At 73.2% G+C, this 113,845-nt stretch carries 96 protein-coding genes and 1 tRNA gene (2 of these 97 only partly in view); 55 read left to right on the top strand and 42 right to left on the bottom strand.

All coding sequences use genetic code 11. The features are described 5' to 3' along the window. Positions 1-1,652, bottom strand: the 5' portion of a protein-coding gene (locus tag ACZ7KX_RS13410) for a SpoIIE family protein phosphatase (RefSeq protein ID WP_470326551.1). It extends 634 nt beyond the left edge of the window; the window shows 1,652 of its 2,286 coding nt (coding positions 1-1,652); its start codon is at positions 1,650-1,652; its stop codon lies beyond the left edge, outside the window. A gap of 401 nt (positions 1,653-2,053) precedes the next feature. After that, a complete protein-coding gene (locus tag ACZ7KX_RS13405; protein ID WP_470326550.1) occupies positions 2,054-2,539 on the bottom strand; it encodes an ATP-binding protein in 486 nt (161 codons plus the stop codon). 614 nt (positions 2,540-3,153) lie between these two features. On the opposite strand from ACZ7KX_RS13405, the gene ureA reads away from it, so the two are divergent. The 4 genes from ureA to ACZ7KX_RS13385 all read left to right on the top strand — a co-directional run bounded on the left by ureA (position 3,154) and on the right by ACZ7KX_RS13385 (position 7,433). Next, positions 3,154-3,864, top strand: coding sequence for an urease subunit gamma (ureA, locus tag ACZ7KX_RS13400; RefSeq protein ID WP_470326549.1), 711 nt, complete (start codon positions 3,154-3,156; stop codon positions 3,862-3,864). Positions 3,865-3,961: 97 nt separating this feature from the next. Further along, positions 3,962-5,683 carry an urease subunit alpha gene (locus ACZ7KX_RS13395; protein ID WP_470326548.1) on the top strand — a complete coding sequence of 574 codons (1,722 nt, stop codon included), beginning with the start codon at positions 3,962-3,964 and terminating at the stop codon, positions 5,681-5,683. 25 nt (positions 5,684-5,708) lie between these two features. Further along, positions 5,709-6,752, top strand: a complete 1,044-nt coding sequence (locus ACZ7KX_RS13390) for an agmatine deiminase family protein (protein ID WP_470326547.1) — start codon at positions 5,709-5,711, stop codon at positions 6,750-6,752. 81 nt (positions 6,753-6,833) lie between these two features. Further along, positions 6,834-7,433 carry a TetR/AcrR family transcriptional regulator gene (locus tag ACZ7KX_RS13385; RefSeq protein WP_396553035.1) on the top strand — a complete coding sequence of 200 codons (600 nt, stop codon included), beginning with the start codon at positions 6,834-6,836 and terminating at the stop codon, positions 7,431-7,433. 639 nt (positions 7,434-8,072) lie between these two features. Here ACZ7KX_RS13385 and ACZ7KX_RS13380 read toward each other — a convergent pair. Further along, positions 8,073-9,878 carry a PP2C family serine/threonine-protein phosphatase gene (locus ACZ7KX_RS13380; protein ID WP_470326546.1) on the bottom strand — a complete coding sequence of 602 codons (1,806 nt, stop codon included), beginning with the start codon at positions 9,876-9,878 and terminating at the stop codon, positions 8,073-8,075. Positions 9,879-10,206: 328 nt separating this feature from the next. On the opposite strand from ACZ7KX_RS13380, the gene ACZ7KX_RS13375 reads away from it, so the two are divergent. The 4 genes from ACZ7KX_RS13375 (at position 10,207) to pth (ending at position 13,088) form a co-directional block, all read left to right on the top strand. Further along, positions 10,207-10,773, top strand: coding sequence for a hypothetical protein (locus ACZ7KX_RS13375; RefSeq protein ID WP_470326545.1), 567 nt, complete (start codon positions 10,207-10,209; stop codon positions 10,771-10,773). Positions 10,774-10,875: 102 nt separating this feature from the next. Further along, complete coding sequence (locus tag ACZ7KX_RS13370) at positions 10,876-11,541, top strand: DUF3105 domain-containing protein (protein WP_350523609.1); 666 nt, start codon at positions 10,876-10,878, stop codon at positions 11,539-11,541. Positions 11,542-11,693: 152 nt separating this feature from the next. Beyond that, positions 11,694-12,323: a DUF305 domain-containing protein gene (locus ACZ7KX_RS13365; protein ID WP_402808380.1), complete on the top strand. Its 630-nt coding sequence runs from the start codon at positions 11,694-11,696 to the stop codon at positions 12,321-12,323. Between the two features lie 120 nt (positions 12,324-12,443). Then, complete coding sequence (gene pth / locus ACZ7KX_RS13360; RefSeq protein WP_470326544.1) at positions 12,444-13,088, top strand: aminoacyl-tRNA hydrolase; 645 nt, start codon at positions 12,444-12,446, stop codon at positions 13,086-13,088. A gap of 277 nt (positions 13,089-13,365) precedes the next feature. Here the strand turns inward: pth and ACZ7KX_RS13355 are convergent, their stop codons facing one another. Then, complete coding sequence (locus ACZ7KX_RS13355) at positions 13,366-15,045, bottom strand: MFS transporter (RefSeq protein ID WP_470326543.1); 1,680 nt, start codon at positions 15,043-15,045, stop codon at positions 13,366-13,368. 145 nt (positions 15,046-15,190) lie between these two features. On the opposite strand from ACZ7KX_RS13355, the gene ACZ7KX_RS13350 reads away from it, so the two are divergent. Then, positions 15,191-15,697 (top strand): MarR family winged helix-turn-helix transcriptional regulator, encoded by a 507-nt coding sequence (locus ACZ7KX_RS13350; RefSeq protein WP_470326542.1) that lies wholly within the window; start codon positions 15,191-15,193, stop codon positions 15,695-15,697. Between the two features lie 150 nt (positions 15,698-15,847). Beyond that, positions 15,848-16,408, top strand: a complete 561-nt coding sequence (locus ACZ7KX_RS13345; protein WP_470326541.1) for a GNAT family N-acetyltransferase — start codon at positions 15,848-15,850, stop codon at positions 16,406-16,408. A 91-nt stretch (positions 16,409-16,499) separates the two neighbouring features. Here the strand turns inward: ACZ7KX_RS13345 and ACZ7KX_RS13340 are convergent, their stop codons facing one another. Continuing rightward, complete coding sequence (locus ACZ7KX_RS13340; protein WP_396553041.1) at positions 16,500-17,009, bottom strand: methylated-DNA--[protein]-cysteine S-methyltransferase; 510 nt, start codon at positions 17,007-17,009, stop codon at positions 16,500-16,502. Further along, positions 17,006-18,574, bottom strand: a complete 1,569-nt coding sequence (locus tag ACZ7KX_RS13335; RefSeq protein ID WP_470326540.1) for a DNA-3-methyladenine glycosylase 2 family protein — start codon at positions 18,572-18,574, stop codon at positions 17,006-17,008. The genes ACZ7KX_RS13340 and ACZ7KX_RS13335 overlap by 4 nt, the downstream gene beginning before the upstream one ends. A gap of 96 nt (positions 18,575-18,670) precedes the next feature. Here ACZ7KX_RS13335 and ACZ7KX_RS13330 point away from each other — a divergent pair, with 96 nt between their 5' ends. After that, positions 18,671-19,174, top strand: coding sequence for an ASCH domain-containing protein (locus tag ACZ7KX_RS13330; protein WP_470326539.1), 504 nt, complete (start codon positions 18,671-18,673; stop codon positions 19,172-19,174). A 91-nt stretch (positions 19,175-19,265) separates the two neighbouring features. Here ACZ7KX_RS13330 and rsgA read toward each other — a convergent pair whose 3' ends face one another. Next, a complete protein-coding gene (gene rsgA / locus ACZ7KX_RS13325) occupies positions 19,266-20,363 on the bottom strand; it encodes a ribosome small subunit-dependent GTPase A (RefSeq protein WP_470326691.1) in 1,098 nt (365 codons plus the stop codon). Between the two features lie 343 nt (positions 20,364-20,706). Next, on the bottom strand, positions 20,707-21,714 hold the full coding sequence (locus ACZ7KX_RS13320; RefSeq protein ID WP_470326538.1) for a cytochrome c oxidase assembly protein: 1,008 nt from the start codon (positions 21,712-21,714) through the stop codon (positions 20,707-20,709). A 306-nt stretch (positions 21,715-22,020) separates the two neighbouring features. Here ACZ7KX_RS13320 and ACZ7KX_RS13315 point away from each other — a divergent pair, with 306 nt between their 5' ends. Continuing rightward, positions 22,021-23,679 carry an FtsW/RodA/SpoVE family cell cycle protein gene (locus tag ACZ7KX_RS13315; protein ID WP_470326537.1) on the top strand — a complete coding sequence of 553 codons (1,659 nt, stop codon included), beginning with the start codon at positions 22,021-22,023 and terminating at the stop codon, positions 23,677-23,679. Between the two features lie 158 nt (positions 23,680-23,837). On the opposite strand, the gene ACZ7KX_RS13310 is transcribed toward ACZ7KX_RS13315, so the two are convergent. After that, positions 23,838-25,193, bottom strand: a complete 1,356-nt coding sequence (locus ACZ7KX_RS13310) for a YihY/virulence factor BrkB family protein (RefSeq protein ID WP_470326536.1) — start codon at positions 25,191-25,193, stop codon at positions 23,838-23,840. A 177-nt stretch (positions 25,194-25,370) separates the two neighbouring features. On the opposite strand from ACZ7KX_RS13310, the gene ACZ7KX_RS13305 reads away from it, so the two are divergent. From ACZ7KX_RS13305 to ACZ7KX_RS13255, 11 genes are all read left to right on the top strand, one after another. Continuing rightward, entirely contained in the window at positions 25,371-25,454 is an 84-nt protein-coding gene (locus tag ACZ7KX_RS13305; RefSeq protein WP_318264789.1) for a putative leader peptide, read from the top strand. Between the two features lie 197 nt (positions 25,455-25,651). After that, entirely contained in the window at positions 25,652-27,376 is a 1,725-nt protein-coding gene (locus ACZ7KX_RS13300; protein WP_470326535.1) for a nitrite/sulfite reductase, read from the top strand. Positions 27,377-27,449: 73 nt separating this feature from the next. Then, positions 27,450-27,632 carry a hypothetical protein gene (locus tag ACZ7KX_RS13295; protein ID WP_350523596.1) on the top strand — a complete coding sequence of 61 codons (183 nt, stop codon included), beginning with the start codon at positions 27,450-27,452 and terminating at the stop codon, positions 27,630-27,632. Beyond that, the gene (locus tag ACZ7KX_RS13290) at positions 27,613-28,314 is read left to right on the top strand and encodes a phosphoadenylyl-sulfate reductase (protein ID WP_470326534.1); all 702 of its coding nucleotides are present in this window, start codon (positions 27,613-27,615) and stop codon (positions 28,312-28,314) included. Before ACZ7KX_RS13295 ends, ACZ7KX_RS13290 begins: the two co-directional genes overlap by 20 nt. Before the next feature lie 80 nt (positions 28,315-28,394). Next, entirely contained in the window at positions 28,395-28,976 is a 582-nt protein-coding gene (cysC, locus tag ACZ7KX_RS13285) for an adenylyl-sulfate kinase (RefSeq protein ID WP_470326690.1), read from the top strand. Further along, positions 28,973-29,911, top strand: coding sequence for a sulfate adenylyltransferase subunit CysD (cysD, locus tag ACZ7KX_RS13280; RefSeq protein ID WP_470326533.1), 939 nt, complete (start codon positions 28,973-28,975; stop codon positions 29,909-29,911). The genes cysC and cysD overlap by 4 nt, the downstream gene beginning before the upstream one ends. Then, a complete protein-coding gene (locus ACZ7KX_RS13275; RefSeq protein ID WP_470326532.1) occupies positions 29,911-31,239 on the top strand; it encodes a sulfate adenylyltransferase subunit 1 in 1,329 nt (442 codons plus the stop codon). The genes cysD and ACZ7KX_RS13275 overlap by 1 nt, the downstream gene beginning before the upstream one ends. A gap of 244 nt (positions 31,240-31,483) precedes the next feature. Further along, positions 31,484-32,644, top strand: coding sequence for an aliphatic sulfonate ABC transporter substrate-binding protein (locus ACZ7KX_RS13270; protein ID WP_470326531.1), 1,161 nt, complete (start codon positions 31,484-31,486; stop codon positions 32,642-32,644). 163 nt (positions 32,645-32,807) lie between these two features. Next, entirely contained in the window at positions 32,808-33,611 is an 804-nt protein-coding gene (locus tag ACZ7KX_RS13265; protein ID WP_470326530.1) for an ABC transporter ATP-binding protein, read from the top strand. Further along, a complete protein-coding gene (locus ACZ7KX_RS13260; RefSeq protein ID WP_470326529.1) occupies positions 33,598-34,542 on the top strand; it encodes an ABC transporter permease in 945 nt (314 codons plus the stop codon). The genes ACZ7KX_RS13265 and ACZ7KX_RS13260 overlap by 14 nt, the downstream gene beginning before the upstream one ends. A gap of 7 nt (positions 34,543-34,549) precedes the next feature. Further along, positions 34,550-35,281, top strand: a complete 732-nt coding sequence (locus ACZ7KX_RS13255; RefSeq protein WP_470326528.1) for a sirohydrochlorin chelatase — start codon at positions 34,550-34,552, stop codon at positions 35,279-35,281. Between the two features lie 4 nt (positions 35,282-35,285). Here the strand turns inward: ACZ7KX_RS13255 and ACZ7KX_RS13250 are convergent, their stop codons facing one another. The 3 genes from ACZ7KX_RS13250 to ACZ7KX_RS13240 form a co-directional block, all read right to left on the bottom strand. Beyond that, entirely contained in the window at positions 35,286-35,597 is a 312-nt protein-coding gene (locus tag ACZ7KX_RS13250) for a hypothetical protein (protein ID WP_470326527.1), read from the bottom strand. Positions 35,598-36,004: 407 nt separating this feature from the next. After that, positions 36,005-36,769, bottom strand: a complete 765-nt coding sequence (locus ACZ7KX_RS13245; RefSeq protein WP_470326526.1) for a ricin-type beta-trefoil lectin domain protein — start codon at positions 36,767-36,769, stop codon at positions 36,005-36,007. A 304-nt stretch (positions 36,770-37,073) separates the two neighbouring features. After that, complete coding sequence (locus tag ACZ7KX_RS13240) at positions 37,074-38,090, bottom strand: hypothetical protein (protein WP_470326525.1); 1,017 nt, start codon at positions 38,088-38,090, stop codon at positions 37,074-37,076. Between the two features lie 114 nt (positions 38,091-38,204). On the opposite strand from ACZ7KX_RS13240, the gene ACZ7KX_RS13235 reads away from it, so the two are divergent. Further along, positions 38,205-39,068 (top strand): helix-turn-helix transcriptional regulator, encoded by an 864-nt coding sequence (locus tag ACZ7KX_RS13235; protein ID WP_396553056.1) that lies wholly within the window; start codon positions 38,205-38,207, stop codon positions 39,066-39,068. Between the two features lie 103 nt (positions 39,069-39,171). Here the strand turns inward: ACZ7KX_RS13235 and ACZ7KX_RS13230 are convergent, their stop codons facing one another. The 3 genes from ACZ7KX_RS13230 to ACZ7KX_RS13220 form a co-directional block, all read right to left on the bottom strand. After that, entirely contained in the window at positions 39,172-40,869 is a 1,698-nt protein-coding gene (locus tag ACZ7KX_RS13230) for a DEAD/DEAH box helicase (protein WP_470326524.1), read from the bottom strand. Between the two features lie 155 nt (positions 40,870-41,024). Further along, a complete protein-coding gene (locus tag ACZ7KX_RS13225) occupies positions 41,025-41,231 on the bottom strand; it encodes a cold-shock protein (RefSeq protein ID WP_030060364.1) in 207 nt (68 codons plus the stop codon). Between the two features lie 344 nt (positions 41,232-41,575). Further along, positions 41,576-43,771 (bottom strand): MMPL family transporter, encoded by a 2,196-nt coding sequence (locus tag ACZ7KX_RS13220; RefSeq protein WP_470326523.1) that lies wholly within the window; start codon positions 43,769-43,771, stop codon positions 41,576-41,578. Positions 43,772-44,357: 586 nt separating this feature from the next. Between ACZ7KX_RS13220 and ACZ7KX_RS13215 the strand changes: the two genes are divergently transcribed. From ACZ7KX_RS13215 to ACZ7KX_RS13200, 4 genes are all read left to right on the top strand, one after another. Next, positions 44,358-46,595: an MMPL family transporter gene (locus ACZ7KX_RS13215; RefSeq protein WP_470326689.1), complete on the top strand. Its 2,238-nt coding sequence runs from the start codon at positions 44,358-44,360 to the stop codon at positions 46,593-46,595. Between the two features lie 120 nt (positions 46,596-46,715). Further along, positions 46,716-47,609 (top strand): phosphotransferase enzyme family protein, encoded by an 894-nt coding sequence (locus tag ACZ7KX_RS13210; protein WP_350523580.1) that lies wholly within the window; start codon positions 46,716-46,718, stop codon positions 47,607-47,609. A gap of 172 nt (positions 47,610-47,781) precedes the next feature. After that, positions 47,782-48,810, top strand: coding sequence for a polysaccharide deacetylase family protein (locus ACZ7KX_RS13205; protein WP_470326522.1), 1,029 nt, complete (start codon positions 47,782-47,784; stop codon positions 48,808-48,810). Between the two features lie 62 nt (positions 48,811-48,872). Beyond that, positions 48,873-49,838, top strand: coding sequence for a DUF1963 domain-containing protein (locus ACZ7KX_RS13200; RefSeq protein WP_470326521.1), 966 nt, complete (start codon positions 48,873-48,875; stop codon positions 49,836-49,838). A gap of 164 nt (positions 49,839-50,002) precedes the next feature. Here ACZ7KX_RS13200 and ACZ7KX_RS13195 read toward each other — a convergent pair whose 3' ends face one another. From ACZ7KX_RS13195 to ACZ7KX_RS13185, 3 genes are all read right to left on the bottom strand, one after another. Next, complete coding sequence (locus tag ACZ7KX_RS13195) at positions 50,003-50,704, bottom strand: exonuclease domain-containing protein (RefSeq protein ID WP_470326520.1); 702 nt, start codon at positions 50,702-50,704, stop codon at positions 50,003-50,005. A gap of 210 nt (positions 50,705-50,914) precedes the next feature. Beyond that, complete coding sequence (locus tag ACZ7KX_RS13190; protein ID WP_470326519.1) at positions 50,915-51,862, bottom strand: GNAT family N-acetyltransferase; 948 nt, start codon at positions 51,860-51,862, stop codon at positions 50,915-50,917. Positions 51,863-51,924: 62 nt separating this feature from the next. Then, the gene (locus ACZ7KX_RS13185) at positions 51,925-53,115 is read right to left on the bottom strand and encodes an SAV2148 family HEPN domain-containing protein (protein ID WP_470326688.1); all 1,191 of its coding nucleotides are present in this window, start codon (positions 53,113-53,115) and stop codon (positions 51,925-51,927) included. Between the two features lie 600 nt (positions 53,116-53,715). On the opposite strand from ACZ7KX_RS13185, the gene glgX reads away from it, so the two are divergent. From glgX to treZ, 3 genes are all read left to right on the top strand, one after another. Further along, the gene (gene glgX / locus ACZ7KX_RS13180; protein WP_396553252.1) at positions 53,716-55,839 is read left to right on the top strand and encodes a glycogen debranching protein GlgX; all 2,124 of its coding nucleotides are present in this window, start codon (positions 53,716-53,718) and stop codon (positions 55,837-55,839) included. 119 nt (positions 55,840-55,958) lie between these two features. After that, positions 55,959-58,457 carry a malto-oligosyltrehalose synthase gene (gene treY / locus ACZ7KX_RS13175; RefSeq protein ID WP_470326518.1) on the top strand — a complete coding sequence of 833 codons (2,499 nt, stop codon included), beginning with the start codon at positions 55,959-55,961 and terminating at the stop codon, positions 58,455-58,457. Further along, positions 58,457-60,190 (top strand): malto-oligosyltrehalose trehalohydrolase, encoded by a 1,734-nt coding sequence (treZ, locus tag ACZ7KX_RS13170; protein WP_470326517.1) that lies wholly within the window; start codon positions 58,457-58,459, stop codon positions 60,188-60,190. Before treY ends, treZ begins: the two co-directional genes overlap by 1 nt. An 82-nt stretch (positions 60,191-60,272) precedes the next feature. Here the strand turns inward: treZ and ACZ7KX_RS13165 are convergent, their stop codons facing one another. Together ACZ7KX_RS13165 and ACZ7KX_RS13160 are read right to left on the bottom strand one after the other, a co-directional pair. Then, positions 60,273-61,166: a transketolase family protein gene (locus tag ACZ7KX_RS13165; protein WP_470326516.1), complete on the bottom strand. Its 894-nt coding sequence runs from the start codon at positions 61,164-61,166 to the stop codon at positions 60,273-60,275. Positions 61,167-61,234: 68 nt separating this feature from the next. Then, positions 61,235-61,888, bottom strand: coding sequence for a thiamine pyrophosphate-dependent enzyme (locus tag ACZ7KX_RS13160; RefSeq protein ID WP_470326687.1), 654 nt, complete (start codon positions 61,886-61,888; stop codon positions 61,235-61,237). A gap of 168 nt (positions 61,889-62,056) precedes the next feature. On the opposite strand from ACZ7KX_RS13160, the gene soxR reads away from it, so the two are divergent. Together soxR and ACZ7KX_RS13150 are read left to right on the top strand one after the other, a co-directional pair. Further along, the gene (gene soxR, locus ACZ7KX_RS13155) at positions 62,057-62,605 is read left to right on the top strand and encodes a redox-sensitive transcriptional activator SoxR (protein WP_470326515.1); all 549 of its coding nucleotides are present in this window, start codon (positions 62,057-62,059) and stop codon (positions 62,603-62,605) included. Positions 62,606-62,648: 43 nt separating this feature from the next. Next, positions 62,649-63,575, top strand: coding sequence for a phosphotransferase family protein (locus ACZ7KX_RS13150; RefSeq protein ID WP_470326514.1), 927 nt, complete (start codon positions 62,649-62,651; stop codon positions 63,573-63,575). Positions 63,576-63,630: 55 nt separating this feature from the next. Here the strand turns inward: ACZ7KX_RS13150 and ACZ7KX_RS13145 are convergent, their stop codons facing one another. Beyond that, positions 63,631-64,152: a GNAT family N-acetyltransferase gene (locus ACZ7KX_RS13145; protein WP_470326513.1), complete on the bottom strand. Its 522-nt coding sequence runs from the start codon at positions 64,150-64,152 to the stop codon at positions 63,631-63,633. Between the two features lie 179 nt (positions 64,153-64,331). Next, a complete protein-coding gene (locus tag ACZ7KX_RS13140; protein ID WP_470326512.1) occupies positions 64,332-64,769 on the bottom strand; it encodes a hypothetical protein in 438 nt (145 codons plus the stop codon). 333 nt (positions 64,770-65,102) lie between these two features. Between ACZ7KX_RS13140 and ACZ7KX_RS13135 the strand changes: the two genes are divergently transcribed. The 3 genes from ACZ7KX_RS13135 (at position 65,103) to ACZ7KX_RS13125 (ending at position 68,494) form a co-directional block, all read left to right on the top strand. Next, a complete protein-coding gene (locus ACZ7KX_RS13135; RefSeq protein ID WP_470326511.1) occupies positions 65,103-65,834 on the top strand; it encodes a class I SAM-dependent methyltransferase in 732 nt (243 codons plus the stop codon). Between the two features lie 36 nt (positions 65,835-65,870). Beyond that, positions 65,871-67,130 (top strand): alpha/beta hydrolase, encoded by a 1,260-nt coding sequence (locus ACZ7KX_RS13130; RefSeq protein ID WP_470326510.1) that lies wholly within the window; start codon positions 65,871-65,873, stop codon positions 67,128-67,130. A gap of 560 nt (positions 67,131-67,690) precedes the next feature. Beyond that, complete coding sequence (locus tag ACZ7KX_RS13125; protein ID WP_470326509.1) at positions 67,691-68,494, top strand: hypothetical protein; 804 nt, start codon at positions 67,691-67,693, stop codon at positions 68,492-68,494. Between the two features lie 220 nt (positions 68,495-68,714). Here ACZ7KX_RS13125 and ACZ7KX_RS13120 read toward each other — a convergent pair whose 3' ends face one another. The 3 genes from ACZ7KX_RS13120 to ACZ7KX_RS13110 form a co-directional block, all read right to left on the bottom strand. After that, positions 68,715-69,320, bottom strand: coding sequence for a hypothetical protein (locus ACZ7KX_RS13120; RefSeq protein WP_470326508.1), 606 nt, complete (start codon positions 69,318-69,320; stop codon positions 68,715-68,717). 142 nt (positions 69,321-69,462) lie between these two features. Further along, the gene (locus tag ACZ7KX_RS13115) at positions 69,463-70,017 is read right to left on the bottom strand and encodes a GNAT family N-acetyltransferase (RefSeq protein ID WP_470326507.1); all 555 of its coding nucleotides are present in this window, start codon (positions 70,015-70,017) and stop codon (positions 69,463-69,465) included. 156 nt (positions 70,018-70,173) lie between these two features. Continuing rightward, on the bottom strand, positions 70,174-71,082 hold the full coding sequence (locus ACZ7KX_RS13110) for a LysR family transcriptional regulator (RefSeq protein WP_470326506.1): 909 nt from the start codon (positions 71,080-71,082) through the stop codon (positions 70,174-70,176). 70 nt (positions 71,083-71,152) lie between these two features. Here ACZ7KX_RS13110 and ACZ7KX_RS13105 point away from each other — a divergent pair, with 70 nt between their 5' ends. Further along, positions 71,153-71,884, top strand: a complete 732-nt coding sequence (locus ACZ7KX_RS13105; RefSeq protein ID WP_470326505.1) for a CTP synthase C-terminal region-related (seleno)protein — start codon at positions 71,153-71,155, stop codon at positions 71,882-71,884. 7 nt (positions 71,885-71,891) lie between these two features. On the opposite strand, the gene ACZ7KX_RS13100 is transcribed toward ACZ7KX_RS13105, so the two are convergent. Then, positions 71,892-72,509 (bottom strand): GNAT family N-acetyltransferase, encoded by a 618-nt coding sequence (locus tag ACZ7KX_RS13100; RefSeq protein ID WP_470326504.1) that lies wholly within the window; start codon positions 72,507-72,509, stop codon positions 71,892-71,894. Between the two features lie 102 nt (positions 72,510-72,611). Between ACZ7KX_RS13100 and ACZ7KX_RS13095 the strand changes: the two genes are divergently transcribed. Further along, positions 72,612-73,847, top strand: coding sequence for a sensor histidine kinase (locus tag ACZ7KX_RS13095; protein WP_470326503.1), 1,236 nt, complete (start codon positions 72,612-72,614; stop codon positions 73,845-73,847). A 116-nt stretch (positions 73,848-73,963) separates the two neighbouring features. Here ACZ7KX_RS13095 and coaE read toward each other — a convergent pair whose 3' ends face one another. Together coaE and ACZ7KX_RS13085 are read right to left on the bottom strand one after the other, a co-directional pair. Beyond that, positions 73,964-74,563, bottom strand: coding sequence for a dephospho-CoA kinase (coaE, locus tag ACZ7KX_RS13090; RefSeq protein ID WP_470326502.1), 600 nt, complete (start codon positions 74,561-74,563; stop codon positions 73,964-73,966). Positions 74,564-74,654: 91 nt separating this feature from the next. After that, entirely contained in the window at positions 74,655-75,296 is a 642-nt protein-coding gene (locus ACZ7KX_RS13085) for an MBL fold metallo-hydrolase (RefSeq protein ID WP_470326501.1), read from the bottom strand. Positions 75,297-75,358: 62 nt separating this feature from the next. On the opposite strand from ACZ7KX_RS13085, the gene ACZ7KX_RS13080 reads away from it, so the two are divergent. Further along, positions 75,359-75,790 carry a MarR family winged helix-turn-helix transcriptional regulator gene (locus ACZ7KX_RS13080; RefSeq protein WP_470326500.1) on the top strand — a complete coding sequence of 144 codons (432 nt, stop codon included), beginning with the start codon at positions 75,359-75,361 and terminating at the stop codon, positions 75,788-75,790. 77 nt (positions 75,791-75,867) lie between these two features. Here ACZ7KX_RS13080 and ACZ7KX_RS13075 read toward each other — a convergent pair whose 3' ends face one another. Further along, positions 75,868-78,099, bottom strand: coding sequence for an MMPL family transporter (locus ACZ7KX_RS13075; protein ID WP_470326499.1), 2,232 nt, complete (start codon positions 78,097-78,099; stop codon positions 75,868-75,870). Between the two features lie 194 nt (positions 78,100-78,293). Then, on the bottom strand, positions 78,294-79,784 hold the full coding sequence (gene rpsA, locus ACZ7KX_RS13070; RefSeq protein ID WP_316520647.1) for a 30S ribosomal protein S1: 1,491 nt from the start codon (positions 79,782-79,784) through the stop codon (positions 78,294-78,296). Positions 79,785-80,198: 414 nt separating this feature from the next. Between rpsA and ACZ7KX_RS13065 the strand changes: the two genes are divergently transcribed. Together ACZ7KX_RS13065 and hrpB are read left to right on the top strand one after the other, a co-directional pair. Next, a complete protein-coding gene (locus tag ACZ7KX_RS13065) occupies positions 80,199-81,068 on the top strand; it encodes a class I SAM-dependent methyltransferase (RefSeq protein WP_470326498.1) in 870 nt (289 codons plus the stop codon). Positions 81,069-81,074: 6 nt separating this feature from the next. Beyond that, a complete protein-coding gene (gene hrpB, locus ACZ7KX_RS13060) occupies positions 81,075-83,591 on the top strand; it encodes an ATP-dependent helicase HrpB (protein WP_470326497.1) in 2,517 nt (838 codons plus the stop codon). A 26-nt stretch (positions 83,592-83,617) separates the two neighbouring features. On the opposite strand, the gene ACZ7KX_RS13055 is transcribed toward hrpB, so the two are convergent. From ACZ7KX_RS13055 to polA, 4 genes are all read right to left on the bottom strand, one after another. Further along, complete coding sequence (locus ACZ7KX_RS13055) at positions 83,618-84,085, bottom strand: NUDIX hydrolase (RefSeq protein WP_470326496.1); 468 nt, start codon at positions 84,083-84,085, stop codon at positions 83,618-83,620. Further along, positions 84,072-84,347 carry a DUF397 domain-containing protein gene (locus ACZ7KX_RS13050; protein ID WP_470326686.1) on the bottom strand — a complete coding sequence of 92 codons (276 nt, stop codon included), beginning with the start codon at positions 84,345-84,347 and terminating at the stop codon, positions 84,072-84,074. Before ACZ7KX_RS13050 ends, ACZ7KX_RS13055 begins: the two co-directional genes overlap by 14 nt. 161 nt (positions 84,348-84,508) lie before the next feature. Next, positions 84,509-85,276, bottom strand: a complete 768-nt coding sequence (locus ACZ7KX_RS13045; protein ID WP_470326495.1) for a GNAT family N-acetyltransferase — start codon at positions 85,274-85,276, stop codon at positions 84,509-84,511. A gap of 149 nt (positions 85,277-85,425) precedes the next feature. Continuing rightward, positions 85,426-88,110, bottom strand: a complete 2,685-nt coding sequence (gene polA, locus ACZ7KX_RS13040; RefSeq protein ID WP_470326685.1) for a DNA polymerase I — start codon at positions 88,108-88,110, stop codon at positions 85,426-85,428. A gap of 339 nt (positions 88,111-88,449) precedes the next feature. Between polA and ACZ7KX_RS13035 the strand changes: the two genes are divergently transcribed. From ACZ7KX_RS13035 to ACZ7KX_RS13010, 6 genes are all read left to right on the top strand, one after another. After that, entirely contained in the window at positions 88,450-88,914 is a 465-nt protein-coding gene (locus tag ACZ7KX_RS13035) for a PaaI family thioesterase (protein ID WP_470326494.1), read from the top strand. A 578-nt stretch (positions 88,915-89,492) separates the two neighbouring features. Then, positions 89,493-90,728, top strand: coding sequence for a branched-chain amino acid ABC transporter substrate-binding protein (locus ACZ7KX_RS13030; RefSeq protein WP_470326493.1), 1,236 nt, complete (start codon positions 89,493-89,495; stop codon positions 90,726-90,728). A 121-nt stretch (positions 90,729-90,849) separates the two neighbouring features. Next, on the top strand, positions 90,850-91,779 hold the full coding sequence (locus tag ACZ7KX_RS13025; protein WP_470326492.1) for a branched-chain amino acid ABC transporter permease: 930 nt from the start codon (positions 90,850-90,852) through the stop codon (positions 91,777-91,779). 5 nt (positions 91,780-91,784) lie between these two features. Then, on the top strand, positions 91,785-93,716 hold the full coding sequence (locus tag ACZ7KX_RS13020; RefSeq protein ID WP_470326491.1) for a branched-chain amino acid ABC transporter permease: 1,932 nt from the start codon (positions 91,785-91,787) through the stop codon (positions 93,714-93,716). Between the two features lie 8 nt (positions 93,717-93,724). Further along, positions 93,725-94,561: an ABC transporter ATP-binding protein gene (locus tag ACZ7KX_RS13015; RefSeq protein WP_470326684.1), complete on the top strand. Its 837-nt coding sequence runs from the start codon at positions 93,725-93,727 to the stop codon at positions 94,559-94,561. Continuing rightward, entirely contained in the window at positions 94,558-95,274 is a 717-nt protein-coding gene (locus tag ACZ7KX_RS13010; RefSeq protein WP_470326490.1) for an ABC transporter ATP-binding protein, read from the top strand. The genes ACZ7KX_RS13015 and ACZ7KX_RS13010 overlap by 4 nt, the downstream gene beginning before the upstream one ends. A 70-nt stretch (positions 95,275-95,344) precedes the next feature. On the opposite strand, the gene ACZ7KX_RS13005 is transcribed toward ACZ7KX_RS13010, so the two are convergent. Continuing rightward, on the bottom strand, positions 95,345-96,001 hold the full coding sequence (locus tag ACZ7KX_RS13005; RefSeq protein ID WP_470326489.1) for an ANTAR domain-containing response regulator: 657 nt from the start codon (positions 95,999-96,001) through the stop codon (positions 95,345-95,347). A gap of 100 nt (positions 96,002-96,101) precedes the next feature. On the opposite strand from ACZ7KX_RS13005, the gene ACZ7KX_RS13000 reads away from it, so the two are divergent. Beyond that, positions 96,102-96,174 (top strand) — tRNA-Leu (locus tag ACZ7KX_RS13000). Positions 96,175-96,249: 75 nt separating this feature from the next. On the opposite strand, the gene ACZ7KX_RS12995 is transcribed toward ACZ7KX_RS13000, so the two are convergent. The 3 genes from ACZ7KX_RS12995 to pyk all read right to left on the bottom strand — a co-directional run bounded on the left by ACZ7KX_RS12995 (position 96,250) and on the right by pyk (position 98,446). Further along, complete coding sequence (locus ACZ7KX_RS12995; protein WP_470326488.1) at positions 96,250-96,549, bottom strand: helix-turn-helix domain-containing protein; 300 nt, start codon at positions 96,547-96,549, stop codon at positions 96,250-96,252. Beyond that, positions 96,546-96,905, bottom strand: coding sequence for a type II toxin-antitoxin system RelE/ParE family toxin (locus ACZ7KX_RS12990; protein ID WP_470326487.1), 360 nt, complete (start codon positions 96,903-96,905; stop codon positions 96,546-96,548). The genes ACZ7KX_RS12995 and ACZ7KX_RS12990 overlap by 4 nt, the downstream gene beginning before the upstream one ends. 110 nt (positions 96,906-97,015) lie before the next feature. Continuing rightward, positions 97,016-98,446 carry a pyruvate kinase gene (pyk, locus tag ACZ7KX_RS12985; protein ID WP_470326486.1) on the bottom strand — a complete coding sequence of 477 codons (1,431 nt, stop codon included), beginning with the start codon at positions 98,444-98,446 and terminating at the stop codon, positions 97,016-97,018. Positions 98,447-98,777: 331 nt separating this feature from the next. Here pyk and ACZ7KX_RS12980 point away from each other — a divergent pair, with 331 nt between their 5' ends. The 7 genes from ACZ7KX_RS12980 to ACZ7KX_RS12950 all read left to right on the top strand — a co-directional run bounded on the left by ACZ7KX_RS12980 (position 98,778) and on the right by ACZ7KX_RS12950 (position 107,070). After that, the gene (locus tag ACZ7KX_RS12980; protein WP_470326485.1) at positions 98,778-99,875 is read left to right on the top strand and encodes a hypothetical protein; all 1,098 of its coding nucleotides are present in this window, start codon (positions 98,778-98,780) and stop codon (positions 99,873-99,875) included. Next, a complete protein-coding gene (locus ACZ7KX_RS12975; RefSeq protein ID WP_470326484.1) occupies positions 99,872-101,527 on the top strand; it encodes a VWA domain-containing protein in 1,656 nt (551 codons plus the stop codon). Before ACZ7KX_RS12980 ends, ACZ7KX_RS12975 begins: the two co-directional genes overlap by 4 nt. After that, the gene (locus ACZ7KX_RS12970; protein WP_470326483.1) at positions 101,514-102,161 is read left to right on the top strand and encodes a hypothetical protein; all 648 of its coding nucleotides are present in this window, start codon (positions 101,514-101,516) and stop codon (positions 102,159-102,161) included. The genes ACZ7KX_RS12975 and ACZ7KX_RS12970 overlap by 14 nt, the downstream gene beginning before the upstream one ends. Positions 102,162-102,494: 333 nt before the next feature. After that, positions 102,495-104,327 carry a bifunctional metallophosphatase/5'-nucleotidase gene (locus ACZ7KX_RS12965; protein WP_470326482.1) on the top strand — a complete coding sequence of 611 codons (1,833 nt, stop codon included), beginning with the start codon at positions 102,495-102,497 and terminating at the stop codon, positions 104,325-104,327. An 85-nt stretch (positions 104,328-104,412) separates the two neighbouring features. Next, positions 104,413-104,982 (top strand): Uma2 family endonuclease, encoded by a 570-nt coding sequence (locus ACZ7KX_RS12960; protein ID WP_470326481.1) that lies wholly within the window; start codon positions 104,413-104,415, stop codon positions 104,980-104,982. 138 nt (positions 104,983-105,120) lie between these two features. Then, entirely contained in the window at positions 105,121-106,047 is a 927-nt protein-coding gene (locus tag ACZ7KX_RS12955; RefSeq protein WP_470326480.1) for an NADP-dependent oxidoreductase, read from the top strand. Positions 106,048-106,125: 78 nt separating this feature from the next. Then, the gene (locus ACZ7KX_RS12950) at positions 106,126-107,070 is read left to right on the top strand and encodes an AraC family transcriptional regulator (protein WP_470326479.1); all 945 of its coding nucleotides are present in this window, start codon (positions 106,126-106,128) and stop codon (positions 107,068-107,070) included. A 107-nt stretch (positions 107,071-107,177) separates the two neighbouring features. On the opposite strand, the gene ACZ7KX_RS12945 is transcribed toward ACZ7KX_RS12950, so the two are convergent. The 4 genes from ACZ7KX_RS12945 to gltB all read right to left on the bottom strand — a co-directional run. Beyond that, positions 107,178-108,635 (bottom strand): aldehyde dehydrogenase family protein, encoded by a 1,458-nt coding sequence (locus ACZ7KX_RS12945; protein WP_470326683.1) that lies wholly within the window; start codon positions 108,633-108,635, stop codon positions 107,178-107,180. A gap of 49 nt (positions 108,636-108,684) precedes the next feature. After that, on the bottom strand, positions 108,685-109,551 hold the full coding sequence (locus ACZ7KX_RS12940) for a helix-turn-helix domain-containing protein (protein ID WP_350523525.1): 867 nt from the start codon (positions 109,549-109,551) through the stop codon (positions 108,685-108,687). 520 nt (positions 109,552-110,071) lie between these two features. Next, positions 110,072-111,532 carry a glutamate synthase subunit beta gene (locus ACZ7KX_RS12935; RefSeq protein WP_470326478.1) on the bottom strand — a complete coding sequence of 487 codons (1,461 nt, stop codon included), beginning with the start codon at positions 111,530-111,532 and terminating at the stop codon, positions 110,072-110,074. Next, positions 111,525-113,845: the 3' portion of a glutamate synthase large subunit gene (gene gltB, locus ACZ7KX_RS12930; RefSeq protein ID WP_470326682.1), read on the bottom strand. 2,281 nt of this gene lie beyond the right edge of the window; the window shows 2,321 of its 4,602 coding nt (coding positions 2,282-4,602); its start codon lies off the right edge, out of view — the gene reads right to left on this strand; the stop codon is at positions 111,525-111,527. Before gltB ends, ACZ7KX_RS12935 begins: the two co-directional genes overlap by 8 nt.

The raw sequence follows: 113,845 nt of genomic DNA, 5'->3' as shown, positions 1-113,845 counted from the left end.
AGCACGGTCTCGCCCGGGTCCAGGCTGAACCGGGTGACCCGGTACTCCTGGTCCGGGTCGATCCCCAGCGGCAGCCCGCCGGCCACCGGCACCACGGTGACGCTGCCGTCCGCGCGGCGCACCACCGGGTCGAGGTGGCCGGCCCGGACGGCGTAGACCACGCCGTAGTCCACGTTGACCTCGGCGTAGGTGCAGGTCGCGAAGTGGTCGGTGTCCAGGTCGGCGAGGAAGCGGGAGGCGCGGGCCATCACCGCGGCGGGCGGGTGGCCCTCGGCCGCGTAGGCGCGCAGCGCGATCCGCAGCTGGCCCATGATCCCGGCGGCGTGCACGTCGTGGCCCTGGACGTCGCCGATCACCAGGCCGACGTGCCCGCCGGGCAGCGGCACCACGTCGTACCAGTCGCCACCGATCTGCAGACCGGATCCGGCCGCGAGGTAGCGCACCGCGGTCGTCACGCCCGGCACCGAGGGGACGGTGCGCGGCAGCATCACCCGCTGCAGGCCGGCCGCCAGCTCGTGCTCGGCGTCGTGCAGCCGGGCCCGGGCCAGCGACTGGGCGACCAGCCCGCCCAGGGTGGTCAGCAGTGTGCGCTCGTCCGCGTCCAACTCCCGCTCGTCGTCGAAGCTGACCACGCAGACGCCGATCGCCCGGCCGCTGGCCACCAGCGGCAGGTACGCCCAGGAGCCGCGGCCGGTGCGGCTGGTCGGCTCCCACACCTCGGGGTAGCCGTCACGGAACTCCTCGCGGGTCGAGACGAACACCGGCGTGCGGTGCCGCAGCGCCTCGGCGGCCGGGTGGCCGGCGGGCAGCACGGTGCGGTCCCAGACCGCCAGCGCATCGGCACGGTAGCCGGAGGCGCCGAGGATCCGGGCCCGTCCGGCCTCGAAGGAGGCCAGCACCAGACCGTCCGGCGGCAGGCCGGGCAGCGGCAGCTCGGTGAACACCCGGGCCACGTCACGGACGGTGACGGCTTCGGAGAGGGCGCGCGCCGCCTCCTTGATGAACCGGGAACGATCCTCGCGCAGCAGGGCCATCCGGTCGGCGTGGTCGCGCTTGTGCAGCTCGACGGTGGCGTCCCAGACGAAGCCCACCATCCGGGAGGCGCGGCCGAAGGCGTCCGCGAGCACCCGGCCGCGGAAGCGCACCGCCCGCATGGAGCCGTTCGGCCCGACGGTGCGGTAGTAGGCGCCGCACTGGCCGAGCTCGGCGACCGCGCGTTCGACCCGGCGACGCACCACCGGCGCGTCCTCGGGGTGCAGCAGGGACAGGAAGGAGTCGGCGGAGCGGTCGAAGCGGGCCTGCCCCGGGGCGTCCAGGCCGATGATCGCGCAGGCCCGCGGATCACCCTCCAGCACGTCCCGGCGGATGTCCCAGTCGAAGGAGCCGATGCCGTTGGCGGCCATCGCGGGCTCCAGCCAGTCCGGCATGGAGTCGGCGGAGGCGGGCGGCAGCCCGCCGGACAGCACGGGCGCCAGCCGGGCGGCGGCGAGGCTGGGGGACGGGCGCACCGCGGGGCTCCGCCGGTTCGACTGCGCGGGCGGCCGGGCCCGGCCCGTCCCGGCGGTGGTGGGGCCTGCGGCGGGCGGCCCGGCGGTTCCGGGCGCTGCGGTGCGCGGCTCGACGGTGCGTGCGTCGGCGGTGCGGGCCTCCACGGTGCACGGTTCCGCGGTTCTGGGCTCCGCGGTTCCGGGCTCGACGGCTCGCGGCTCCACGACGGACGCGCCGGGAGAAAGCGCCGGCCCCGGCGACTCGGGCTCAGTGGGCATGCTGCTCCTACCGCTGCCGTGGCGGACCGCGCCGACCGTCCGGACGGGCCGCGAGGCGATGTGATGAGTCGTGCTGGATAGGACGGTGCCGACGGACGGTGGTCAGTCGAGGTACGGTCTCCCCGCTGCTTCTCGCACGTGGACACACATTCCCACCATCCTGGCCAATGTTCCGCCGAGCGGCAATGCCAACGGGCCGGAAATCTTCCGCTCCGCCTTCTGTTCAGGGCTTCCTTCGACAGCGAATCAATCGACTGCGAACAATCTTACGGCTCCGGCGGCCGGACTCAGGGCGCCGCGAGTTCGAACCAGGTGATCTTGCCGTCGCCTCTCAGCTGCACGCCCCAGGAGTCCGCGAGCGCCTCCACCAGCATCAGGCCGCGCCCCGAGGTCGCGTACTCGGCCTCCGGATCGCGCCGCCGCCCGGGCAGCCTGCTCGCGCCGTCCTGCACCTCGATGCGCAGCCGGTCGTCCGAGCCGAGCACCGCGTCGAAGACCGCGCCCTTGGTGGTGTGCAGCAGGGCGTTGGTGACCAGCTCGGAGGAGAGCAGCTCGGCGGTGTCGGACAGCTCCGGGACCCCCCAGTGGCTCAGCGCGGAGCGCAGCCGCTGCCGGACCGCGCCCACCGCGACCAGGTCGGCCGGGTCGAGCGTCAGGTGCAGCCGCCGGTGCAGGGCGCACTCGGGGGCCGGCACGCCCGGCCGGGCCGCCCCGTTCGCCCCGGCCACCCCGGCCACCCCGGGCGCTCCGGCCACCCCGGGTGCTCCGGCCACCCCGGGTGCTCCGGCGCCGCCGACCGTTCCCTGGACCGGCCCGGACCGGTAGGCGTCGCCCGAACTCGTCCTCTGACGCGGGAATCGCGACTGACCGTCCATCACCACATGCCCCCGCCCTGAAATCCGGGCCCCCGCCTCCGGATCCCCCGCCGGCCGGGTGGCCCCCTCGATCTGACCACCATCCTCATGCCCAGTTGACGGCGTTTGCAACAGTGTGCGTCCGATCACGTGGGGTGAAAGGGGCACGGGGAGGTTCGCGTGATCCAACTGCCCGCGCCGGACAGGTTTGCGAAGCGCAGAGGCGGTTCCCGAAGCCGCCGCCACCCGATCCCGCGCACACCCGGCGCCCGTCCGGGCCGTGCGCCCGACCACGCGCCCCCCGCCGCACCCCCGCCCGCGCCCCGCTCCTCCCGCCCCGCTCGACGCCGCCGGATCGGCCCCCTCACCCCCATCCCCCGCCCAGGGAGCCGAACTCGCGCGGACCGGCAACGCTGGACAGAGCGCCCCGGTCCGGGTTCAATGACCCATGATGTTTGAACGACGTTCTAACATCACCCCGGAAGCCCGAGACCCCGAGCCGACCCCCTCCCGGCGACCGCGAGCGAGGAACCGTGCGACTGACCCCCACCGAACGGGACCGGCTGCTGATCTTCACGGCAGCCGAGCTGGCCCGTGCCCGCCGCGCCCGGGGTGTGCGCCTCAACATCCCCGAGGCCACCGCCCTGATCGCGGACACCGTCTGCGAGGCCGCCCGCGACGGCCTGCGCCTGGCCGAGGCCATCGAGGCCGGCCGCTCCGTCCTGACCGCCGACGACGTGCTGCCCGGCGTGCCGGACGTGGTCACCGTCGTCCAGGTCGAGGCCGTCTTCGACGACGGCACCCGCCTCGCCGTCGTCAACGACCCGTTCAAGGGCACCGGCTCGCTCGGCGACGAGGCCCCCGGCGGCACCCTGATCGGCGACGGCGCCGGGTACGACCCGATCGAGGAGACGCTGCTGCTCCCCGTCCACAACACCTCCGCGGTGCCGATCTCGGTCACCTCGCACTTCCACTTCTTCGAGGCCAACCCGCGCCTGGCCTTCGACCGCGCCGCCGCCTACGGCACCCACCTCGCCGTCCCGGCCGGCTCCTCGGTGCGCTTCGACCCGGGCGCCACCGTCGAGGTCGGCCTCGTGCCGATCGGCGGCCGGCGGGTCGCGATCGGCTTCGCCGGGCTCGTGGACGGCCCCCTCGACGCGCCCGGCGCGAAGGAAGCCGCCCTCGCCAAGGCCCGCGCCACCGGATACCTCACCGGCTTCGACGACTCGGAGGTGCCCTCGTGAGCGGGCGACGGGGGCACCCCCGGCCGGAGTCCGGCAGAGAGCAATCGAACGGAGCCGCCACGCGGGCGTGGCCCGGCGAGCGAAGCGAGGTCGGAGCATGAGCGCGATCACCCCGCACGACTACGTCTCCGTCCACGGCCCGCGCGCCGGGGACCGGGTCCGGCTCGGCGACAGCGGCCTGATCGTCCGCGTGGAGTCCGACTCCCAGGAACCCGGCGACGAGTTCCTGGCCGGGTTCGGCAAGACCGCCCGGGACGGCCTGCACCTCAAGCCCGCCGCCGTCCGCGACACCTGCGACGTCGTGATCAGCAACGTGCTGGTCATCGACGCCGTCCAGGGCATCCGCAAGACCTCGATCGGCCTGATCGGCGGGCGGGTCGCCTCGATCGGGCGGGCCGGCAACCCGGACACCCTGGATGGTGTGGACGTCGTCGTCGGAACCGGCACCACGATCGTCTCCGGCGAGGGACTCATCGCCACCGCCGGCGCCGTCGACACCCACGTCCACCTGCTCTCGCCGCGGATCATGGAGGCCTCGCTGGCCTCCGGCGTCACCACGATCATCGGCCAGGAGTTCGGGCCGGTCTGGGGCGTCGGCGTCAACTCGCCGTGGGCGCTGCGCCACGCGTTCAACGCCTTCGACGCCTGGCCGGTCAACATCGGCTTCCTGGGCCGCGGTTCGTCCTCCGACCCGGCCCCGCTGGTCGAGGCGCTGGCCGAGGGCGGCGCGTCCGGGTTCAAGGTGCACGAGGACATGGGCGCGCACACCCGCGCACTGGACACCGCACTGCGGGTCGCCGAGGAGTACGACGTCCAGGTCGCCCTGCACACCGACGGGTTGAACGAGTGCCTGTCGGTCGAGGACACCCTGCGCGTCCTCGACGGCCGGACCGTCCACGCCTTCCACATCGAGGGCTGCGGCGGCGGACACGTCCCCGACGTGCTGAGGATGGCGGGCGTGCCGAACGTCATCGGCTCCTCCACCAACCCGACGCTGCCGTTCGGCCGGGACGCCCTCGGCGAGCACTTCGGCATGATCGTCTCCGCGCACGACCTCAAGACCGACCTGCCCGGCGACGCCGCCATGGCGCGCGACCGCATCCGGGCCGGCACCATGGGCGCCGAGGACGTCCTGCACGACCTCGGAGTCATCGGCATCACCTCCTCCGACGCCCAGGGCATGGGCCGGGCCGGCGAGACGGTGCGCCGCACCTTCGCCATGGCGGGCAAGATGAAGGCCGAACTCGGCCCGCTCGACGGCACCGGCTCGTACGGGACGACCGAGAGCGGCGACGACAACGAGCGCGTGCTGCGCTACATCGCCAAGCTCACCATCAACCCGGCCATCGCGCACGGACTCTCGCACGAGGTCGGCTCGATCGAGATCGGCAAGCTCGCCGACATCGTGCTGTGGCGCCCGGACCACTTCGGGGCCAAGCCGCAGCTCGTCCTGAAGGCCGGCTTCCCCGCGTACGGTGTGGTCGGCGATCCCAACGGCTCCACCGACCGCTGCGAACCGCTCGTCCTGGGGCCGCAGTTCGGCGCCCACGGCGCGACCGCCGCCGACATCTCGGTGGCCTTCGTCGCCCAGGCCGCCGCCGACGGCGGCTACCTCGACCGCCCCGCCGACGGCCTGCCCACCCGCCGCCGCCGTGTCGGCGTCCGGGGCACCCGCGGCATCGGGCCGCGCGACATGGTGCGCAACGCCCGCCTCGGCCGCGTCGAGGTCACCGAGACCGGGCTGGTCTCGCTCGACGGCTCACCCCTGCGCTCCGAACCGGCCGACAGCGTCTCGCTCAGCCGCCTCTACTTCCTCTGATCCCCCACCTGTTGAGGACACCACGATGACCAACCCGACGCCCGCCTCCCTCGGCTACCGGATGCCCGCCGAGTGGCACCCGCACGACCGCACCTGGATGGCCTTCCCCACCACCAACCCCACCTTCGACAGCCCCGAGGCGCTGCACGCGGGCCGCGAGGCCTGGGCCTCCGTCGCCAACACCATCGTCCGGTACGAGCCGGTGACGCTGATCGTCAACACCGGCGAGACCGCCGAGGCCCGCAAGTACGTCTCGGACCAGGTCGAGATCGTCGAGCACCCGCTCGACGACGCCTGGATGCGCGACATCGGCCCGTCCTTCCTGATCGACGGCAAGGGCTCGCTGGCCGCCGCCGACTGGATCTTCAACGGCTGGGGCGCGCAGGGCTGGGCCCGCTGGGACAAGGACCAGCACATCGCCGAGCACATCAGCGAACTGACGGAGGTCCAGCGGTTCGCCTCCCGGCTGATCAACGAGGGCGGCGGCATCCACGTCGACGGCGAGGGCACCGTGCTGGTCACCGAGACCGTCCAGCTCGGCGAGGGCCGCAACGCCGACTGGACCAAGGAGGAGGTCGAGGCCGAGCTGCACGCCTTCCTCGGCACCACCAAGGCGATCTGGCTCCCGCGCGGCCTCACCCGCGACTACGACGAGTTCGGCACCCGCGGGCACATCGACATCGTCGCCTCCTTCGTGCGCCCCGGCGTCGTGGTCGCCCACGTCCAGCCCGACCCCTCCCACCCGGACCACGAGGTCTGCAAGGAACTCGTCGCCGTCCTCCGCGCCTCGACCGACGCCCGGGGCCGACAGCTGGAGGTCGTCGAACTGCCCGCCCCCACCGTCCTGCTGGACGAGGACGGCGAACCGGTCGACTACTCCTACATCAACCACTACGTGGCCAACGGCGCCGTGATCCTGTGCGCCTTCGCCGACCCGCGCGACCAGGAGGCCGCCGCCATCCTCGGCCGCGCCTACCTGGGCCGCACCGTCGAACTCGTCGACGCCCGCGAGATCTTCGCCAACGGCGGCGGCATCCACTGCATCACCCAGCAGCAGCCCAAGGCCTGACCCCGGAGCCACCGGAGCGGGGCCCGCGACCCCGCTCCGGTAGCCTTCGAACCTCCGTTCCACCGAGGGAGAGCACCGCACATGGCCGACCCCCGCCCGCGCCGGCCGGCACGCCCCCGCGAGGAGGTCTTCGCCACCGCCCGGTCCGCCATCGCCGAACACGGGCTGGCCAAGCTCACCATGGCCGCACTCGGCAAGCAGCTCCAGATGAGCGCCGGGCACCTGCTCTACTACTTCGGCAGCAAGGACCAGCTGCTGCTGGAAACCCTCCGCTGGAGCGAGGACCAGCTCGGCGCCCGCCGCCACGACGCCCTCGCCGACCACTCCCTCGACCCCTGGCAGCGCCTCGACGCCTACCTGCGCCTGTACCTGCCCGAGGGCGCGGGGGACCCTCGGTGGATCCTCTGGGTCGAGGTGTGGGGCCGCTCCCCCGCGAGCGCCGAGATCCGCCAGGGGCAGCGGGAGATCGAGGCCCCTTGGCAGGCCGACCTGGTGGCCCTCATCGAGGAGGGCACCGCCACCGGCCACTTCACCCCGGGCCCCACCGCCGACCGCGCCACCCAGATCCGCGCCCTCCTCGACGGCCTCGCCGTCCCCATCGCCATCGGCCTCCCCGACGCCCACCCCCCTGCCGCCCTCACCCAGGCCACCGCTGTGGCGAACATCCTCCTCCGCACCTGACGGGGCGCAGCGTGCGGGGAAATATATAGACCGGTCTATGGATTCTGGGTCCCCGGGGCGCCTGCCTGCATGAAGAGTCGGCCGGCCCGACTTCCTGTGCAGCGCCGACACTGCGCCCGGCCCGCCCCGCCTGTTCCACCCAGTGCGCCCCGCTATACCGAAATATGCAGACCGGTCTACTGACTGTCTACCGGCGCGGCGCACCACGCGCGCGCCAAAAGTCGGCCCCGCCGACTTCCTGAGCACTGCGCCGCCGCCTCGCCCGGCAAATATGCAGACCGGTCTACAGATTCGCGCCTCGCCACCGAGCCCCTGCGCACCAGAAGTCGGCAGGGCCGACTTTCTGCGCAGCGCCAACATTTCGGCCGCCTCACCGCGCTGCGCCCGTCGCGGAAAAATATGTAGACCGATCTAGAGACCACGGGCGCGGCGCACGCGCGCGCACCAAATGTCGGGCCCGCCGACTTCCTGTGCGGCCTTCCCTGCGGACGCCGAGAAGGAATATGCAGACCGGTCTACAGATCTGCTATCGAGGACAGGGGCAGCCAGCTACCCCTGTGCGTCAGAAGTCGGTCTGGTCGACTTCTGACGCACAGGGCGTGGAAGCCGGGGCCCGGAATATGTAGACCGGTCTACCTTTCACTCGGTCCAGATGGCGGCGGCGGTGCGGTCGTCGGCGTAGCCCTTGGCGCGGACTTGGACCTGGCGCAGGAAGTCGACGGTGCCCGGGGGGTGGGGGTGGGCCCAGTGGGTGGAGAGGAAGTGGGCGACGGCGGGTTCGTCGGCGATCGGGCGGCTCAGGCCGGGGGTGCAGAGGAGCAGGATGTCGCCCGGGGTGGCGGGGACGAGCCGGAAGCGGAACGGGCGCGGGTCGGGGACCGAAGCCTCGGGCACCGGCGGCTGCCCGTCCGGGTGGTGCAGCAGGCGAGCCGCGTACGCGTCGATCCAGTGCCCGGAGCGCAGCAGGTAGAGGCCGCCCGGGCCGACGCCGAAGGCCGCGCGGTAGCCGGCCGCCGGGTCGAGCGAGACCATCAGGCAGTGCAACGAGGCCGGCGACGGCGTGTCGTCCCCCTCCGCCCGGGGCGCCAGCGCGCGCAGCGGGGCCGCGGCGCCGGTCGCCAGCCGCTGGAGACCGTAGCGGAGCCGGTCCCGGGCGCCGTCGCGCAGATCGGCGGCCAGCCCGACCCGGCTGCGTCCGATCGCGGCGGCGAGTTGGCGGCAAGCCTCGCCCGTGGCGGTGGCGACGGCCTCCGCGGTGACCGTGTCGTCCTCGGCGCCGCCCGTCCGGTCGAAGCCGCCCAGGACGGCGAGCAGCAGCCCGTCCGGTCCGTCGCCGAAACGGGTGACCACCAGGCAGTCCCGGCGTGCTTCCCCCCGGTAGCGGGCCGAGTCGCCGCGGACGGAGGCGGCGCGCAGCACGGACGGTCCGTACTGCGCCCCCTCCAGCACGGTGTCCGGGACGACCGAGCGCAGGGAGGCCGGGTCCGCCTCCGGTACGGCCGTCGGCTCGGGCCCGTACGTCGGGGGACGTTCGCCGACGTGCGGGACGGCGGCCCCGCCGTCGGCGAGCGGCGCACGGGCGGCCGGACGGGGGTCGGGCACGGCGGGAGGTGCGGGTTCCGGGTCGGGTTCGGGTGCCGGTGCGTGATCGGGCTCGGGTTCGGGCGAGGGGGTCGGGCGAGGGGTGGGTGCCGCGGCCGCCTCGGGTGCTTGGAGGTCCTCGACTGCTTCCGGCGCCTCGGCGGCCTCGGCGAGGTCCGGGACGGCGGTGACCTCCGGGACGGCGGTGACCTCCGGGACGGCGGCAACGACGGGCGCGGGTTCGACCTCGACGTCCTCGGCAACGGGTTCGGGCTCGGGCTCGGGCTCGGGCGTGGGCGCGGCGACCGGCTCCGGAGCCGACGGCAAGGCGGTCTTCTCCAGCGAGACCGAAGCAGCCTCCGGCTCGGACACCGCCTTCGGCTCCGGCTCGGACACCGCCTTCGGCTTGTCGTCGGCGAAGGAGGGTGCCGGGAACTGGTGGGTCTCCATGGCGCTCCGCTGACGCCCGGTCCCCTCCGTCCCGTCGATCACGCCGACGGCGGTGGCGAACCAGTCGTCGAGGCTGTCCCCACCGTCCTGCACGGGCTCCGGGGCAACAGCAGGCTCCGGCACAGGCACAGGCACAGGCACAGGCACGGGCTCCGGCGCAGGCTCCGGCTCGGACGCGGGCGCAGCTTCCGAAGCGGGCCCCGCCTCCGCCCCGGGCCCAGCCTCCGCCTCCGGCTCCCCCGACCGCTGCTGCCCGATGAGCCCGACCGCCGTGTCGAACCAGTCGTCGACGCTGCCGTCCCCCGGGTCGGCGTGCGGGGTGTCGGGGAGGGTGCCCGCCGGACCGTCGTAGACGGTGTCCCACCAGCCGTCGTCGGGCCGGTGCGGCTGTGCGGGTGCACCCTGCTTGCTCATCTGGCGGCTCCTGCTCGGTCCGTGGTCGCGCCGCCCCCGGCGGGCCGGGCTCGACGTCATTGTTCTCCACGGGCAACGACCCTGTCCGGGTTTCGGCGACAACCGGTCACCCACCGGAACATCCCGGCCACGCCGCCGACCAGCCGGTTCGTCGCCGTGTCCCGGTCATTTCGCGGCGGACGACACCGCTCCGTCCGTTTCCGTTCCGTCCGTGCTTGCCGGATGTGCCCGGAGCAGGGTGTTTCCTGGCCATCCGGGTGTGCGTACCCCCGAAAATGAGGGCCGATGGGGGGCATCGCTTCACACGTTCGGCTGATTAAATGTGCGCATGACCGCGTCGGCCCCCAGCTCGCCCCGACCGGGGAGGGCCGCACCGGCGGGCCGCCCGGTGGGTGCGCTGTTGGTCCTGCTGCTCGTCGCCCTGCTGACGATGCTGCCCTGCGCGGGCCAGGCGAAGGCGTTGGACGGGACCGCTCGTCCGGCGCCGGCCGCGGCGCCCGTCAGTGCCGTGACCGTCGTCAGCGTCCAGGTCGCGATCGGACAAGCGCCCCACGCCGGCCACGCCGCGCAGGCCACCAAGCCCGCCAGGGCCGCGAAGATCGCCGAGGTCGGCAAGGCCGCGAAGGCCTCCGACCAGCACCGGATCGCCGAGGACCAGGGTCACTGGATCCTCTGCACCGCCGATGGCGAGCCCCCGCGCAACAACGGCTGCTCCAGCCACCCGTTCTGCCCGCAGGACGCCCAGTTGCCGAATCCGCCGCCACAGCCCCAGCCCGCCGTGTCGCCCGTGACCCCGGGCGCGCCCGAGGCGCTGCCCCGGGTGGCGCCCGCGGGTCTGCTGGACGGTTCGCACCCGGCGCCCGACCTGCACGAGCTCCAGGTCCACCGGTCCTGAGCGGAACCCACCGCCGGCCCCGACGCCGGCGGATCCGCCCCGTCTCACCCTCCAGCTGACCGCCGCCACCGACCGGTGCGCGGCGGGGACAAGGACACCACCATGGGTTCCGCCTCGAAGCAGTCCAACAAGTCCGGCGGCAAGCAGGCCGGTCTCGACCGCCGCGCCCGGATAGCCGAGCTGCGCGCCGCCGAGCAGCGCCGCGAGCGCCGCAACAAGATCGTCGCCTCGGTGGTGGCCGGTGTGCTGGTGATCGGCGCGATCGCCACCGGCACCTGGATCGTCATGGACCAGAACCAGAAGAAGAAGGACAAGGAAGCCGCCGCCAACGCGGACATCCCGGGTGTGAAGACCTTCGGCGACCTGACCCGCAACCACGTCAAGGAGAAGGTCACCTACCCGATGACCCCGCCGGTCGGCGGCGACCACAACGCCGTCTGGCTGGACTGCATGGGCCACGTCTACGACCAGCCGGTCGAGAACGAGCGCGCCGTCCACTCGCTGGAGCACGGCGCGGTCTGGGTGACCTACAACGGCAAGGCCACGCCGGACGACATCAAGACCCTCTCCGACAAGGTGAAGGCCACCCCGTACTCGCTGATGAGCCCGTACCCGGACGAGCAGGGCACCATCACCCTGAACGCCTGGAGCACCCAGCTCGTCGTGGACAGCGCCAGCGACCCCCGGGTGAACCAGTTCTTCACCAAGTACGTCCAGGGCAAGCAGACCCAGGAGCCGGGCGCCTCCTGCACCATGGGGGCGATGTGACCGCCGACGCGGGCCGCCCCGAGGGTGTCGCGCCCGAGGGCGCCGCATCCGGGGGGGCGCTGTCCGGGGACGCCGTCGGGTCGGCCGCGGAGGCCGTGACGGGGGCCGTCACCGCCGAGGACGGCGGGGGCGCGGCGCCGCGCCGTCGGCGCATGTGGTGGCCGGCCGCGCTGGCCGCCGCCGTGGCGCTGGCGCTCGGGGTGCCGGCGCTGGTGGCGAGCGGCACCTCCGCCTCCGGCACCTCGCTGTCCGTCCCCGCGGACGACTCGCCCGAGGCCGGCTTCGCCCGCGACATGGCGACCCACCACCAGCAGGCGGTGGACCTGTCGTTCGTCGTGCGGGACCGCACGAGCGACGAGCCGACCCGCACCCTCGCCTTCGACATCATCAACACCCAGGCCAACCAGCGCGGGATGATGATGGGCTGGCTGGACCAGTGGGGGCTGACGCAGCACTCGACCGCCAAGCCGATGGCGTGGATGAAGATGGGCCACGACTACGAGGCGCACGACGGCTCGCTGATGCCCGGCATGGCCACCAACACGCAGATCGCGAAGCTGCGCTCGCTCAGCGGCCGGGACGCCGAGGTGTTCTACCTGCAGCTGATGATCGAGCACCACAAGGGCGGCGTCGAGATGGCCCAGGGCTATGTGGACCTGGCCAGGAACGACACCGAGAAGCGGCTGGCGCAGTCGATGGTGATCGCGCAGACCTCGGAGCTGCAGCTGATGACCGACATGCTCACGGAGCGCGGCGCGGCCCCCGGGGTGCCCGCCTCCTGAGCCGGGCCCGAACCGGCTCGACCCCCTCGTTCCCGGACGGCCGGGGCGCGGCCGACGGTCCCGTACCGTCCCCGCCGCGCCCCGGCCGTCCGCCGTCCCCACCCCTCGCGGAGACCTCGCATGACCCCCGCCTCCCCCGCGTCCCCCGCCGCCGGTTCCCCGGCCGCCCCGGACGCTCCTGCCGTCCCGTGGCTGATCGCCGGACTGGGCAACCCCGGACCGTGGTTCCGGCAGACCCGGCACAACGCGGGCTTCCTCGCCGTCGACCGGCTGGCCGAGCGGCACGGCGCCCGCTTCCGGCGGCGCGGTCTCGCCACCCTGGTCGCGGAGATCGAGGTCGACGGCCGGCCGGTGCTGCTCGCCAAGCCGCTGTGGTTCATCAACCTGTCCGGCCGCCCGGTGGCCGCGCTGCTGCGCCGGTACGGCGTGCCGGTGGAGCGGCTGGTGGTCGTGCAGGACGACCTGGATTTCGCGTTCGGCTCCGCCAAGCTCAAGCGCGGAGGCGGGCCCGGCGGCCACAACGGGGTGCGCTCGGTGGGCGAGGCACTGGGCACCCGCGACTTCGTCCGGCTGCGGTTCGGCGTCGGCCGGCCGCCGAAGGGGCAGAGCGTCGGCGACTTCGTGCTGAAGAAGTTCTCGGACGAGGAACTGGCCGCCATGCCAGGCGAGTTGGACCGCTGCGCCGACGCCCTGGAGACGCTGGTGCGGCTCGGCCTGAACCGGGCCCAGGACGCCCTGAACGCTCCCGTCCGCCGGACGTCCTGACAGCGCCGCCGGGGCTCGTCCTTCCGGCCTTCTGCCCGTCGGCCGAGCCGCGAGGGAGACACCGGAGGTATCCGATGACGCCGTGTCGGTGATCGGCCCGATCCTGCCGGCGTAGGGGGCGGGCCACGGGGCGGGGACGGTGGCGGAACCACCGGCAGGTGGTCGAGGTGATCGTGTGCGGGCCGTGGTGCTCGGTGGTCGGTAGCCGGGAAGGGTGCGGCTCGTCCGTGGGTCGTGTCGGACGGGCCGGCTCCGCAGATGGTGCGGGAGACCGACGTCAGGAACGGGCCGAGCGGCTCGTGCGGCGCGTCCCGGTCGTACGACTCGTGCGGGCCGCGGGGCTCGTGCGGGCCGCACCGGTGGTGGGGGTCGGCCGGGTGAGGACCGCGGCCGCCGTCGCGACCACCGCGAGGAGCAGCAGCACCGTCCGCCCACCGGACGTCGCGCCCGCCAGGTGGACACCCAGGACGGACAGTGCCATGCCGAGCGCCGTACCGAGGCTGCGCGCCATGTTCACCATGCCGCCGCCGACCGCCGAGCACTCCGCCGGGATCGCGCGCATCACCAGCGCGTTGTTGGCCGGCAGCAGCAGGCCCAGTCCGTACCCGGCGACCAGCAGCGGGGCCGCCGAGCCGGTCGAGGCCGGGAGTACGGCGAACAGCAGCAGTCCGGCGGCCGCGACGGCCGCACCGAAACGGCACCTGGTCACGTCGGACCAGCCCCGGGGCAGCAGCCCGCCGCCGACCGTCGCGGCGAACGCGAACGCGGCGGGCAGCAGGGTGACCAGCAGGCCCGCGCCGGCCGTCGACACTCCCGCACCGGTGAGCAGCACGGGGCCCAGCACGAGCGGGCAGAACAGCAGCAGGTAGCCGATCAGCGCGATCACCAGGCCGGACCGTACGCCCGGGGTGTTGACCAGTCCGGGTGCCAGGATCGGCCGGGCGGCCCGCCGCTCCTGGCGCACGAGTGCGGCGGTGAGCACGGCGGCGGCGAGCAGCAGGACGGCGACGATCCACCCGGGCAGCGGCAGGCCGGAGGCGGTGGACAGGGCGAGCAGCAGTGCGGTGGTCGCCCCGGCGAGCAGCAGCATGCCCGGCAGGTCGAAGCGGGCTTCACCGCGGGCCGGGCGCACCGCCGGCCGCACCGCCGGGCGCTTCCCGGCGTTCGGTACGACCCGCGCCCGGGGCACCGGGCCCGGTACCGGGTTCGGGCTCGGGATCGGCGCCGGGCTCGGGATCGGCGCCGGGCTCGGGATCGGCGCCGGGCTCGGGATCGGCGCCGGGCTCGGGATCGGCGCCGGGCTCGGGATCGGGCCCCGGCCCGGGAGGCCCGTCCGGGTGCGGGGCAGCAGGTACCAGCCCGCCAGGATGCCGAACACGGCGATCGGTACGTTGACCCAGAACACCCAGCGCCACGAGGCGTGTTCGACCAGCAGCCCGCCGAGGCTGGGGCCGAGCGCCAGCCCGAGGCCCTGTGCCGAGGCCTGGATGCCGAGCGCGCGCCGCATCGCGTGCTCCGGAACGCCGCGTGCGACCAGCGCGACGCTGTTGGCCTGCATCATCGCGGCGCCGACGGCCTGGACGGCCCGGCAGCCGACCAGGATCCAGAGGCTTCCGGCGAATCCGGCGCCGAGGGAGGAGAGGCCGAAGACGGCGAAGCCGCCGATGTACATCGTCTTGCGGCCGACCAGGTCGGACAGCCGGCCGATCGGCGCCAGCAGGGCGACCAGGACGAGCAGGTAGGCGAGGGCGACCCACTCGACGGCGGCGAAGCCCGCGTCGAAGTGGTGGCCGATGGCGGGGAAGACCAGGGCGATGACGCTGGCGTCGAGCTGGCCGAGGAAGGCACCGAGACAGACCGTGCCGACGGCCAGCCAGTGGGCGTGGCGCCAGCCGGCTATGCCGCGGGGGCGGGGCCGCTCGGTGAGCAGCCGTGCGGCAAGGGCGGTGGCGTTCATGCAACGAATATATCGGATGCAGATATGTTCTTTCTACGAGCAGATCGACCTGCGATACGAAGCGTCTCACCGGCCGCCCGTGCCCGCGTCCGAGGGGCGGACCACGCCCCCGGAACGCCCCGTACCAGGAGATACGCTGTCCGCCATGCCGTCGTCACCACACGTTCCCGATTCCGCCACCGCAAGCCCCGACCCGGCGGTCGAGCACGCCCGGCGACTGACCGACACCGTCACCCGGCTGCGCCGCGCACTGCGCAGCAGCATCCGCACCGACTACCCGTGGGAGTCCCTGCCGATGGCGCAGGTCGAACTCCTCCAAACCCTCGCCGCCGCACCGCTGCGGGTCGGCGAGCTGGCCGCCCGGCAGCGACTGGCACCCAACACCGTCAGCGGGCTGGTCGGCAAGCTGCTCGAAGCCGGCTTCGTGGACCGCCAGGCCGACCCCGGCGACCGCCGCACCGCCCGGATCGCCCTCACCCCGGCCGGCCGGCGCCAGCTGGACGACTGGCAGCACGCCCACGAGCGGCGCATCGCCACCGCGCTCGACACCCTCGACCCGGCCGACCGCACGGCGGTCGTCGACGCCCTGCCCGCGCTGGAACAGCTCGCCCGCGCCCTCGCACAGCCGGGGACCGGCGCCGAACACGGCTGACCCGGCGGCCCCGGTCCGGCCACCCCACCCCTGCGACCCGGCTCCGCCCGTCCGCCGGTCCGCCCGTCCGCGCCGTCCGCGCCGTCCGCGCCGTCCGCCCGGGAGCAAAACCGCTGGTCGTCATGCCGGGCGGGCCGCTAGCGTCCCGGCATGACCACAGCACGGGTACGCATCGAGCCCTGGACGGACGCCGACCTGGCGCTGCTGCGCCGGGTCAACACGCCGGAGATGAAGAAGCACGTCGGCGGGCCGGAGACCGAGGAGCAGCTGCTCGTCCGGCACCGCCGCTACCTCGACTTCGTCCCGTCCGGCCTCGGCTGCATGTACCGGATCGTGCTGCTGCCCGACGGCGCGCCGACCCCGGGCGAGGCGGCCGCGGGTGAGCGGGTCGCGGGCGAGCCGGTCGGCACGGTCGGCTACGGCACCCGGACCTGGGCGGGCGAGACCGTGCACGAGATGGGATGGAACGTGCTGCCCGGCCACCAGGGCCGCGGCATCGCCGTCGCCGCCACCCGGGCGGCGGTCGCGGCCGCCCGCCGCGAGGCGGCCCACCGATACCTGCACGCCTTTCCGTCGGTGGACAACCCGGCTTCCAACGCGGTCTGCGCGAAGGCCGGGTTCACGCTGCTCGGCGAGACGGACTTCGAGTTCCCGCCCGGACGGTTCATGCGCAGCCACAACTGGCGGGTGGACCTGCGCAGTTCGGACTGACGGACGGCATCGGGGCGGCGCGGTGCGGACGGCGGGGTCCGGACGGCGGGCGCGGCACGGCGGGCGCGGCACGACGGGCGCGGGGCGCCGCTCAGAACAGCGTGCCGCTCTCCAGCTCCAGCAGCTGCCGCTTGCGGTCCACGCCCGCCGCGAAGCCGGTGAGCGCGCCGCTGGCGCCGAGCACCCGGTGGCACGGGCGCACGATCAGCAGCGGGTTGGCGCCCACCGCGCCGCCGACCGCCCGGACCATCCGCGGCTCCTGCCCGGCCAGTTCGGCGAGTTCGCCGTAGGTGACCGTGGTGCCGTACGGGATCTCGTCCAGCGCGGCCCAGATCCGGCGGCGGAACTCGGTGCCCACCGGCGCGAGCGGGAGGTCGAACCCGGTGCGCTCGCCAGCGAAGTAGGCGGTCAGCTGGGCGACCGGCTCGGCGAGCGCCTCCGGGTCGAGGACCCAGTCGTCGGCGGGCTCGGCCAGCGCGTACTTCTGGCCCGGCGCGGTGACGGTGGCCAGCGCGGCCGGCCCGCCGTCCTCGGGCAGGACGCCGCTGAGCAGCAGCCGACCGAAGGGGCTCTCCATGGTGGTGTAGACGGTGGTGCTCATGCTCGTTCGTTCTCCGTTCCGGTACTGGTGGTCGCGGGGCCGGCCCACAGCCGGTGGACCGCGTAGGAGCGCCACGGGGCCCAGGCCTCGGCCGCGCGGGCGGCGGACTTCGGGTCGCCCGGGGCGCCGAGCCGGACGAGGCCGTGCTTGACGCCCACGTCGCTCGGGAGGAAGACGTCGGGGTCCGCGAGGGCCCGCATCCGCAGGTAGCCGACCGTCCAGGGGCCGATGCCGGGCAGGTCCAGCAGCCGGGCCGCGGCCTCCTCCCGGTCGACCCCGCTGTCGAGGCTCACCACGCCCTCCGCCAGGGCCGCGCACAGCCCGGTGAGCGCGCGGCGGCGGGCGACGGGCATCGCGAAGTCCTCCGGGGCCGCGGTGGCCAGCGCCGCCGCGGTCGGGAAGAGCAGTCGCAGGCCGCCGCTGGGCTCGGGCAGCGCGGTGCCGTACTTCTCGGCGAGCCGGCCCGCCAGGGTACGGGCGGCGCCGACGCTGATCTGCTGGCCGAGGACGGCGCGGACGGCGAGTTCGTGCGGGTCCACGTGCCCGGGCGAACGCAGGCCGGGGCGCTCCCGGACCAGCCGGCCGAGCACCGGGTCGGCGCCGAGCTGATCGTCGACCGCGAGCGGGTCGGCGTCCAGGTCGAAGAGGTTGCGCAGGCGCTGGACGGCGGTCGGCAGGTCGCGCAGGTCCGCGAGGAACAGCCGGCAGTCCAGCCAGCCCCGGGTGCGCGGCTCGCCGGGCGACAGGCCGTCGACCTCGGCGATGCCGTGGCCGTACGGGAGCGCGAGGGTGCGCCGGTAGGTGCGGACGCCGGGACGCCCGCCGGGGACGACCTCCTCCACGCCGGGCACGGCGCGCAGGGCGAGGAAGTCGATCAGGTGGTCGCTGTCCAGCGCACCGCGGTAGGCCAGGCGCAGGGTCAGGCCGCCGGCCGGGGTCGCGGTGCGCCGGCCGGCCGCGACCTCGGCGCGCAGACCGCTGGGGGTGCGGTCGTAGACCTCGCGCACGGTGTCGTTGAACTGGCGGACGGAGGCGAAGCCGGCCGCGAACGCGACGTCGGTGACGGGCAGTTCGGTGGTCTGGAGGAGCAGCCGGGCGGTCTGGGCGCGACGCGCACGGGCCAGCGCGATCGGGCCGGCGCCGAGCTCGGCCGTGAGCTGGCGCTGCAGTTGGCGGGAGCTGTAGCCGAGACGGTCGGCCAGGCCGGCGACGCCCTCGCGGTCCACGACGCCGTCCCCGATGAGGCGCATCGCACGGCCGACCAGGTCGGCGCGGTGGTTCCACTCCGGCGAGCCCGGCACGGAGTCGGGGCGGCAGCGGCGGCAGGCACGGAAGCCGGCGCCCTGGGCGGCTGCGGCACTGGGGTAGAAGACGCAGTTGACTCGCTTGGGGGTCACGGCCGGGCAGCTCGGCCGGCAGTAGATACCGGTGGAGGTGACCGCCGTGAAGAAGACGCCGTCGAAGCGGGCGTCCCGGCTGTCCACGGCTCGGTAGCGGATGTCGTCGTCGATCACGTTGTCCAGTTTGCGGGATCGGGTGGGGGGTGACTGGCGGGAATCGGACATCGCCGTTGGGGGGCCCTCCCCCTCCCCTCCCGCCCCTCCCCCACCGTGCCCCGAAAATCGGGGGCCGTGCGAACGACCCGCGGCTACGCTCGCCCCATGAGCGAGCAGCCCGACGCCCAGCCCGGAACCCAGCCCGACGCCCCGCGCGCCGATCACTCCTACGTCGGCCCGGACGACCCGCGGGTCGTCGCCCTGCCTCCGGAGGAGTTCGCGTTCCCCGGCCCGCTGCGCGACGAACTGGTCGCGGCCGTCCTCAGCGGTGCGAAGACCAGCACCACCGGCCTGGTCGCCGACTACGAGCACGAGGGTGAGCCCCTGCCGCTGGTCGGCGAGCGGGCCGCCGTCCTCGACTCGGACGGCCGCCGGATCGCGGTGATCGAGACCACGGACGTCCGTGTGGTCCCGCTCGCCGAGGTCGATCTGCAGCACGCCCTGGACGAGGGCGAGGGCTACCGCACCGTGGCCGAGTGGCGTGCCACGCACGAGCGCTTCTGGCGCAGCCCGGAGATGCTCGACGCCCTCGATGACCCGGACTTCACCGTGGACGACGCCACTCCGCTGGTCCTGCAGCGGTTCCGCCTGGTGGCGGACCTCCGCTGAGCCGGACCGCCGCTGAGGCGGGCCGGCCCGGCGCCGTCCGGCCACCGCCGCCGCAGCGCTACGGTGGCCGGCCGACGCCGACGCCGACTGGTCAGCGCTTCACCGGCCCTCCCGCGGCACGCATCGACTTGGTGATCGTCTTCCACTTCTGCAGCCGCGCCTTGGCCACCCGGGCGTCCGAACGCGAGGCGATCCACTCGTTCTCGCGCTGGAGCTTGAGGTAGCTGTCCATCCGGCGCTGCGGGAGGGTGCCGTCGGCCAGCGCCTCCTGCACCGCGCAGCCCGGCTCGGTGTGGTGACCGCAGTCGTGGAAGCGGCACTCCTCGGCCAGCTCCGCTATGTCGGCGAAGGCCAGGTCCACGCCCTCGCCACCGTAGAGGCCGACCTCGCGCAGCCCGGGGGTGTCGATCAGCACGCCGCCGCCGGGCAGCGGGATCAGCTCGCGGGTGGTCGTGGTGTGGCGACCCTTCTGGTCGACCTCGCGGGCCTCCTGGACGGTCATCACGTCGGCGCCGGCCAGCGCGTTGGTGAGCGTGGACTTGCCGACGCCGGACTGGCCGATCACCGCGGTGGTGCCGGGGGTGCAGGCGCGCAGCACGTCCATGCCGTCCCCGGTCTCGGCGCTCACCACGAGCACCGTGACCCCGGGCGCGACCGCCTCGACGTCGGAGCGGATGAAGTCGGCGTCGTCCACCAGGTCGGCCTTGGTGAGGACGACCAGCGGTTCGGCGCCGGACTCCCAGGCGAGGGCGAGGAAGCGCTCGATCCGCCCGAGGTCGGGATCGGTCGCGAGGGAGGAGGCGATCAGGACGGTGTCGACGTTGGCCGCCAGCACCTGGCCGTCGGAGCGCTTGCCGGCCACCTTGCGGATGATCGCGGTGGAGCGCGGCAGCAGCGCGACGACGGCCGCCATCGGCCGGGCGTGGAGGTCCACGGCCGCCCAGTCGCCCGTGCACGGGCAGTTGATCATGTCGGCGTCACCGACCGGCCGGGTGTCGAACCGGACGGTGCGCGGCTCGCCCGTCTCCGGGTCGGCGATCACGGCGTCGCACTGGCCGCGGTCGACCCGGACGATCCGGGCCGGGAGCAGCCCGGCCTCGCCCAGCGGTTCGAACAGCTCCGCGAGCTCGGACGTCCAGCCGTAGCCGGTCAGGGCGGAGCCCGTGGACGCGGAGTCTGCGTCGGGCAGGGAGGAAGAAGAAGAGGTGGAGAGAGAGAACGACGGAACGGAGGCAGCGTTGGTCAACGCAGTGGCCCTTCGGGAGGAGATCGTCCCGGCGGGCTACGGCTGGCGCGAAGGGCTCAGCCGGCGGCCGGGAAAAGGAGGTGAACGCGAGTGCTGCCCTGGGCAGCTATCGGGGCGACAACGACCACGGGGGTTCACCTCCTGCTCTCTACTCCTCGGGCGGCCCAATGGCCCCCGAACCGGACACGTCACACGCTAGCGAAGCGGCCCGGCCTCGCCAACCCATTTTTGACCTGCGGAAACGCGCTCCGAGGCAGGCCGCGAAGCCTTCCGGGAGGGAAGCCGGCTACCCCCCGTACCGGTGCTTGAGGTTCGGGTCGTCCAGCCACCACGGCCGCATCCCCGTCTCGTCCTCCTCCGGCCGCCCCGCCGCCCGCGCCTCCTCGGCCGCCGCCTCGAAGCGCGCGTCCAGCTCGGCGTCCACGGCCCGGATCTCCTCCCGCCCCTGCACCACCATCCGCCGCACCAGCGCGGCCAGGAACGGCAGCCCGACCAGGTCCCCCAGCACCCAGAACGCGTTGCCGCCCCAGGTCTGGTCCTGGGCCGGGGTCGGCCCCCACGGGCGCCCGAGCGCCACGTAGTAGTGCTCGGCGACGAGGTGGCCGCCGTAGATCAGCACGATCCCGAGCCCGGCGTCGAAGATCACCTCCGCGAAGGTGATGAACAGCCCGACCAGGTGCGGGTACTCGTGCCCGACCGGGTCGATCTGCAGCCGCGGCCAGAAGTAGGCGAGCCCGAGCAGCACCAGCGCCAGGTGCAGCAGCACGTTCCCGGACGCGCTGGACACCGACTCCTCGTACCAGGGCGTGAAGTAGAGCAGCCACGGCGGCGCCATCAGCAGGGCGGTGGAGACCGCCGGGAACATCAGCACCTTGGACGGGCGGCTGCGCAGCACCCGCAGGATCCGGTCCCGCCGGGCCGGCGGCGCGGACCCGACCAGCAGCGAGACGGGCGCGCCGAGCGCGAGCAGCAGCGGGACGACCATCAGCAGCAGCACGACCTGCACGGCCCGGTCGGTGAAGAGGATCCGGTCGTAGACGCCGAGGCCGGAGCAGGTGCACCAGATCCACAGCAGCAGTCCGCCGAGGAACGCGGCGGTGCGGCTGGGCCTCCAGCGCTCGCCGCCGGACCGGTGGACGGCGCGCGCCGCGAGCAGGTACCAGGCGCCGAGCAGCACCGAGAGGGTGAGCACCAGCGGCTCGGCCGTCCAGGAGGCGACCAGGTCGGACCACTGCCACGGCGGCGGTCCGTCGTAGGCGAGCACGGAGACCGCGCCGTCCACCGCGCCGTTCATCCGTCCGCCACCTCGCTCGTACCCGCAGCCACCGAGGCGGCGAGCCGTCCGCGCCGTCACCGTCGGGCCCCGCGGCGGACGCCGCGACGCCCGGCCATGATGTCCCCGCGCGACCGGCCCGCCGCACGCGGGGCCCTCCTCTATACCCGCCCCTGAGGAAAGCTTTACCGATCCCCAACAAAGCTTTGCCCAGGCAAAGTTCTGCCCGTGGAACCCCTGCGGTCGCAACCGCGGCCACGACACAAACGTCTGGCAGGATGCCGGTCGGCGAGACCCGCCACGTGGGTGACAAGGGGACGACAAGAGGTGCGAAGCACTGCACGCGGGGAGGGCCGCCGACTGGCCGAGCGCCACCGCAACATCGAGCTGGGCCTGCTGGCGCTCGCGGTGGCCGTCTGTCTGGCGGGACACGTCGAGGCCGATCTGGCGCTGACCGGCTCGTTGCCGCCCGGACTGCTGGTGCACGGCCTGTCACTGGGGGCGCTCGCCGGGGCGGCGCACCTGGCGGTGCGCCGGTTCGCACCGTACGCGGACCCGCTGATCCTGCCGTTGGGGGTCTTCCTGACCGGCTTCGGCCTGGTGCTGCTGGACCGGCTGGACATCAGCTACAAGGCCGCGCACAGCGCCAAGGGCGACTACCAGAAGCTCCCGGCCGCGCCCTCCCAGCTGATGTGGGTGTTCATCTCGGTGGCAGTGGCGATCGCGCTGATCGTGCTGGTCAAGCACCACCGGTTCTTCCAGCGCTACGTCTACCTGCTGATGGCGGGGGCGCTGATCCTGCTGGCGGCGCCGGTGGCCTCGCCCAGCGACAGCTTCGGTGCCAAGCGCTGGATCCGGCTGTTCGGGCTCTCCTTCGAGCCGGACGAGTTCGTGAAGGTCGCGATCACGATCTTCTTCGCCGGCTACCTGATGGCCTCCCGGGACGCGCTCGCGCTGGCCGGCCGCAAGATCTGGGGGCTGACCCTGCCGCGCGGCCGGCACGCCGGGCCGGTGCTGGCGATCTGGGTGGTCAGCCTGCTGGTGCTGATCTTCGAGCGTGACCTGGGCACCTCGCTGATCTTCTTCGGCGTCTTCATCGTGATGCTGTACGTGGCGACCGAGCGCACCAGCTGGGTGGTGCTCGGCCTGCTGATGGCGGTCGGCGGCGCGGCGGTGGTCGGCACGGTGGAGCCGCACGTGCACGGTCGCGTCGAGGCCTGGCTGCACCCGCTCGACTACTACAAGCCGGTGCACGACAAGGCGATCTCCGAGCAGCCCGCCGAGGCCCTGTTCAGCCTGGGCACCGGGCACCTGACCGGGACGGGCCTGGGCTCGGGCAGGCCCTGGCTGATCGGCTTCGCCGGGCGCAGCGACTTCATCTTCACCACCATCGGCGAGGAGCTGGGCCTGGCCGGGGTGACGGCGGTCCTGCTGGTGTACGTGCTGCTGATCCAGCGGGGACTGCGCACCGCGGTCGGCCTGACCGACCCGTTCGGCAAGCTGCTGGCCACCGGCCTGTCGGCGGCGCTGGCGTTGCAGATCTTCGTGGTCGTCGGCGGGGTGAGCGGGCTGGTCCCGCTGACCGGCAAGGCGCTGCCCTTCCTGGCCGCCGGCGGTTCCTCCCTGCTGGCGAACTGGCTGATGATCGCACTGCTGATCAAGCTGAGCGATTCCTCCGGGCGCACCGCCCTGGAACCGGCCCAGCCCTCCCCCGAGCCGCTCCCGGCCCAGGCGGCACCGGCGGCGGCCGCCCCGTCCACCCCGTCCGCCCCGTCCGCCCCGGACCGGACGTCCCCGGACCGGACGCCCCGGAACCGGACGCCCACCCCGGCGACCCCGAACCCGGCAGCCGCGGGCCCGACCGACCCGCGGTCCGGCACGCCGGGCGACGCCGACCCCTCCGCCGCGCGGACCGAGCTGCGCCCCCGGTACGGCCGCACCCCCGCCGCACCGCAGTACGGCGACGCCCGGAACCCCACCACCTGACCGACCGACCGACCGGCGCGCGGACCGCCGGACCCACGGCCCGACGCCCCCCACGGAGCGGCGAACCCCGGACACGCCACAGGGCCTCCCCCGCACCCGCGGGAGAGGCCCTGTCCGTCAGTCCGTCATCGCACCCGTACGCCGCGGCCCGCCTCCGCCTACCGCTGCTCCCACGGCGGCCGCGGCGGCCGCGGCGGGTACCCCGGCACCTGTTGCCCCGGCGGCCCGAGGGGTTCCGGCGGCCCGGACGGCCCCGCCCCCGCGGCCGTCGGCGGCGGCCCGGACGGCCGGTCACTGTCCGGCGGCGGCGGGGCGGGCCGGTGGTGCGGCCCGCCGCGGGCGGTGAGCCGGCCGCGCACGTTGTCGGCGGCCAGCACGTCGGCCCACCGCTCCGGGTACTCGGAGGGCACGTCGACGTCATCGCCCTCGTCCTCGCCCCACTCCTCCTCGGCGCCCTCGGCGAGCCCGAGTTCGCGGGCGCGCCGGGCCCGTTCGACGGCCCGCCGGGCGGCGACCTCGCGGACCACGGCGGCGGCCGCCTCCTCGTGGGCCCGCTCGTTCTCGGCGCGGGCGTCGGCGGTCTCCAGGGTGGGCCAACGCCGGTCTATCGCGGCGTTCATGGCGGCGCCGATGAGCACCGCGAGGGCCACCACGAAGATCCACAGCAGCACGGCGACCGGCGCCGCCAGCGAGCCGTACACCGAGGGGCCCTCGACCGAGCTGACCAGGTAGAGCCGCAGGCCGACGCTGCAGAAGACCAGCACCACCAGGGCGACCAGGGCGCCGGGGATGTCCTCGCGCCACGGCGTCGAGACCGGGACGGCCAGGTGGTACAGCGTGGTCAGCGAGACGATCAGCAGCACGATGGCGACTGGCCAGTACGCGGCGCCGACCAGCCCGGCGACCCCGGGCACGGCGTTCTCCACCAGCCCGGGCCCGGCCATCAGCAGCGGCAGCACCAGGGAGCCGATCACCAGCGCGCCGAGGTAGAGGCCGAGGGACATCAGCCGGGTCTTGACGATGCCCCGCTTGCCGTCGAGCCCGTACATGACGGTGATGGTGTCGATGAAGATGTAGAGGGCCCTGGAGCCGGACCACAGCGACAGCAGGAAGCCGATCGAGATGAGGTCCGGCCGGGTGTGGTCGAAGACCTGGCTGAGCAGCGGTTTGACGACCTCGTTGACCGAGGAGTCCGACAGCACCGTCCCGGAGGCCGAGACGATGTCGTGCTTGAGCCGGTCGATCGTGCCCGCGCCGAGGAACTCGTCGAGGTAGCCGAGGGTGGCGGCGAGGCCGAGCAGCAATGGTGGGATCGACAGCAGGGTGAAGAAGGCCGCCTCCGCGGCGAGGCCGGTGACCCGGTACTCGACGCAGGTGTTGGTGGTGTCCCTGACCAGCTCCCACGCGGTGCGGCGCCAGGTGGCCTGTTTGGCCGCGCGCCGGGATCCCTTGCCCCGGCGCCGGGAGGGCCGCGACTCGGGGTTCGGTCTGCTCGTATCGCCTGCTGCTTGCACAGGCCTAACGGTATCGGGCCGGGGCGCTCCGGTTGATCTCCCCCGAGGTGCGGGCGCCCGGGCGGACACCGGGCCGCGAGCGGCGGGAACCTCCGACCGTCCCATATGACGAAACCTCAGCGTCCACCATTTGGATGTTAGTGGACCGCGAGTCATGCGCCGTGCGAATCTCTTGCCATGTCTAGCGCCGGAACCACCCTGGTAGGTCGACTCCACGTCGATCTCCTTCGCGTGTCCAGCGCCATCTGTCCGGTGACCTGAGCCCACCCCCGCCGCACCACCGCACCCGGCGCCACCCGTTCCCGCCATCCCCGCTGCAGCGGATGCGCAGGCGCCCGCCCGCCTCGGTCACTGTCTTCCCGGCCTTGATAAACCCGCAGGTCAGAGCAGCACCGCACGGCTGAGCACGCCCCGCGACCCACCCGGCGCCAGCGCCACCTGCCCCGAAGGACTTCACCATGGCCACCTCCCCCGAGACCGTCGAGCCCACGGCCGACAGCCCCGCTGCGCGCCGCCCCCCCGCGGCCCGCAAGGTGACCCGCCACCGCGGCGAGGGCCAGTGGGGCATGGGCCACCACACTCCCCTCAACGCCAACGAGCAGTTCAAGAAGGACGACGACGGTCTCAATGTGCGGACACGCATTGAGACGATCTACGCGCACCGCGGCTTCGACTCGATCGACCCCGCCGACCTGCGCGGCCGGATGCGCTGGTGGGGCCTCTACACCCAGCGCAAGGAGGGCATCGACGGCGGCAAGACCGCGATCCTCGACCCGCACGAGCTGGACGCCGAGTACTTCATGCTCCGGGTCCGCATCGACGGCGGCCGGCTGACCGTCGCCCAGCTGCGGGCGGTCGCCGAGGTCTCCGAGCAGTACGCGCGCGGCACCGCCGACCTGACCGACCGCCAGAACATCCAGTACCACTGGATCCGGATCGAGGACGTCCCCGCGATCTGGCAGAAGCTGGAGGCCGTCGGCCTGTCCACCACCGAGGCCTGCGGCGACACCCCGCGCGTCATCCTCGGCTCCCCGGTCGCCGGCGTCGCCGAGGACGAGATCATCGACGGCACCCCCGCCATCGAGGAGATCCAGCGCCGCTTCATCGGCAACAAGGACTTCTCCAACCTGCCGCGCAAGTTCAAGTCCGCGGTCTCCGGCTCCCCGCAGCTGGACGTCGCGCACGAGATCAACGACGTCGCCTTCGTCGGCGTCGTCCACCCCGAGCACGGCCCGGGCTTCGACCTGTGGGTCGGCGGCGGCCTGTCCACCAACCCCAAGCTGGGCGTGCGGCTGGGCGCCTGGGTGCCGCTGGACGAGGTGGCGGACGTCTACGGCGGCGTCATCGGCATCTTCCGCGACTACGGCTACCGCCGCCTGCGCAACCGCGCCCGGCTGAAGTTCCTGGTCGCCGACTGGGGCGTGGAGAAGTTCCGCCGGGTGCTGGAGGACGAGTACCTCAAGTACCGGCTGGTCGACGGCCCCGCCCCCGCCGAGCCCGCCGCCCGCTGGCGCGACCACGTCGGCGTCCACAAGCAGAAGGACGGCAGGTTCTACATCGGCTTCGCGCCGCGCGTCGGCCGGGTCGACGGCAAGCTGCTCGGCGAGGTCGCCGACCTCGCCGCCGCCCACGGCAGCGACCGGCTGCGCACCACCGCCGAGCAGAAGATGCTGATCCTCGACATCGCCGAGGAGCACGTCGAGTCGGTGGTCGCCGGCCTGGAGGCGCTCGACCTGCGGGTCACCCCGTCGCCGTTCCGCCGCGGCACGATGGCCTGCACCGGCATCGAGTTCTGCAAGCTCGCCATCGTCGAGACCAAGGAGCGCGGCCGCACGCTCATCGACGAACTGGAGCAGCGTCTGCCGGAGTTCGCCGAGCCGCTGACCATCAACATCAACGGCTGCCCGAACGCCTGCGCCCGCATCCAGGTCGCCGACATCGGCCTCAAGGGCCAGCTCGTCACCGACGAGAACGGCGAGCAGGTCGAGGGCTACCAGGTGCACCTGGGCGGCGCGCTCGGCCTGGAGGCCGGCTTCGGCCGCAAGGTCCGCGGCCTCAAGGTCACCAGCGCCGGCCTGCCCGACTACGTCGAGCGCCTGCTGACCCGCTACCAGGCCGACCGCACCGACGGCGAGCGCTTCGCCCAGTGGGCGGCCCGGGCGAGCGAGGAGCAGCTGTCGTGAACGAGCTCAGCGAGAGAACGGATCAAGCAGGGCGTCGTTCGCGAAGCGAACGCCGAGCGCAGCGAGGTGGGCGATGAGTGAGCGAGCCGCACCCTTCTTCTGCCCCTACTGCGGGGACGAGGACCTGCGCCCGTCCGAGGCCGGGCACGGCGCCTGGGAGTGCCACGCCTGCCGCCGCGCCTTCCAGCTGAAGTTCCTCGGCCTGCTGGCACCGACCGACCACGGGGGGACGTCCCATGAGCAGCACCGCGACTGACCACGAGGCGGCCGCCGTCCGAGCCGGCCGCGAGCTGGAGGAGGCGACCCCGCAGGAGATCCTGCGGTGGGCCGCCGACACCTTCGGCAAGCGGTTCTGCGTCACCTCCTCCATGGAGGACGCGGTCGTCGCCCACCTCGCCTCCTCGGTGCTCCCCGGCGTGGACGTGGTGTTCCTGGACACCGGCTACCACTTCCCGGAGACCATCGGCACCCGGGACGCGGTGGCCGCGACCATGCCGGTCAACGTCATCACGCTCACCCCGCTGCGGACCGTGGCCGAGCAGGACGCCGAGCACGGGCCGAACCTGCACGACCGCGACCCGGACCTCTGCTGCTCGCTGCGCAAGGTCGAGCCGCTCAACCGCGGCCTCGGCGGCTACGACGCCTGGGCCACCGGGCTGCGCCGCGACGAGTCGCCGACCCGGGCGAACACCCCGGTGGTCGCCTGGGACCCGAAGCGCCGCAAGGTCAAGATCGCACCGATCGCCCGGTGGACGCAGGAGGACGTGGACGCCTACGTCGCCGCGAACGGCGTGCTGCTCAACCCGCTGCTGTGGGAGGGCTACACCTCGGTCGGCTGCTCGCCGCTGTCCTGCACCCGCAAGCCCGCCGAGGGCGAGGACGCCCGGGCCGGCCGCTGGTCCGGCTCCGGCAAGACCGAGTGCGGCATCCACCTCTGACCAGCGGCATCCGCCCCGCATCCATCCCTGACGAAAACTGTCGATTCTCGCGTGAGGAAGCAACCGTGACAGCAGACACCCTGGCCGCCGACGGAGCCGCAGAGGCGGCCCCCGCAGCCGCCCCCTGCGAGCGCGGCGCCACCGTGTGGCTGACCGGGCTGCCCAGCGCGGGCAAGACCACGCTGGCCTTCGCCCTCGCCGAGCGGCTGCGCGCCGAGGGCCACAAGGTCGAGGTCCTGGACGGCGACGAGATCCGCGAGTTCCTCTCCAAGGGCCTCGGCTTCTCCCGCGAGGACCGGCACACCAACGTCACCCGGATCGGCTTCGTCGCCGAGAAGCTCGCCTCGAACGGCGTCAAAGTGCTCGCCCCGGTGATCGCCCCGTTCGCCGACTCCCGCGCCGCCGTGCGCGAGCGGCACACCGCGGCCGGCACCGCGTTCCTGGAGATCCACGTCGCCACCCCGGTCGAGCTGTGCGCCGAGCGTGACGTCAAGGGCCTGTACGCCAAGCAGGCGGCCGGCGAGATCTCCGGTCTCACCGGTGTGGACGACCCGTACGAAGCCCCGGAGCGCCCGGAGTTGCGGATCCAGACGCAGGGCCGCGAGGTCGCCGACTCCGCCGCCGAGCTGCACGCCTTCCTGACCGAGAGGGGACTCGCATGACCACCGCGACCGACAGTCTCGTCCGCACCGGGGACAACCCCTTCGCGCTGTCCCACCTGGACGCGCTGGAGGCCGAGTCGGTGCACATCTTCCGCGAGGTCGCGGGGGAGTTCGAGCGCCCGGTGATCCTCTTCTCCGGCGGCAAGGACTCCATCGTCATGCTGCACCTGGCGCTCAAGGCCTTCCACCCCGCGCCGGTGCCCTTCTCCCTGCTGCACGTCGACACCGGGCACAACTTCCCCGAGGTCATCGCCTACCGCGACCGCGTCGTCGCCGAGCACAACCTGCGCCTGCACGTCGCCCACGTCCAGGACTTCATCGACCGCGGCGTGCTGCGCGAGCGCCCGGACGGCACCCGCAACCCGCTGCAGACCGTCCCGCTGCTCGACGCCATCGAGCAGAACCGCTTCGACGCCGTGTTCGGCGGCGGCCGCCGCGACGAGGAGAAGGCCCGCGCCAAGGAGCGCGTCTTCTCGCTGCGCGACGAGTTCGGCGCCTGGGACCCGCGCCGCCAGCGCCCCGAGCTGTGGTCGCTGTACAACGGCCGGCACGCGGTCGGCGAGCACGTGCGGGTGTTCCCGCTGTCCAACTGGACCGAGCTGGACGTCTGGCAGTACATCGAGCGCGAGGGCATCGAGCTCCCGGAGATCTACTACGCCCACGAGCGCGACGTCTTCGCCCGCAACGGCATGTGGCTGACCGCCGGCGAGTGGGGCGGCCCCAAGGACGGCGAGCCGGTCCAGCGGCGGCTGATCCGCTACCGCACCGTCGGCGACATGTCCTGCACCGGGGCCGTCGACTCCGACGCCACCACCATCCAGGCCGTGATCGCCGAGATCGCCGCCAGCCGCCTCACCGAGCGCGGCGCCACCCGCGCCGACGACAAGCTGTCCGAGGCCGCGATGGAAGACCGCAAGCGCGAGGGGTACTTCTAATGAGCACGACCATCGAGACCACCGCCACCTCGCTGCTGCGCTTCGCCACCGCCGGATCCGTGGACGACGGCAAGTCCACCCTGGTCGGCCGCCTGCTGCACGACTCCAAGTCGGTGCTCGCCGACCAGCTGGAGGCGGTCGAGCACGCCTCGCGCAGCCGCGGCCAGGACGCGCCCGACCTCGCGCTGCTCACCGACGGCCTGCGCGCCGAGCGCGAGCAGGGCATCACCATCGACGTCGCCTACCGCTACTTCGCCACCCCGCGGCGGCGGTTCATCCTCGCCGACACCCCCGGGCACGTGCAGTACACCCGCAACATGGTCACCGGCGCCTCCACCGCCGAGCTCGCCGTCGTCCTGGTCGACGCCCGCAACGGCGTGGTCGAGCAGACCCGCCGGCACGCCGCCGTCGCCGCCCTGCTGCGGGTGCCGCACGTGGTGCTGGCCGTCAACAAGATGGACCTGGTCGGCTACGCCGAGCCGGTGTTCGCCGCGATCGCCGCCGAGTTCACCGCCTACGCGGCCTCGCTCGGCGTCGAGGACGTGCTGGCGGTGCCGATCTCGGCCCTCGCCGGGGACAACGTCGTCGAGCCGTCCGCCCACATGGACTGGTACGGCGGCCCGACCCTGCTCGAACACCTGGAGACGGTGCCGGTCGGCAGCGACCCGAGCGCCGAGCCGGCCCGCTTCCCCGTCCAGTACGTGATCCGCCCGCAGACCGAGGAGCACCCCGACTACCGCGGCTACGCGGGCCAGTTGGCCTCCGGCGTGCTGCGCGTCGGCGACCCGGTCACCGTCCTGCCGTCCGGCCTCACCAGCACCGTCGCCGGCATCGACGCGCTCGGCCGGGAGACCGACATCGCCTGGGCCCCGCAGTCCGTCACCGTCCGGCTCACCGACGACCTCGACATCTCCCGCGGCGACCTCCTCGCCGCCGGGCCGGCGCCCGCGCCGACCAAGGACATCGAGGCGACCGTCAGCCACCTCAACGAGCGGCCGCTGCGCGCCGGGGACAAGGTGCTGCTCAAGCACACCACCCGCACGGTGCGCGCGCTGGTCAAGGAGGTCTCCTACCGGATCGACATCGACACCCTGGAACGGCGCAGCGGCGCCGAGGGGTTGACCGTCAACGACATCGGCCACGTGCGGCTGCGCACCGCCGAGCCGCTGGCGCTGGACACCTACTCCGCCAACCGCCGCACCGGCTCGTTCCTGCTGATCGACCCGGCGGACGGGACGACCCTCACCGCCGGCATGGCGGGCGAGGCCTTCGAGGCCGTACGCGGCGACGACGCACCCGACGCACCCGAAGAGGAGGACTGGGTCTGATGCCCAGCGAGGCGTTCTCGGGCATGGACAAGGAAGGCGGCCGCGTCGGCAGCGGCGTCCTCGGCAGCGGCCAGGGCGGCCTGACCCGATGTGTGGGCCGACAGGGCTGAGAACGCCCTGTCACCGGGCTGTCTTCCCCCACAGCCGCCCGGCTTGCCCCGGCACTCCGCTGCCGCGCGCACCACCTTCCGAACCTTCCGCCCGGGACCGCCTCCTGACGGTCCATCCGCGAACAGGACTCACCATGGCACCGAACCCGTCCTCCTCCCATGTCCCGGCCCGCCCGAACGCCGGCCGGATCAGACGCACGGCGGCGGCCGCAGCGGCCGGCCTGACCGCGGTGGCCCTGCTGTCGGCCTGCAGCTACGGCTCCAAGGCCGACAAGTCCTCCGACGCCAAGCCCGGCGCGGCGGCCGCCGCCGGTGACTCCGCCGCGAAGCTCTCCGCCGACAGCGTGAAGATCGGCTACTTCGCCAACCTCACCCACGGCACCCCGCTGGTCGGCCTCCAGGAGGGCATCTTCCAGAAGGAGTTGGGCGCCACCCAGATCAAGACCCAGGTCTTCAACGCGGGCCCGGCCGAGATCGAGGCGCTCAACGCGGGCTCGATCGACATCGGCTGGATCGGCCCCTCCCCCGCGGTCAACGGCTACACCAAGTCCGACGGCAAGTCGCTGAAGATCATCGGCGGTTCGGCCTCCGGCGGGGTCAAGCTGGTGGTCAACCCGGACAAGGTCTCCTCCCTGGACGACCTCAAGGGCAAGAAGATCGCCACCCCGCAGCTGGGCAACACCCAGGACGTGGCACTGCTCAACTACCTCGCGGGCAAGGGCTACAAGGTCGACGCGGCGTCCGGCGCGGGCGACGTCTCGGTGGTGCGCACCGACAACAAGGTCACCCCGGACGCCTACAGGTCCGGCTCCGTAGACGGCGCCTGGGTGCCCGAGCCCACCGCCTCCAAGCTGGTCACGCTCGGCGCGAAGGTCCTGCTCAACGAGAAGGACGTCTGGCCGGACAAGAAGTTCGTGATCACCAACATCATCGTCTCGCAGAAGTTCCTCAAGGAGCACCCGGACGTGGTGGAGGCCGTGCTGCGCGGCTCGGTGAAGACCAACGCCTTCATCAAGGCCAGCCCCGACAAGGCCAAGGCCGACGCGAACGAGGCGATCAAGAAGGAGGCCGGGAACTCCCTGGAGCCGGCCGTGCTCGACCCGGCCTGGGCCGACATCGACTTCCTGGACGACCCGCTGGCGAACACCCTGCAGGCCGAGGCCGACCACGCCGTCACCGCCGGGCTCCTCAAGAAGCCCAACCTGAACGGCATCTACGACCTCACCCTGCTGAACAAGGTCCTCGCCGCCCAGGGCCAGGCCGCCGTGGCGGACGCCGGGCTCGGCGCCAAGTAGCGCTCCCGGAAGAGCCGTTCGTCCCCGACTCCGCGGTCCGGCCCCCGCCCGCCCGGTCGATCCCCGATCGATGCCCACCGGGACGGGCGGGGCCCGGGCCACGGCCCCGACCCGCAGCCCGCAGCCCGCAGCCCGCAGACCACTCACGCAGGAGGTGCCACGGATGACCCCGGCACTGACCACCTCGGCGGAAACCACCGGCGCCGACGCCCACGGCGGCGCGCCCGCCGTCCGCATCTCGCACGTGCACAAGTCCTTCGGCCGCCCCGGCGCCCGGACCCACGTCCTCGACGACATCACCCTCGACGTCGCTCCCGGCGAGTTCGTCACCCTGCTCGGCGCCTCGGGCTGCGGCAAGTCCACCCTGCTCAACCTGGTCGCCGGCCTCGACGAGCCCAGCGCGGGCAGCATCGAGGTGCCCGGCGGCCGCCCCGCCCTGATGTTCCAGGAACACGCGCTGTTCCCCTGGCTCACCGCCGGAAAGAACATCGAACTCGCCCTCAAGCTGGCCGGCCTGCCCCGCGCCGAGCGCCGAGCCGAGGCCGAGCGCCTGCTCGAACTCGTCCGACTGAAGGGCGCGCACGGCAAGCGGGTGCACGAGCTGTCCGGCGGCATGCGCCAGCGCGTGGCGATGGCCCGGGCGCTCGCCCAGGGCAGCAAGGTGCTGCTGATGGACGAGCCGTTCGCCGCGCTGGACGCCATCACCCGGGACGTGCTGCACGACGAGATCACCCGGATCTGGGCCGAGCGGCAGCTGTCCGTCCTCTTCGTCACCCACAACGTGCGCGAGGCGGTGCGCCTGGCCCAGCGGGTCGTGCTGCTCTCCTCCCGCCCCGGCCGGGTCGCCCGCGAGTGGCGGATCGACCTGCCGCAGCCGCGCCGCATCGAGTCCGCGGGCGTCGCCGACCTGTCCATCGAGATCACCGAAGAACTGCGTGGGGAGATCCGTCGCCATGGCCAGCACTGACACCACCCCCGTCCTGGAGAAGACCGACCCGACCGACCCGACCGGCGCGGCCCGGAAGGGCGCGGGCGACACCGCCGACACCGCCGACGTCGGCGCGGGCCTGGACGCCCTCGACGCCGTCACCGCGCAGCGCGGCTCGCTCGGCGAGGCGCTGCGGACCAAGGCGCTGCCGCCGCTGATCGGCGTGCTGGTGGTGCTCGCGCTCTGGCAGGGGGCGTACAGCCTGCACGTCACCTCCTCGTACAAGCTGCCCAGCCCGGCGGACGTGTGGCACTCCGCGCAGGACCTCTGGTACCAGGGCACGCTGTTCTCCATCATCTGGACCAGCGTCTGGCGCGGCCTGTCCGGCTTCCTGCTCGCCGTGGTGATCGGCACCCCGATCGGGCTGGTGGTGGCCCGGGTCCGGCCGGTGCGCACCGCGATCGGGCCGGTGCTGCAGGGCCTGCAGTCGCTGCCCTCGGTCGCCTGGGTGCCGGCCGCGGTCATCTGGCTCGGCATCAACGACTCGATGATGTACGCGGTGATCCTGCTGGGCGCCGTCCCGTCCATCGCCAACGGGCTGGTGGCCGGCATCGACCAGGTACCGCCGCTGTTCCTGCGGGCCGGGCGCACCATCGGCGCCACCGGACTGGCGGGTGCCCGGCACGTGCTGATCCCGGCCGCGCTGCCGGGCTACCTGGCCGGGCTCAAGCAGGGCTGGGCGTTCTCCTGGCGCTCGCTGATGGCCGCCGAACTGGTCGCCTCCTCCCCCGACCTGGGCCGGGGCCTGGGCCGGTTCCTGGAGGACCAGCGCGAGTTCTCCGACATGTCCGGGGTGCTGCTCGGCATCGTGCTGATCCTGTTCGTCGGCATCGCCATCGAGCTGCTGGTGTTCACCCCGGTCGAGCGCCGGGTGCTGCGCAACCGCGGCCTGCTGGGCACCGGCAAGTGAGGCGACGATGATGCCCGCCCTCCTCCTGATCGCCCACGGCAGCCGCGACCCGCGCCACGCCGCGACCGTGGCCGCGCTCGTCCGGGAGGTGCGGGCGCAGCGGCCCGGTGTCGAGGTCGCCACCGCGTACCTGGACCACTGCGCGCCGCGGATCCCGCAGGTGGTGGAGCGGCTGGCGGACGCGGTGGCCGTGCCGCTGCTGCTGAACCGGGCGTTCCACGCCAAGCACGACATCCCCGCCGCCCTGCGCGCCGCCGGCTCGCGGCTGCCGGTCGCGGACGTGCTCGGCCCCTCCCCGCTGCTGCTCGCCGCCCTGGACCGGCGCCTCGCCGAGGCGGGCCCGGACCTGCGCTCGGCCGCCGTCCGCGCCCGTACCGGTGTGGTGCTGGCGGCGGCGGGCTCCTCCGACCCGGCCGCGGACGCCGCGACCCGCGCGGTGGCCGCCGAGTGGCGGCGCACCCGTGGCTGGGCGGGCGTCGAGGTCGCCTACGCCTCGGCGGGCGGGCCGCGCGTCCCCGACGCGCTCGCCGCGCTCCGGGCCGCCGGGGCCGAGCGCACCGCGGTCGCCCCCTACCTGCTCGCCCCGGGCCTGCTGCCGGACCGCATCGCGGCGGCGGCGGGCGGGGCGGACGTCGTGGCCGACACCCTGGGCCCCGCCCCCGAGCTGGCGGCCCTCCTGCTGCAGCGCTACGACGAGGCCTGCCGCACGGCGGCAGCCGTCCCGGCGCTCATCGCCTGAGCGGTCAGGACGCCTTGCGGTGCTGGTACTCGGCCACCGCTGCGGTGATCACGCTGAGCGGCACCGGTTCGTCCAGGTCCGCGATGGCGGCCTCGATCCATTCCCGCATGATGGCGGTCGGCTTCAACCCCCGCTCCCGCGCCCGACGCCGCACCTCGTCCATCACCGGCTTGGGCAGGCGCAGCGAGGTGGTGATCATCACCGACTCTGCTGCCAGCGGCTCGCCCGGCTCTGCGCTCATGACCTCGTCCTCGGTCACGTCGTGCGTCTCGTAGTACTCGGCGATCGCTTCGAGCTCCGCGCCGTTGTCACTCATCTGTCACCTGCAACTCGTCCGCTTGGGGAACAGGCGCCGTTCGGCAGCCGTCGTGCCGCGCGCAGTGGCGCAGTACCTCGCCGATGACACCGTGGTGCTGTCCGTCAGCACCACCAACAGGTAACGGCCCGCCGCGTCACGCCGAAGCAGAGCGTTGTTCCGGCTCGTCCGCCCGTGAACCAGTGAGGACGGCTGAACACGACGTCCTCGACTTCCTCCGGGTGCACGCCGTGCCGGGCGCTGTGCTCCTCGGACCGCTCGTTCCAGTAGATCTCACTGTGCACGAGCGGCAGCGTGTTGCAAACGCAATGCGCTGGGCCAGTCACGTTCACTCAAGCAGGTGATGGCGCGTGGAAGCACCGACGGCGCGCGCGGCCGGGCCGCGCGCGCCGTGGGGGTGGTGCGGGTCAGGCCGGGAGGTTCCACTTCTGGTTGGCGGCGCCGTTGCAGTCCCAGATGCCCAGCTGGTTGCCGTTGGTGGTGGAGAAGCCGAGGTCGTCCAGGCAGCGGCCGGACTGCGGGTTGAGCAGCGAGCCGTCGGGGCGGACCTGCCACTGCTGGGCGCCGGTGCCGTTGCAGTCGTAGATCTGCACCAGGGTGGCGTTGCCGGTGTGTCCGCCCTGGACGTCCAGGCACTTGCCGAGGGCGCGGATCGTGCCGTCGGTACCGATCTTCCAGGTCTGGGCGGCGTTGCCCAGGCAGTCGTAGATCTGGACGGGGGTGCCGGCGCCGCTGTTGCCGCCGCGCACGTCCACGCACTTGTTCGCGTAGCCACTGATCGGGCCGACCGGGCCCGCCGGAACGGGAGAACCGGACACGATCCAGCCGCCGGTCGCCATCATCGGGAAGAAGCAGCTCGCGGCGGCGCTGGTGTTGCCGGTGACCCAGCCGCTGCTGGAACCCGAGAAGACGGGGAACCCGTCGGGCCCGACGCCCTGACAGGTGACCGCGAGGCGCCAGGTCTGCTGCGGGTCGATGCCCGTGCAGGTGCCGAGGAAGCCGGCACCGCTCCTGCCGACGGTGCAGCTCCCGGCGGTCAGCGCGGTCTGGGCGGTCTGGGCTGAGGGCGCGTTCTGGGCGGTGCTCTCGGCGGCACCGGCGGCGGCCGGCGCGGTGAGCGCGGCGGCGCCGGCGAGCAGGGCGGTGGCGAACAGGGCGGCGGTACGACGCACGAGGGAGTCCTTCCGGGGTGGGTGAACCGGCCGGCCCGCATGTGAAGCACGGGTGTTGACGGTGTGACATTTGTGCGGGCCGCGCGAAAGCATCGGGCACGGCCTGTTCACGGTCAACGGGCGGGGATGAGGATCACGCCACCGCTCCGTCCACGAAGGGCTGGTGCGCGGCCGGGGCCGGCGCGGGTCCGGGCAGGCCGGGCGGGCCGCCGATCCGGCCGGATCGCACCCGGCCCGACTCCCCGGTCGAGCGGGAGCCGAGCCGGTGTGCACCGGTCCGGGCCCGGCCGGGCCCGGAGCCGGGTCAGATCCGCCGCAGGGTGAAGGTGTCCGCCGGGTGGCCCGCGAGGGCGTCGGCGAGGCCCCCGGAGAGCTGGTAGGAGCGGCCCGCCGGGCCGTCGAGGAGCGCGGTGGGGGCGGGGTCGACCGAGGGGCGGACGGCGGTGAGACGGGCGGTGCGCCAGTGGTCGTCCGAGCGCAGCTCGACCTCGGCGTCGCGGCCGGCCCCCAGGAGGGCGTTGGTGACGCCCGCGACGGAGCCGTCCGGTCGCCCGAGCAGGCCGTCCAGGTGGAGCAGGGACGCGCCGCCGCCGGCCACCTCGACCCGGCGCAGCCCGGCCGGGTTCCACAGCGGCACCTGCCACAGCGTGCCGTCGTCCCACTTGCCGAGGACCAGACGGCCCTCCCGGTAGACGATCCCGTTGAGGCCGTACGAACCGGGGGCGGGCGCCAGTCGCGGGTCGCGCAGCAGGACGGCGGCCGTGCCGTCCGGCGTCACCCGGTAGACGACGGGGGCGAAGGAGTCGGTGACGTAGGCGGTGCCGTCGGGGCCGACCGCGATGTCGTTGGCCAGGTGGCCGCTCCCGTCGGCGGCGACGGCGGCGAGGTCGGTGTAGAAGATCCGCCGGCCGGTGTCCAGGTCGTAGGCGCCGATCCCGGCGATCCTCCCCAGGGTGGCGGCGCTGCTGCGCTCGCCGACGCCGTTGTCGAGGTCGGTGACCAGGACCCGGCGGTGGACGGGGTCGATCCGCAGGCCGGCGACCTCGGTCAGCGCGGGGTCCTGCACCAGGGTGCGCACGCTCCCGTCGGTGCCGACGGCGGAGACGGTGCCGTGCCGCAGCGAGCCGAGCAGGAAGCGGTGGTGGGCGGCGTCCCAGGCGCCCGCCTCGGGCACCAGGGTGGGCGCGTGGCCGACGATCACGGCCGGAGCCGGGCGGTCGGCGGACGCGGCGGCGGGCAGTGTACCGGCCGTGCCGAGCAGGGCGGTGAATGCGACCGCGGCCAAGGTGCGGCGGGCGGTACGGTGCTGACGGTTGCTCATCGGAATTCCTCTGCGCGTGCGATCCGTTGACGTGATCGACTCTCGCGCGCCCGGGCGGGCCGCAGCAGTGCGTGGGAATACCGGTAGTACGACTACCAGGGAGGACGGGGGGAGATGGTCGAGGTGGAGGACGTCCAGGAGCGCCGTACGGCGCTGTCGAGTTTCCTGCGCAGCCGCCGGGCGCGGCTGGCGCCGAAGGACGTGGGGCTGGCGCCGGGGGTGCGGCGGCGCACGCCGGGGCTGCGGCGGGAGGAGCTGGCGCTGCTCGCCGGGGTGGGGGTGACCTGGTACACGTGGCTGGAGCAGGGGCGGGACATCCACCCCTCCCCGGAGGTGCTGGCGAGCCTGGCCCGGACGCTGCGGCTGGACCGCGCGGAGACGGCGTACCTGTTCCGGCTGGCCGGCAGCCACCCGCGGGACGGCGAGGTGGCCGCGCCGGGGGACGTGCCGGTCCCACTGCTGCGGCTGATGCACGCGCAGTGGCCGGCGCCGTCCTTCGTGATGGACGCCAACTGGGACATCCGGGCCTGGAACCCCGGCGCGGACGCGCTGTTCGGCCTGACCGGCCGGCCGCCGGAGGAGTGCAACCTGGCCTGGGTGGTGTTCGGCAACCCCGTGCACCGGGCCCGGGTCGAGCACTGGGAGGAGCACGCCCGCCGCTTCCTGGCGCAGCTGCGCTCCGCCTACGCCGAGCGCGGCGGCGAGGCGACGGCCGTCGGACGGCACCTGGCCCGGATGATCCAGCAGGTGCGCGGCGAGTACCCGGAGGCGGACCGCTGGCTGGACGAACACCAGGTCGCCGAGCGCTCCGGGGCCGAGAAGGTCATCCACCACGAGGCGGTGGGCGCACTGCGGATCGACCAGCACGTGCTGCTGGCCTCCGAGGGCCTGCAGCTGATCGTGATGGCCCCGCGCGACGCCGAGACGCAGGAGCGGCTGCGCGCGCTGGCCCCGACCCCGGCGGTGGCGGCGGTCTGAGGGCGTACGGCCGCCGGACGACAGCCGCGCGCCCCGGGACCCCTCGTGGTGAGGGGCCCCGGGGCGCGCGGCTGCTGAGCGTCGGGGACGCGGGTGCGGAGCGTCAGTCGAACGTGCGGCGCTGGCGACCGGTCCCGTAGTTGGAGCCGGACTTGGAGCCGCTGCCCGGCTTGGCGCGGCCGGCGGAGCGGCCGATGAAGCCGGCCGCCTGCGGACGCTCGCCGTTCTGGGCGGCGGCGCCCATCCGCTGCTTGGGGCGGGGGCGGCGCGGGTTGCCGTTCATGTCGACGTCGGTGGGCAGCCCGGAGCGCTTGCCGGGACGGCGGCGCGGGGCGCCGGCCTTGGAGCCCCGCTTCTCGTCCGCCGAGCCGGCCGCGTCGGCCGAACCCGCCGCAGCCCCGGCGGCCTGGACCACGGGCACCGCCAGGGTGACCGGGACGCCGCTCGGCGTGCGGGCGCCGGTGATCCGCGCCAGGTCGGCGTCGCCGGGGCGGATCTTGGTGACGGTCGGGCGGATGCCGGCCACCGTCATCAGCCGGTTGACCTCGCGGCGCTGCTCGGGCAGCACGAGGGTGACGACCGTACCGGACTCGCCGGCGCGGGCGGTGCGGCCGCCGCGGTGCAGGTAGTCCTTGTGGTCGACCGGCGGGTCGACGTTGACGACGAGGTCCAGGCCGTCGATGTGGATGCCGCGCGCGGCGACGTTGGTGGCGATCAGCGCGGTGACGTGGCCGTCGCGGAACTGGTCGAGGACCCGGTTGCGCTGCGGCTGGGACTTGCCGCCGTGCAGGGCGGCCGCCTTCACGCCGTTGGCGAGCAGCTGCTTGGCGAGCCGGTCGGCGCCGTGCTTGGTGTGCACGAACATGATCACGCGGCCGTCGCGGGAGGCGATGTGCGCGGTGGCGGAGGCCTTGTCGGTCTGGTCGAGCTGCAGGACGTGGTGGTCCATGGTGGTGACCGCACCGGCCGACGGGTCGACCGAGTGGGTCACCGGGTCGGTCAGGAAGCGCTTGACCAGCCGGTCGACGTTGCGGTCCAGGGTCGCGGAGAACAGCATCCGCTGCCCGCCCTCGGCGACCTGCTCCAGCAGCTTGGTGACCTGCGGCAGGAAGCCCATGTCGGCCATCTGGTCGGCCTCGTCCAGGACGGTGATCGTCACGTCGGAGAGGTTGACGTCGCCGCGTCCGATCAGGTCGTCCAGTCGGCCCGGGGTGGCGACCAGGACCTCGGTGCCGCGGCGCACGGCGTTGGCCTGCCGGTTGATCGACATGCCGCCGACGACGGTGGTGATCCGCAGGTTGACGGCGGTGGCGTACGGGGTCAGCGCCTCGGTGACCTGCTGGGCCAGCTCGCGGGTGGGCACCAGGACGAGCGCCAGCGGGTGCCGGGCGACGGCGCGGCGCCCGGCGGTGCGGGCCAGCAGCGGCAGGCCGAAGGCGAGGGTCTTGCCGGAGCCGGTGCGGCCGCGGCCGAGCACGTCGCGCCCGGCGATCGAGTCGGGCAGCGTGGCGCCCTGGATCGGGAACGGCTCGGTGACGCCCTCGCGGGTCAGCGCGGAGAGGATCGCCTTGGGCAGGTCCAGCTCGGCGAAGGTGGCCGCCGGGGGCCGGGCCGGGGTGCCCTGGACGACGGTGAAGTCGGCGGCCTCGGGCGCGGTGGCCCGGGTCTGCTTGGGAGCACCGTTCCGGGGTGCGCCGCTGCGGTTGCGCGGCTTGCGCGCGCGGTCGCCGCCGGCGTTGCTGCGGGACTGGTCGGTGCTGCGGGGGCCGCGGTCGCGCGGCGGGCGGGCAGGGGTGGTCACGGGATCTCCGTCCGTAGGTCGGCAGCCCGCGTCGCGGGCTGGTCGGCCGTCGGCATGGAGTGCGCCGCCCCGGCCGTTCGGCGGCATGAGCGGGGGCCCGCACCGTGCGGTGCGGGCCCCGCTTCGCGATTATCGCGAGTCAGCGTGGGCTGACGTCAGCCGATGATCTGGATGTTCTCGGCCTGCGGGCCCTTCTGGCCCTGGGTCACGTCGAACTCGACCTTCTGGCCCTCGAACAGCTCACGGAAGCCCTGAGCCTGGATGTTCGAGTAGTGGGCGAACACGTCGGCGCCGCCGCCGTCCTGCTCGATGAAGCCGAAGCCCTTTTCGCTGTTGAACCACTTCACGGTGCCGGTAGCCATAACCGTCTCCTCTAACTGGGGCATCAGGGATCCACACCTCGTGAATCCCCAAGTAGCCGCGATCCCCATCCGGAGACTGAAACACCGGACAAAACAAATGCGCCTGTTGGTTGGAACCAGCAGGCGCACATACACGTTCATGGGAACCAAAACTGCAACTGACTCGACTGTAGCACGGTGACACCCCGGGCGACCGGGGATTTTCCGCTGAACAGATCACGTTTGGCGCCCCCGACGAGCGGGCAAGCGGCGCCCCGCCGGAGCTGGGCGCCGCCTGTGGGGCGGTCCGGGCCGACCCGGGCTCGGCCCAGGTCGGTCCGGGGTGGGCCCGGGTGGGCCTGCGGTCAGCGCCGCCCGGCCGGCTCCGGCACGCCGTGCGTGCCCGCCAGCGGGGCCGGACCGCCGCCGTGGCCGTGACCGGGGCTGTCGGCGTGGCCGGGCCACCAGGCGCGGTGGCCGAGCAGCGCGGTGAGCGCCGGGGTGAAGAACATCGCCATCACGAAGGCCGCCAGCACGATGCCGAAGGCCAGCGAGAAGCCGAGCTCCATGAAGAGCACGTTGCCCGCGAGCATGAAGGTCGCGAACGACGCCGCCAGGATGAAGCCGGCCGCCGCGACGGTCGGGCCGCCGTGCTTGACGGCCTCGCGGGCCGCCTCGCGCGGGGTCCGGCCCTCACGGGCCTCCTCGCGGAGGCGGGCGATGATCAGGATGTTGTAGTCGGTGCCGATCGCCACCACGAAGAGGTAGATGAAGATCGGCAGCATGAACATCAGGCCCTGCTCGCCCTTGATGTTCTGGAACACCACGGTGGTGGCACCGAGGGTGCCGCCGAAGCCGAGGCCGACCGAGGCCATCAGGTACCAGGGCGCGACCACGCTGCGCAGCTGCAGACCCAGGATGATCATGATGAGCAGGGCCGCGATCGGGAAGACCAGGGTGTAGTCGTGCGCCATCGCGGTGTTGATGTCCTTGTACACCGAGGTGATGCCGCCGACCAGCGCCTTGCTGTCGGCCGGGGCCGAGGCGTGGGCGGTGTCACGGACCTTGGCGATGGTGTCGATGGCCTTGTTGGAGGCCGGCGCGTCGCTGAGCATCACGGTGAAGTCACCGGTGGTGCCGTCGGCGCTGATCGCCTTGTTCTCGCTGCTCGGCGTGACGACGGAGGCCACCCCGGGCACGCCCTGGAGCTTGCCGGCGAAGTCGTTGAGCGCGGACTCGCTGAGCTTGGAGCCGTTGGTGCTGGTCAGGAAGACGTGACTCGGGTCGGCGGTGCCGGCCGAGAAGGCGGTCATCAGCTTGTCCTGGACGACCATCGACTCCTTGCCCTTGGGCATGGAGCTGCCGGCCAGGTCGTAGGTGCCGTTGTAGTTGACGCCGGCCAGGGTCAGCACCACCAGGATGCCGCCGGAGACCAGGGCGACCAGGCCGGGCTTCTTGCCGGTCATCCGGCCGAGCGCGGCGAAGCGGGCGTTCTGCGGCTCCTGCATCCACTTCTTGCCGGGCCAGAACACGGCCCGGGACGGGATGACGGCGAGCACGGCCGGGGCCAGGGTCAGCGAGACCAGGGCGGTCGCGACGACCGCGATGGCCAGCGCCGGGCCGAGCGCGGTGAACATGCCCAGGCTGGAGAGGACCAGCACGGCGAAGGCGACGGCGACGGCACCGGCGGCGGAGGCGATCGCCTCGCCGACCCGGCCGACGGCGTTGGCCACGGCCGTCTTGCGGTCCTCGCCCAGGCGCAGCCGCTCGCGGTAGCGGAAGGACAGGAAGAGGAAGTAGTCCGTGCCGACGCCGAGGACGACGATGATCAGGATCGCCGAGGTCATCGGGGAGGACTTCAGGTCGAACACCTTGATCGCGTCGGCGATCAGGCCGTTGGCCACCGGCATCGCGATGACCAGCGAGAGCAGGACCGGCAGGATGCCGGCCAGGATGCTGCGGAAGATGATGCCGACGATCAGGATGACGAGCACCAGGCTGCCGAGCATGACGATCATGTCGGTGGCCCCGGAGGCGTCCTTCTGGTCCAGACTGCTGGCGGCCTGACCGCCGACCTGGAACTTCAGGCCGCTGCCGTCGGCGAGCCTGGTGCCCTCCTCGCGCAGCTTCTTGGCCGCGTCGGGGAACTCCTGGCTCTCCATCTTGTTCTTGTCGATGCCGACCATGGACAGCGCGTACTTGCCGTCCTTGGACTTCGAGGTCTTGGGGTCGACCGGCAGGATCTTCTCGACGGCGGGGATCTTCGCGTCGGTGAGACCGTTGACGATCTTGTCCATCGAGGCCTGGTCGGCGGTGGTCAGCGCCTGGCCGTCGTTGCGCTCGAAGAGCAGCAGCGCGGAGGGGGTGAAGCTCGCCGGGAACGCGTGCTCCTGGAGCTGCGCGGCCTGGATGGACTCGTAGTGCTTGGGCAGGAATGCGGACTCGTCCGTCTGCGAGGTGACCTTCGGCGCGGAGCCGACGATGGCGATCATCGCGACGATCCACGCCGCGATCACCCACCACGCGCGACGAACGACGAAGTGTCCTAGTCGGTGGAACATGCTCGTGATGCCTCCTGGGCATGGTTCACCGCAGCCCTTTGGGGGACGGGACGCTGGGCGACGGCAGGACCGGTCCGGGCCCGCACGGGATGCGCAGGCCCTTGCCGGTCGGCAGGTAAGTGACGTGGGGCATCATCGTACGAGCACTGGCTTGCCGCCCGGCAAGGAGCCCCCGTATTCCAACCCCCGTGCGGGACCGCCCCGAAACGGCCCCGACCCAGTTTCCCCCGAACACGGACCCGATGACCTCGTGCTCCGGGTGGAGTCACCTCCCCCTCAGGGTGGAGCCGGATCCCCTACCCCCAGGTGGAGTTCTCGGGGTCGGGGGGTAGGGAAAACCCCACCCCTCCCCCCGAGGCAGACCCCAGGGCAGGCTCACCCGCCAGCCCGATTCCCGCCCGACCCCGCCTTCCCTACTGTCGGTTGCGACGCCGGATCCGCAACCGGCCTGCAGCACAAGGCGGTTCGGACGACCAGGGCCACCGCCGCTCACGACCGGCGACGAACCGCCGCTCTCCCAGGGGGAACCTCCGTGAAACCCGTGCAGTCCCGACCCACCCAGGCCGGACTCGGCATCGCCGCCACGATGGGCGTCTGGAGCGCCCGGCACCGGAAGACCGCCGTCTTCGGCTGGCTGCTCTTCGTCGTGCTCGCCGCGGTGCTCGGCGGCATGCACGGCAGCACCAAGGTGACCGAGGCCGAGTCGATGCCCGGACAGGTCTCCCGGGCCGCGAAGATCCTCGCCGAGGCCGGCCTGACGAGCCCGGCGAGCGAGACCGTCCTGGTCCAGAGCGTCACCCGCAGCGCCGACGACCCCGACTTCCGCACCGCCGTCGACCAGGTCGTCTCCGCCGTCGACGGCACCGGCAAGGCCGCCGGGATCCGCTCGCCGTACGACACCAAGGCCGTCTCCCCGGACGGCCACTCCGCGCTCGTCCTGGTCACGCTCAAGGGCGACCGGGACGAGGCGGTCGCGAACGTCGGGGCGGTGATGGACGCGGTGGCCGGCGTGCAGCGGCAGAACCCCGGCCTGACCGTGGCCGAGCTCGGCGACGCCAGCTCCGGCAAGTGGATCCAGGACCAGTTCAAGAACGACTTCTCCCGCGCCGAGTGGACGGCCGTCCCGCTCGCCCTCGGCATCCTGCTGATCGCCTTCGGGGCGCTGGTCGCCGCCGTGCTGCCGGTGGTGCTCGCGCTGACCGCCTTCGTCGCGGCCGCCGGGCTGGTCGCGCTCGGCAGCGGCCTGCTGCACACCAGCGACGACGCCAGCTCGGTGATGCTGCTGGTCGGCCTCGCCGTCGGCGTCGACTACTGCCTGTTCTACCTGCGCCGCGAGCGCGAGGAACGGGCCGCCGGGCGCGACGCGCACACCGCACTGACCGTGGCCGCCGCCACCAGCGGCCGGGCCGTGCTCGTCTCCGGCGTCACCGTGGTGGTCGCCATGGCCGGCATGTTCCTCACCGGGATCGCCGACTTCCGGGCGATGGCCTTCGCCACCATCCTGGTCGTGATCACCGCCGTGCTCGGTTCGCTGACCGTGCTGCCCGCCCTGCTGTCGATGCTCGGCGACCGCGTCGACAAGGGGCGGGTGCCCCTGCTCGCCCGGCTCCGCCGACCGGACGCGGGCCGGACCGGCGGACGGTTCTGGAACGCGGTGCTCACCCCGGTGCTGAGCCGCCCGCTGGCGTCCACCCTGCTCGCCGGGGCCTTCCTGCTCGCCCTGGCCGCACCGCTGCTCACCATGCGCACCGCCAACCTGACCTTCCGGCAGCAGCTGCCCGCGGGCAACGCCCTCGTCGCCGCCTCGCAGAAGATCGAGGCCGCCTTCCCCGGCAGCCCCGCCCCGGCCACCGTCGTCATCAAGGCCGCCGACATCGACTCCCCCGCGATGACCGCCGCGATCGCCGACCTCAGGGCGAGGGCACTGGCCGGCGGGCGGATGCACGGCCCGGTCGAGGTCGCCGTGCACCCCGCCGAGAACGTCGCCACCGTCGACATCCCGCTCGACGGCACCGGCAACGACGCCACCAGCAACGACGCGCTGAGGACCCTGCGCGAGGACCTGGTGCCCTCGACCGTCCTCAGGGTGCCCGGCACCGAGGCCCCCGTCACCGGACGCACCGCCGGGTCGTACGACTTCAACGCCAGGATGACCGGCTCGATGCCGCTGGTCTTCGGCTTCGTCATCGCCTTCGCCTTCCTGCTGATGCTCACCTCCTTCCGCTCGCCGGCCGTGGCCCTCACCGCCGTCGTGCTCAACCTGCTGTCGGTGGGCGCCGCGTACGGGGTGCTGACGCTGGTCTTCCAGCACGGCGTCGGCGCCTCGCTGCTGGGCACCGCCGGCGTCGGGGCCGTGGAGTCCTGGGTGCCGCTGTTCCTCTTCGTGATCCTCTTCGGGCTCTCGATGGACTACCACGTCTTCGTGGTCTCCCGGATCAAGGAGGGCCACGACCGCGGGCTGCCGACCCGCGCCGCGATCGCCCACGGCATCCGCTCCACGGCCGGGGTCGTCACCAGCGCCGCGGTGATCATGGTGGCGGTGTTCGCGGTCTTCGGCACCCTGTCCATGCAGGCGATGAAGCAGATGGGCGTCGGCCTGGCGGTCGCCGTCCTGATCGACGCCACCGTGATCCGCGCCGTGCTGCTGCCCTCGGTGATGAGCCTGCTCGGCGAGCGCAACTGGTACCTGCCGCGCTGGCTGAACTGGCTGCCGGACCTGTCGCACGGCGAGACCGTGCCGCCGCCCGGCGACGTGGACGCCCCGCACCCCCGGCCCGCCGCCCCCGCGGACGGCGCCGCCCGGCACCGGCGGGTCGGGGTCTGAGCCGCCGCCGGTGACGCGCACCACGCCGGGCCCCGCAACGCGCCGGGCCCGGCATCGGTGCGTCATGATGATCACCGTCCCGGGTCCCCCGGGTGAACACCGCCGGAACGGAGCCCAGTCATGATCCCCTTCGACGAGGGCCGCGCCCGGCTGCTGCTCGCCCACGCCTGCGAGTCCGCCGGACTTCCCGGCCCCGGCGACGCCCGGCTGCTCGCACTCGGCGAGAACGCCGTCTTCGACCTCGGCGACCCGGCCGTGGTCGCCAAGGTCGGCCGCGGCCCCGAGCTGTACGACCGGGCGCACCGCGAGCTCACCGTCGCCCACTGGCTGGCCGGACAGGGCGTCCCGGTGGTGCGCCCGTACGACGCGGTGGCGCCCGAACCGCAACTCGCCGACGGGCACCCCGTCACCTTCTGGCACCGGCTCGCACCCGCCGTCCGCCCCGCCCGCCCGGTCGACCTCGCCCCGCTGCTGCGCACCCTGCACCGGCTGCCGGTACCGCCCGTGCCGCTCGGCCGGCGCGACCTGCTGGCCCCGGTCGAACGCTGGCTGGCCTCCGCCGAGGGCCACGTCGACCCCGCGGACGTCGCCTTCCTGCGCCACCGCCGGGACGCCTTCGAGGCCGCCCTGCCCGACCTCGTCCCCCGGCTGCACCCCGGCGTGATCCATGGCGACGCGCTGCCGCGCAACGTCCACGTCGGCCCGGACGGACCGGTGCTGCTCGACCTCGAATTCGTCGCGAACGACCTGCGGGAGCACGACCTGGTGGTCCTCGCCCTCGCCCACGACCGTTACGGCGTGCCCGGCGAGGAGTACCGGGCGTTCACCGAGGCGTACGGCTGGGACGTGCGCGAGTGGCCCGGCTTCACGGTGCTGCGCGGCGCCCGCGAGACCGCCAGCGCCTCCTGGGTCGCGCAGCAGGCCGCGAGCAACCCGGCCGCCCTGGCCGAGTTCCGGCGGCGGGTCGACTCCCTGCGGGACGGTGCCACCGGGGTGCGCTGGTACCCGTTCTGACGGCGGGGCGATACCCCGATCCAGGGCCGGGTGCCAACCGGGGCGGGTGTGAGAAGGGTCCCGGGCGGAAGCGGTCCGGCGCGCAACCACGGCACGTAGGCTCGGCGTCCTACCGGACAGTCATCCTGACCCGAGGGATCGGCACCGTACTCGTACCTCAGGAGCCGCCGCCATGCACCGGACCGCCCGCCGCCCCTCCGCTCCGACCCTCCCCTCCCGCTCCGGGCGCCGGCTGATCGCGGGCTGCATCGGGCTGGCCGCCGTGCTGGGGCTCACCGCGTGCGGGACCGCCAGCGGCGCGCTGCAGTCGCCGAGCACCGCCGCCCAGCCGCCGGTCGCCGCGCACCCGAGCGGAACGGCGGCGGCCACCACCGCCCCGACGCCCGGCTCCGACGGGATACCCCCGGCCGCAGGCGCCTCCGGGTCCGCGGCGTCCTCGTCGTCGGCCGGGTCCTCGTCGTCGGCCGCTCCTGCCGTCCCGGTGAAGCCGCGCACGCCCCGGCCTGGGGACTCCTCCGGCCCCGCCTCCCCGGCCGCGCCCGCGGTGCCGGCCTCGCCCGCCGCGTCCTCCTCGCCCGCCGCGCCGCCCGAGCACCCCGGGGCGGGCACCGTGATCGGCTCCACCGCCTCCGGCGGCCGCACCGTCGCCCTCACCTTCGACGACGGCCCCGGCCCCGCGACCGGCCAGATCCTCGACCTGCTCGCCCAGTACCACGCCAAGGCCACCTTCTGCGAGATCGGCCAGAACGCCGCCGCCAACCCGGCCCTGGTCAAGCGCGTCCTGGCCGCCGGGCACCGGCTCTGCGACCACAGCGTCCACCACCCGCAGCCGTTCGCGAAGCTCCCGCACGACAAGGCCGCGTACGAGATCGGCGCGGCCCGCGACATGATCGTCCAGGCCGGCGGCCCGGGCACCCGGGTCGACTGGTTCCGCGCCCCGGGCGGCGGCTTCGACGCCGACAACGAGCACATCACCGCGGGCCTCGGGATGTCCTCGCTCGGCTGGTCCGTCGACCCGCGCGACTGGTCCCGCCCCGGCGTGCCGGCCATCGTCGCCACCGTCCAGAAGCAGCTCAAGCCGGGCGGCATCATCCTGATGCACGACGGAGGCGGCGACCGCAGCCAGACCGTGGCCGCGCTCAAGCAGCTGCTTCCCTGGCTGGTCGCCCAGGGCTACACCTTCGACTTCCCGGCGCAGTAGCGCGGTTCCCGGCGTCGCCCCCACGGGCGGGGCCTCGAAGACGGGACCCTAGGGTGTGCGGCGTGACCGACAGCAGCCCCACCCCCGCCGAACTCGTCGCCGCCGTACCGGGACTGGCTCCCTACCTGCGGCCCGCCACGCTGCTCCACCCGTACGCCGCGACACCCGAACCGGCCGCGAGCCGGATCGGCGGCCCGGCTCTGTGGCCGGCCGGCGAGCCCTGGCCGCACTGCACGGCCAAGCACCTGGACGACGACTACCAGGACGTCTCCCCGGCCGACCGCGCGATCTGGGAGGGCATCGACCGCGCGCTGCACGAGCGGGCCCGGGCCGGCGGCGACCCGCACGTCCTCACCTCCGAGGAAGCCACCGAGAAGCGCCGGATCATGGACGGCGCCGGCTCCCTCGACCTCACGAACTGGCGCCTCCACCGGAAGGTCGCCGAACGGCCCGCGGCCGGCACGGCCGTGGTGCCGCTGGCACACATCCGCGCCGAGGACGCCCCGCACCTGCCCTGGCCGGAGGGCACCGACCGGCTGCAGGTGCTCTGGTGCCCCAACGACCACGACGACATCCAGGGCGAGCGCTTCTACTACGGCCCGAACGTCGAACTGCACTGGCAGCGCGCCGCCGACCTCTCCCCGGTCACCCCGCCGGCACCCCGGCGCAGCGACGAGTACTACCTGCCGACGCCCTGCGCGCTGCGCCCCGAGCAGGTCCTCGACCTGCCCGACCAGGACGAGCTGCCCGGTGAACTCCACGACGCCGCAGAGGAGTTCGCGCAGCGGCACGAACTGGAGTACCACCGCGCGCTGTCCTGCGCGGACGGCTGGAAGCTCGGCGGCTGGCCGTCCTGGCACTCCACCGACCTGATCCCGATCGACTGCGGCTGCGGCGCCCGGATGGTCCACCTGCTCACCGTGGACAGCGGCGGGGACCCGGACCTGTCCGTCGGGCGCTTCGGCGAACTGCACGTGTTCGTCTGCCCGGTGGACCTCGCGCACCCGGTGGGCCTGGACCTGCAGTAGCCTCGACGGGGCCCCCGGTCGGACCGCGACCGGGCCGGCCGTCGGCCCGCCGGGCCCCCGTCAGGTGTGGTCGAGCCGGTGGACCTGCCGGGAGCCGCCCTCCGGGCCCGGGGCGGGGCGTACGGGGCGGGCGGTCATCGGGCCGGTGTGCCGGGCTCGGGCCGCTAGCGGGCGGGCCAGCGCGGGTCGACCACCGCCTGCGGGTCCTTGCCTCGGCGCAGCCAGGCCTGCAGGCCCTCCGCCCACGTCCGGTACCAGTCGATCTGCCGGCGGTGCAGCTCGGCCGGAGCGACCGCCCCCACCTCGGCCGGGTAGCGCCCGGCCAGTGCGACGGCGACCCGGACGGCGGCCAGTGCGTCGCTGCCCGCCTCGTGGGCGTCCGTCAGTTCCACCCCGTACACCTCGCAGACCCGCTGCAGGGTGCGCGAGCCCTTGCGGTACTTGTCCACGCCGCGGTCGATCACCAGCGCGTCCAGCACCGGCCCGACCGGCCCGCCGAGGCGCTCCGCGAGCGTCGCCAGTCCGTGCCGGCGCAGCTCGGCGTCGAGCAGCGACAGGTCGAACGGCGCGTTGAACGCCACCACCGGTCTCCCGGCGGCTATCCGCTCGCACAACGCGGCGGCTATCTCCTCCACCGCTTCCTTCGCCGGCCGCCCCTTGCCCCGCGCCACCGCGTCCCCGATCCCGTGGATCGCCTCCGCCTCGGCGGGTATCGGCACCCCGGGGTCGAGCAGCCAGTGCGCGGCCCCCACCCGGGCGGCCCCGACCGTGTCCACGAGCGCGGCCGTGACGATGCGGTCCACGGCCGGGTCGGTGCCCGTGGTCTCCAGGTCGAAGCCGACCAGTGGCTGCTGCCACCAGCTCATCAGGTGTGTCCTTCCGTCCTGTCTCTCGAAACAGCCCCCATCATCACCCGCCCCACCGACAACCCGGCCCACCGGTCGGCCCGCCGGCGTCGCGGACGGGCCGGAACGGGTACGGTCGGCCGGTCGACGGCACCCCGAACGCCCGGAATCCCAGGGGCACCGGCGGGCACCGGCAGGCACCGGCAGGCACCGGCAGGCACCGACGGAGCGCTACGGCGCCGGGTCGGTCCCGGCCAGTCGGCGGGCCTCGGCGAGGACGTCGGCGTCCACCTCGTCCCGGCTGCGCGTGCTGTACGCCAGGGTGTCGTACTCGTCGTCGAGGCAGGAGAGCGGATCGGCCGCGTCCAGCTCGTGCCCGAAGCGCTGGTGCGCGGCGCGGGTCAGCTCCCGGGGTGTCAGTTCCCCGTTCAGGAAGGCCACGGCGAGCGCCCGCAGGACCTCCTCCTCGGCGCCGTCGCCGCCGAAGGGGTGGAAGACCAGGCCCTGTTCGGCCATGGCCGCGGGCAGCAGGGTGTGGAGTTCGGTGGCGGCCTCGCGGTAGGAGCAGGCGGCCAGTTCGCGCAGGGCCGGACCGTCGAGCCCGACGACCAGGGCCTCGCAGGCCGCGTCGACCACCACCCGGCCGTCGGCCGCCCCGCCGCTCCACAGGGCGGCGCAGTCCCGGAGCCGGGTGAGCGCCTGGTCCGGGGTGGTCACGGGGGCGGGCTCGGGGGCCGGGCGGTACATGTGGACGTCGACCGGGTCCTCGTGGACGACGGTGAAGCCGTGCCGCTCGTAGAGCCGCCGGGCGGCGCTGCCCTGCAGGACGACCAGGCGCACCGGCTCCCGGGCTGCGTCGGCCTCGGCGAGGAGCCGGCGCAGCACGGCGCCGCCGATCCCGCGGCCCTGCAGGTGCGGGGCGAGGTAGAACAGTTCCAGGTGGCGGCCGCCCTGCGGGTCGGGCCGGACGGCGACGGAGCCGGCGAAGGCGCCGTCGACCAGCAGCACGGACGTCCACCTGGTGGAGAAGGAGTCCGCCACCCGTCGGCGGGAGCGGTCCGGGTCCCAGCGGCCGAGGCGTTCCAGGTCGGCGCGCATGACCTGGTCCTTGAGGTCGGTGATGCGTTCGAGGTCGTCGACGGCGGCGGGTACCAGGGTCCAGGCGGGATGGCTGTTCACGGACCGCAGTCTGTCAGCCCCGCCGCCGCCGGGACCACGGGGTTTCCCGGGGCCTCCGGCCCTCACGACACGGGCCGGGAGTCCGCCCAGACCCCCTCGAACTCCTCGCGGTAGACCTCCAGCAGCCCCGGTTCGGTGCCGCCGGGCTGCTGGCCGGCGCCGCCGCGCAGCACCAGCGCCGGGGACTCCATGCCGCGGGAGCGGCGCAGGTAGGGCTGGATGACGCCGAGGTCGCGGCCCTGCCGGCGGCCGCCCGCCTGGCCGGTGGCCCGGGGACCCTCGACCAGGTAGGCGGTGAAGCGCGGGGTCTCGTCGAACACCCGGATCTCGAAGCCGCCCTGGTCCCGCAGCCGGGCCCGGACCCGCCGCACGTGCATGATGTTCATCTCGATCGAGCGGGACAACTCGCTGCGACTGAGGCCGAGTTCGCGTTCGCGGCGGCGCACCGCGCTGCTCGCCGGGTTGAGGAAGAGCAGCCGGACCCGGCAGCCCTCGCCGGCGAGGCGCACCAGGCGCTTGCCGGTGTAGTTCTGGCAGAGCATGCCGAGGCCGATGCCGAGCGCGTCCAGTCGCCGGGCGCCGTCCAGCAGGTCCTCCACCGGCAGGTCGCGCTGCAGCCGGACCCGGTCGGCGTGCACCGCGACCACGTCCGCGTACCGGCCGGCCACCAGGGACTCCACCACGTCGGCGGGCACCCCGCCCGCGCCGCCGTCCAGGACGGCCAGCAGCCGGGCGGCGGCGCGCTCGGTCTGCGCCAGGACGGTCTGGGTGAGCACCCGGTTGCGGGAGACCACGTGCCGGGCCACCTCCAGCTCGTCCAGCGCGAGCTCGATCTCGCGCCGGTCGGCCAGGTACGGCTCGAAGCACGGCCAGTGCTGGACCATCAGCTCGCGCAGCTGGGGCAGGGTGAGGAAGACCAGCGGGTCGTCGTCGGCCGGGTCGAGCAGGTAGCCCTTGCGGCGGCTGACCTCGCGCACCGCCCCGGCCCGGTGCGCCCACTCCTCGCCGGCCGGTCCGGCGGCCGCGGTGACCCAGTCCTCGCCGTGGGCGGGGGCGTAGATCGGGTGCAGCACCTCGTCCACCAGGGAGCGCAGCCGCTGCTCGACCAGGTTGAGCCAGACGTAGGCGCGGCCGGACAGCCGCACCCGCTGGTAGGCGTCCTCCCACTCGCCGGCCGACCAGGCCAGTGCCGGTATCTCGACCGGGCCGCCCTGGGCGGGCACCAGCGTGCGGCCGGTCAGGGTGGGACGCATGACCACCGTGGGCGCCTCGCTGCGGGCCGCGCCCCGGTCGGGGCCGTCGGACCCGGAGCCACGGCCGCCGGCGGGGAACACCATGCGCCACCTCATCTGGTTGCTGCCGCCGGCCCCCGCGGGCGCGAGGACCGTTGACGGACCGCCATCCGCCTGTTGACGGACTGTCGGCGGGCGCCGGGCGGCCGGACGATCAAGGGTACTGCCCGCCGCGAGCCGACCGCAGCCGGATCGGCGGGGCTCCGCCCGTGCCGCGGGGCCCGCCCGGCCCGCGCTCCCGCCCGCTCCTGCCCGCGCTCCCGCCCCGCGTTCCCGCCCGCACCGGCGGCGGCACCGGCGCCCCGACGGGCGCGCCCCACCGGCATCACTCTTCACACGAATGCCCGCCGGACACTCGTTCGGACCAACCCGGGCCGGTTCTCCCGGCCACCGGGGAAGGGCTCCGGAAGTATGCGGGCTGTGCCGTGCGTCACGGCGCGCGAGCACCGCACATGCCCGGCCGCCCGGCCGGGCAGGAGAGCGTCCGGGTCCGGGCAGGCTGTCGGACTTATTGTCGGACTACATGTCAGTTTGCTTATGCAGCAAGGAAGTTGAGGAGCCATGCAGGTCTGGCCCGGCACGCCCTACCCCCTCGGCGCCACCTACGACGGAGCCGGCACCAACTTCGCCGTGTTCTCCGAGAGCGCCGACCGCATCGAACTGTGCCTGCTCGCCGAGGACGGCTCCGAGACCGCCGTCGAACTGCGCGAGACGGACGCGTTCGTCCGGCACGCCTACCTCCCCGGCGTCCAGCCCGGCCAGCGCTACGGCTTCCGCGTGCACGGACCGTACAACCCGGGCCTCGGCCAGCGGCACAACAGCGCCAAGCTGCTCCTGGACCCGTACGCCAAGGCGATGAGCGGGCACATCGACTGGGACGAGTCGGTCTACGGCTACCACTTCGGCGCACCCGAGCGCCGCAACGACCTCGACTCCGCCCCGCACACGATGCACTCGGTGGTGATCAACCCGTACTTCGACTGGGGCACCGACCGGCCGCCGCGCACCGACTACCACCGCACGGTCATCTACGAGGCCCACGTCAAGGGCCTCACCCGGCTCCACCCGGGCATCCCCGAGGAGATCCGCGGCACCTACGCCGGCCTCGCCCACCCCGCGGTGATCGAACACCTCGCCAAGCTCGGCGTCACCGCGATCGAGCTGATGCCGGTGCACCAGTTCGTCCGCGACCACCGGCTGCGCGACCTCGGCCTGGCCAACTACTGGGGCTACAACACGATCGGCTTCTTCGCACCGCACTCCTCCTACTCCTCCACCGGCGACCGCGGCCAGCAGGTGCAGGAGTTCAAGTCGATGGTCAAGGCGCTGCACGCGGCCGGCATCGAGGTGATCCTGGACGTCGTCTACAACCACACCGCCGAGGGCAACCACCTCGGCCCCACCCTCTCGCTGCGCGGCCTGGACAACGTCTCCTACTACCGCCTCGCCCAGGACCAGCGCTTCTACGAGGACACCACCGGCACCGGCAACAGCCTGCTGATGCGCAGCCCGCACGTGCTCCAGCTGATCATGGACTCGCTGCGCTACTGGGTCACCGAGATGCACGTGGACGGCTTCAGATTCGACCTCGCCGCCACCCTCGCCCGGCAGTTCCACGAGGTCGACCGGCTCTCCTCCTTCTTCGACCTGGTCCAGCAGGACCCGGTGGTCTCCCAGGCCAAGCTGATCGCCGAGCCCTGGGACCTCGGCGAGGGCGGCTACCAGGTCGGCAACTTCCCCCCGCTGTGGACGGAGTGGAACGGCATGTACCGGGACACCGTGCGCGACCTGTGGCGCGGCGAGAACGCCACCCTCGCCGAGTTCGGCTCCCGCCTCACCGGCTCCTCCGACCTCTACCAGGACGACGGCCGCCGCCCGATCGCCTCCATCAACTTCGTCACCTGCCACGACGGCTTCACCCTGCGCGACCTGGTCTCCTACAACGACAAGCGCAACCAGGCCAACGGCGAGGACAACCGCGACGGCGAGTCCTTCAACCGCTCCTGGAACTGCGGCGTCGAGGGCCCCTCCGGCGACCCGGCCGTCGAGGAGCTGCGAGCACGCCAGCAGCGCAACTTCATCGCCACCCTGATGCTCTCCCAGGGCGTGCCGATGCTCTCGCACGGCGACGAACTCGGCCGCACCCAACTGGGCAACAACAACGCCTACTGCCAGGACAACGACCTCACCTGGGTGCAGTGGCCCGAGGACGACGGGCCGCAGGCGCGGCTGCTGGAGTTCACCCAGGGAATGATCTGGCTGCGCCGCGACCACCCGGTGTTCCGCCGCCGCCGGTTCTTCCACGGCCGGCCGGTGTCCGCCTCCGGCGGGTTCGACGACCTCACCGACATCGCCTGGTTCACCCCGACCGGGGAGGAGATGACCAAGCGCAACTGGGGAGCCAGCTACGCCAAGTCGCTGACCGTCTTCCTCAACGGCTACGCGATCTCCGAACCCGACCGGCGCGGCGGGCGGATCGTCGACGACTCCTTCCTGCTGATGTTCAACGCGCACTTCGAACCACTGGAGTTCACCGTGCCCGCCGACCACGGCCAGGAGTGGCGGGTCGTGGTCGACACCACTCAGCCCCGGCTCCCCGCCCCGGGCACCGGGGCCCGGGTCAAGGCCGGGGACACGCTGTGGCTCACCGACCGCTCGCTGATGGTGCTGCAGCGGCCGGCGTGACCGGCCGCCCGGCGACCGGGGGCGGCCCGGGGGGCGACTGGGGGGCGGCCGGGGGGCGGTCACCTGTTCGGATCAACAGCGGGTCTTGGCGGCAGGCTCCCCCGGGTACCTATGGAGCTATGACCTCCGCCGCCGAGCCCGCGCAGCCCCGCCCGGCCGCCGTCCCTCCCGGCGGCACCCCCACCGCCAGCTACCGCCTCCAGCTCCAGCCCGGCTTCACCCTCCACGACGCCACCGCCGCCGTCCCCTACCTGGCCGCCCTCGGCGTCTCCCACCTGCACCTGTCCCCCCTGCTGGAAGCCGTCCCCGGCTCCACCCACGGCTACGACACCGTCGACCACACCCGGATCAGCGAGCAGCTCGGCGGCGAGCCGGCCCTGCGCGCGCTGGCCACCGCCGCCCGCGGGCACGGACTGCGGCTGATCGCGGACGTGGTGCCCAACCACATGGCCGTACCGGCCCCCGAACGGCTCAACCGCCCGCTCTGGCAGGTGCTGCGCGACGGGCCCGACTCGCCGTACGCCCGCTGGTTCGACATCGACTGGACCGCCCAGCCCGGCCCCGCCGACGACCCCGGGCGCGGCCGGGTCCTGCTGCCGCTGCTCGGTGACCGGCTCGGCGCCGTCCTGGACCAGCTGACCGTGGACGGCGGGAGCCTGCGCTACCACCGGCACGAACTGCCGCTGCGCCCCGGCACCGAGTCACTGCCGCTGTCCGAGCTGCTCGCCCGCCAGTGGTACCGGCTCGCCTGGTGGCGCCTGGCCCGCACCGAGCTCAACTACCGGCGCTTCTTCACCGTCAACGAGCTGATCGCCCTGCGGGTGGAGGACCCCGAGGTGTTCGCCGCCACCCACGGCGTGCTGCTGCGACTGCACGCCGAGGGCGTCCTGGACGGCTTCCGGATCGACCACCCGGACGGGCTCGCCGACCCGCGCGGCTACCTGCGCCGGCTCGCAGCGGCCACCGGCGGGGCGTCGGGAACGACCGGCGGGGCGTCGGGAACGACCGGCGGCGCCTACGTCGTGGTCGAGAAGATCCTCACCGGCGACGAGCAGCTGCCCGAGGACTGGCCGGTCGCCGGCACCACCGGCTACGACGCGCTGCGCCGCATCGACGGCGTGCTCACCGACCACGCGGGCGCCTGCCTGCTGGCCGGGGCCTACGAGTCCTTCCTGCGCGGCGGACCGGTCCGGGACCTCTGCGAGGACCCGCACCCGGCACTCGCCGCCGCCCGGCGCGGACGGGCCGACATGACCGGGCCGGACGGCGAGCTCGCCGCCGAGATCGAACGGCTGGTGCGGATCGCCCTGCGGATCGGCGCCGCCGAACCCGCGCACGCCGACCACGCGCCCTGGCAGCTGCGCGCCGCGCTCGCCCGGCTGCTCACCGGCTACCCGGCGTACCGGCCCTACGCGCGGCCCGGCGAGGCACCCCCGGCGGCCTCCCGGCAGCAGCTGCGCGCGGCCCTGGACGGCTCCGCCGACCCCACCGACCGCCTGGTGGCCGCACTGGCACTCGGCGAGCTGGGCCGCGGCGCCGACCACGACGAGTTCTGCGTCCGCTTCGCCCAGACCGCCGCGGCGGTGGCCGCCAAGGGCGTCGAGGACACCGCCTTCTACCGCTGGAACGCGTTGCCCGGCCTGAACGAGGTCGGCGGCGAGCCCGCCCGGCCCGGGCTGCGCCCGGCGGACTTCCACGACTGGTGCCGCCACCAGGAGCGCACCTGGCCGCACGGCATGACCGTGCTCTCCACCCACGACACCAAGCGCAGCGCCGATGCCCGCGCCCGGCTCGCCGTCCTCGCCGAGCAGCCGCACGCCTGGGCCGCCGAGGCCGCCGCCTGGTCCACCGCGGCCGGTCCGGCGGCCCCCGGCCTCGACCGCGACGCCGACTGGCTGCTCTGGCACACCCTGGTCGCGGCCTGGCCGATCACCCCGGACCGGCTGGTCGCCGCCCTGCTCAAGGCCGTCCGCGAGGCCAAGCTGCACACTTCCTGGACCGAGCCCGACCCGCGCTACGAACGGGCGCTGGAGGACCGGGCCCGCGCCGCCTACGGCAACCCCGGGCTGCTCCCCCGGATCGAGGGCCGGGTACACGCCCTCGCCCCGCACGCCCGCTCCAACACCCTCGCCGCCGCCCTGCTGCACCTCACCGTGCCGGGCGTGCCCGACCTCTACCAGGGCAGCGAGGAGCCGCTGTACACACTGGTGGACCCGGACAACCGGGGCGTGGTGGACCTCGGCGCGCTCGCCGTGCGGCTCACCGACTCCGCCACCCGGCGCCCCGGCGACCTCGCCCGCGAGAAGCTGCACCTCACCACCACCGCCCTGCACCTGCGCCGCTCCCGCCCGCTCGGCCCGTACCGGCCGCTGCCCGCCTCCGGCGCCGCCGGCGACCACCTGCTGGCCTTCGCCCGCGGCGACGGCGTCGTCACCGCCGTCACCCGGCTGCCGTACGGGCTGCAGCGGGCGGGCGGCTGGCGGGACACCGTGCTGGAGCTGCCGCCGGGCGGGCCGTGGACGGACGAGCTGACCCTGCGGAGCTTCCCGGCGGGCCCGGTTCCGGTGGCCGAACTGCTGGCCGGGAGCCCGGTGGCGCTGCTGACGAGGAGGGGCTGATGCCGGCCTACGAGGTGTGGGCGCCCCGCGCCGCTTCCCGTGTCCGCGTCGAAGTCAACGGCACGGAGCACGAGTTGGCCCGCTGCGCCGACCGTGCCGGCTGGTGGTCCGGCGAGGCCCCGGCGGGCGACTACGCCTTCCGCCTCGACGACGGCCCGCCGCTGCCCGACCCGCGCTCGGCCTGCCAGCCGCACGGCCCGCACGGCCCGAGCCGCCCGGTGGACCACACCGCGTTCCGCTGGTCGCGGACCGGCTGGCGCGGCCGCGCGCTGCCCGGCGCGGTGCTGTACGAGCTGCACATCGGCACCTTCACCGCCCGCGGCACCTTCGAGGCCGCCGCCGAACACCTGGACCACCTGGTCGAGTTGGGCGTCGACTTCGTCGAGCTGATGCCGGTCTGCCCGTTCCCCGGCCGGCACGGCTGGGGCTACGACGGGGTCTCGCTCTGGGCCGTCCACGAGCCCTACGGCGGGCCGGAGGGGCTCAAGCGCTTCGTCGACGCCGCCCACCACAAGGGCCTCGGCGTGGTGCTGGACGTCGTGCACAACCACCTCGGCCCGTCCGGCAACTACCTCCCCGCGTACGGCCCGTACTTCACCGACCGGCACCACACGCCGTGGGGCTCCGCGGTGAACCTGGACGCGCCCGGCTCGGACGAGGTGCGCGCGTACCTGATCGGCAGCGCACTGGCCTGGCTGCGCGACTACCGCATCGACGGCCTGCGGCTGGACGCCGTGCACGCCCTCGCGGACGACCGCGCGGTCCACTTCCTGGAGGAACTCTCCCACGAGGTGAGGAAGTTGGCGGTCACCACGAACCGCCCGCTGTTCCTGATCGCCGAGTCCGACCTCAACACCCCGCGCACCACCGCCCCGACCGAGGCCGGCGGCCAGGGCCTCACCGCCCAGTGGAGCGACGACTTCCACCACGCCCTGCACTGCGCGCTCACCGGTGAATCCCAGGGCTACTACGCGGACTTCGCGCGCGAACCGCTCGCCGCCGTCGCCAAGGCGCTCACCCGCGGGTTCTTCCACGACGGCACCTGGTCCTCCTTCCGCGGCCGCAGCCACGGACGCCCGTTCCCCGCGGCCGAGGGCCACCGGCTGCTCGGCTACCTGCAGACCCACGACCAGGTCGGCAACCGGGCGCTCGGGGACCGCATCTCCACCACGCTCCCCGTCGGCCGACTCGCCTGCGGCGCCGCCCTGGTGCTCACCTCGCCGTTCACCCCGATGCTGTTCATGGGCGAGGAGTGGGGCGCCGCGACACCCTGGCAGTACTTCACCGACCACACCGACCCGGACCTCGCCGAGGCCGTCAGGCAGGGCCGGCGGCGGGAGTTCACCGAGCACGGCTGGGCCGCCGAGGCCGTCCCCGACCCCCAGGAGCCCGCCACCGTGCTGCGCTCCGTCCTCGACTGGACCGAGCCCCGGCGCGCCCCGCACGCCGAACTGCTCTCCTGGTACCGGACGCTGATCCGACTGCGGCGGGAGCGACCGGAGTTCGCCGACCCCGACCTCGGCGCGGTGCGGGCGGTCTTCGACGAGGCGGCGGGGTGGCTGGTGGTGCACCGCGGGCCGTACCGGGTCGCGGTCAACCTCGGGCCGGACGAGGCCGCAGTGCCGCTGGGGGCCGCCGGGCGCGAGGTGGTCGCGGCCTTCGGCCCGGCGGCGCTGGGCGGCACGGACGTGCGGGTGGGACCGGACGCGGTGGCCGTGGTCCTGACCGGCTGATCCACCGACGGCCGCGGTGCCGGGCGTCGCAGCGCAGCCGCCCACGGCGCGAGCGCTCGCTGCCCCGGGAACCGTGGCCGGCTCACCAGAGGAAGGTGCCGATCCGCTCCCGCAGCGCGGGCGCGTCCAGGCCGTAGGCGGCCAGGTGCTCCGCGATCGAGCCGTAGTGCCGGTGCTCCTCGCGCGGCACGCCCAGGCCCAGCACCCGGTGCGGGCGGTCGGCCAGCGCCTCGTGCACCTCGTTCGCCGAGGTCCCGGCCAGGTACGGCTCGACCAGCACCACCTCCGCCCGCTCGCCGACGGCCGCCCGCAGCCCGGCCGCGTCGAAGGGGCGCACCGTCGCCGCGTACAGCACCGTGACGTCCAGGCCCTCGGTGGCCGCGAGCACCGCGTCCAGCATCGGCCCGACGGCCAGCACCACACCGCGCGAGCCGGTGCGGACGGTGCCGAAGCGGCCCGGCTCGACCGCCACCGGCGCGGCGTTCTGGTGCGCCGAGAGCCGGACGTACACGTTGCGGTCGCCGTCCGCGTACGCGTGGCGCAGCAGTTGCTCGGCCTCGTCCGGGTGCCCGGGGACGTGGACGGTCCAGTCCGGCAGGGTGTCCAGCAGCGCCACGTCGCCCGGGGACATGTGGGTGCGGCCGCCGGCCGGCCAGTCGTACGAGCCCGCCGCGCTCACCAGGACGGCCCCCACGCCCTGGTGGACCAGGTCCAACTTGACCTGCTCGAAAGGCCGTTCGATCAGGAAGCTGGCGAAGGTGTGGGCGATCGGCCGCATCCCGCTCAGCGCCAGGCCGCCGGCCGCACCGATCAGCAGCTGTTCGCGGATGCCGACGTTGACCACCCGGTCGGGGTGGCGCTCTTGGGCCGGGGTGAAGGCGGCCGCGGTGATGTCGGCGAGCACCACCGCCAGCCGGGGGTCCTCGTCCAGCAGGCGGGTGGTGACGGCGACGAAGCGGTCGCGCATGGTGTCCATCGGTGACGTTCCTTCCGGGAATGCGGGTTCGGCGTGCTCGTCCGGGCGCTCTCGGGGCGGCCGGATGCTCAGTGGTTCTCCTTGGGCTCCACCCGGGCGACCACCACGTGCGGGCGGCCCGGGTGCTCGGCGGTGAAGGCCCGGTGCAGCGCCTCGTGGTCGCGGCCGTCCACCGTCGCGGTCGACCAGCCCGCGGCCGCGAACCGCTGCGCGATGCCGCCCTGCCAGCCGTGCGTGGCCGAGGAGTTGTCGATCACCACGACGTGCAGCCGCTCCAGCCCGTACGACCCGGCGAAGGCGACCGCCTCGTGGTTGGAGCCCTCGTCGAACTCGGCGTCGCCGACCAGCACCCACACGGCGGCGTCGGTCAGGCCCTGCGCGCGCAGCCCGAGCGCCGTGCCGACGCCCAGCGGCAGGCCGTGCCCGAGCGAGCCGGAGGAGATCTCCACGCCGGGCACCAGCGTGCGGTCCGGGTGGTGGCCGAGCGGCGAGTCGTAGCCGCCGAAGCTCGGCAGCACCTCGGGGTCGATGAAGCCCTTGGCCGCCAGCACCGCGTAGTACGCCATCGGCCCGTGGCCCTTGGAGAGCAGGAAGCGGTCGCGGTCCTGCTCCTGCGCGGTTTCCGGTCCGACCCGCAGCACCCGGTCGTACAGCACCCAGAGCACGTCCAGCGTGGAGGTGGCGGCCGGGCCGTGCTTCTCGGCGCCGGTCATCAGTGCCATCAGGGCGGGCAGGTCCTCGAACCGGGCCTCGGAGCGAGCCTGGGCACGGCTCCCGGAACGGCTCTCGGAACGGCTCTCGGTCACGGATCCCGCGGTTGCGTTCGTCGTCATGACCACGATCGTGCAACTTAAAGCCAGCTTGAGGTCAAGCGGCTACAGTGGGTTCCCATGACGGCCCACCCCGACGACCGCCGCACCGCCGGCCCGCACCACAGCGACCTGCTCACGATCGGCCAACTCGCCGACCGCAGCGGCCTCGCCGCGTCCGCGCTGCGCTACTACGAGAGCCTCGGCCTGATCCACGCCACCCGCACCACCGGCGGGCAGCGCCGCTACACCCGGGGCACCCTGCGCCGGATCGCGTTCATCCGCGCGGCCCAACGGGTCGGCCTCTCCCTCGACGAGGCACGGGTCGCCCTCGACCGCCTCCCCGACCGCCCGGCCCCCACCCGCGCCGAGTGGGACCGGGTGGCCGAGTCCTGGCAGGGCCGCATCGACGAGCAGATCGCCGAACTCGAACTGCTGAAGCGCAAGCTGTCCGGCTGCATCGGCTGCGGCTGCCTCTCGCTCGCCCGCTGCGCCCTCTACAACGCCGGCGACCGCGCCGCCGACGCCGGCCCCGGCGCCCGCTACCTGCTCACCCGCGACCCGGCCGCCGGGCCCGAGCCGGTCTCACCGTCCGCCGACGCGTGCGGCGCCGCCTCGCAGGAGCGGTGAAAAGCCTTTGCGGCGCGGGCCGTGCTCTGCCTACGGTGCGCCCGTGCTGCCTCTGGTACTGACGGACGAGGAACGGGACGCGGTCGTCCCCGACGAGTCGGTGGTGCGTCCCGGCGCGGAGGCGCTGTGCGCCCGGCTCGGCGTCGGCGGACTGCCGCTGGAACGCTTTGCGGAGGGCTCCGTCCCGGTCTACGCCGTCGGCGACGAGCACGTCCTCAAGCTGTTCCCGGCCGCCGGCGCCCGGGACGGCCTCGTTGAGGCGCGCGTCCTGGACCGGCTGCGGGGCGCGCTGCCGATCCCCACCCCGGTGGTGCGCGAGGCCGGCGAGTACGTCAACGGCTGGCGCTACGTGCTGATGTCCCGGCTGCCCGGCGAGGGCCTGGCGACCGCCTGGCCCCGCATCCCCCGGCCCGAGCGCGAGCGGATCGCGCGCGACTGCGGCGAGGCGCTCGCCGCCCTGCACGCCCTCGACCCCGAACCGCTCGCCGACGCCCTCGGTCCCGGCGACTGGCACGCCTTCCTCGACGATCAGCGGGCCGGCGCCGTCGCCCGCCAGCGGGAGCGCGGCCTGTCGGAGGCCTGGTCCGAGCAGATCCCGGACTTCCTCGCCGCCGCCCCGCTCCCGGCGGCGCCCGGACGCGCCCTGCTGCACACCGAGTTCATGCGCGAGCACCTCCTCACCGACCCCGCCGCCGGCTGGCGCCTGACCGGCCTGTTCGACTTCGAGCCCGCCATGATCGGGGACCCCGACTACGACCTCGTCGCCGTCGGCCTCTTCACCACCCGCGCCGACCCGCACCTCCTCGGGCAGCTGCTGGCCACCTACGGCCGGGCCGTCGAGCCGCGGCTGCTGATGGCCTACACACTGCTCCACGTCTACAGCAACCTGCCCTGGTACCTACGGGAGTTGAAGCCCGCCGCACGGACACTGGACGCCCTCGCCGAGGAGTGGTTCGGGGCGCTGCGCTAGGGGCCCGTCTTCAAACCCCCGTCGTCTGCCCGGAGGCGAGGGTTGAAGACCGGCCCTAACCGCGCGGATCCGTGCGCAGCAGGCCGTAGCGGACGACGTCGCGCCACTGCCCGTCCCGGAAGGTCAGTGCGCGCTGCACGCCCTCCCGGGTGAAGCCGCACTTCTCCAGCGCCCGCTGCTCGGCGTGGTTGCCGGACTCGGTGTCCGCCTCCAGCCGCATGACCGGCGAGTGCGCGAACAGGTAGTCCACGAGCAGGCGTTGGGCCGCGGTGCCGATGCCCCGGCCGCGCACCTCCGGACGGAGCTGGATGCCGATGTTCCAGTACGGGGCGTTGGTCGCGGCGTTCATCCGGCGCCAGGCGACGAATCCCGCGAACTCGCCGCCGGCCCGGACCGCCAGAACCGACCGCTCGTCCGACAGCAGGCCGTCCTCGGCCCAGGTGCGGCGGAACCGGCCGGGATCGCGCCAGCCGAACCACTGGAACGGGCCCAACTGCCCGGGGTCGCCGACCAGCACCTCCAGCCGGGCGAGGTCGGCCTCGGCGATCGGGGCGAGGAGGATCGTTTCGTCGGTCACACCGGCCCCAACGACCACTCCCCGCCGACGAGTTCCTCGGCTGCCGGGCTCCGGGCCGCACGAGCTCGGGCCGCACGGGCTCCGGGCCGCACGAGCTCGGGCCGCACGGGCTCGGGCCGCGCCGCACCGCGTCACATCGCATCGCTTCGCGCCGCATCGCTTCGCGCCGCGTCGCGTCGCTAGAGCGGCAGTGCCCACAGGTCGACGGCGAGCCAGCCGGTCGCCGTGACCGCCGCGCACACCCGGGCGACCACCGCCGCCCGACGGCCGCACTCGCGGCCCCGGGCCCGCCGGAACCCCGCGATCAACCCGGCGATCGCGGTGACCGGCAGGGCGAGGAAGGCCAGGTGGAGGAGCCAGCCGTCGACCGCCGGCGCGAACAGGACGCCGACGAGGCCGCAGGGCACCGACACCGCCGCGACGGCCATTCCGGCCGCCGCACAGGCGACCCGGAAGTGCTTGCGGCCGCCGAAGAAGGGCGGCACGGCGCAGGCCGCCACGCAGAGCAGCCCGGCCGCGTACAGGAACGCCCCGGCCGCACCGAACCCGCCCACGACGGCGACCACCGGCAGGAGGAAGACGACGCCCCCGAGCCCCGACAGCAGACGGGCGCTCACCGGCACCGCTTCCATGGATCCCCCGGGCACGTGTGTGAACGCATACATTTGAACGCGTTCGAATCCAACACGCCCCCACACGGCGGCAGGCCGCCCCCACGCCTGCCGGGCCCGCTCGCAGCCTTGCCCGAAACGTTATGCCGCCCCCGCTCCCGCGGGCCCCGGCGGCTCCGCGGAACGAGCCCTTCCCGGCGCGCTGCGGGCACGCCGCCGTACGCCGGACCGACCCGGGACCACCCCCTCCCACCACCGCGGCCGGGGCCCCGACAGCCTGCCCCACAAGGGATTTCGCGCCGCTCGCAGCCACCCGCCGGGCCGCCTACGCTCGGCCGCATGAACCGCACGATCCGCACCGCCGAGGACGTCCTCGCCCTCCTCGACCGGCTGTTCCCGCCGGCCGAGGCCTGGTGGGACCGTTTCTACGCCGACCGCTCCGCCGACCGCCCGTTCTTCACCCCCGAGCCGGACGAGAACCTGGTCTCCTACCTCGACCGCGGCGTGCTCTCCCCCCGCCCCGGGCACACGCCCGCCCGCGCCCTCGACCTCGGCTGCGGGCCCGGCCGCAACGCGATCCACCTGGCCGCCCGCGGGTTCGAGGTGGACGCCGTCGACGTCTCCTCCGCCGCCGTCGCCTGGGCCGAGGAGCGCGCCCGCGAGGCCGGGGTCGGAGCCGCCCTGCGCTTCCACCGGGCGAGCATCTTCGAGGCCGACCTCCCGCACGCCCGGTACGACCTGGTCTACGACTCCGGCTGCCTGCACCACCTGCCGCCGCACCGCCGCGTCAGCTACCTCGCCCTCCTCGACCGCGTCCTCGCACCGGGCGGGCACTTCGCCGTCACCGCGTTCGCCGCCGGGGCGATGGGGTCCGAGCGGCCCGACGAGGAGCTGTACCGGCTGGGCGCCCTGGAGGGCGGCCTGGCGTGGTCCCCCGACGAGCTCCGCTCGCTGTTCCGCGAGCTCACGCCGCTGGAGATCCGCCCGATGGCGGCCCGGCCGCCGGACTCCGGGCTCTTCGGTCTCCCCTTCCTCCTCACAGGTCTCTTCCAGCGAACTACCAGTCTCTAACCAGACTCTCATCCTCCACGCCTAGCCTCCGGCCCCATGAACGTCTCCCTGCTGGACGGCTGGTTCCCCTGGACGGTGCAGGCCGCGGCCCTCGCGGTGTTCCTGGGCTCGATGGCCCGGCGGGACCGGGCGTGGCGGCTGAAGTGGGGTCCGATCGCACTCGGGACGGCAGCGGCGGTCACCGCCGTCGCCGCCGTCGCCGTGGTGACGCTCAGCGGGATCACCGACCCGATCCCGTACGGGGTGTGGCTGTGGAGCGGGGTGGCCGTCGCGGCCCTGTGCGTGCTCGGGTTCGGCTGGCGCGGCGCGCGGTGGTGGCGGCGACTGCTGGTGGTGCCGACCGTCCTGCTGGCGCTGTTCTGCGCCGCGAACAGCCTGAACGCCGCCACCGGCTACTACCCGACCCTGGGCGACGCGATCGGTGAGCTCGGCGGCGGGCCGCTGCCGGAGCAGGTCACGCTCGCCGAACTCGCCTCCCTCCACGGCAGGACGAGCACCGGCCGCATCGTCCAGGTCGACATACCGGACACCACCGGCGGCTTCGCCCACCGCCAGGAGCTGGTGTACCTGCCGCCCGCCTGGTTCCGCAGCCAGAGCAGGCCCAAGCTGCCGGTGCTGGAGATGATCGGCGGCGAGTTCGCGGCGCCGGACAACTGGATCCGCTCCGGCAACGCCGTGAAGACCGCCGACGCGTTCGCCGCCCAGCACAACGGCTTCGCGCCGATCCTGGTCTTCGTCGACGCCACCGGCGGCTTCCGGGTGGACACCGAGTGCGTGGACGGCCCGCACGGCAACGCCGAGACCCACCTGGTCAAGGACGTCCCGCCGTTCGTCCAGAAGACCTTCAACGCCGCCACCGACCCGCACAAGTGGGGCGTGGCCGGCTGGTCGATGGGCGGCACCTGCGCCGTCGACCTGACCGTCGAACACCCCGGCGTCTTCACGCACTTCGGCGACTTCTCGGGCGACCGGGGTCCGTTCATCGGCGACAAGGACCACACCGTCCAGGAACTGTACGGCGGCGACGCCGCGGCCTGGGCCGCCCACGACCCGCTGACGGTGCTCGCCCACCACCCCCGGTACCAGGGCGTCTCCGGCTACTTCGGCCAGGGCGACGAGGAGCACGGCCAGATCGAGTCCGCCAAGGCCCTGGAGGCGGCTGCCCGGAAGGACGGCATCCGCACCGTCTCCGCCGTCGGCTCCGGCAAGCACAGCTGGCAGACCGGCGCCGCGACCTTCGCCCAGGCGCTCCCCTGGCTCGCCCAGCAGCTCGGCGTCCCGGGCACCCACGGGTAGCCGCCCGGTTCCCGCCGCGGCCCCTCCGACGCTCGCCGGCCCGGGGCCACCGCGTGGGAAAGCCTTGGTGTCGGGCGCCGCCCGCGGTCCGTCCTCCGGTGCGGCCGGGGCACCGTACGCGCTCGCAGCACCGCGCTCCGTCGGCGTGGATCCCCTGCTCCGGGCGGCACTTGACCGTGTCCGGCCGCTCCAGGAATCCCCCGCACCCCGCGCATAGCTCCCGCCGTGCCCGCACACACGTTCCCCACCACTGCCCTGCAACCATCCGGGCCACCCGGGCGTCCGCCGGAATCCCGCTTTGCTCCCGACGGTCGCTTGGCATAGGTTTCGACCGCCGTCGACGCAGCACCGGCGCTGACCGCCCCTCAAACCCGAGGATGGCGGCGCGGCCAGGAGCCGGACGGCAGCACGTCAACGGGGGAGGAAGAGCCATGCCGAGTGCCCGCGACCACGGGTCGCCCGGGCGGCGGGGGCGGACGGGCGGTGCCGCGCACCAGCGGCCCGCGACCGACGCGCACCCGACCCCGATCCACGCCACCGGACACTTGAGGATTCGTCAGTTGCGCAGCACCCGCCTGGCCACCGCCACCGCCGCAGCCCTCGTCTGCCTGGGCGCCCTCAGCGCCTGCGGGCCGGACAACAGCGGCGCGGACGGCGGCAAGACCGCCGCACCCGCTCCGTCCACCGCCGCCGCGACCGGCGCCGCCCCCAGCGGTGCCCCCGCCACGGGTGCCGGCAAGCCCGCCGGCACCGACGGAGCCGCGAAGACCATCCCGGCCAAGGCCTGGATGGACACCAAGAGCATCCCGATGGACGAGGCCTACCACTACGCGCCGCTGGCGGCCAACGCCAAGCCGCAGACCGGCCCGGTCCAGTTCAAGGGCATGGAGCTGTGCCACGCCCCGATCGCCAAGGACGACGAGTACGGGTTCGCGGGCACCGCCTCCGCGAAGGCCTCGGTCGGCTTCGGCGGCGACCGCTGGACGGCCCAGCAGACCCTGCTCTTCGTCGGCGACCCGACCCACAGCAGCGGCACCAAGCAGACGACCAACATGGTCGACCAGCGTCTGACGGACGCACTCAAGGGCTGCGCCAAGACCGCGCCCGGGGCCACCGTGAAGGTCAACAGCGCCGACGACGCGCCGTACTTCGCCGCCGTCCTGACGATCCCGCAGGCCGACGGCACCGCCGTCACCCTGCACGAGTACGCGGTCACCGACGGCGGGACGGTCAGCGAGCTGTCCGTCTGGGCGACCACCAAGGCCGGCGCCCAGCCCAAGGACGCCTGGAAGGCCCCCGAGGACAAGTACGTCGGCACCGGAATGACCGCGCCGATGTGCGAGGCCCTGCCCGGCTGCGGCTGATCCGGGGGGCGCCGCACCCGGGCGCCCGCACCACCCCACAGACGGCCGTCCGGCCCGTCCGGCACAGGGGACCGGACGGACCGGGCGGCTCCTTCGCGCCCGCCCACGGTGAACCGGCTTCACCGCGTCGGGGGCACCCGGGAGCCGCGGCGCTCGGGAGCTTGGGCGCCCGGGAGCCGCGGCGCTCAGGAACCGCGGCGCTCCGGAGTTGCGGCGCGCCTCACAGCCCCAGGACGCTGAGGGCCGTGGTCCAGTCGCTCGCGATCGCGCCGCGGGCGTCGTCCAGGCTCACCCGACCGCTGCACACCGCGTTCTTCAGCCGGGTCTCGACGGAGTCCTTGCTCTGCGCCGGCTCGGTGCCGTAGCGCGGCTCGGGCCACAGGTTGGCCGGGTCGCGCGGGGCGCCGCCGAGCTCCAGCGGGACGAGGTGGTCCTCCTCGTAGTCGGCCGTGCTGGTGTCGTCGTAGCCGTACTGGGCGATCTGGCGCACCTTCAGCGGGTTGGTGTAGCTGGTCGGCGGGCGGACGGTGGCGGTCCAGCCGGAGACACAGATGGTCTGCCCGATGGTGTCCTGGGTGACGTCCGGGTTGTACGCACCCGGGGTGCAGGACGGGTCGGGCAGCGGCAGGTAGTCCTGCGAACAACTCGCGGCAAGTGCACGGGACTTCGCGGTGGCGGTCGCCGGGGCGGCCGCGTGGGCGGTGCCCGCGGCGAGCCCGGCGACGGTCAGGGCGGCCGCCGAGGCGACGACGGTCAGGCGCTGACGGAGCATCATGGGGAAGATCTCCAGGGTCGGCCCGGCCGTTCGCCGGGCAGCTGTGCTCATGACAGCACCGGATGGGCGGCGACCGTCAGCCCCGGGACGTGAACGCCTGGTGACCTCGTCTTCACAACCCCCCGGGCCGCCTTCCCGGATCGCCCGCCGACCCCGCAGGACGATCCCGGAGCACCGCCCCGGAGCGCGGCGATCAGCCCCGGGAGACCGCCAGTTCGATCTCCCGGTGCGACGCGTCACCCGGGACGGGCAGCGCCACGCCGGAGTGCTCGAACCCGACCTTGACGTACAGCGCCTCGGCGCGGGCGTTGTCCTCGTGGACGAACAGCCGCACCCGCTCGATCCGGGGTTCGGCGAGCGACCAGGACCAGTCGCGGGCCGCCCGGAGGAGATCGGGCGCCAGCCCGGTGCCGCGCGCCTCGGGCCGGACGTACACGCCCACGATGTGGGTCTGCTCGACCCGGACGACGTCGCCCTCCAACGCCCCCGGCCCGCCGGGCCGTTCGACCACCGCGCTGACCGCGCCGAGCCAGTGCCCGTCCGCGTCCTCAGCGACGAACTGCGCCACGGCGGAGCCGGTCGCCGCCCGCGCCGCGCGGTCCTGCCAGAACTCGTCCGGCCTGGCGGCCGCCTGCTCGTGGGTCTCAAGGAAGGCGATGGCCGCGACCGGGTCCCGCAGTGAGTCCAGGCGGATCTCCTTGACCCGCGCCCAATCCTCTTGCCGTACCCGTCTGATGATGATGCTCATTGCGTGATCATTCCATCGGCTCCGGCAGCCCCAGCAACCCGATTCAAGCAACCGGCCGGCGCCGCAGGCCGCCGCACGGCGCACCGCCGCACACCGGACCGTGGACCGCCGCACCGCAGCCTGCCGCGCCGCAGGCCGCCGCACGGCGGCCGCCGGTCAGGCGGAGTCGGCCTGTGCCCCCTCCAGCAGCCGCGCCAGCAGCGCCGCCGGCCCCTCCGGCAGGCTCCCGTGCACCAGCTCGGTGCGGTGCACCAGCCGGGGCGCGGCGATCGGCGCGCACCCGACCCCGGGCACCCCGGCCGGCACCGGCCCGGGCAGCAGCGCGAGCCCGTGCCCGGCGGCGACCAGTGCCAGCAACCCGTGCAGGTCGGTCCCCCGGTAGCGGGTGGCGGGCCGGAAGCCGTCGACGCCCGCCACCGCGCGCAGCCGGGCGACCGGAGGAGTGAGGTCCGGGGCGTCCAGCCAGCGGGCCGCGGAGAGGTCGGCGAGCGCGAGGCTGGGGCGGCCCGCCAGCGGGTGGCCGGCGGGCAGGACCACGACGACCGGCTGCTCGTCCACCGCGACGGTCCGCAGCGGTCCGACCTCGGGCAGCGGCAGCGGGTCGCTGGGCGCGGCCAGGCCGTCGATCAGGGCGAGGTCGACCTCGCCGGTGGCGACCTGCGCGGGCAGCACGTCCTGGGCGAGCACCCGGACCTCCGGTTGCACCCTCGGGTACGCCCGGCGCACCTCGCCGAGCGCGCGCCCCAGCACCGCCCCGACCGCGGGCGCCGTGGCGCCGACCACCAGCCGGGCGCTCGGGGCACCGGCCAGGCGCGCGACGTCGGCACGCGCCGCCTCCAGGCGGACCAGCAGCGGCGCGGCGTGCTCCAGCAGCCGGCGCCCCGCCTCGGTAGGGCCGACCGGACGGCGGACCAGCAGGGCCGTGCCGAGGTCCGCCTCCAGCGCCGCGATCTGCTGCGAGACCGCGGACTGGGTGTAGCCGAGCTCCCGCGCCGCGTCGGAGAAGGAGGCGAGACGGGTGACGGTGACGAAGGTGCGCAGCTGCTGGGGATCCACGGCGGCCATCAACCGATCTGATCGAGGTGTAAGAAATCATCGTTGGCGCTGATCTCGGGTGCGGGGTCAGGATAGCCGCATGACCAACCTGACCCCGCGGGTCGCCCTCGTCGGCGACCGCTCCCCCGCCGTCCGCTCGCACGCCCGCATCCCCGGCCTGCTCGACGCCCTCGCCGAGCACGACCACCTCGTGCTGGACGCCTACTGGATCCCCACCGAGGACGCCGCGGCGGCCGGCGCCCTGGACGGCTTCGACGCCGTCTGGCTGCTGCCCGGCAGCCCCTACCGCAGCGAGGAGGGCGCGGTGGCCGCCGTGCGCACCGCCCGCGAACGCGGCATCCCCTTCCTCGGCACCTGCGCCGGGTTCCAGCACGCGGTCCTGGAGTTCGCCCGCGACGTCTGCGGCCTGGCCGGAGCCGTCCACGGCGAGCAGCAGCCCGACGGGGAGCAGCAGGTGATCGCCCCGCTGAGCTGCTCACTGGTCGGCCACGAGGGCGCCGTCGCCATCACCCCGGGCAGCCTCGCCGAGCGCGTCTTCGGCACCACCCGCACCCTGGAGCGTTACCACTGCGCGTACGGCCTCAACGCCGCCTACCTGGACCGGTTGAGCGCGCACGGCCTGCGGTTCAGCGGCGCGGACGAGTCGGGCGAGGTGCGGATCCTGGAACTGCCGGACCACCCGTTCTTCCTCGCCTCGCTGTTCCAGCCCGAGCTGTCCGGCGACGGCACCCGGGCGCACGCCGCGATCCGTGCGCTGGCCGCCGCCGCCGTGGCCCACGCGGAGTCCTCCGCGCCGACGGCCCTCGCCTGATCCGGCCTCACATCGGCAGCGAGCGCAGCCGGACCGGCCCCTCCGGCCAGTCGGCCCCCGCCGCCAGCGGCGCCCACATGGTGCGCAGCGGCATCACCGCCAGCCGGCCCTCCGGCTGCTCCACCGTCACCTCCTGCGTCACCTCGCGGAAGCCCAGCCCCCGGTAGAGCGTGACCAGGGGCGGGCGGCAGAACAGCAGCGCGCGCCGGTGGCCGAGGGTGCGGGCGTGGTCCAGGGCGGCCCCGACCACGGCGTGCGCGAGGCCGCCGCCGCGCCGGTCGGGGGCGACGCAGACCCCGCCGACGCCCATCACCGTCAGGTCGGTGCCGCCCGCGGTGAGCGGCAGGGGCCGCAGCCCGGTGTGGGCCACGAGGCGCCCGTCGGCGGCCCGGACACCGAAGTGGATCTCCTTGGGCAGGTAGGTCAGCCCGGTGTACGCGACCCCGTACGGGTCGGCCCCCGGGCCGAGGATCTCCACCTGCTCGGCGCGGGAGTACTGCTCCAGCCGTTCGACGGCCACGTGCCGCTCGGTCGGGGCCGTGTCGGTCGGGTGCGGGCCGGTCGGGCGCAGTTCGGCCGACTGCGACTCGGCCGACTGCACCCCGGACGAAAGATGATCACTCATGCCCGCCATGTTCTCCCCACCGGGGTCCTCGCACCAGCCCCTTCCCGGCCACACGGTCGGACGATCATCCCGGTCGGACCCCGGTGTGGAAGCATGCCCCTCATGCAGCACCTCACCGACCGGCCGGCCGTCGACCCCGACGCGCCGCCGCCCTGGCCGCCGGTGCGGCTGCCCCGCCCGGTCCGGGACCTCGCGCCGACCGCCCTGGTCATGCTGGTGCTCGTCCCGCTCGCCGCGAACGACCCGGACTTCGGCCCGACCACCTCGCCGTCGGTCAACGCCGGCCTGATGGCGTTCGGCGCCCTCGCCCTGGCCCTGCGACGCCGGCATCCCGCGGCGGTCACCGCGGCCACCCTGGTGAGCGGTCAACTCCCGCTCGCCGTCGCCCTCTACGGGCTGGCGGCGCGGCGCGGCACCACCACGCTGCTGTACGTCCTGGCGACCGCGGCCGAACTGCGGCTGATCGTCCCGTTCGACCTCGGGGACGTCACCACCCCCTCCTCACTGGCCGGCCTGATCGAGGACCCGCTGGTCTTCGGCGCGGTCCCGATCCTCCTCGGGCTGACCACCCACCACCGCGCCCACACCGTCCGGGTGCTCGCGGAGCGCAACCGCTTCCTGGGCGAGCGCAACCGGCTGCTGGAGGACGCCCGCCGGCACGTCGAGGAGCGCGCCGCGGCCGCCGAACGCTCCCGGCTCGCACGGGAGATGCACGACGTGGTCTCCAACCGGGTGTCACTGATCACCCTGCACGCGGGCGCCGGTCAGGTCGCCCGGGCCGACGACCCGGCCGCCGTCCGGGAGACGCTCGGCCTGATCCGCACCCTCGGACTGCAGGCGCTCACCGAACTGCGCGGCCTGCTGGGCGTGCTGACCACGGCCGCCGACCAGGCGCCCTCGCTGCGCGGCCTGCCCACCCTGGTCGAGGAGTCCCGGCAGGCCGGGCTGGCGGTCGGACTGACCGTCACCGGCCCGGCCGACGGACTGCCCGCGCCCGGGCCCGCCGTGCAGTACGCGGCGTACCGAATCGTCCAGGAGGCGCTGACCAACGCGCACAAGCACGCCCCGGCGGCCGAGGTGGCCGTCACCGTCGAGGTCCGGCCGGACGGGCTGCGCCTGGCGGTGGTCAACACCCCGGCCGCGGCGGAGTCCGACGGGCCGACGGGCGGCCCCGCACCGACGGCCGACGGAAGCGGTCTGCCCTCCGGCGGGCACGGCTTGACCGGCATGCGCACCCGGGCCGGCGATCTCGGCGGCACCCTGCACGCGGGGCCGACGGCCGAGGGCGGCTTCGCGGTGCGGGCCCGGCTGCCGCTCGGCGCCGGCCAGACCGGCTGACCCGGCACGGCCCGCCAGGGCCGGGACTGCCGGGCCGGGCCGGGCCCGGCCGGGCCGGGCCGGGCCCACGTAACCCCGCGGCTCAAACCACCCCGCAGCTCAAACCGCCCCGCGGCTCAGGCCGCCGCGCGCTCCGCCAGCTCCGCCCAGACCTCGTCCACCCGGGCCGACAGCTCCGCCAGCCCGCCGCCGTTGTCGATCACCAGGTCGGCGATCGCCAGCCGGTCCGCCCGCGAGGCCTGCGCAGCCATCCGGGCCCGGGCCTCCTCCTCGGCCATCCCGCGCAACCGCACCAGCCGCTCCACCCGCACCTCGTCGGCGGCGTCGACCACCACGACCAGGTCGAACAGCGACACCAGCCCGTTCTCGGCCAGCAGCGGCACGTCGTGCACCACGACCGCGTCCGGGGCGGCTGCCGCCTCCAGCTCGGCGGAGCGGGCCCGCACCAGCGGGTGGACGATCGCGTTCAGCGCCTTCAGCCGCTCCGGGTCGGCGAACACGACCGCCCCGAGGGCCGGACGGTCCAGCGCGCCGTCCTCCCGCAGCACCTGCGGGCCGAACTCGGCGACGACGGCCGCCAGGCCGTCCGTCCCGGGGGCGACCACCTCGCGGGCGATCACGTCGGAGTCCACGATCACCGCGCCGTGCGCGGCGAACAGCCGGGACACCTCGCTCTTGCCCGCACCGATGCCACCCGTCAGTCCGATCTTCAGCATGGCGTCAGGCTACCGGCGCCGCACCGGGCCCGTCAGCACCGGGCGGGCACCCGGCGGCGCCGGCTCCGCACCCGGGCGGCGCACCCGGAGGTCAGCCCAGCTCCAGGCTCTCCCCGTCCCCGAGGACGGCCAGCTCCGAGCCCGTGCCCGGCCCGTCCGGTCCGACCAGTCGGGTGTGGACGGCGAAGCCGGCCGGGCTGAGCACCGCCTCGTGGATCGGCACCGCCCGGTGCGCCCCGGCCTCCCGGACGTAGTCGATCACCTCGGAGGCCTTGCTCCACGGCGCCGCGAGCGGCAGCAGCAGGGTGTCCACGGCGTGCGGCGGCAGGGTGAACGCGTCACCGGGGTGGAAGAGCCGGCCGTCGAAGAGGAAGCCGATGTTGCGCACCTGCGGGATGTCCGGGTGGATCACCGCGTGCCACTCGCCGTGCACCGAGACGCCGAGGCCGCCGAGCTCGAAGGCGTCCCCCTCGCCGACCGCGGTGACCCGCTGCGCCACGCCCTCCAGCTGGGCGGCGACGGCGGTGTTGGTCCACACGCGCAGCGCCGGGTCGGCCTCCAGGGCGGCGCGCAGCCGGGACTCCTCGAAGTGGTCCATGTGCTCGTGGGTGATCAGGACGGCGTCCGCGCCGGCCAGCGCGGCGGGGTCGGTGAACACTCCGGGGTCGACGACGACGGTGGTGTCGCCGTGCTCGACGCGTACGCAGGCATGTCCGAACTTGGTGATTCGCATGCCCGAAACCATACAGCAAAGCTGTACAGCGATGCTGTAGATCTTCCGAGTAGACTTCTGCCATGCCCAGCGAAGCCCCGCACCCGGACACCCTGGAACTCGCCGCGGACCTGCGCGCCGCCCTCGGGAGCCTGGTCCGCTCCCTGCGCGACAACGACGAGCTGCCGCAGAACCAGGCCGCCGTCCTCGGTCTGCTGGTCCGCGACGAGCGCTCCTGCACCGTCGCGGAACTCGCCGACCTCCAGCGCGTCCGCCACCAGTCGATGGCCCGCACCGTCGCCCTGATGGCCGAGGCCGGACTGGTCACCCAGCAGCCCCACCCCACCGACGGCCGCAAGCAGCTCATCGCCGCCACCGAGGCCGGCCACGCCGCCCTCCTGGACCAGCGCGCCCGCCGCGAACACCGCATCGCGGCCGCCATCGAGTCCCGCCTCACCCCCGCCGAGCAGGACCGGCTCCGCGCCGCGGTCGGCCTCCTGAGCCGCCTGTCCTGAGCCGCCCGCCCCGAAACCCGGACGTCCCCCGGGCGGCCTGAGCCGCCCGGGGGACGTCGGGGACGGGCGCCGGGGCCCTAGGCCTTCACCAGGTCCGTGTCCACCGGCTCCCCGGCCGCGGGCTCCCCGGCCGCCGGCCGTGGCGCCGGGATCACCGCCGGCTCGATCTCCGGCAGCTCGACGTGCTCGCTCAGCCCGAAGCGCCGGTGCAGTCGCCGCAGCGGAGCGGGCGCCCACCAGTTGAACTCGCCGAACAGGCTCATCGCGGCCGGCACCAGGAGGCAGCGCACCAGGGTGGCGTCCACCGCGACGGCGACGGCCAGCGCGATGCCCATCTGCTTGACCATCAGCATGTCCCCGAGCGCGAACCCGGCGAAGACGATCACCATCAGCAGTGCCGCCGAGGTGATGATCCGACCGCTGCGCTGGACGCCCAGCTCCACCGACCGGGTGCAGCTGTGCCCCTTGTCCCGCAGTTCCTTGATCCGGGCGAGCAGGAACACCTCGTAGTCCATCGACAGCCCGAAGGCGAAGGCGAAGACCAGCACCGGGATGAACGTCTCCAGCCCGCCCGTCGGACTGAACCCGAGCAGCCCGCTGAAGTACCCGTCCTGGAACACCAGGGTGAGCGCGCCGAGCGAGGCCCCCAGCGACAGCAGGTTCATCAGCAGCGCCTTGACCGGCATCACCACCGAGCCGGTCATCAGGAACAGCAGCACCAGCGTGCCCGCCGCGACCAGCCCCAGCGCCCACGGCCCGCGCGAGAGCAGTTCCTTCTGGAAGTCGACCACCGAGGCCGCACCGCCGGTGACGTAGGTCTTCAGCCCGCCGCGGTCCGCCCGCAGCTCCTCGACCACGTGCTTGGCCTGCCCGCCCTGCGGGTCCCCCTTCACCAGCACGTCGATGGTGGAGACGGCGTCGCTCACCGGGCTGACCGCCCGTACCCCGCTCACCCCGGACAGCTTGGCGACCACCTCGTCGGCGTACGTCTGCGCCACCGTCGCACCGCCCTCGACCACGACCGTGATCGGCGCGGCCGAGACCTGCGGGAAGCGCTGGTCGACGGTCTCGGCGACCTGCCGCCCCGCCGAGGAGGCGGGCAGCACGGCGGCGCCCGAGTTGCGCATCTCGGCGTGGAGGAACGGAGCCCCGGCCGCCATCAGCAGCGCCACGGAGGCGAGCGTGACCAGCACGGCCCGCTTGCGGACCCGCCGGACGGTCCGGCTGAAGAACCCCTCGTCCGGTACGGGCGAGGTGGGGGTCTTGATCCGGGAGCCGGCGAAGCCGAGCAGCGCGGGGATCAGCGTGAGCGCGGCGGCGACGGCGATCACCACCACGCTCACTCCGGCGGCGGCGACCGCCCCGAGCACCGGGCTGGTGAAGACGAACAGGCCGGACAGCGCCACGGCCACGGTCAGCCCGGAGAAGGCCACGGTGCGCCCGGCGGTCGCCGCGGTGCGCTCGACGGCGGCGGCGATGCCCGCGCCGTGGCCGCGTTCCTCGCGGAAACGATTCACCATGAGCAGCGCGTAGTCGATCGAGAGCCCGAGCCCCAGCACGGTCGCGATCGGCAGCACGCTGGTGTCGATGTCCATGATCTGGCTGAACCCGAACATGGCCAGCAGCGCACCGCCCACCGAGGCGACCGCGCCGATCACCGGCAGGGAGGCCGCCGAGAGTCCGCCGAAGACCAGCACCATGACGACCAGCGTGAGCGGCAGCGTCACCATCTCGCCGAAGCGGGTGTCCTTCTCGGTCTGCTTCTTGACCTCGTCCTGCAGTACCAGGTCCCCGCCGACGGTCACGTGCGCGCCGCCCGCGCCGTTCAGCGCGGTGAGCCGCTCGGTGACGGCGTCGGTCTGGGCGGTGGTCGCGGTGTCGGCCATCCGGACGGTCACCAGGCTCGCCGTGCCGTCGGCGGAGCGCAGCGCGGCCGGAGCCGGGCCGGGGCCGTAGGCGTCGAGGCCGGAGGAGACCCCGGGCAGGGCGGAGATCTCGGCGGTGGCCTTCTCGACGGCGGCCTTCACCGCCGGATCGTCCACCGGCTTCCCGTCCACCACGGCGGTGACGGTGCCCTTGACCGGGTCGGCCGCGGTGACCACCGCGCTGCCCCGGTCGGCCTCGGCGCTGGCGGAGGAGGCCCCCGCCACCGAGCCTTCGAAGACCCGGCCGCCGATCAGGACCCCGAGGACCAGGACCACGGCCCAGAAGCCGAGCACCCAGCGGCGGTGGCGGAAGCAGAACCGGCCGAGGGCCGCGAGCCGGCCGCCGACCATGGCGGCGGGGGCGGCGGAGGAGGGGTTTCGCATGGAGGAGCCTTTCGGGCAGCTCCATTCAATGTAGGCGGAACCCGAACTTCGACCTATAGAAGGGCAATGAGCCCCATCTCACACTTTCCTTCACATAAAATACATATAAGTCAAAGCGGAAAACCAAATGGGCCCCACCCGGAATTCCGGGTGGGGCCCATCTGCTAGCTATCGGCTAGCGGGAAGCGAGAGCCTCAGCTCTGGCCACCGGCCAGCTTCTCGCGCAGGGCGGCCAGGGCCTCGTCGGAGGCCAGGGCGCCCGAGCCCTCGTCGCTGCTGGACGAGTAGGAGCCACCGGCGGCAGCGGCGACGGCGTCGCCACCCTCCTCGGCAGCCTGGGCGTCGGCCTCGCGGCTCTTGATGACCTGGGCCTGGTGCTGCTCGAAGCGGGTCTGCGCCTCGGCGTACTGGCGCTCCCACTCCTCGCGCTGCTTCTCGAAGCCGGGCAGCCAGTCGTTCGCCTCGGGGTCGAAGCCCTCCGGGTAGATGTAGTTGCCCTGGTCGTCGTACGAGGCGGCCATGCCGTACAGGGTCGGGTCGAACTCGACCTCGGCCGGGTTGGCACCCAGGGCCTCGTTCGCCTGCTTCAGCGACAGGCTGATGCGGCGACGCTCCAGGTCGATGTCGATGACCTTGACGAAGATCTCGTCGCCGACCTGGACGACCTGCTCCGGGATCTCGACGTGGCGCTCGGCCAGCTCGGAGATGTGGACCAGACCCTCGATGCCCTCGTCCACGCGGACGAACGCACCGAACGGAACCAGCTTGGTGACCTTACCCGGGACGACCTGACCGATCTGGTGGGTCCGGGCGAACTGCTGCCACGGGTCCTCCTGGGTCGCCTTCAGCGACAGGGAGACGCGCTCGCGGTCCATGTCGACGTCGAGAACCTCGACGGTGACCTCCTGGCCGACCTCGACGACCTCGGACGGGTGGTCGATGTGCTTCCAGGACAGCTCGGAGACGTGCACCAGGCCGTCGACGCCACCCAGGTCCACGAAGGCACCGAAGTTGACGATCGAGGAGACGACGCCGGAGCGCACCTGGCCCTTCTGCAGGGTGGTGAGGAAGGTCTGGCGGACCTCGCTCTGGGTCTGCTCCAGCCAGGCACGGCGGGACAGGACCACGTTGTTGCGGTTCTTGTCCAGCTCGATGATCTTGGCCTCAAGCTCCTTGCCCACGTAGGGCTGGAGGTCGCGGACGCGACGCATCTCGACCAGCGAGGCGGGGAGGAAGCCGCGGAGGCCGATGTCGAGGATGAGACCACCCTTGACGACCTCGATGACGGTACCGGTGACGATGCCGTCCTCTTCCTTGATCTTCTCGATCGTGCCCCAGGCACGCTCGTACTGAGCGCGCTTCTTGGACAGGATGAGACGACCCTCCTTGTCCTCCTTCTGGAGAACCAGGGCCTCGATGTTGTCACCGACGGCGACGACCTCGTGCGGGTCAACGTCGTGCTTGATCGAGAGCTCGCGGGACGGGATGACGCCCTCGGTCTTGTAACCGATGTCGAGGAGGACCTCGTCACGGTCGACCTTCACGATGACGCCCTCGACGATGTCGCCATCGTTGAAGTACTTGATGGTCTCGTCGATGGCGGCGAGGAAGGCCTCCGCGTCGCCGATGTCGTTGACCGCGACCTGCGGGGTGGTGCTGAGGGAGGAGTCGGTGGGGCTCGTCATTAGGAAAAGGGCTCCGGTACGGACATGAAAGTCGTAGGTAATGCCACGCGGAGGGCCCGTATCGCTCCCACCGAAAGCCGGACAGCCAAGAACACGGCGCACCGGCATTCCCGTGACAACGGGAATCGGCGTCCGTCTTGCGACCGTGGGGTCTTCGACAGATGCGAGCGCGACCTGCTCCGTCTGAGGCGCGCAGGCCCGCAGCGCAACTTGTAGCATACGGGGACGGCCAGGCACGGTCAACGCCAAGAGAGTCAAGACGGTGGAGCCTGGTACGGATCAGGCCATATCCTCCGATTGCGCGCCTCGCGGCGGCGCCCGCAGGGGCCCTTCCCCGGATGCCACCGCCAGGATCCGGACCCCTCTCGGGGCCGGTTCGCGGCAGCGGCGCTTCCGCACTCCATACCCTACGCGATGGGCATTGTCACCGTGGCCACCACCCCCCAGTCCGACCTGCACGATCTTGACGCGTCCGTCGACGACGGCGACGACGACGACGCGGTTCGGCGCGAGGCCGGCACCGGGGAGAGCAGCCGCGCCAGCCGGCACTGGTGGGACCGCAACGCCGACGAGTACCAGGACGAACACGGCGACTTCCTCGGCGACGACCGCTTCACCTGGTGCCCCGAAGGCCTCGACGAGGCCGACGCCCGCCTGCTCGGCGACGTCGCGGGCAAGGACGTGCTGGAGATCGGCGCCGGCGCCGCCCAGTGCTCCCGCTGGCTGGCCGGCCGCGGCGCCCGCCCCGTCGCCCTCGACATCTCCTACCGCCAGCTCCAGCACTCCCGCCGGATCGACCTCGGCCGCGGCGCCGTCCCCGTCCCGGTCGTCCAGGCCGACGCGGCCGTCCTCCCCTTCGCCGACGGCGCCTTCGACCTCGCCTGCTCCGCCTACGGCGCCGTCCCGTTCAGCGCCGACACCGCCGCCCTGATGCGCGAGGTGCACCGGGTGCTGCGGCCCGGCGGGCGCTGGGTGTTCTCGGTGACCCACCCGATCCGCTGGGCGTTCCCGGACGAGCCGGGCGTCGAGGGCCTCACCGCGATGTCCTCCTACTTCGACCGCACCCCCTACGTCGAACAGGACGAGCAGGGCCACGCCACCTACGTCGAGCACCACCGGACCGTCGGCGACCGGGTCCGCGAACTCGTCGGCGCGGGCTTCCGGCTGCTGGACCTGGTCGAGCCCGAGTGGCCGGCCGGCCTGGAACAGGAGTGGGGCGGCTGGTCCCCGCTGCGCGGGCGGCTGATCCCCGGCACGGCGATCTTCGTCACGGAGCGGGGCTGAATCGTCTTGCTGGACCCGGCCTGGCGCGACCTGCCCGTCCGCACCGCCCTGCCCGCCCTCCACGACGCCCTCGCCGGGCACGGCACCGCCGTCCTCGCCGCGCCGCCCGGCACCGGGAAGACCACCCTGGTGCCGCTCGCCCTGGCCGGACTGCTCGGCGACGGCCGGCCGGTGCGCCGCGTGCTGGTCGCCGAGCCGCGCCGGCTCGCCGTCCGGGCCGCCGCCCGGCGGATGGCCTGGCTGCTCGGCTCCTCCGTGGGCCGCGAGGTCGGCTACACCGTGCGCGGCGAGCGCCGCACCGGGCCGGAGACGGTGGTCGAGGTGGTCACCACCGGCGTGCTGCTGCAGCGGCTCCAGCGCGACCAGGAACTGCCCGGCGTGGACGTCGTCGTACTCGACGAGTGCCACGAGCGGCACCTGGACGCCGACACCGCGCTCGCCTTCCTGCTGGACGTCCGGGCGGCGCTGCGGCCCGAACTCGGGCTGGTCTGCGCCTCGGCCACCTCCGACACCGAGGCCTGGGCCGACCTCCTCGGCGGCGCCCCGGTGGTGGAGGCGCACGGGGTCTCCCACCCGGTGGACGTGGTCTGGGCACCCCCGCCGCGCGCCGTCCGGCCCGCGCACGGCACCCGGGTGGACTTCGCCCTGCTCGACCACGTCGCGTCCGTCGTACGGCGGGCCCTGGACGAGCGCGACGGGGACGTGCTCTGCTTCCTGCCCGGCGTCGGCGAGATCGCCCGGGTCGCCGGACAGCTGGGCGGGGTCGCCGCGGATGTGCTGCAGCTGCACGGACGCGCCCCGCAGGCCGTCCAGGACGCCGCGCTCACGCCGTCCCCGCAGCGACGGGTGGTGCTCTCCACCGCCGTTGCCGAGTCCTCCCTGACCGTCCCCGGCGTCCGCGTCGTGGTCGACGCCGGGCTCGCCCGCGAGCCGCGCACCGACCACGCCCGCGGCCTGGCCGGGCTGGTCACCGTCCGGGCCTCCCTCGCCGCCGCCCGCCAGCGCGCCGGGCGTGCAGGGCGCGAGGCCCCCGGGCGTGTCTACCGCTGCTGGAACGAGGCCGAGGACGCCCTCGCCGCCCGCTTCCCCACCCCCGAGATCGCCCTCGCCGACCTGACGTCGTTCGCTCTCCAGGCCTCGTGCTGGGGCGACCCGGACGCCACCGGCCTCGCCCTGCCCGACCGGCCCCCGGCCGGCGCGATGGCCGCCGCCCGGCAGACCCTCCGGGCCCTCGGGGCCGTTTCCGCCGACGGCCGGGCGACGAAGCGCGGCGTGCGCCTCGCCCGCACCGGGCTGCACCCGCGGCTCGCCCGCGCCCTGGTCGACGGCGCGGCCGCCGTCGGCGCGCGGCGGGCGGCCGAGGTCGTCGCACTGCTGTCCGAGGAGCCGCCGCGCGCACTGGGGGACGACCTCGGCGCGGTGTGGCGGACGGTCCGTTCCTCCGGCGATCCCTACGCCGGGCGCTGGCGCGACGAAGTCCGCCGCCTGCAGCGGGCGGCGGGCGACGAGCCGGTCACCGCGCTGGACGATGCCGCCGCCGTCGGCCTCGTCGTTGCCCTGGCGTTCCCGGAACGGATCGCCAGGGCGAGGGTCGATCGGCCCGCCCCGGGCGAGCGCAGCCCGTACCTGATGGCCTCCGGGACGGCCGCCGAACTCCCCCGCGACACCCGGCTCGGCGCACTGCCCTGGCTCGCTGTCGCCGTCGCCGACCGCCCGGCGGGGTCGCATTCCGCGCGCGTGCTGCACGCCGCGGCACTGGACGATTCCACCGCGCTGCAGGCCGGTGCGGCCCTGCTCGACGCCCGCGAGGAGGTCCACTGGGACACCCGGCGAGGTGAAGTCGTCTCCCGGCGCGTCGAATCCCTCGGCGCCATCGAACTCGCCGAGAAGCGGCTGGACCGCCCGGATCGGGCGCTCGTCCGCGCCGCCGTCCTCGAAGGCCTCACCCGCGAGGGCGTCAGCGAGCTGCTGACCTGGCCCTCCCCCGGCCTGCGCGACCGCCTGGCGTTCCTCCACACGGCGATCGGCGACCCCTGGCCCGACGTCTCCGACGAGGCGCTGCTGGAACGCGCCGAGGAGTGGCTGGAGCCGGAGCTGTCCCGCGCCCGCCGCCGCGCCGACCTCGCGCGGATCGACACGACGGCGGCGCTGCAACGCCTGCTCCCGTGGGCGAGCGGACAGGCCGGGCGCCTGGACGAACTGGCCCCCGAGCGCATCACCGTGCCCAGCGGGTCGAAGATACGGGTCGACTACAGCACCGAACGCCCGGTGCTGGCAGTGAAGTTGCAGGAGCTGTTCGGCTGGAAGGCCGCTCCGGCCCTGGCCGGCGGCCGCGTGCCGCTGACCGTGCAGCTGCTGTCCCCCGCCGGCCGCCCCGCCGCCATCACCGGCGACCTGGAGAGCTTCTGGCAGAACGGCTACCAAGCCGTCCGAGCGGATCTGAGAGGCCGCTACCCCCGCCACCCCTGGCCCGAAGACCCGACCACCGCCGAACCCACGAAGCGCACCAACACCCGCAAGTGACCCGGGAGTCGAACAACGTACGGCGATCAACGCACCACGGGGATCTCCCCTGAGCGCCAGTCCGCCAGCCGCCTGCGGATGTTCGACACCATCGGCAGCCCGTCCGTTTCGGCCGGGGTGAACCATGCCACCTCGTGGGACTCGTCGGACACCCGCAGCTCCCCGCCGAGCGGGCGTCCGAGGAGGCAGACGGAGAACTCCTGGCGGACCTCGCCGTCGTCGTAGGCGAAGACGTGGCGTGGGTCGGTGTAGGTGCCGACGATTCCGGTGATCTCGATGTCGATGCCGGTCTCCTCGCGCGTCTCGCGGATGCCGCACCCGGCGAGCGACTCACCGATGTCCATCCTGCCGCCGGGAAGGGCCCACATCCCGTTGTCGGTCCGGCGCTGGAGGAGGACGCGACCCGCATCGTCGACCACGACGACGGACGCGGCCGGAACGAGGGAGTTGGCCTCGGGGGCATTCGGGTCGTCCTCGTAGTCACGCCTGGGCATGATCCGCCACCTCCGCTACCGGGATCGTCCGTTCATTCTGACGGAACGGCCCCGCCATCCCTGCGGGTGCCGGGAAGGCGAGCACGGGACCCTCGGGGTCCTCGGAGTCACGGACCGGCACCCGGTCCGGAGCCCCGATTGCCACCTCCGCGCATTGTCCCTGCTGAGCGCTGCACGAGCTCTTGTGCCAAGCGGCGCCGCGCAGGTCACCCGTGATCAAAACCGTTCCGGGCGAACCGCACCAGGACGCCTTCGGCGTCACGGTCACCCCGCTACGGCAACGGGTCTGGCTCGGCGCCGAGGACGGCCCCGGTTGGGACCTGCCGGTCTGACCAGGGTGTGCGACGCCCCGGTACTGCACCGGCGCGCAGGAAGTCGGCCCCACCGACTTCCTGCGCAGCGCCGGCACCGCGGGGCTGTCGCTCAGGAGGAGGCCCACCAGGTCGAGGGCGTCACGACCGCGTAACCCAGCGACTCGTACAGCGGCCGGCCGAGCTTCGAGGCGGTGAGGGTGGCGGGGAGGTCCGCCAGGTGGGCGAGGGCACCGAGCATGACGGCCCGGCCCACGCCCCGCGACCGGAACGCCGACGAGGTGCTGATCCAGTAGTGGCTGCCGACGCCGTCGGCCAGGACGCTGACCCCGGCGCCCGCGGTCTCGCCGTCGATCGAGGCGACGAACACGTCCACGCCCGGCTGTTCGATCAGCGCCGGAGGGAAGAGCTCGCCGGGGCGGTGGGGCTGGAACCCGTCCAGCTCGAAGCCCTCGATCACGACCTGCTCGGCCGCCTGGAGGTCCTCGGCCCGGCGCACCCGGATCACGTCCAGCGCCGGTTCCGCGACGGGCCCGGGCAGGCGCAGCATGATCGGCATCTGCCAGCTGCGCAGGCCCAGGCCCAGGTCGTTCAGGTCGGCCGAGCTGAACGGGTCCTCGACGTAAGCCGTCCCGGCGGCCCCGCGGACCAGCTCGCCCACCTCGGCCAGTTCGGCCGGGTCGAGGTCGGGCTCCTGGATCAGGACCCGCAGGCCCGCGCGTGCGTCGCCGTCGACCGCGACGAATCCACGGCGCCGGATCACCTCGTGGCCCCGGCTCAGGCCGGTCGCGGTCCAGAAGGCGGCGGAGTTGCGGGCCTGGGCGGTCGGCGCCTCGGCGAGGGACGGGGACTGGTCGGTCGAAGGGGTTCCGGTTGTCATTGCGCCTACGGTAGTACGAAATTGACCGAACGTGAGGACCAATTCCCAGTCGGCGGACCGGGCCACCCCGGACCGGTCCACTCCGGACCCCGCACACGACGGCGGGCCCGGACACCTGTGTGCCCGGGCCCGCCGATACCGCTCCGCCGTCAGTGCGCGGCGGCCTCCCAGTTCGCGCCGACGCCGACCGAGACGTCCAGCGGGGCGCGCAGCGGGTACGCCCCCGCCATCTGCTCGCGGACGACGGCCTCCACCCGCTCGCGCTCGCCGGGGGCCAGCTCCAGGACGATTTCGTCGTGCACCTGGAGCAGCATCCGGGAGGTGAGGCCGGCCGCGCGCAGCGCCTCGTCCACCCGGAGCATGGCGATCTTGACGATGTCGGCGGCCGAGCCCTGGATCGGGGCGTTGAGGGCCATCCGCTCCGCCATCTCGCGGCGCTGGCGGTTGTCGCTGTTGAGGTCGGGCAGGTAGCGGCGGCGGCCGAGCAGCGTCTCGGTGTACCCCGTCGCGCGGGCCTCGTCGACGACCCGGCGCAGGTAGTCGCGCACGCCGCCGAAGCGCTCGAAGTAGGTGTCCATCAGGCCCTGCGCCTCGGCGGGCTTGATGCCGAGCTGCTGCGAGAGCCCGTACGCGGACAGCCCGTACGCCAGGCCGTAGGACATCGCCTTGATCTTGCGGCGCATCTCGGCGTCGACCGCGGCGCCCGGGACCTCGAAGACCTGGGAGGCGACGGTGGTGTGCAGGTCCTCGCCGGAGGCGAAGGCCTCGATCAGCGCCTCGTCCTCGGACAGGTGCGCCATGATCCGCAGTTCGATCTGCGAGTAGTCGGCGGTGAGCAGCGTCTCGTAGCCCTCGCCGACGACGAAGGCGCGGCGGATGGCGCGGCCCTCCTCGGTGCGGACCGGGATGTTCTGCAGGTTCGGGTCCTGCGAGGAGAGCCGGCCGGTGGCGGCGACCATCTGGTTGAAGGTGGTGTGGATCCGGCCCTTGGGCGAGACGGTCTTGAGCAGGCCCTCGACGGTGGTGCGCAGCTTGGCCTGGTCGCGGTGGCGCAGCAGGATGACCGGCAGCTCGTTGTCGGTCTGGGTGGCCAGCCAGGTCAGCGCGTCGGCGTCGGTGGTGTAGCCGGTCTTGATCTTCTTGGTCTTGGGGAGCGCGAGCTCGCCGAAGAGGATCTCCTGGAGCTGCTTGGGCGAGCCGAGGTTGAACTCGTGCCCGGCGGCGGCGTGGGCCTCCTCGACGCAGCGCTGGATCTCGGCGGCGAACTGCGTCTCCAGCGTGGTGAGCCACGCGCGGTCGGCGGCGATGCCGTAGCGCTCCATGCGGGCGAGCAGGGCGGCGATGGGCAGTTCCATGTCGTGCATCAGCCCGGCGGCGCCGACCTCGGCGAGGCGGGTGTCGAAGAGCGCGGCGAGGTCGAGCACGGCGCGGGCCTGGAGCATCAGCGACTGGGCCGCGGTGGTCTCGTCCTCCTCCGGCGCGTCGAAGGCGAGTTGGCCGCTCTCGGCGGCGGGGGCCGGGGTGAGCGAGCGGGCCAGGTACTCCTCGGCGAGCACCTCCAGGGTGAAGGTGCGACGGCCGGGCTTCTCCAGGTAGGCGGCGAGCGCGGTGTCGGCGACGACGCCCTCGACCGTCCAGCCGCGCTCGGCGAAGGCGCGCATGACCTGCTTGGCGATGTGCAGGGCCTTGGGGGCGGCCGGGTCGGCGAGCCAGCCGGCGAAGGCCCGCTCGTCCTCCTCGGCGAGCAGGGCCGGGTCGAACCAGGCGGCCGTCTCCCCCGCGGCGAGGGCGACTTCGGTGACCTCTCCGGTGCCGAGCGCCCACCGGTAGACGGCGGCGAGGGCGACGGTGGTCTTGCCGTCGGAGGCGTGTTCGCGCAGCCAGGCGGCCAGGGTGCCCGGGTCGGTCAGCAGTTCGCCGTCCACCTCGACGCCGGGGGCGAGTTCGGCGGCCTCCTCCTCGCCGACGGCCGGGTCGATGCCGTAGACGCGGTCACGGAAGTTGGCGTTGCGGAACTCCAGCGACTCCATCAGGGTGCCGACGGCGGTCTTGTCGAACGGCGCGCGGGCCAGGTCGGCCACGCCGAGCGGGAGTTCGACGTCGCGGACCAGTTCGGTGAGGACGCGGTTGCGCTTGACCGAGTCGAGGTTGTCGCGCAGCTTCTCGCCGATCTTGCCCTTGACCTCGTCGGCGCGGGTGACCAGTTCGTCGAAGGAGCCGAACTGGTTGACCCACTTGGCGGCGGTCTTCTCGCCGACGCCGGGGATGCCGGGCAGGTTGTCGGACGGGTCGCCGCGCAGCGCGGCGAGGTCCGGGTACTGGCGCGGGGTGACGCCGTACTTCTCGGTGACCTTCTCCGGGGTGAAGCGGGTGAGCTCGGAGACGCCCTTGGTCGGGTAGAGGACGGTGACGTGGTCGGTGACCAGCTGGAGCGAGTCGCGGTCGCCGGTGACGATGTCGACGTCGTACCCGGCCGCCTCGGCGGCGGTGGCCAGGGTGGCGATGATGTCGTCGGCCTCGAAGCCCTCGACCGTCAGCCGGGGGATGTTCATGGCGTCGAGGAGTTCGCCGATCAGGCCGACCTGGCTCTTGAACTCGTCCGGCGTCTTGGCCCGGTTGGCCTTGTAGTCGGGGAACTCGACGGAACGGAAGGTCTGCCGGGAGAGGTCGAAGGCGACGGCGAGGTGGGTGGGCTGCTCGTCGCGGACGGTGTTGGCGAGCATCGACGCGAAGCCGTAGACCGCGTTGGTGGGCTGCCCGGTGGAGGTGTTGAAGTTCTCCACGGGCAGGGCGTAGAAGGCCCGGTAGGCCATCGAGTGCCCGTCGAGCAGCATCAGCCGGGGCCGCGGGCCGGCCCCGCCGCCACCCGTAGCGCCCTTGTCCGTACTCTGCGTAGCCACGTCAACGTCCGTTCCTGCCGATTCCACTACCGTCCACCGATCCTATGGCCCGGCACCGACAAAAGGGGCACGGCACCGGTGGGGCCGAGCACGGCAGCGGCGGCGCGGCAGGGCCCGCAGCAACGGCACGGCGGGGCCCGCAGCGACGGCCGCGGCGGGGCGCCCGCCGGGGCCGCCACGCCAGCCTCCGGCCGCGCGCTCTACCGCCGAGTAGGACGGTCGTACGATCACAGGCAGCAGGACCCGTGACCCCCGAGCGGCAGGAGTTCCCCCATGACCGATGCGGCGCCCGACACCGCCCCCGTCCTGAACGTCCCGCAGGAGGTGCTGGACCACTTCGCCAAGCTGGGCGTCAGCCCGGAGACCTTCTCCGGCGGACACCTCGGCGAGAAGCTCGGCATCCGGATCGTCGAGGCCTCCGGCGACCGCGTGGTCGGCACCATGCCGGTGGAGGGCAACCAGCAGCCGTACGGGCTGCTGCACGGCGGCGCGTCGGCGGCGCTGGCCGAGACGCTGGGCTCGATCGGGGCCATGTTGCACGCCGGTCCCGGCCGGTACGCGGTCGGCGTCGACCTCAACGCCACCCACCACCGCTCGGCGACGTCCGGCCTGGTCACCGGGGTGGCGACGGCCGTGTTCAAGGGGCGCACCGCCGCCACCTACGAGATCGCGATCACCGACGACACCGGCAAGCGCGTCACCAGCTGCCGGCTGACCTGCATGCTGCGCGACCTCTAACGGCCCGACAGCTTCTGCGAGTTCAGCAGACGCGGCATCAGATTCCTTTTCCGCCCCCTTGTTTGACCACCGACCCTCCTGGGCAGGCGTTGGTCAAACGAGGGGGCGTTCGCATGCCCGGACGCGCCGAGGCGGCCCCCACGCCCGTAACGCTGCGTAACAAGCAGGAAGTCCTCGCACGAGTCCGGCTCCGGGAGCCCCAGGCGCCCCGAGATCACTTGACCGTGCTCTTTTCGTCCGCAATCCGGACGCTCAAGGCCGAAACCTGGGAATCGGACATGACCGTCCGGTAATCGAGGACGCCAGCCGCAACCCGCATTTCTGGCCCTTACATCGCCCTACCAGCGCGTAAACGCCCGAAAGCGCCGGATCGATCGAGCCGAAACGACCACATGTTGAGACAACTGCTCCGTGTGCTCATAACAAGAGAATCACAGCATGCTCGCAGCACTGCCCGAGCCGCCCAACGACGCCTAGAGTCACGGCCAGTCACCGCGCCATCCAATTGGGCCTGGCCCTCAGCGCACCCGGCTCCCGCCCCTCCGGCGCGGGCGCATCCTGAACCGAAGGGGACCCTCGTGCGTCACCGTTCAGCAGTTGTCGTGAGCATTGCCGTGATCGCCGCCCTCAGCCTCAGCGCCTGCGGCTCTCGCGGTGACAAGAAGTCCGGCGACGGAGGCAGCGGCGGCGGCTCCGCCGCCACCGTCACCATCGGCATCGACGCCCCGCTCACCGGCGACCTCTCCGCCATCGGCATCGGCATCCGCAACTCCGTCGAGCTCGCGGTGAAGAAGGCCAACGAGGCCAACGAGGTCCCCGGCGTCAAGTTCCAGATCAAGGCACTGGACGACACCGCCAAGCCCGGCCCCGGCCAGCAGAACGCCACCCAGCTGGTCGGCGACACCAGCGTGATCGGCGTCGTCGGCCCGCTCAACTCCAGCGTCGCGCAGTCGATGCAGCAGATCTTCGCCGACGCCAACCTCGTCGAGATCTCCCCCGCCAACACCGGCGTCGCCCTCAGCCAGGGCGAGAAGTGGGCCACCGGCGAGAAGGCGCGCCCCTTCAAGACCTACTTCCGCACCGCCACCACCGACGCCGTCCAAGGCCCCTTCGCCGCCCAGTACCTCGCCAAGGACGCCAAGAAGTCGAAGGTCTTCCTCATCGACGACCAGAAGACCTACGGCGCCGGCCTCGCCGGCACCTTCAAGGCCGAGTTCACCAAGCAGGGCGGCACCATCGTCGGAGAGGAGCACGTCAACCCCGACGACCGCGACTTCGCCGCCATCGTCACCAAGGTCAAGAGCTCCGGCGCCGAAGCCGTCTACTACGGCGGCGAGTACCCCGCCGCCGGCCCGCTCTCCCTCCAGCTCAAGGAGGCCGGCGTCAACATCCCGCTGATGGGCGGCGACGGCATGCAGAGCAAGGACTACATCAAGCTCAACCCCAAGAGCGCCGGCGACTTCGCCACCGCCGTCGGCGGCGCCGTCGAACAGCTCCCCACCGCCGCCAAGTTCATCGCCGACTACAAGGCCGCCGGCTACAAGGACGCCTACGAGACCTACGGCGGGTACTCCTACGACAGCGGCTGGGCCATCATCCAGGCCGTCAAGGCCGTCGTCGCCGCCAACAACGGCAAGCTCCCGGCCAACCCCCGCGCCGCCGTCGTCGACGCCGTCCAGAAGGTCTCCTTCGACGGCGTGACCGGCAAGGTCTCCTTCGACGAGTTCGGCGACACCACGAACAAGCAGCTCACCGTCTACACCGTCAAGGACGGCGCGTGGGCCGTGGAGAAGACCGGCACCTTCAACGGCTGACCCCCAGCCGACCCGAGCCACCCGAACCACCACAGCGCGCGGGGGCGCCACGAGTGCCCCCGCGCGCCCCCACATCCACCACCCACGCGGACACCCCAGAACGCACTACGGAGGCCCAGCGGTGCACGACCTACCGCAGCAGCTGGCCAACGGCCTGATCCTCGGCGCCCTCTACGGCCTCGTCGCGATCGGCTACACGATGGTCTACGGCATCGTCCAGCTCATCAACTTCGCCCACGGCGAGATCGTCATGGTCGGCGGCTTCGGCGCCCTGACCGCCTACCTCGCCCTCCCCGGCGGCACCACCCTCTGGCTGGCCCTACCGCTGATGCTGATCGCCGGCATCCTGGTCTCCACCCTCACCGCCGTCGCAGCCGAGCGCTTCGCCTACCGCCCCCTGCGCAACGCCCCCAGGCTCGCCCCCCTGATCACCGCGATCGGGCTCTCCATCCTCCTCCAGCAGCTCGTCTTCTCCTTCTACCCCGACGCCAAGAAGGCCCGGGTCTTCCCCAAGATCCCCGGCGACCCCTTCAGCCTCGGCTCCGTCACCATCCAGCGCAGCGACCTCTTCCTCATCATCGCCGCCCCCCTGTGCATGCTCGCCCTCGGCTGGTTCGTCACCCGCACCCGCTCCGGCCGCGCCATGCAGGCCACCAGCCAGGACCCCGACACCGCCAAGCTGATGGGCATCGACACCGACCGCATCATCGTCATGGCCTTCGCCATCGGCGCCGCGTTCGCCGCCGTCGCCGCCATCGCCTACGGCCTGCGCAGCGGCCAGATCGACTTCCGGATGGGCTTCATCCTCGGCCTCAAGGCCTTCACCGCCGCCGTCCTCGGCGGCATCGGCAACATCTACGGCGCCATGCTCGGCGGCCTCGCCCTCGGCCTCGCCGAAGCCCTCGCCACCGGCTACATCCAGCACCTGCCCGGCATGCACCTCTTCGGAGGCGGCGCCTGGAAGGACGTCTGGGCCTTCGTACTCCTCATCCTCGTGCTCCTCGTCCGGCCCCAAGGCCTGCTCGGCGAGCGCGTCGCGGACAGGGCGTGACCACCATGACCACCACGACCACCGAGACCACCCCGGTCATCCCCCTGCCGGCCCGCGCCGCCGCGGCCCTCACCGGCCTCGGCGCCCTCACCACCGCCGCCTCCGCCGCCATGTCCTGGACCTGGACCTCCGACTTCCCCGGCGACCTCACCTACTACGGCTCCCCCGCCGGCCTCCAGTGGCTCGCCCTCACCGCCGGCGCGCTCACCCTCGTCCTGCTGCTCGCCGCCCAGGGCGTCCCCGGCCTGCGCTGGGCCGCCCCCACCCGCAGCAACAACGCCGTCCTCTACGCCGCGACCGGCGCCCTCGCCGTCGCCGCCTACTCCGTCGCCGCCATCGCCGTCGACCTCGGCGGCCTCGCCAACCTCGAACCCGGCGGCTGGGTCCTCGCCGCCGGCGGCCTGCTCACCGTCCTCGGCGCCCTCGGCCTCCCCCTCGACCGCCGCACCGCCGTCCCCCTGCGGATCGTCGACAAGCGCCTCTTCCTGCTCGTCCCCGCCGCACCCCTGGTCTGGCTCGGCACCCACGCCATCCCCTCCGACAAGCCCGTCGCCCCCGTCATGACCGCCCTCGCCGGCGGCGTGGCCATCGCCACCGGCGCCGTCCTGCTCCTCCAACTCGGCCACCTCGCCAACACCTGGCTGCGCCTCGGCCGGATCGAGCGCCCGGTCGACGCCCCACGGCAACTCCCCTCCTGGGTCGAGGTCCTGGTCATCGTCGTCGCCTTCGGGCTCGGCCTCTTCGCGATCACCTTCGGCATCGACACCGAGTACGGCGAACTCTTCATCTGCTACCTGCTGTTCGCCGGCCCCACCGTCGCCGCCCTCACCCGCTCCGGCCTGATCGCCCGGCTGCGCGCGCTGACCGTCAAGCACCGCCCGGTCACCACCGGCGCCGCCTTCGCCGCCGCCGCCAGCTTCCCCTTCACCCAGAGCAGCGACCAGTACACCTCGGTCGCCACCAACATCCTGATCTTCGCCACCGTCGCCCTCGGCCTCAACATCGTCGTCGGCCTGGCCGGACTGCTCGACCTCGGGTACGTCGCCTTCCTCGGCGTCGGCGCCTACGCCGCCGCCCTGGTCTCCGGCTCCCCCGCCTCGCCCATCCACGTCCAGTTCCCGTTCTGGGCCGCGATGCTCACCGGCGCCGCCGTCTCCATGGTCTTCGGCGTCCTGATCGGCGCCCCCACCCTGCGGCTGCGCGGCGACTACCTCGCCATCGTCACCCTCGGCTTCGGCGAGATCTTCCGCATCACCATGCTCAACCTCAACGGCACCACCGGCCCCAAGATCACCAACGGCTCCAACGGCATCCCGCGGATCCCCGACCTGGAGATCCTCGGATTCGACCTCGGCAAGACCCACACCGTCGCCGGCATCGAACTCGGCCGCTTCTCCAACTACTACCTGCTGATGCTCCTCGTCACCGCCCTGGTCGTGCTCGTCTTCGCCCGGGTCGGCAACTCCCGCATCGGCCGCGCCTGGGTCGCCATCCGCGAGGACGAGACCGCCGCCGAAGCCATGGGCATCAACGGCTTCCGCCTCAAGCTCCTCGCCTTCGCCCTCGGCGCCTGCCTCGCCGGCCTCGCCGGCACCGTCCAGGCCCACGTCAGCTACACCGTCACCCCCGACCAGTACACCTTCGCCGAAGCCCTCCCGCCCAACTCCGCCTTCCTGCTCGCCGCCGTCATCCTCGGCGGCATGGGCACCATCAGCGGCCCGCTGGCCGGCGCCACCCTCCTCTTCCTCATCCCGAAGAAGCTGGAATTCCTCGCCGACTACCAGCTCCTCGCCTTCGGCGCCGCCCTCATCGTCCTCATGCGCGTCCGCCCCGAAGGCCTCATCCCCAACCGCCGCCGGCAGCTGGAGTTCCACGAGGCCGCCATCCCGGCCCAGCCCACCGGCGAGCCGACCGCACTCACCAAGGCAGGGGCGTGAACGACCCGATGACCACCACCGCCGCACCCCTGCTCGAAGTCACCGGCGTCACCATGCGCTTCGGCGGCCTCACCGCCGTCAACGACGTCTCCCTCACCGTCGGCGAGGGCGAGATCATCGGCCTCATCGGCCCCAACGGCGCCGGCAAGACCACCTTCTTCAACTGCCTCACCGGCCTGTACGTCCCCACCGAGGGCTCCGTCCGCTACCGCGACGTCGTCCTGCCCCCCAAGCCCCACCTGGTCACCCAGGCCGGCATCGCCCGCACCTTCCAGAACATCCGGCTCTTCGCCAACATGACCGTCCTGGAGAACGTCCTCGTCGGCCGCCACACCCGCACCAAGGAAGGCATCTTCTCCGCCATCCTCCGCGGCCCCGGCTACCACCGCGCCGAGGCCGAGAGCCGCGAGAAGGCCATGGACCTCCTCGCGTTCACCGGCCTCGCCGACAAGGCCGACCACCTCGCCCGCAACCTCCCCTACGGCGAGCAGCGCAAGCTGGAAATCGCCCGCGCCCTCGCCTCCGAACCCGGTCTGCTCCTCCTCGACGAGCCCACCGCCGGCATGAACCCCCAGGAGACCCGCGCCGCCGAGGAACTCGTCTTCGCCATCCGCGACAAGGGCATCTCCATCCTCGTCATCGAGCACGACATGCGCTTCATCTTCAACCTCTGCGACCGCACCGCCGTGCTCGTCCAGGGCCAGAAGATCGTCGAGGGCGACCGCGAGACCGTCCAGAACGACGAGCGCGTCATCACCGCCTACCTCGGCGCACCGCTCGAAGAGACCGCCCCGGCAGGGACCGCCCCGGCAGGTCCGGAGACCGTTACGGAGACCGACCAGTGACCGCACTCCTTGAGGTCGAGGACCTCCGCGTCGCCTACGGCAAGATCGAAGCCGTCAAGGGCATCAGCTTCACCGTCGAACAGGGCGAGGTCACCACCCTCATCGGCACCAACGGAGCCGGCAAGACCACCACCCTGCGCACCCTCTCCGGCCTCCTCAAGCCCACCGCCGGAAGCATCGCCTTCGAGGGCCGGGACCTCTCCACCGTCCCCGCCCACAAGATCGTGTCGCTCGGCCTCGCCCACTCCCCCGAGGGCCGGCACATCTTCCCCCGCATGACCATCGAGGAGAACCTCCTCCTCGGCGCCTTCCTGCGCTCCGACACCGCCGGCATCGCCGCCGACGTCGAACGCGCCTACGGCCTCTTCCCCATCCTCGGCGAACGCCGCAAGCAGGCCGCGGGAACGCTCTCCGGGGGCGAGCAGCAGATGCTCGCCATGGGCCGGGCCCTGATGTCCCAGCCCAAGCTGCTCATGCTGGACGAGCCCTCCATGGGCCTCTCCCCGCTGATGATGCAGAAGATCATGGCGACCATCGTCGAACTCAAGGCGTCCGGTACGACCATCCTGCTCGTCGAGCAGAACGCCCAGGCGGCCCTGTCCCTCTCCGACCGCGGCTACGTCATGGAGACCGGCCGCATCGTCCTCTCCGGGACGGGCCCCGACCTCCTCCACGACGAGTCCGTCCGCAAGGCCTACCTCGGCGAGGACTGACCCCCGTCACGCACGAAGGGCCCGGCAGATCCGCTCTGCCGGGCCCTTCGTCGTGCGCGTCGTGCTCGTCCTACTCGGACTTGCCCTCTTCCGCCTTCTTGCGGTCCTGGGCCTCGCCCTCCTCGATGACCGCCTCGGCCACCGCCGCCATCGTCATCCGCCGGTCCATCGAGGTCTTCTGGATCCACCGGAACGCGGCCGGCTCGTTCAGCCCGAACTTCGTCTGCAGCACACCCTTCGCCCGGTCGACGAGCTTCCGGGTCTCCAGCCGCTGGGTGAGATCCCCGATCTCCTTTTCCAGCGCCCGCATCTCGGTGTACCGCGACACCGCCATCTCGATCGCCGGCACCAGGTCCGACTTCGAGAACGGCTTGACGATGTACGCCATCGCACCCGCGTCCCGCGCCCGGTCCACCAGCTCCCGCTGCGAGAACGCGGTCAGCATCAGCACCGGAGCCAGGTGCTTCTCGTGGATCTGCTCGGCGGCCGACAGCCCGTCCAGCACCGGCATCTTCACGTCGAAGATCGCCAGATCCGGCTTCAGCTCCTCCACGAGCTTCACCGCCGTCGCCCCGTCACCAGCTTCGCCGACGACGGTGTACCCCTCCTCCTCCAGCATCTCCTTCAGATCGAGGCGGATCAGCGCCTCGTCCTCGGCGATCACGATCCGGGTGATCTGGGGCGTATCGGTCTCAAGCGGCTGGGCCTGCTCGTCGGCGGTGCTCACGGGGCTCCTCGTTCCGGCGGGGTACTGCATGCACGAGGGTACCTAGACACGGTATGTTTAGGGCATTCAGGGTCGGGGGCAGCCTTCGATTCTGGGGCTGGCCCCGATAGCCCAGCGGTAGAGGCAGTGGTCTCAAACACCATCCAGCGTGGGTTCGAATCCCACTCGGGGTACTTTCCTTCAGTCCGAAGGACGGATGCCGACCTGTCTCTTCACCACTGTGGGTGAAGAGACAGGGACGTGAGGAGTCAGCTCGCCCTCTCCAAGGGCTCCAGCTCGACCGTGAGCCGCATGCCGAGCGCTTCCGCGTACCGTTCGAGAACCACGATCGTGGGCATCGTCCCACCTGCCTCGAAACGGGCGACGGCCGGCTGTTGCGTCCCCGCCGCCGCAGCCAGTTGGGCTTGGGTCATCCCGAGCGCTTCCCGGCGCAGCCGCACCGCCTCACCCAGCTCGAATCGCAACCGTGCGGCCTCGTACGCCGCACCGGCCCCGGGGCGGTTCAGGATCTCCTCCCGCATGGCCCGCCAGGACGCGCGCTCGCTCATCTCGCCCACTCCTCGTCCTCGTCAACGGTGTGCTGCTCCGCCACGCAACGGCGCAGTGCCCGCCTCGCGCGATCGACCTCGCCGGTCTCCCGCATGCGCGTCTTGCGGAACACGGTCAGCAGAATGATCCTCCTGCCGGACGCGATCCAGTAGGTGATGCGCATGTCCAGTTCGTTCAGATGGAAGCGCAGCTCACGGAGCTTGCCGTCCAGTTGGCGCGTGTGCGGCTCCCCGAGCAGCGGCCCGCGGACGGCGAGCAGATCGATGCAGAAGGCGACCACTCCCTGGCCGTCCGGGCTCAGCCCGAGGACCCAGTCCCGGACCTCCGGTTCGAGTTCCACCTCTCCCCAAGTCATAACACGGATGTTATGGAGGCACCAGGGCCCGTTATCGCCGGATCGACGAGCAACGGGCGGCGTCCCCCCGGATGAGGGATGCCGCCCGCGAACGACCGGTCGAGGCCCGGTCAGACGTCCAGCGTGCCCACGTGGTGGACGCGGACGAGGTTGGTGGAGCCGGCCAGGCCGGGGGGCGAGCCGGCGGTGATGACGACGATGTCGCCCTTCTGGCAGCGGCCCAGCGACAGCAGCGCCGCGTCGACCTGTTCGACCATCTGGTCGGTCGTCGGGGCGAAGGGGCCGAGGAAGGTCTCCACGCCCCAGGTGAGGGCGAGTTGGCTGCGCACGGCCGGTTCGTAGGTGAAGGCGAGGACCGGGATGGGCGAGCGGTAGCGGGTCAGCCGGCGTGCGGTGTCGCCGGACTGGGTGAAGGCGATCAGGTACTTGGCGTGCAGGAAGTCGCCGATCTCGGCGGCCGCGCGGGCGACGGCGCCGCCCTGGGTGCGCGGCTTGCTGCCGGCGGTGAGCGGGGGCAGGCCCGCGGCGAGGACGTCGTTCTCGGCGGCTTCGATGATCCGGCCCATGGTCTTGACCGTCTCGACGGGGTACTTGCCGACGGAGGTCTCGCCGGAGAGCATCACCGCGTCGGTGCCGTCCAGGACGGCGTTGGCGACGTCGGAGGCCTCCGCGCGGGTGGGCCGGGAGGCGTTGATCATCGAGTCGAGCATCTGGGTGGCGACGATGACCGGCTTGGCGTTGCGCCGGGCGAGCTTGATGGCGCGCTTCTGGACCAGCGGGACCTGTTCGAGGGGCATCTCCACGCCCAGGTCGCCGCGGGCCACCATGATGCCGTCGAAGGCGTCGACGACGGATTCGAGGTTCTCCACCGCCTGCGGCTTCTCGATCTTGGCGACGACCGGGACGAACCGGCCCTCCTCCGCCATGATCCGGTGGACGTCCTCGATGTCGCGGCCGCTCCGCACGAAGGAGAGCGCGATCAGGTCGGCGCCGGTGCGCAGTGCCCATCGCAGGTCGGCGACGTCCTTGTCGCTGAGTGCGGGGACGGAGACGGCGACGCCGGGGAGGTTGAGGCCCTTGTGGTCGGAGACCAGGCCGCCTTCGATGACGAGGCAGCGTACGCGGGGTCCGTCGACGGCGACGACCTCCAGGGTGACGCGGCCGTCGTCGACGAGGATGCGTTCGCCGCGGCCGACGTCGGCGGCGAGCCCGGCGTAGGTGGTTCCGCAGATGTCCTTGTCCCCCACGACGCCCTTGTCGGTGGAGATGGTGAACTCGTCGCCGCGTTCAAGGAGTACGGGCCCGTGGGCGAAGGTGTCGAGGCGGATCTTCGGGCCTTGAAGGTCGGCGAGGACGCCGACGCTCCGGCCGGTCTCGTCGGCGGCCTTGCGGACGCGTCGGTAGCGTTCCTCGTGCTCGGCGTGGGTGCCGTGGCTGAGGTTGAATCGGGCGATGTCCATCCCGGCGTCGACCAGGGATTTGATCTGGTCGTACGAGTCGGTGGCGGGCCCGAGGGTGCAGACGATTTTTGCTCGGCGCATAGTGCTGAGACTAGGCATTACCGGCGCGTAACCACGAGGCGGGTCCGGACTGCGGGATGACCGTTGCGGTAAGGCGAGTTGAACAATCTGACACACCCTCGGACCGGTGTGCGAGCGGGCCGTCCGGCACCCCCTCCGGTCACCCCGTGGCGGCCCGGTCGATGCGATTCCGTGAAGGGGTGTTCACCTCTGGTTCACCGTCACTTCCGTTGCAGCTCCCTGCCCGGCGGGACGCTCGTCACCCCCGGGTGACGACCCGGGGATTCCGGGCAACCACCCGGACGACGTAGACGACGCGACCGAAGTCGCGTACGAGGGGGAGGCGTTCGGCATGAGACGCGGCGGCGCTCTGGGGGTGGTGGCGACCCTGGCCCTGCTGGGCTGGGTCGCCTATGCGCTGATCCCCCCCAGCCACGACGGGGGGGCCCAGGTGGTCACGGTCACCGGCCTGATCGGTTCGGAGAAGCGCGGCTTCTTCGAGGACCAGGACGTCAAGAACGAGTTGAAGAAGCGGGGCCTGGAGGTCCGGGCGGATTCGACCGGCTCGTGGACGATGAGCGAGCAGGCGAAGAGCACCAAGGGGCTGGACTTCGCGTTCCCGGCCAGTGCCGCCCCCGCCCGGGAGATCCAGCGCAACTGGCAGCTGACGGACTCGCCGCTGGTGCCCTTCTACTCCCCGCTGGTGATCGTGACGCACGAGTCGGCGGCGCAGGTCCTGAAGCAGAACCAGCTGGCGGACGTGGACGCCAAGGGCGTCTGGACGTTCCGGATGGACAAGTACGTGGAGGCGCTGAAGGCCGGCAGGAAGTGGAAGGAACTCCCGGGCGCCGAGCAGCACCCGGAGCTGGCCGGTCCGCTGTTCGTGTCGACGACGGACCCGGAGACCTCGTCCTCGGGCGCGCTGTACCTGGCGCTGCTGTCGTACGTCGCGAACGGCAACCAGGTGGTGCAGGACGACGCCGGTGTGAGCGCCGTCCGGGACGTCCTGGCCACCGCGAACGGTCTCCAGGGCATGCAGAAGATCAGTAGTGACGAGCCGTTCCGCGACTTCTTCGCGGGGGTGGGCACGCTGGTCTTCGCGTACGAGTCGCAGGCCGCCGCGCTGCCGCTGCAGGGCAGGAACACCGGGGACATGGTGGTGATGTACCCGGACACCACGATCCAGTCGGACCACACCCTGGTGGCCCGGACGGACAACGGCCGCAAGCTGGCCGACGTGTTGGAGAACGACGCGGTGCTGCGCGGGCTGGAGGCCCGGTACGGTCTCCGGCCCCAGGCCGACCAGGAAGCCTTCTGGAACCTGTTGAAGGACAGGACACCGCACTTCGCGCACGACCTGAGGAACTCCGGGTTCAAGCAGGCCACCCTGCCCTCGCTGGACAACCTCCTCAAGCTGACCGCCGCGGCGAAGGGTGGGAGCCCGAAGTGAACCTCCGTACGAAGCACCGCGGCGGGCTCGCCGTGGCCCTGGCGGCCGTGCTGGCCGTGGTGACGGCCTGCACCTCGTCCGGCGGCGACAAGGCCGGTCCGCAGCCCACCGATCCGCCCGCCGAGACCGCCCGGCCGGGGGTGCTGCGCGTCCTGGCGGGCAGCGAGCTGCAGGACCTGGCGCCGGTCCTGGAGGAGGCCCGGAAGGCCACCGGGGTGACGGTGCAGTTCTCCTGGACGGGCACCCTGGACGGCGCCGACGCGGTGTCCTCGGGCCGCGCGGACGGCAAGTACGACGCGGTGTGGTTCCCGTCCGACCAGTACCTGCGGCTGGATCCGGTCGGGAAGTCCAAGGTGCTGTCGGAGACGCCGGTGATGGTCTCGCCGGTGGCGATCGGGGTGCGCTCCTCGGTGCTCGGCGACCTGGGCTGGGGCGACGGCTCGAAGGTCACCTGGGCGCAGGTCGGCGATGCGGCGGCGGCCGGCAGGCTGACGTACGGGATGGCGGACCCGTCGCGTTCCAACTCCGGTTTCTCCACGCTGGTGGCGGTCGCCTCGGCGTTCTCCGGGGCGGACGGGGCGCTGGCCGAGGCGGACGTGCAGAAGGCGACGCCGCAGCTGAAGCAGTTCTTCACCGGCCAGAAGCTGACCTCCGGTTCCTCGGGCTGGCTGGCCCAGGCGTACACCCGGGCCGAGTCGGGCGTGGTGGGCGCGCTGGTGAACTACGAGTCGGTGCTGCTGTCGCTGAACAGGACGCTGCCGCCGCAGCAGCAGCTGACGGTGGTGCGCCCGGTGGACGGCGTGGTGTCGGCGGACTACCCGCTGTCGCTGCTGTCCTCGGCCGCGCCGGACCAGCGCGACGCCTTCCAGCGGCTGACCTCGTACCTGCTCAAGGACGACGTGCAGAAGCGCATCTCCGAGACGACGCTGCGCCGGCCCGCGACGGCGGGCGTGGCCCCGGCCGCGGGGCTGCCGACGGACCGCCGCCGGGAGCTGCCGTTCCCGGGCACCAGGGCGGTGGCGGACGGCCTGCTGGCCTCGTACCAGAACGACCTGCGCCGCCCGTCCCGGACGGTGTACGTGCTGGACACCTCGGGCTCGATGGAGGGTTCGCGGATCACCTCGCTGAAGACCGCGATGGGCCGGCTGACCGGGGCGGACGACACCCGCGGGGTGCGCCGCTTCCGCAACCGCGAAGAGGTCACCCTGGTGTCCTTCGCGTCCTCGGTGAAGTGGTCCAAGACGCACGTGGTGCCGCCCACGGGCAGCCAGCCCGGTCCGCAGGCGGAGCTGGCGTCGATCAACGCGGACGTGCAGTCGCTGGCGGCCTCGGGCGGGACGGCGGTGTACGGCTCGCTGGAGGAGGCGTACCGGGTGATCGAGCGGCAGCAGGCGGCGGCGAACGACGACCGGTTCACCTCGATCGTGCTGATGACGGACGGGGAGAGCAACGTCGGTGCGTCGGACGCCGACTTCAAGCGCTTCCACGACGCGCTGCCGGCCTGGGAGAAGTCGATCCCGGTGTTCCCGATCAAGTTCGGGGAGGCCGCGGTGGCCCAGCTGCAGGGGATCGCGGACATCAGCGGCGGGAAGCTGTTCGACGGCTCGGGCTCGCTGGACGGGGCGTTCGAGGAGATCCGTGGGTACCAGTGACGGTCCGGCCGGGAGGCTGGGGCGGTACCTGAACTCGGCCCGGAACTGGGCCGGCCTCGGGGGCGCCGCGGTCGGGGTGGGGCTGCACGAGTTCGGGCTCGGCGGGGGCCTGTGGCCGGGGGTGGCGGCCGCCCTGTACGGGGTCGGCGCCCTGGTGGCCCCCGGGCCGAAGGACGGCCCGCCGGAGGAGCCGCCGGAGGAGCCGCCGCTGGCCGGTGGTGGCGGCTCGGACCCGGGCCGGGAGTCGGGGGCCGGATCCGGTTCGGGGGCCGGGTCCGGGTCCGGATCGGGCTCCGCCGCCCACTCGGTGTCGGGGCCGTCGTCGGCGGCGGTGCCGGAGGGGTCGCCGACCCCGCCGCCACCGCCCCTGCCCGACCCCGAGTTGGAGGCACTGGCCGCCTACCTGGACACCGTGCCGCTGCCGGCCTCCGCCGGGGTGGACGACCTGGTGGCGGCGCTGCGCGTGGCCGGCCCGGGCCCGGTGGCGGAACGGATCGTCCGGCACCGGCTGCCACTCGCGGTGGCCGGCTACCTGCGGGCGCGGACCTGGCAGCCGTGGGTGGGCCCGGACGCCCCGGACCCGGCGGCCGAGCTCGGCCGCGAGGTGGTCCTGCTGACCACCGACCTGGCCTGATCGGGGGCCGGTGCCCGGCCGGGCACCGGCCCCCGATCCGCCCGGCTCGCCCCGGCGAAGGCCCGGCTCACGCCCCCGGTCGGATGCCCGGTCAGGCCCGAAACCTCCCCTTACCACCCTCACCCCCGCCCGTCCGCGTCACGAACGAGTCGCCAAGATCTCACCTCTTGGACAGGTCCGGGGGCTATCCAGTGACCCGGCCCGCACGGCACACTTCTACGCGCGTCCCTCTACGCGCGTCGACGCATTGACGCGCCGACACGTGAACGCACACCCACTCACGCAGCCAAGTTGACGGTCAATCTGCCGTCGCCCCACTCGGGAGAGTCGTCCATGCCCCTGAACCGCCGTGACTTCGTCACCCGGTCCGCCGCCACCGCCGCCGGCGCCGCCCTCGTCGGCGGTGCCGCCGTGGCCGCCGCCCCCTCCGCCGCGGCCGCCGAGCCGGACACGGCGGCCGCCAAGGGCCAGCGCAAGCCGCGCAAGCAGGCCTTCACCGTCATGGGCACCACCGACCTGCACGGCCGGGTGCTGAACTGGGACTACTTCACCGACGCCGAGTACGTCGACAAGGCGCACAACGCGGTCGGCCTCGCCAAGATCTCCACCCTGGCCAACCAGGTGCGCGAGGAGAAGGGCTGGAACCGCTGCCTGCTGATCGACTCCGGTGACATCATCCAGGGCACCCAGCTGACCTACTACTACGCCCGGATCGAGCCGATCGCCACCGACGGCGACACCGTCCCGGACCACCCGATGGCCGTCGCCATGAACCTCATGGAGTACGACGCCGCCGCGCTCGGCAACCATGAGTTCAACTACGGCATCCCGACCGTGAAGGCCTTCGAGGACCAGCTGGAGTTCCCGCTGCTGGGCGCCAACGCGCTGCACGCGAAGAACGAGAAGCCGGCCTTCCCGCCGTACGTGATCAAGGAGATGCACCTCGGCGAGGGCAAGCCGCTGAAGGTCGGCATCCTCGGCCTCACCAACCCGGGCATCGCGATCTGGGACAAGGCCAACGTCAGCGGCAAGATGGTCTTCCCGGGCATCGTGGAGACCGCCGCCAAGTACGTGCCGCGGATGAAGGCGGCGGGCGCGGACGTCATCGTCGTCTCGGCCCACTCCGGCATCGACGAGGCGACCACCTACGGCGACCAGCTGCCCTGGCCCGAGGACGCCTCCGGCGAGATGGCGGAGACCGTCCCGGACATCGACGCGGTCCTGGTGGGGCACACCCACAAGGAGGTCGCGCAGCGCCTGATCGTCAACAAGAAGACCGGCAGGACGGTCGTGCTGTCCGAGCCGCTCTGCTGGGGCCAGCGCCTGAGCTGCTTCGACTTCGAGGTCGAGTTCGCCGACGGCGCCTGGAAGGTCACCTCGGTCTCCTCGCGGGTGCTGAACTCCAACACCGTGCCGGAGAACCCGGAGATCACCAACGCGATCACCGACCAGCACAAGAAGGTCGTCGCGTACGTCAACCAGAACATCGGCACCAGCAAGATCGAGCTGTCGATCGCCGAGTCCCGCTTCAAGGCCACCCCGATCATCGACCTGATCGGCAAGGTCCAGGCGGACGCCGTCAAGGCCGCGCTGGCCGGCGGGCAGTACGCCAACCTCCCGGTGCTGGCCCAGGCCGCCCCGTTCAACCGCACCGCCCTGATCCCCTCGGGCCAGGTCAAGCTGCGCGACGCCGCCGGCCTCTACATCTACGAGAACACCCTGGAGGCCCGCATCCTGACGGGCGCCCAGCTCAAGGACTACCTGGAGTTCTCGGCGAAGTACTACAACCAGCTCGCCCCGGGCGCGCCGGTCGACAAGGACGCCCTGACCGGCGCCGAGGCCACCCCGGACTACAACTACGACTCGGTCTACGGCCTGACCTACGACATCGACGTCGCCCAGCCGAAGGGCTCGCGGATCGTCAACCTGTCGTTCCAGGGCAAGCCGATCGACCCCGCCGCCCAGTTCGTCCTGGCCGTCAACAACTACCGCGCCAACGGCGGCGGCAACTTCCCGCACGTCGCCAACGCCAAGCTGGTCTGGTCGAACTCCGACGAGATCCGCAACACCATGATCGCCTGGGTGAAGGCCAAGGGCGTCATCGACCCCGCCGACTTCTTCACCGACTCCTGGCGCCTGGTCCGCGCCGGACAGCCGGTCTTCTGACCGGCACCACCGCCGCTCCGGGGCGCCGCCGGGCCCGTCCGCCCGGCGGCGCCCCGCCACATGCGCGCGGTGGAACAATGGCGCCATGAGCGAGTTCCAGATCCCCGAGCGCCACGCCCGGCTGCTGGCGTACGCGCAGAGCCTGACGCCCCCGGCCGGGTGGAAGATCGAGATCTCCGGCGACGAGATCATCATGATGGCCGGGCCTTCCGTCATCCATCAGCGCAACCTCCTGCTCGTCCGCAGGCAGTTCGAAGCACACGAACCCGCCGACATGATGGCGAGCGAGAACACCGACCTCGCCTCACCCAATGTCGGCAAGTTGCGCAACCCCGACCTCACCTACGTCCCGCTCTCCCTCCTCGAATCCGGCGGGAACGAGGCACCCGCCGAACAGGCCGCCATCGCGGTGGAGATCGTCTCCCCGTCCAACCCCGAGAACGACCTGGTCGGCAAGGTCCGCGACTACCCGCTGATGGACATCCCGCTGTACCTGGTGATCGACCCGCGCAACGGCAACATCAGCCTCTACTCCGAGCCCTCCCCCACCGGCTACCACCAGCAGTGGACCGGCAAGTTCGGCGACCGCGTGCCGATTCCCGCCCCCTTCGACTTCGAGCTGGCCACCGACAGCCTGCTCCACTACCCGGCCTGAGCCGCTCACCCGGCGAGACGATCGGACATCCAGCGAAGACTGGAGGATATTCATCCGCTCGCCTGCCCTTCCTATCGTTGAGCACATCGAGAACGGCCCCACGGGGGGCCGGTGTTGACCGGGCAGGGAGTGAGTGCGATGCGTGCGGTGGTGCAGCGGGAGGTCGGCGGGCCGGAGGTCCTGGAGGTCGCCGAGGTGGAGCGTCCGCAGCTGCTGAGCGGCGAGGTGCTGGTGCGGGTGAAGGCGGCCGGGGTGAACCCGGTGGACGTGGCCGTGCGGGCGGGCATGTTCCCGCTGCTGGGCGCGCCGCCGTTCACGGTGGGCTGGGACGTCTCCGGGGTGGTCGAGGAGGCCGCGCCCGGCGCCCGGTACCGGGTGGGCGAGGAGGTGTTCGGGATGCCGTTCTTCCCCCGCGCCGCGAACGCCTACGCCGAGTACGTCGCCGCGCCGTCCCGCCAGCTGGCCCGCAAGCCCGCCTCGATCGACCACGTGCAGGCCGCCGCGCTTCCGCTGGCCGCGCTGACCGCCTGGCAGGGTCTGGTGGACGCGGCGGGCGTCAGCGAGGGGCAGCGGGTGCTGATCCACCGGGCGGCGGGCGGCGTCGGCCACTTCGCCGTGCAGATCGCCAAGGCCCGCGGGGCGTACGTGATCGCGCTGGCGAGCGAGCCCAAGCACGGGTTCCTCAAGGAGATCGGTGCCGACGAGGTCATCGACTACCGCACCACCGACTACACCCGCGCGGTGAAGGACGTCGACGTCGTCTTCGACTCCTCCTCCGAGAACACCCGCGCGCTGGAGGTGCTGAAGCCCGGCGGCTACCTGGTGAGCATCATGGAGCACCGCGACCGGGAGCTGGCCGCGGCCGTCGAGGCCGCCGGGCGGCACTTCGCGGGCGTCTCCGTCGAGCCCGACTACGCCGCGCTGGAGGCGATCGCCGCCCTGGTGGACGAGGGCCGGATCCGTCCGCACGTCGCGCAGGCCCTCCCGCTGGCCGAGGCCGGCCGGGCGCACGAGCTGGTGGGCTCCGGTAGCGTCCAGGGCAAGGTCGTCCTGACGGTCGACTGAGGGCTCGGCCGCACACTCGACCGCGGACGGCCGGGTCCGTCGAGGACCGCCGGTGAAAGCACCCAAGGGGGACGGGCGTTGGACATCCTGACCGAGGCACTGGGCTCGATGCGGACGGCCTACCCGTCCTCCGCCCGCACCGAGGGCCGCGCCCCGTGGGCCCTGCGCCTGCCCCCGGTGCTCGGCGCCGGATTCCACGTGGTGCTGTACGGCACCTGCTGGCTGATCCCGCTGGGCACCGGGGACGGCTCCGGGCGGCAGGAGCCGATCGCGCTCAGCCCGGGCGACGTCGTCTTCCTGCGGGACGGCGGCGGCCACGTCCTGGCCGACCACCCGGACACCCCGGCGGTGGACGCCCGGGACTGCGTGAAGGACTCCGCCCCGCCGATCGGCACCCTCACCCTGGGCGGCGGGGGCGCCCGCACCAGCCTGCTGTGCGGCAACTACCACCTGGACCAGGGCCGCCCGCACCCGATGGTCCGCCAGCTGCCGGCCCTGATCCACCTGCCGACCCGGCACGGCCGCCACCCCGAACTGGCAGCCGCCGTCCAGCTGCTGGGCATCGAGCTGGAGAACCCGCGGATCGGCTCGACCGGCATCGTCCCGGCGCTGATCGACTCGCTGCTGCTGTACATCCTGCGGGCCTGGTTCGAGGACCAGCCCGCCGCGACGGCCGCCGGCTGGGCGGCGGCGCTGCGGGACGCCGCCGTCGCGCCGGCCCTGACCGCGATGCACGAGGCGCCGGCCACCCCGTGGACGGTGGAGTCGCTGGCGGACCGCGCGGGCCTGTCCCGGGCCGCCTTCGCCCGCCGCTTCACCACGATGGTGGGCGAGCCGCCGATGGCGTACCTGACCCGTTGGCGGATGACCACGGCGGCCCGGCTGCTGCGCGAGTCGGAGGCGCCGCTGACCTCGGTCGCGGCGCAGACCGGCTACGGCTCGGAGTACGCCTTCGCGAAGGCGTTCAAGCGGGAGTTCGGCCTGGCCCCCGGCGGTTACCGCCGGGAGGCCCGCGCCGCGTAGGGGCCCGCGGCCGGAGCCGGGCGCCCACCCGGTGCCGAACGCCAGCCCCGCGCCAGTCAGCGCCGCACGCCGGCCGACCCCGAACACCGGTCAGCCCCGACCGCCGGTCAGAACGGGAACACCGCCCGCCCGTGCTGCACCGAGATCCACTTCACCGTGGTGAAGGCGTCCACCGTCGCCTCCCCGTTGAGCCGCCCGACGCCGGAGTTCTTCTCCCCGCCGAACGGCACGCCCGGCTCGTCCGCGATGGTCCCGCCGTTGACGTGGACCATGCCGGTCTCGATCCGCTGGGCGAGCCGCACCCCGCGCTCGACGTCGGCGGTGTGCACGGCGCCGCTGAGCCCGAACGGCGTGTCGTTGGCGATCCGGACGGCCTCGTCCTCGCCGTCGAAGGGCACCAGCAGCACGACCGGGCCGAACAGTTCGCGCTGCAGGATCGGCGCGTCCTCGGCGAGGCCGGTGAGCACGGTCGGCGCCATCAGGCTGCCGGTGGTGGCGCCGCGCAGCAGTGCGGTGGCGCCGGCGGCGAGCGCCTGGTCGATCTGGGCGGAGAGGGCGTCGGCCTGGACGGGGTTGATCAGCGGGCCGATGTGGGTGGTCGGGTCCTTGGGGTCGCCGACGGTGAGCGAGGCGACCTTGGCGACGAACTTCTCGGTGAACTCGGCCTCGACGGCGCGGTCCACCAGCACGCGGTTGGCGGACATGCAGACCTGGCCCTGGTGGACGAAGCGGCTGAACACGGCCGCGTCCACGGCGTAGTCGACGTCGGCGTCGTCCAGCACGATCAGCGCGCTGTTGCCGCCGAGTTCCAGGACGGAGCGCTTGAAGTTCGCGGCGGCGACGGTCCCGACGTGCCGGCCGACCTTGTCGGAGCCGGTGAAGGAGATCACCTTGGGCACCGGGTGCTCGATGAAGCTGTCGCCGATCTCGGCGATGTCGGTGATCACGACGTTCAGCAGGCCGGGCGGCAGGCCGGCGTCCTCGAAGAGCTTCGCGATCAGGCCGCCGCCGACCACCGGGGTCTCCTGGTGGGGCTTGAGCACCACGCCGTTGCCGAGGGCGAGCGCCGGGGCGACCGCCTTGAGCGCCAGGAACAGCGGGAAGTTGAACGGGCTGATCACGCCGACGACGCCGACCGGCAGCCGGTAGAGCCGGTTCTCCTTGCCCGGGGCGGGCGAGGGCAGCAGCCGGCCCTCGGCGGCCACGGACAGGTGCAGGCACTCCCGCAGCACGTCCTTGACCAGGGAGAGTTCGAAGCCCGCCTTGAGCGCGGTGCCGCCGAGTTCGGCCGTGATCGCCGCGACGATCTCGGGCTCGCGCTCCTCCAGCAGGTGCAGCGCGCGTTCGAAGACCAGTCGGCGCCGGTAGGGGTTGGTGGCGGCCCACCCCTTCTGGGCGCGCTCGGCGGCGCGGTAGGCCCGGTCGACCTCGGCGACGGTGGCGACGGTGATGGTGGCGAGCTTGTCCCCGGTGTAGGGGTCGACGTCGACGATGTCCCAGGAGCCGTTGCCGGTGCACCACTCGCCGTCGATGTACTGCAGCGCCAACTCGGAGAAGTACGACATCTGTTCCCTCTCATGCACCGACCTGATGGAACATCATCGTACTGATGTGTCAAAGCTCCTGGCGTACCGCGTGCAGCAGGTCGCGGGTCCGTGTCGGGTCCAGGCTGTCGGCGACGAGGTCGTCCATCGCGTGGCGGTACTCGGCGACCTCGGCGGGCTTGTCGAGGTAGAGCGCGGTGGTGAACTGCTCCAGGTAGACGACGTCGGAGAGCTCCGGCTCGGCGAAGCCGAGCACCGTGAAGGCGCCGCTCTCCGCCGACAGCCCGGCGTTGCCGAACGGCAGCACCTGCAGCCGTACGTTGGGCAGTTCGGCGAGCTCCAGCAGCCGGTCCAGCTGGCTCCGCATCAGCTCGGACCCGCCCCAGGGGCGGCGCAGCGCCGCCTCGTCCAGCACGGCGACGAGCTGCGGTGCGCGTTCGTCGGTGAGCAGTGCCTGGCGCTTGAGCCGGACGTCGACCCGGCGCTCGATCTCCTCGGCGCCGTGGTCGTGGCAGCCGGCGGTGACGACGGCCCGGGCGTAGTCGGCGGTCTGCAGCAGGCCGTGGACGAACTGGACCTCGTAGCTGCGGATCTCGGCGGCGGCCTCCTCCAGTCCGAGGTAGTTCTGGAACCAGCCGGGCAGGACGTCGCCGTACTCGTGCCACCAGGAGTTGGCGTTGGCGTCGCGGAGGAGTCCGAGGACGGTGGCGCGTTCCTGTTCGGCCTCGACGCCGTAGAGGGTCAGCAGGTCGGCGACGTCGCGTTCCTTGAAGCCGACGCGGCCGAGTTCCATCCGGCTGATCTTGGACTCCGAGGCGCGGATCGAGTAGCCGGCTTCCTCCCGGCTGACTCCTCTGGCCTCGCGGAGCTTGCGCAGCTGGGTCCCGAGCAGCAGACGCCGTACCGTCGCGCCTCCGCCTGCCTGAGTCGTGCCCATCGAAGTCAACCTCCGCACTCGCGCAGCCCCCCGGCCGTCGGCGGCAGTCTGCCACCTGGCACCGACGAACAACAGCCCGTGCCGGGAGGCTTTCCGCCTGCTGTGAGAAGCCTGTGGTTCCGCTGTGAGCCGACCCTCGGTGCACGGAGGAGTGTCACGCCGGTGGTGCGCCCCCGCGGGTGAGGCCCTTCCCCGTGCGCCCCGGTGGGAACCCGTCTGCGCCCGTTCGCGGGCTCGCGCTGCCGGGAGGTGCCCGGGGTGCCCGTGCGCGGCCCGGCGGCAGCTCCCGGTGCCTCGGGGCTTTCGGCGCCGCCCGGAGAACGCCCCGGAGAAACGCCCGGGGAACGGCCCCGGGGAACGCCCCGGAAAGCGCCCCGGAGAACGCGACGGCGCCCGCCCTCCAACTGGTCGGGGAAGAGGGCAGGCGCCAGGAGACCGCGTTGGCCCGGCGACGCTGGCGGGGGCAGCGGGTTGAGCTCCCGGCGATGCGGCGCCGGGGGTTCGGGGGCCGGTCGGACCGTCAGACCACCAGGGGGCGGTCCGTGGGTCGGATCGGGGCGGGAAGCGGGGTCTTGCCGCCCAGGTACGCGTCCACCGCGGCGGCGGCCGAACGGCCTTCCGCGATGGCCCAGACGATCAGCGACTGGCCTCGGCCGGCGTCTCCGCAGACGTACACGCCATCGACATTGGTGGCGAACCGGCCGTCGCGGGCAATGTTACCCCGCGCGTCGAGGTCGGCTCCCAGCTGCTCGACCAGCCCGTTCCGCACGTCGGTGCCGGTGAAGCCCATGGCGAGGGTGACCAGCTGCGCCGGGATGGCCCGCTCGGTGCCCGGCACGGGCTCGAACCGGCCGTCCTTGAACTCCACCTCGACGAGGTGGAGTTCCTGGACGTTGCCGTCCTCGTCGCCCGCGAAGCGGGTGGTGTTGACGGAGTAGATCCGCTCGCCGCCCTCCTCGTGGGCGGAGGTGACCTTGTAGGTCATCGGCATGGTCGGCCACGGCTGGTGCCCGGGCCGCTCCTCGCCGGGCCGCGGCATGATCTCCAGCTGGGTGACGGAGGCCGCCCCCTGCCGGTGGGCGGTGCCGACGCAGTCCGCGCCGGTGTCGCCGCCGCCGATGACCACGACGTGCTTGCCCTTGGCGCTGATCGGGGACTCGACGAAGTCGCCCTCCTGCACCTTGTTGGCCAGCGGCAGGTACTCCATGGCCTGGTGGACGCCCTTGAGCTCGCGTCCGGGCACCGGCAGGTCGCGGGCGGTGGTGGCGCCGGCGGCGACGACGACGGCGTCGAAGCGCTCGCGCAGCTGCTGCCCGGTGATGTCCTCGCCGACGTGCACGCCGGTGCGGAAGCGGGTGCCCTCCGCGCGCATCTGCTCGATGCGGCGGTTGATGTGGCGCTTCTCCATCTTGAACTCGGGGATGCCGTAGCGCAGCAGTCCGCCGATGCGGTCGGCCCGCTCGTACACCACGACGGTGTGTCCGGCGCGGGTGAGCTGCTGGGCGGCGGCGAGGCCGGCCGGGCCGGAGCCGACGACGGCGACGGTCTTGCCGGAGAGGCGCTCCGGCACCTGCGGGGTGACGCCGCCGCGGTCCCAGGCCTTGTCGATGATGGTGACCTCGACGTTCTTGATGGTCACCGCGTCCTGGTTGATGCCGAGCACGCAGGCCGACTCGCAGGGCGCCGGGCAGAGCCGCCCGGTGAACTCCGGGAAGTTGTTGGTGGCGTGCAGGCGCTCGATCGCGCCGGTCCAGTCGTCCCGGAAGGCGAGGTCGTTCCACTCGGGGATGAGGTTCCCGAGCGGGCAGCCGTTGTGGCAGAACGGGATGCCGCAGTCCATGCAGCGGCCGGCCTGCTTGGTGATGATCGGCAGGAGGCTGCGCTCGACGTAGACCTCGTTCCAGTCCCGCAGACGGACGTCCACGGGACGGCGCTCGGCCAGCTGCTTGGGCGTGGTCAGGAAGCCCTTGGGGTCAGCCATTAGCCGCCTCCATCATCTTGCGAGTGGTCTCGGCCTCGGAGAGGCCATCGCGCTCAGCGGCGTCCTTGGCGGCGAGCACTGCCTTGTAGTCGGTCGGCATGATCTTGGAGAAGCGGGAGACGCCGCTGCCCCAGTCGGCCAGGAGTTCGGCGGCGACGGTGGAGCCGGTCTCCTCGTAGTGCAGCTGCACGGTCTCGCGCAGCCAGTCGCGGTCGTCGGCGGTGGGGGCCTCGATGCCCACCATGCCGTCGTTGACGTTCGCGGGGCGCAGGTCCAGGACGTACGCGATGCCGCCGGACATGCCGGCCGCGAGGTTGCGTCCGGTCTCGCCGATGATGACGACGCGGCCGCCGGTCATGTACTCCAGGCCGTGGTCGCCGACGCCCTCGACGACCAGGGTGGCACCGGAGTTGCGGACGGCGAAGCGCTCGCCGGCCTTGCCGCGCAGGTGGATCCGGCCGCTGGTGGCGCCGTAGCCGATGGTGTTGCCGGCGATGACGTGGTTCTGGGCGTCGTTGCCGATGGCCGCGGCCTCGCGGGCCGGGCGGACGACGACCACGCCGCCGGAGAGGCCCTTGCCGACGTAGTCGTTGGCGTCGCCCTCCAGCCGCAGCGTGACGCCGCGCGGCACGAAGGCGCCGAAGGACTGCCCGGCGGAGCCGGTGAAGGTGACGTCGATGGTCCCCTCCGGCAGGCCCTCGCCGCGGTACCGCTTGGTCACCTCGTGGCCGAGCATGGTGCCGACGGTGCGGTTGACGTTGCGGATCGGCAGCTGGATGCGGACGGCGTCGCCGCGCTCCAGGGCGTCCTCGGCGAGCGTGATGAGCTGGTTGTCCAGGGCCTTGTCGAGCGCGTGGTCCTGGGTGGTGGTGCAGTGCCGGGCGGCGCCGTCGGGCAGGTCGGGCACGTGGAAGAGCGGGGCCAGGTCGAGCCCGGCTGCCTTCCAGTGGTCGATCGCGGCCTGGGCGTTGATGTGCTCGGCGTGGCCGACGGCCTCCTCGATCGAGCGGAAGCCCAGGGAGGCCAGGATCTCCCGGACCTCCTCGGCGATGAACTCGAAGAAGTTGACGACGAACTCGGGCTTGCCGGAGAACCGGTCGCGCAGCACCGGGTTCTGGGTGGCGACGCCGACCGGGCAGGTGTCCAGGTGGCAGACGCGCATCATGATGCAGCCGGAGACGACCAGCGGGGCGGTGGCGAAGCCGAACTCCTCGGCGCCGAGCAGCGCGGCGATGACGACGTCGCGGCCGGTCTTCAGCTGGCCGTCGGTCTGGACGACGATGCGGTCGCGCAGCCCGTTGAGCAGCAGGGTCTGCTGGGTCTCGGCGAGGCCGAGCTCCCAGGGGCCGCCGGCGTGCTTGAGCGAGGTCAGCGGGGAGGCGCCGGTGCCGCCGTCGTGGCCGGAGACCAGGACGACGTCGGCGTGGGCCTTGGAGACTCCGGCCGCGACCGTTCCGACGCCGACTTCGGAGACCAGCTTCACGTGGATGCGGGCCGCCGGGTTGGCGTTCTTGAGGTCGTGGATGAGCTGCGCCAGGTCCTCGATCGAGTAGATGTCGTGGTGCGGCGGCGGGGAGATCAGGCCGACACCCGGGGTCGAGTGCCGGGTCTTGGCGACCCACGGGTACACCTTGTGGCCGGGCAGCTGGCCGCCCTCGCCGGGCTTGGCGCCCTGGGCCATCTTGATCTGGATGTCGTCCGCGTTGACGAGGTACTCGGAGGTGACGCCGAAGCGGCCGGAGGCGACCTGCTTGATCGCGGAGCGGCGCTCCGGGTCGTACAGGCGGTCCGGGTCCTCGCCGCCCTCGCCGGTGTTGGACTTGCCGCCGAGGCGGTTCATCGCGATGGCGAGGGTCTCGTGCGCCTCGCGGGAGATCGAGCCGTACGACATGGCGCCGGTGGAGAAGCGCTTGACGATCTCGGAGACCGGCTCGACGTCCTCGACCGGGATCGGCTCGCGGTCGAGGCCGTCCAGCCGGAAGAGGCCGCGCAGCGTCATCAGGCGGGCGGACTGCTCGTTCACCCGGTCCGTGTACTGCTTGAAGATGTCGTACCGGCGGTTGCGGGTGGCGTGCTGCAGCCGGAAGACGGTGTCCGGGTCGAACAGGTGCGGCTCGCCCTCGCGGCGCCACTGGTACTCGCCGCCGATCTCCAGCGCGCGGTGCGCGGCGGGGATGCCGGAGGCGGGGTACGCCTTGGCGTGGCGGGCGGCGGTCTCCCGGGCGAGTTCGTCCAGGCCGATGCCGCCGAGCTTGGTGGTGGTGCCGGCGAAGTAGCCGTCGACCAGGGCCTGGGAGAGGCCGATGGCCTCGA

Source organism: Kitasatospora sp. NPDC038210 (genome assembly GCF_055600605.1).
This window is presented reverse-complemented; position numbering and strand designations above follow the sequence as displayed.

What these genes read in the sequence shown, in the direction of transcription:
- ACZ7KX_RS13290 (WP_470326534.1), top strand. Translation starts at nt 27,613, where the DNA reads ATGAGCAGCACCGCGACTGACCACGAGGCGGCCGCCGTCCGAGCCGGC.
- ACZ7KX_RS13295 (WP_350523596.1), top strand. Translation starts at nt 27,450, where the DNA reads ATGAGTGAGCGAGCCGCACCCTTCTTCTGCCCCTACTGCGGGGACGAG.
- ACZ7KX_RS12935 (WP_470326478.1), bottom strand. Translation starts at nt 111,532, where the DNA reads ATGGCTGACCCCAAGGGCTTCCTGACCACGCCCAAGCAGCTGGCCGAG.
- ACZ7KX_RS13115 (WP_470326507.1), bottom strand. Translation starts at nt 70,017, where the DNA reads ATGAGCATCATCATCAGACGGGTACGGCAAGAGGATTGGGCGCGGGTC.
- ACZ7KX_RS13135 (WP_470326511.1), top strand. Translation starts at nt 65,103, where the DNA reads ATGAACCGCACGATCCGCACCGCCGAGGACGTCCTCGCCCTCCTCGAC.
- ACZ7KX_RS13210 (WP_350523580.1), top strand. Translation starts at nt 46,716, where the DNA reads ATGATCCCCTTCGACGAGGGCCGCGCCCGGCTGCTGCTCGCCCACGCC.
- ACZ7KX_RS13205 (WP_470326522.1), top strand. Translation starts at nt 47,782, where the DNA reads ATGCACCGGACCGCCCGCCGCCCCTCCGCTCCGACCCTCCCCTCCCGC.
- ACZ7KX_RS13370 (WP_350523609.1), top strand. Translation starts at nt 10,876, where the DNA reads ATGGGTTCCGCCTCGAAGCAGTCCAACAAGTCCGGCGGCAAGCAGGCC.
- ACZ7KX_RS13085 (WP_470326501.1), bottom strand. Translation starts at nt 75,296, where the DNA reads ATGCGAATCACCAAGTTCGGACATGCCTGCGTACGCGTCGAGCACGGC.
- ACZ7KX_RS13185 (WP_470326688.1), bottom strand. Translation starts at nt 53,115, where the DNA reads ATGCGTCCCACCCTGACCGGCCGCACGCTGGTGCCCGCCCAGGGCGGC.
- ACZ7KX_RS13375 (WP_470326545.1), top strand. Translation starts at nt 10,207, where the DNA reads ATGACCGCGTCGGCCCCCAGCTCGCCCCGACCGGGGAGGGCCGCACCG.
- ACZ7KX_RS13045 (WP_470326495.1), bottom strand. Translation starts at nt 85,276, where the DNA reads ATGACAACCGGAACCCCTTCGACCGACCAGTCCCCGTCCCTCGCCGAG.
- ACZ7KX_RS13380 (WP_470326546.1), bottom strand. Translation starts at nt 9,878, where the DNA reads ATGAGCAAGCAGGGTGCACCCGCACAGCCGCACCGGCCCGACGACGGC.
- ACZ7KX_RS13305 (WP_318264789.1), top strand. Translation starts at nt 25,371, where the DNA reads ATGTCTAGCGCCGGAACCACCCTGGTAGGTCGACTCCACGTCGATCTC.
- ACZ7KX_RS13340 (WP_396553041.1), bottom strand. Translation starts at nt 17,009, where the DNA reads ATGAGCACCACCGTCTACACCACCATGGAGAGCCCCTTCGGTCGGCTG.
- ACZ7KX_RS13365 (WP_402808380.1), top strand. Translation starts at nt 11,694, where the DNA reads ATGTGGTGGCCGGCCGCGCTGGCCGCCGCCGTGGCGCTGGCGCTCGGG.
- ACZ7KX_RS12940 (WP_350523525.1), bottom strand. Translation starts at nt 109,551, where the DNA reads ATGGGCACGACTCAGGCAGGCGGAGGCGCGACGGTACGGCGTCTGCTG.
- ACZ7KX_RS13235 (WP_396553056.1), top strand. Translation starts at nt 38,205, where the DNA reads ATGGTCGAGGTGGAGGACGTCCAGGAGCGCCGTACGGCGCTGTCGAGT.
- ACZ7KX_RS13395 (WP_470326548.1), top strand. Translation starts at nt 3,962, where the DNA reads ATGAGCGCGATCACCCCGCACGACTACGTCTCCGTCCACGGCCCGCGC.
- ACZ7KX_RS13195 (WP_470326520.1), bottom strand. Translation starts at nt 50,704, where the DNA reads ATGAGCTGGTGGCAGCAGCCACTGGTCGGCTTCGACCTGGAGACCACG.
- soxR (WP_470326515.1), top strand. Translation starts at nt 62,057, where the DNA reads ATGACGGCCCACCCCGACGACCGCCGCACCGCCGGCCCGCACCACAGC.
- ACZ7KX_RS12995 (WP_470326488.1), bottom strand. Translation starts at nt 96,549, where the DNA reads ATGAGCGAGCGCGCGTCCTGGCGGGCCATGCGGGAGGAGATCCTGAAC.
- ACZ7KX_RS12965 (WP_470326482.1), top strand. Translation starts at nt 102,495, where the DNA reads ATGCCCCTGAACCGCCGTGACTTCGTCACCCGGTCCGCCGCCACCGCC.
- ACZ7KX_RS13320 (WP_470326538.1), bottom strand. Translation starts at nt 21,714, where the DNA reads ATGAACGGCGCGGTGGACGGCGCGGTCTCCGTGCTCGCCTACGACGGA.
- ACZ7KX_RS13055 (WP_470326496.1), bottom strand. Translation starts at nt 84,085, where the DNA reads ATGCCCAGGCGTGACTACGAGGACGACCCGAATGCCCCCGAGGCCAAC.
- treY (WP_470326518.1), top strand. Translation starts at nt 55,959, where the DNA reads ATGACCTCCGCCGCCGAGCCCGCGCAGCCCCGCCCGGCCGCCGTCCCT.
- ACZ7KX_RS13390 (WP_470326547.1), top strand. Translation starts at nt 5,709, where the DNA reads ATGACCAACCCGACGCCCGCCTCCCTCGGCTACCGGATGCCCGCCGAG.
- ACZ7KX_RS13270 (WP_470326531.1), top strand. Translation starts at nt 31,484, where the DNA reads ATGGCACCGAACCCGTCCTCCTCCCATGTCCCGGCCCGCCCGAACGCC.
- coaE (WP_470326502.1), bottom strand. Translation starts at nt 74,563, where the DNA reads ATGCTGAAGATCGGACTGACGGGTGGCATCGGTGCGGGCAAGAGCGAG.
- ACZ7KX_RS13335 (WP_470326540.1), bottom strand. Translation starts at nt 18,574, where the DNA reads ATGTCCGATTCCCGCCAGTCACCCCCCACCCGATCCCGCAAACTGGAC.
- rpsA (WP_316520647.1), bottom strand. Translation starts at nt 79,784, where the DNA reads ATGACGAGCCCCACCGACTCCTCCCTCAGCACCACCCCGCAGGTCGCG.
- ACZ7KX_RS13015 (WP_470326684.1), top strand. Translation starts at nt 93,725, where the DNA reads ATGACCACCACCGCCGCACCCCTGCTCGAAGTCACCGGCGTCACCATG.
- treZ (WP_470326517.1), top strand. Translation starts at nt 58,457, where the DNA reads ATGCCGGCCTACGAGGTGTGGGCGCCCCGCGCCGCTTCCCGTGTCCGC.
- ACZ7KX_RS12960 (WP_470326481.1), top strand. Translation starts at nt 104,413, where the DNA reads ATGAGCGAGTTCCAGATCCCCGAGCGCCACGCCCGGCTGCTGGCGTAC.
- ACZ7KX_RS13330 (WP_470326539.1), top strand. Translation starts at nt 18,671, where the DNA reads ATGAGCGAGCAGCCCGACGCCCAGCCCGGAACCCAGCCCGACGCCCCG.
- ACZ7KX_RS12990 (WP_470326487.1), bottom strand. Translation starts at nt 96,905, where the DNA reads ATGACTTGGGGAGAGGTGGAACTCGAACCGGAGGTCCGGGACTGGGTC.
- ACZ7KX_RS12980 (WP_470326485.1), top strand. Translation starts at nt 98,778, where the DNA reads ATGAGACGCGGCGGCGCTCTGGGGGTGGTGGCGACCCTGGCCCTGCTG.
- pth (WP_470326544.1), top strand. Translation starts at nt 12,444, where the DNA reads ATGACCCCCGCCTCCCCCGCGTCCCCCGCCGCCGGTTCCCCGGCCGCC.
- ACZ7KX_RS13215 (WP_470326689.1), top strand. Translation starts at nt 44,358, where the DNA reads ATGGGCGTCTGGAGCGCCCGGCACCGGAAGACCGCCGTCTTCGGCTGG.
- pyk (WP_470326486.1), bottom strand. Translation starts at nt 98,446, where the DNA reads ATGCGCCGAGCAAAAATCGTCTGCACCCTCGGGCCCGCCACCGACTCG.
- ACZ7KX_RS13130 (WP_470326510.1), top strand. Translation starts at nt 65,871, where the DNA reads ATGAACGTCTCCCTGCTGGACGGCTGGTTCCCCTGGACGGTGCAGGCC.
- ACZ7KX_RS13120 (WP_470326508.1), bottom strand. Translation starts at nt 69,320, where the DNA reads ATGAGCACAGCTGCCCGGCGAACGGCCGGGCCGACCCTGGAGATCTTC.
- ACZ7KX_RS13300 (WP_470326535.1), top strand. Translation starts at nt 25,652, where the DNA reads ATGGCCACCTCCCCCGAGACCGTCGAGCCCACGGCCGACAGCCCCGCT.
- ACZ7KX_RS13250 (WP_470326527.1), bottom strand. Translation starts at nt 35,597, where the DNA reads ATGAGTGACAACGGCGCGGAGCTCGAAGCGATCGCCGAGTACTACGAG.
- cysD (WP_470326533.1), top strand. Translation starts at nt 28,973, where the DNA reads ATGACCACCGCGACCGACAGTCTCGTCCGCACCGGGGACAACCCCTTC.
- ACZ7KX_RS13355 (WP_470326543.1), bottom strand. Translation starts at nt 15,045, where the DNA reads ATGAACGCCACCGCCCTTGCCGCACGGCTGCTCACCGAGCGGCCCCGC.
- ACZ7KX_RS13095 (WP_470326503.1), top strand. Translation starts at nt 72,612, where the DNA reads ATGCAGCACCTCACCGACCGGCCGGCCGTCGACCCCGACGCGCCGCCG.
- polA (WP_470326685.1), bottom strand. Translation starts at nt 88,110, where the DNA reads ATGCTGCTCGACGGGCACTCGATGGCCTACCGGGCCTTCTACGCCCTG.
- ACZ7KX_RS13240 (WP_470326525.1), bottom strand. Translation starts at nt 38,090, where the DNA reads ATGAGCAACCGTCAGCACCGTACCGCCCGCCGCACCTTGGCCGCGGTC.
- ACZ7KX_RS13255 (WP_470326528.1), top strand. Translation starts at nt 34,550, where the DNA reads ATGATGCCCGCCCTCCTCCTGATCGCCCACGGCAGCCGCGACCCGCGC.
- ACZ7KX_RS13225 (WP_030060364.1), bottom strand. Translation starts at nt 41,231, where the DNA reads ATGGCTACCGGCACCGTGAAGTGGTTCAACAGCGAAAAGGGCTTCGGC.
- ACZ7KX_RS13105 (WP_470326505.1), top strand. Translation starts at nt 71,153, where the DNA reads ATGACCAACCTGACCCCGCGGGTCGCCCTCGTCGGCGACCGCTCCCCC.
- ACZ7KX_RS13160 (WP_470326687.1), bottom strand. Translation starts at nt 61,888, where the DNA reads ATGGCACTGATGACCGGCGCCGAGAAGCACGGCCCGGCCGCCACCTCC.
- ACZ7KX_RS12945 (WP_470326683.1), bottom strand. Translation starts at nt 108,635, where the DNA reads ATGTCGTACTTCTCCGAGTTGGCGCTGCAGTACATCGACGGCGAGTGG.
- ACZ7KX_RS13020 (WP_470326491.1), top strand. Translation starts at nt 91,785, where the DNA reads ATGACCACCACGACCACCGAGACCACCCCGGTCATCCCCCTGCCGGCC.
- ACZ7KX_RS13080 (WP_470326500.1), top strand. Translation starts at nt 75,359, where the DNA reads ATGCCCAGCGAAGCCCCGCACCCGGACACCCTGGAACTCGCCGCGGAC.
- ACZ7KX_RS13385 (WP_396553035.1), top strand. Translation starts at nt 6,834, where the DNA reads ATGGCCGACCCCCGCCCGCGCCGGCCGGCACGCCCCCGCGAGGAGGTC.
- ACZ7KX_RS13100 (WP_470326504.1), bottom strand. Translation starts at nt 72,509, where the DNA reads ATGAGTGATCATCTTTCGTCCGGGGTGCAGTCGGCCGAGTCGCAGTCG.
- ACZ7KX_RS13035 (WP_470326494.1), top strand. Translation starts at nt 88,450, where the DNA reads ATGACCGATGCGGCGCCCGACACCGCCCCCGTCCTGAACGTCCCGCAG.
- ACZ7KX_RS12955 (WP_470326480.1), top strand. Translation starts at nt 105,121, where the DNA reads ATGCGTGCGGTGGTGCAGCGGGAGGTCGGCGGGCCGGAGGTCCTGGAG.
- glgX (WP_396553252.1), top strand. Translation starts at nt 53,716, where the DNA reads ATGCAGGTCTGGCCCGGCACGCCCTACCCCCTCGGCGCCACCTACGAC.
- ACZ7KX_RS13275 (WP_470326532.1), top strand. Translation starts at nt 29,911, where the DNA reads ATGAGCACGACCATCGAGACCACCGCCACCTCGCTGCTGCGCTTCGCC.
- ACZ7KX_RS13265 (WP_470326530.1), top strand. Translation starts at nt 32,808, where the DNA reads ATGACCCCGGCACTGACCACCTCGGCGGAAACCACCGGCGCCGACGCC.
- ACZ7KX_RS13220 (WP_470326523.1), bottom strand. Translation starts at nt 43,771, where the DNA reads ATGTTCCACCGACTAGGACACTTCGTCGTTCGTCGCGCGTGGTGGGTG.
- ACZ7KX_RS13350 (WP_470326542.1), top strand. Translation starts at nt 15,191, where the DNA reads ATGCCGTCGTCACCACACGTTCCCGATTCCGCCACCGCAAGCCCCGAC.
- ACZ7KX_RS13165 (WP_470326516.1), bottom strand. Translation starts at nt 61,166, where the DNA reads ATGGACACCATGCGCGACCGCTTCGTCGCCGTCACCACCCGCCTGCTG.
- ACZ7KX_RS13260 (WP_470326529.1), top strand. Translation starts at nt 33,598, where the DNA reads ATGGCCAGCACTGACACCACCCCCGTCCTGGAGAAGACCGACCCGACC.
- ACZ7KX_RS13065 (WP_470326498.1), top strand. Translation starts at nt 80,199, where the DNA reads ATGGGCATTGTCACCGTGGCCACCACCCCCCAGTCCGACCTGCACGAT.
- ACZ7KX_RS13075 (WP_470326499.1), bottom strand. Translation starts at nt 78,099, where the DNA reads ATGCGAAACCCCTCCTCCGCCGCCCCCGCCGCCATGGTCGGCGGCCGG.
- ACZ7KX_RS13345 (WP_470326541.1), top strand. Translation starts at nt 15,848, where the DNA reads ATGACCACAGCACGGGTACGCATCGAGCCCTGGACGGACGCCGACCTG.
- ACZ7KX_RS13110 (WP_470326506.1), bottom strand. Translation starts at nt 71,082, where the DNA reads ATGGCCGCCGTGGATCCCCAGCAGCTGCGCACCTTCGTCACCGTCACC.